Source organism: Klebsiella sp. 141153 (assembly GCF_032601995.1).
In the GTDB taxonomy this organism is placed as follows: Bacteria; Pseudomonadota; Gammaproteobacteria; order Enterobacterales; family Enterobacteriaceae; genus Klebsiella; species Klebsiella aerogenes.
Genome location: NZ_JAQIRJ010000005.1, coordinates 224,110 through 337,841, shown reverse-complemented (window position 1 = coordinate 337,841; position 113,732 = coordinate 224,110). Strand labels below are relative to the sequence as shown.

The 113,732-nt window shown below is 54.2% G+C and carries 110 protein-coding genes, 1 tRNA gene and 1 pseudogene (1 of these 112 running past the window's edge); 63 read left to right on the top strand and 49 right to left on the bottom strand.

Annotated features, from left to right (window positions below; genetic code table 11):
* From PGS10_RS12820 to ampR, 5 genes are all read right to left on the bottom strand, one after another.
* Positions 1-860, bottom strand: partial view of a fimbrial protein gene (locus tag PGS10_RS12820; RefSeq protein WP_015368067.1) — the 5' portion only. Its footprint begins 181 nt before the window's first position; only the first 860 of its 1,041 coding nucleotides appear in the window; the start codon lies at positions 858-860; the stop codon falls past the left edge of the window.
* Positions 861-879: 19 nt separating this feature from the next.
* Complete coding sequence (locus PGS10_RS12815) at positions 880-3,405, bottom strand: fimbria/pilus outer membrane usher protein (protein ID WP_316423080.1); 2,526 nt, start codon at positions 3,403-3,405, stop codon at positions 880-882.
* Positions 3,406-3,495: 90 nt separating this feature from the next.
* Complete coding sequence (locus PGS10_RS12810; RefSeq protein ID WP_045391067.1) at positions 3,496-4,179, bottom strand: fimbrial biogenesis chaperone; 684 nt, start codon at positions 4,177-4,179, stop codon at positions 3,496-3,498.
* Positions 4,180-4,248: 69 nt separating this feature from the next.
* Complete coding sequence (locus tag PGS10_RS12805; RefSeq protein ID WP_045391064.1) at positions 4,249-4,776, bottom strand: fimbrial protein; 528 nt, start codon at positions 4,774-4,776, stop codon at positions 4,249-4,251.
* 445 nt (positions 4,777-5,221) lie between these two features.
* A complete protein-coding gene (gene ampR, locus PGS10_RS12800) occupies positions 5,222-6,112 on the bottom strand; it encodes a LysR family transcriptional regulator AmpR (protein WP_045391061.1) in 891 nt (296 codons plus the stop codon).
* Positions 6,113-6,254: 142 nt separating this feature from the next.
* Between ampR and ampC the strand changes: the two genes are divergently transcribed.
* Positions 6,255-7,400, top strand: a complete 1,146-nt coding sequence (gene ampC, locus PGS10_RS12795; protein WP_316423065.1) for a CMY2-MIR-ACT-EC family cephalosporin-hydrolyzing class C beta-lactamase — start codon at positions 6,255-6,257, stop codon at positions 7,398-7,400.
* A gap of 160 nt (positions 7,401-7,560) precedes the next feature.
* Here the strand turns inward: ampC and PGS10_RS12790 are convergent, their stop codons facing one another.
* Positions 7,561-7,911 (bottom strand): DUF1493 family protein, encoded by a 351-nt coding sequence (locus PGS10_RS12790; RefSeq protein WP_316423064.1) that lies wholly within the window; start codon positions 7,909-7,911, stop codon positions 7,561-7,563.
* Positions 7,905-8,351 carry an STM2901 family protein gene (locus PGS10_RS12785; RefSeq protein WP_045391052.1) on the bottom strand — a complete coding sequence of 149 codons (447 nt, stop codon included), beginning with the start codon at positions 8,349-8,351 and terminating at the stop codon, positions 7,905-7,907. Before PGS10_RS12785 ends, PGS10_RS12790 begins: the two co-directional genes overlap by 7 nt.
* Before the next feature lie 280 nt (positions 8,352-8,631).
* Between PGS10_RS12785 and PGS10_RS12780 the strand changes: the two genes are divergently transcribed.
* Positions 8,632-9,258, top strand: coding sequence for a helix-turn-helix domain-containing protein (locus PGS10_RS12780; protein ID WP_316423063.1), 627 nt, complete (start codon positions 8,632-8,634; stop codon positions 9,256-9,258).
* Positions 9,259-9,655: 397 nt separating this feature from the next.
* On the top strand, positions 9,656-10,462 hold the full coding sequence (locus tag PGS10_RS12775; RefSeq protein WP_047078687.1) for a DUF4225 domain-containing protein: 807 nt from the start codon (positions 9,656-9,658) through the stop codon (positions 10,460-10,462).
* Here PGS10_RS12775 and PGS10_RS12770 read toward each other — a convergent pair.
* From PGS10_RS12770 to proB, 7 genes and pseudogenes are all read right to left on the bottom strand, one after another.
* Positions 10,459-10,773 carry a hypothetical protein gene (locus tag PGS10_RS12770; RefSeq protein ID WP_047078686.1) on the bottom strand — a complete coding sequence of 105 codons (315 nt, stop codon included), beginning with the start codon at positions 10,771-10,773 and terminating at the stop codon, positions 10,459-10,461. The genes PGS10_RS12775 and PGS10_RS12770 overlap by 4 nt on opposite strands.
* A 466-nt stretch (positions 10,774-11,239) precedes the next feature.
* Positions 11,240-12,349 carry a GapS4b family protein gene (gene gapS4b / locus PGS10_RS12765; RefSeq protein ID WP_316423062.1) on the bottom strand — a complete coding sequence of 370 codons (1,110 nt, stop codon included), beginning with the start codon at positions 12,347-12,349 and terminating at the stop codon, positions 11,240-11,242.
* A 4-nt stretch (positions 12,350-12,353) separates the two neighbouring features.
* On the bottom strand, positions 12,354-13,271 hold the full coding sequence (gene gapS4a / locus PGS10_RS12760; RefSeq protein ID WP_047078685.1) for a GapS4a family protein: 918 nt from the start codon (positions 13,269-13,271) through the stop codon (positions 12,354-12,356).
* 4 nt (positions 13,272-13,275) lie between these two features.
* Positions 13,276-14,451: pseudogene (locus PGS10_RS12755) on the bottom strand (tyrosine-type recombinase/integrase).
* Between the two features lie 150 nt (positions 14,452-14,601).
* A tRNA-Thr gene (locus PGS10_RS12750) sits at positions 14,602-14,677 on the bottom strand.
* A 114-nt stretch (positions 14,678-14,791) separates the two neighbouring features.
* The gene (gene proA / locus PGS10_RS12745) at positions 14,792-16,045 is read right to left on the bottom strand and encodes a glutamate-5-semialdehyde dehydrogenase (protein ID WP_316423061.1); all 1,254 of its coding nucleotides are present in this window, start codon (positions 16,043-16,045) and stop codon (positions 14,792-14,794) included.
* 10 nt (positions 16,046-16,055) lie between these two features.
* Entirely contained in the window at positions 16,056-17,159 is a 1,104-nt protein-coding gene (gene proB, locus PGS10_RS12740; RefSeq protein WP_015368077.1) for a glutamate 5-kinase, read from the bottom strand.
* Between the two features lie 289 nt (positions 17,160-17,448).
* Between proB and phoE the strand changes: the two genes are divergently transcribed.
* Positions 17,449-18,501, top strand: a complete 1,053-nt coding sequence (gene phoE, locus PGS10_RS12735) for a phosphoporin PhoE (protein ID WP_015368078.1) — start codon at positions 17,449-17,451, stop codon at positions 18,499-18,501.
* Between the two features lie 63 nt (positions 18,502-18,564).
* Here the strand turns inward: phoE and PGS10_RS12730 are convergent, their stop codons facing one another.
* Positions 18,565-19,131 carry a C40 family peptidase gene (locus PGS10_RS12730; protein WP_026612390.1) on the bottom strand — a complete coding sequence of 189 codons (567 nt, stop codon included), beginning with the start codon at positions 19,129-19,131 and terminating at the stop codon, positions 18,565-18,567.
* 226 nt (positions 19,132-19,357) lie between these two features.
* Positions 19,358-20,155, bottom strand: coding sequence for an AraC family transcriptional regulator (locus PGS10_RS12725; protein WP_316423060.1), 798 nt, complete (start codon positions 20,153-20,155; stop codon positions 19,358-19,360).
* 101 nt (positions 20,156-20,256) lie between these two features.
* On the opposite strand from PGS10_RS12725, the gene PGS10_RS12720 reads away from it, so the two are divergent.
* The gene (locus PGS10_RS12720) at positions 20,257-21,054 is read left to right on the top strand and encodes a sulfite exporter TauE/SafE family protein (RefSeq protein WP_316423059.1); all 798 of its coding nucleotides are present in this window, start codon (positions 20,257-20,259) and stop codon (positions 21,052-21,054) included.
* An 80-nt stretch (positions 21,055-21,134) separates the two neighbouring features.
* Complete coding sequence (locus PGS10_RS12715) at positions 21,135-21,800, top strand: HAD family hydrolase (protein WP_316423058.1); 666 nt, start codon at positions 21,135-21,137, stop codon at positions 21,798-21,800.
* A 57-nt stretch (positions 21,801-21,857) separates the two neighbouring features.
* On the opposite strand, the gene phnE (PGS10_RS12710) is transcribed toward PGS10_RS12715, so the two are convergent.
* The 4 genes from phnE (PGS10_RS12710) to phnC all read right to left on the bottom strand — a co-directional run bounded on the left by phnE (PGS10_RS12710) (position 21,858) and on the right by phnC (position 25,497).
* Positions 21,858-22,742, bottom strand: a complete 885-nt coding sequence (gene phnE, locus PGS10_RS12710) for a phosphonate ABC transporter, permease protein PhnE (RefSeq protein ID WP_316423057.1) — start codon at positions 22,740-22,742, stop codon at positions 21,858-21,860.
* Positions 22,739-23,611, bottom strand: coding sequence for a phosphonate ABC transporter, permease protein PhnE (gene phnE / locus PGS10_RS12705; protein ID WP_046884032.1), 873 nt, complete (start codon positions 23,609-23,611; stop codon positions 22,739-22,741). The genes phnE (PGS10_RS12710) and phnE (PGS10_RS12705) overlap by 4 nt, the downstream gene beginning before the upstream one ends.
* A 69-nt stretch (positions 23,612-23,680) precedes the next feature.
* Positions 23,681-24,622, bottom strand: a complete 942-nt coding sequence (phnD, locus tag PGS10_RS12700) for a phosphonate ABC transporter substrate-binding protein (protein WP_015368085.1) — start codon at positions 24,620-24,622, stop codon at positions 23,681-23,683.
* A 32-nt stretch (positions 24,623-24,654) separates the two neighbouring features.
* The gene (gene phnC / locus PGS10_RS12695; RefSeq protein WP_316423056.1) at positions 24,655-25,497 is read right to left on the bottom strand and encodes a phosphonate ABC transporter ATP-binding protein; all 843 of its coding nucleotides are present in this window, start codon (positions 25,495-25,497) and stop codon (positions 24,655-24,657) included.
* 804 nt (positions 25,498-26,301) lie between these two features.
* Here phnC and ecpR point away from each other — a divergent pair.
* Genes ecpR through PGS10_RS12665 form a run of 6 tightly spaced genes read left to right on the top strand, consistent with a single transcriptional unit; the run spans position 26,302 to position 33,069 of the window.
* Positions 26,302-26,844 carry an ECP biosynthesis operon DNA-binding transcriptional regulator EcpR gene (gene ecpR / locus PGS10_RS12690; RefSeq protein ID WP_047046016.1) on the top strand — a complete coding sequence of 181 codons (543 nt, stop codon included), beginning with the start codon at positions 26,302-26,304 and terminating at the stop codon, positions 26,842-26,844.
* A gap of 60 nt (positions 26,845-26,904) precedes the next feature.
* On the top strand, positions 26,905-27,492 hold the full coding sequence (gene ecpA / locus PGS10_RS12685; RefSeq protein WP_047046013.1) for a common pilus major fimbrillin subunit EcpA: 588 nt from the start codon (positions 26,905-26,907) through the stop codon (positions 27,490-27,492).
* A gap of 57 nt (positions 27,493-27,549) precedes the next feature.
* Positions 27,550-28,218 (top strand): hypothetical protein, encoded by a 669-nt coding sequence (locus tag PGS10_RS12680; RefSeq protein ID WP_045391028.1) that lies wholly within the window; start codon positions 27,550-27,552, stop codon positions 28,216-28,218.
* Between the two features lie 25 nt (positions 28,219-28,243).
* Positions 28,244-30,769 carry a fimbrial biogenesis outer membrane usher protein gene (locus tag PGS10_RS12675; RefSeq protein ID WP_047046010.1) on the top strand — a complete coding sequence of 842 codons (2,526 nt, stop codon included), beginning with the start codon at positions 28,244-28,246 and terminating at the stop codon, positions 30,767-30,769.
* A gap of 43 nt (positions 30,770-30,812) precedes the next feature.
* Positions 30,813-32,405 carry a fimbrial adhesin EcpD gene (ecpD, locus tag PGS10_RS12670; RefSeq protein ID WP_227505038.1) on the top strand — a complete coding sequence of 531 codons (1,593 nt, stop codon included), beginning with the start codon at positions 30,813-30,815 and terminating at the stop codon, positions 32,403-32,405.
* Positions 32,374-33,069: a fimbria/pilus periplasmic chaperone gene (locus PGS10_RS12665; RefSeq protein ID WP_015704522.1), complete on the top strand. Its 696-nt coding sequence runs from the start codon at positions 32,374-32,376 to the stop codon at positions 33,067-33,069. The genes ecpD and PGS10_RS12665 overlap by 32 nt, the downstream gene beginning before the upstream one ends.
* Positions 33,070-33,086: 17 nt before the next feature.
* On the opposite strand, the gene PGS10_RS12660 is transcribed toward PGS10_RS12665, so the two are convergent.
* Both PGS10_RS12660 and PGS10_RS12655 read right to left on the bottom strand, forming a co-directional pair.
* The gene (locus PGS10_RS12660; RefSeq protein ID WP_316423055.1) at positions 33,087-34,268 is read right to left on the bottom strand and encodes an amidohydrolase; all 1,182 of its coding nucleotides are present in this window, start codon (positions 34,266-34,268) and stop codon (positions 33,087-33,089) included.
* 11 nt (positions 34,269-34,279) lie between these two features.
* Positions 34,280-35,473 carry an MFS transporter gene (locus tag PGS10_RS12655; protein WP_045391018.1) on the bottom strand — a complete coding sequence of 398 codons (1,194 nt, stop codon included), beginning with the start codon at positions 35,471-35,473 and terminating at the stop codon, positions 34,280-34,282.
* A 134-nt stretch (positions 35,474-35,607) separates the two neighbouring features.
* Here PGS10_RS12655 and PGS10_RS12650 point away from each other — a divergent pair, with 134 nt between their 5' ends.
* Positions 35,608-36,516 (top strand): LysR substrate-binding domain-containing protein, encoded by a 909-nt coding sequence (locus PGS10_RS12650; RefSeq protein ID WP_045391015.1) that lies wholly within the window; start codon positions 35,608-35,610, stop codon positions 36,514-36,516.
* Here the strand turns inward: PGS10_RS12650 and PGS10_RS12645 are convergent.
* Genes PGS10_RS12645 through PGS10_RS12630 form a run of 4 tightly spaced genes read right to left on the bottom strand, consistent with a single transcriptional unit; the run spans position 36,476 to position 39,552 of the window.
* A complete protein-coding gene (locus tag PGS10_RS12645) occupies positions 36,476-37,180 on the bottom strand; it encodes an amino acid ABC transporter permease (protein ID WP_289578276.1) in 705 nt (234 codons plus the stop codon). The two genes, PGS10_RS12650 and PGS10_RS12645, sit on opposite strands and share 41 nt — an antisense overlap.
* Entirely contained in the window at positions 37,170-37,922 is a 753-nt protein-coding gene (locus PGS10_RS12640) for an amino acid ABC transporter permease (protein WP_316423054.1), read from the bottom strand. The genes PGS10_RS12645 and PGS10_RS12640 overlap by 11 nt, the downstream gene beginning before the upstream one ends.
* Positions 37,919-38,737, bottom strand: a complete 819-nt coding sequence (locus tag PGS10_RS12635; RefSeq protein WP_032707519.1) for an amino acid ABC transporter ATP-binding protein — start codon at positions 38,735-38,737, stop codon at positions 37,919-37,921. The genes PGS10_RS12640 and PGS10_RS12635 overlap by 4 nt, the downstream gene beginning before the upstream one ends.
* A gap of 5 nt (positions 38,738-38,742) precedes the next feature.
* A complete protein-coding gene (locus tag PGS10_RS12630) occupies positions 38,743-39,552 on the bottom strand; it encodes an ABC transporter substrate-binding protein (RefSeq protein WP_396280114.1) in 810 nt (269 codons plus the stop codon).
* 280 nt (positions 39,553-39,832) lie between these two features.
* On the opposite strand from PGS10_RS12630, the gene PGS10_RS12625 reads away from it, so the two are divergent.
* The 7 genes from PGS10_RS12625 to tauD all read left to right on the top strand — a co-directional run bounded on the left by PGS10_RS12625 (position 39,833) and on the right by tauD (position 46,203).
* Positions 39,833-40,009: a hypothetical protein gene (locus PGS10_RS12625; protein WP_015368101.1), complete on the top strand. Its 177-nt coding sequence runs from the start codon at positions 39,833-39,835 to the stop codon at positions 40,007-40,009.
* Positions 40,010-40,239: 230 nt separating this feature from the next.
* Positions 40,240-41,649 (top strand): S-methylmethionine permease, encoded by a 1,410-nt coding sequence (gene mmuP / locus PGS10_RS12620; RefSeq protein ID WP_047045994.1) that lies wholly within the window; start codon positions 40,240-40,242, stop codon positions 41,647-41,649.
* Positions 41,636-42,568 (top strand): homocysteine S-methyltransferase, encoded by a 933-nt coding sequence (gene mmuM, locus PGS10_RS12615; protein WP_141238300.1) that lies wholly within the window; start codon positions 41,636-41,638, stop codon positions 42,566-42,568. Before mmuP ends, mmuM begins: the two co-directional genes overlap by 14 nt.
* Positions 42,569-42,788: 220 nt before the next feature.
* The gene (gene tauA, locus PGS10_RS12610; RefSeq protein WP_015368105.1) at positions 42,789-43,751 is read left to right on the top strand and encodes a taurine ABC transporter substrate-binding protein; all 963 of its coding nucleotides are present in this window, start codon (positions 42,789-42,791) and stop codon (positions 43,749-43,751) included.
* Positions 43,752-43,763: 12 nt separating this feature from the next.
* On the top strand, positions 43,764-44,531 hold the full coding sequence (gene tauB / locus PGS10_RS12605) for a taurine ABC transporter ATP-binding subunit (RefSeq protein WP_045380937.1): 768 nt from the start codon (positions 43,764-43,766) through the stop codon (positions 44,529-44,531).
* The gene (tauC, locus tag PGS10_RS12600; RefSeq protein WP_045390998.1) at positions 44,528-45,355 is read left to right on the top strand and encodes a taurine ABC transporter permease TauC; all 828 of its coding nucleotides are present in this window, start codon (positions 44,528-44,530) and stop codon (positions 45,353-45,355) included. The genes tauB and tauC overlap by 4 nt, the downstream gene beginning before the upstream one ends.
* Positions 45,352-46,203 carry a taurine dioxygenase gene (tauD, locus tag PGS10_RS12595; RefSeq protein ID WP_316423053.1) on the top strand — a complete coding sequence of 284 codons (852 nt, stop codon included), beginning with the start codon at positions 45,352-45,354 and terminating at the stop codon, positions 46,201-46,203. The genes tauC and tauD overlap by 4 nt, the downstream gene beginning before the upstream one ends.
* A 4-nt stretch (positions 46,204-46,207) precedes the next feature.
* Here tauD and PGS10_RS12590 read toward each other — a convergent pair whose 3' ends face one another.
* The 4 genes from PGS10_RS12590 to ampH form a co-directional block, all read right to left on the bottom strand.
* On the bottom strand, positions 46,208-47,908 hold the full coding sequence (locus PGS10_RS12590; RefSeq protein WP_316423052.1) for a lysophospholipid acyltransferase family protein: 1,701 nt from the start codon (positions 47,906-47,908) through the stop codon (positions 46,208-46,210).
* Between the two features lie 209 nt (positions 47,909-48,117).
* Positions 48,118-48,609: an REP-associated tyrosine transposase gene (locus tag PGS10_RS12585; RefSeq protein ID WP_316423051.1), complete on the bottom strand. Its 492-nt coding sequence runs from the start codon at positions 48,607-48,609 to the stop codon at positions 48,118-48,120.
* Positions 48,610-48,798: 189 nt separating this feature from the next.
* Positions 48,799-49,773: a porphobilinogen synthase gene (gene hemB, locus PGS10_RS12580; protein ID WP_015368036.1), complete on the bottom strand. Its 975-nt coding sequence runs from the start codon at positions 49,771-49,773 to the stop codon at positions 48,799-48,801.
* Positions 49,774-49,880: 107 nt separating this feature from the next.
* A complete protein-coding gene (gene ampH, locus PGS10_RS12575; protein ID WP_316423050.1) occupies positions 49,881-51,041 on the bottom strand; it encodes a D-alanyl-D-alanine-carboxypeptidase/endopeptidase AmpH in 1,161 nt (386 codons plus the stop codon).
* Positions 51,042-51,262: 221 nt separating this feature from the next.
* Between ampH and PGS10_RS12570 the strand changes: the two genes are divergently transcribed.
* From PGS10_RS12570 to PGS10_RS12560, 3 genes are all read left to right on the top strand, one after another.
* Entirely contained in the window at positions 51,263-51,775 is a 513-nt protein-coding gene (locus tag PGS10_RS12570) for an isochorismatase family protein (protein WP_161801920.1), read from the top strand.
* A gap of 116 nt (positions 51,776-51,891) precedes the next feature.
* Complete coding sequence (gene sbmA / locus PGS10_RS12565) at positions 51,892-53,112, top strand: peptide antibiotic transporter SbmA (protein WP_046884025.1); 1,221 nt, start codon at positions 51,892-51,894, stop codon at positions 53,110-53,112.
* 22 nt (positions 53,113-53,134) lie between these two features.
* Positions 53,135-54,238 (top strand): DUF1615 domain-containing protein, encoded by a 1,104-nt coding sequence (locus tag PGS10_RS12560; protein ID WP_316423049.1) that lies wholly within the window; start codon positions 53,135-53,137, stop codon positions 54,236-54,238.
* Here the strand turns inward: PGS10_RS12560 and PGS10_RS12555 are convergent.
* On the bottom strand, positions 54,235-54,540 hold the full coding sequence (locus tag PGS10_RS12555; protein WP_015704540.1) for a DUF2755 family protein: 306 nt from the start codon (positions 54,538-54,540) through the stop codon (positions 54,235-54,237). The genes PGS10_RS12560 and PGS10_RS12555 overlap by 4 nt on opposite strands.
* A 243-nt stretch (positions 54,541-54,783) precedes the next feature.
* Here PGS10_RS12555 and PGS10_RS12550 point away from each other — a divergent pair, with 243 nt between their 5' ends.
* A complete protein-coding gene (locus tag PGS10_RS12550; protein ID WP_045390980.1) occupies positions 54,784-54,987 on the top strand; it encodes a DUF2754 family protein in 204 nt (67 codons plus the stop codon).
* A 513-nt stretch (positions 54,988-55,500) separates the two neighbouring features.
* Here the strand turns inward: PGS10_RS12550 and ddlA are convergent.
* Entirely contained in the window at positions 55,501-56,598 is a 1,098-nt protein-coding gene (gene ddlA, locus PGS10_RS12545) for a D-alanine--D-alanine ligase (protein ID WP_045390977.1), read from the bottom strand.
* 302 nt (positions 56,599-56,900) lie between these two features.
* Between ddlA and PGS10_RS12540 the strand changes: the two genes are divergently transcribed.
* The 4 genes from PGS10_RS12540 (at position 56,901) to PGS10_RS12525 (ending at position 60,590) form a co-directional block, all read left to right on the top strand.
* Complete coding sequence (locus tag PGS10_RS12540; RefSeq protein ID WP_045390975.1) at positions 56,901-58,100, top strand: multidrug efflux MFS transporter; 1,200 nt, start codon at positions 56,901-56,903, stop codon at positions 58,098-58,100.
* Between the two features lie 310 nt (positions 58,101-58,410).
* Complete coding sequence (iraP, locus tag PGS10_RS12535) at positions 58,411-58,671, top strand: anti-adapter protein IraP (RefSeq protein ID WP_015368026.1); 261 nt, start codon at positions 58,411-58,413, stop codon at positions 58,669-58,671.
* 100 nt (positions 58,672-58,771) lie between these two features.
* The gene (gene phoA / locus PGS10_RS12530; protein WP_015368025.1) at positions 58,772-60,187 is read left to right on the top strand and encodes an alkaline phosphatase; all 1,416 of its coding nucleotides are present in this window, start codon (positions 58,772-58,774) and stop codon (positions 60,185-60,187) included.
* Between the two features lie 91 nt (positions 60,188-60,278).
* Positions 60,279-60,590 carry a PsiF family protein gene (locus PGS10_RS12525; RefSeq protein ID WP_045390969.1) on the top strand — a complete coding sequence of 104 codons (312 nt, stop codon included), beginning with the start codon at positions 60,279-60,281 and terminating at the stop codon, positions 60,588-60,590.
* 49 nt (positions 60,591-60,639) lie between these two features.
* Here PGS10_RS12525 and proC read toward each other — a convergent pair whose 3' ends face one another.
* On the bottom strand, positions 60,640-61,449 hold the full coding sequence (gene proC / locus PGS10_RS12520) for a pyrroline-5-carboxylate reductase (RefSeq protein ID WP_316423048.1): 810 nt from the start codon (positions 61,447-61,449) through the stop codon (positions 60,640-60,642).
* 115 nt (positions 61,450-61,564) lie between these two features.
* On the opposite strand from proC, the gene PGS10_RS12515 reads away from it, so the two are divergent.
* Positions 61,565-62,023, top strand: coding sequence for a YaiI/YqxD family protein (locus tag PGS10_RS12515; RefSeq protein WP_015368022.1), 459 nt, complete (start codon positions 61,565-61,567; stop codon positions 62,021-62,023).
* Here PGS10_RS12515 and PGS10_RS12510 read toward each other — a convergent pair.
* Positions 62,020-62,727 carry a DUF2076 domain-containing protein gene (locus PGS10_RS12510; protein WP_047078667.1) on the bottom strand — a complete coding sequence of 236 codons (708 nt, stop codon included), beginning with the start codon at positions 62,725-62,727 and terminating at the stop codon, positions 62,020-62,022. The two genes, PGS10_RS12515 and PGS10_RS12510, sit on opposite strands and share 4 nt — an antisense overlap.
* Positions 62,728-63,061: 334 nt before the next feature.
* Here PGS10_RS12510 and aroL point away from each other — a divergent pair, with 334 nt between their 5' ends.
* From aroL to ppnP, 4 genes are all read left to right on the top strand, one after another.
* Positions 63,062-63,586, top strand: a complete 525-nt coding sequence (gene aroL / locus PGS10_RS12505; RefSeq protein WP_032707531.1) for a shikimate kinase AroL — start codon at positions 63,062-63,064, stop codon at positions 63,584-63,586.
* Positions 63,587-63,657: 71 nt separating this feature from the next.
* Positions 63,658-63,849, top strand: coding sequence for a YaiA family protein (locus tag PGS10_RS12500; RefSeq protein ID WP_015368019.1), 192 nt, complete (start codon positions 63,658-63,660; stop codon positions 63,847-63,849).
* Positions 63,850-64,100: 251 nt separating this feature from the next.
* Positions 64,101-64,778 carry an AroM family protein gene (locus PGS10_RS12495; protein WP_015704547.1) on the top strand — a complete coding sequence of 226 codons (678 nt, stop codon included), beginning with the start codon at positions 64,101-64,103 and terminating at the stop codon, positions 64,776-64,778.
* A gap of 87 nt (positions 64,779-64,865) precedes the next feature.
* Entirely contained in the window at positions 64,866-65,150 is a 285-nt protein-coding gene (gene ppnP, locus PGS10_RS12490) for a pyrimidine/purine nucleoside phosphorylase (protein ID WP_047044546.1), read from the top strand.
* A 54-nt stretch (positions 65,151-65,204) separates the two neighbouring features.
* On the opposite strand, the gene rdgC is transcribed toward ppnP, so the two are convergent.
* Positions 65,205-66,116, bottom strand: a complete 912-nt coding sequence (gene rdgC / locus PGS10_RS12485; RefSeq protein WP_049061870.1) for a recombination-associated protein RdgC — start codon at positions 66,114-66,116, stop codon at positions 65,205-65,207.
* Positions 66,117-66,207: 91 nt separating this feature from the next.
* Here rdgC and mak point away from each other — a divergent pair, with 91 nt between their 5' ends.
* Positions 66,208-67,113 carry a fructokinase gene (gene mak / locus PGS10_RS12480; protein WP_316423046.1) on the top strand — a complete coding sequence of 302 codons (906 nt, stop codon included), beginning with the start codon at positions 66,208-66,210 and terminating at the stop codon, positions 67,111-67,113.
* Between the two features lie 51 nt (positions 67,114-67,164).
* On the opposite strand, the gene sbcC is transcribed toward mak, so the two are convergent.
* Both sbcC and sbcD read right to left on the bottom strand, forming a co-directional pair.
* On the bottom strand, positions 67,165-70,299 hold the full coding sequence (sbcC, locus tag PGS10_RS12475) for an exonuclease subunit SbcC (protein ID WP_316423044.1): 3,135 nt from the start codon (positions 70,297-70,299) through the stop codon (positions 67,165-67,167).
* Positions 70,296-71,498 carry an exonuclease subunit SbcD gene (gene sbcD, locus PGS10_RS12470; RefSeq protein WP_316423042.1) on the bottom strand — a complete coding sequence of 401 codons (1,203 nt, stop codon included), beginning with the start codon at positions 71,496-71,498 and terminating at the stop codon, positions 70,296-70,298. Before sbcD ends, sbcC begins: the two co-directional genes overlap by 4 nt.
* A 219-nt stretch (positions 71,499-71,717) precedes the next feature.
* Here sbcD and phoB point away from each other — a divergent pair, with 219 nt between their 5' ends.
* From phoB to malZ, 5 genes are all read left to right on the top strand, one after another.
* Positions 71,718-72,407 carry a phosphate response regulator transcription factor PhoB gene (gene phoB, locus PGS10_RS12465; RefSeq protein ID WP_004099401.1) on the top strand — a complete coding sequence of 230 codons (690 nt, stop codon included), beginning with the start codon at positions 71,718-71,720 and terminating at the stop codon, positions 72,405-72,407.
* 21 nt (positions 72,408-72,428) lie between these two features.
* Entirely contained in the window at positions 72,429-73,724 is a 1,296-nt protein-coding gene (gene phoR, locus PGS10_RS12460; RefSeq protein WP_045390952.1) for a phosphate regulon sensor histidine kinase PhoR, read from the top strand.
* Between the two features lie 412 nt (positions 73,725-74,136).
* Entirely contained in the window at positions 74,137-75,456 is a 1,320-nt protein-coding gene (brnQ, locus tag PGS10_RS12455) for a branched-chain amino acid transporter carrier protein BrnQ (protein ID WP_015368011.1), read from the top strand.
* A gap of 123 nt (positions 75,457-75,579) precedes the next feature.
* Complete coding sequence (proY, locus tag PGS10_RS12450) at positions 75,580-76,953, top strand: proline-specific permease ProY (RefSeq protein ID WP_047044535.1); 1,374 nt, start codon at positions 75,580-75,582, stop codon at positions 76,951-76,953.
* A gap of 147 nt (positions 76,954-77,100) precedes the next feature.
* Positions 77,101-78,918 carry a maltodextrin glucosidase gene (gene malZ / locus PGS10_RS12445; protein ID WP_047078663.1) on the top strand — a complete coding sequence of 606 codons (1,818 nt, stop codon included), beginning with the start codon at positions 77,101-77,103 and terminating at the stop codon, positions 78,916-78,918.
* Here the strand turns inward: malZ and PGS10_RS12440 are convergent.
* Positions 78,915-79,817 carry a LysR family transcriptional regulator gene (locus PGS10_RS12440; RefSeq protein ID WP_045390943.1) on the bottom strand — a complete coding sequence of 301 codons (903 nt, stop codon included), beginning with the start codon at positions 79,815-79,817 and terminating at the stop codon, positions 78,915-78,917. The genes malZ and PGS10_RS12440 overlap by 4 nt on opposite strands.
* A 277-nt stretch (positions 79,818-80,094) precedes the next feature.
* Between PGS10_RS12440 and PGS10_RS12435 the strand changes: the two genes are divergently transcribed.
* The 3 genes from PGS10_RS12435 to PGS10_RS12425 all read left to right on the top strand — a co-directional run bounded on the left by PGS10_RS12435 (position 80,095) and on the right by PGS10_RS12425 (position 83,359).
* Entirely contained in the window at positions 80,095-80,736 is a 642-nt protein-coding gene (locus PGS10_RS12435; RefSeq protein WP_045390940.1) for a hydrolase, read from the top strand.
* Positions 80,737-80,919: 183 nt separating this feature from the next.
* Positions 80,920-81,465, top strand: coding sequence for an antibiotic biosynthesis monooxygenase (locus PGS10_RS12430; RefSeq protein WP_045390938.1), 546 nt, complete (start codon positions 80,920-80,922; stop codon positions 81,463-81,465).
* A 25-nt stretch (positions 81,466-81,490) separates the two neighbouring features.
* Positions 81,491-83,359: an amidohydrolase gene (locus tag PGS10_RS12425; RefSeq protein ID WP_047044530.1), complete on the top strand. Its 1,869-nt coding sequence runs from the start codon at positions 81,491-81,493 to the stop codon at positions 83,357-83,359.
* Between the two features lie 102 nt (positions 83,360-83,461).
* Here the strand turns inward: PGS10_RS12425 and PGS10_RS12420 are convergent, their stop codons facing one another.
* Positions 83,462-84,064, bottom strand: a complete 603-nt coding sequence (locus PGS10_RS12420; RefSeq protein ID WP_015368004.1) for a peroxiredoxin — start codon at positions 84,062-84,064, stop codon at positions 83,462-83,464.
* A gap of 169 nt (positions 84,065-84,233) precedes the next feature.
* Positions 84,234-84,815, bottom strand: a complete 582-nt coding sequence (gene acpH / locus PGS10_RS12415; protein ID WP_045390931.1) for an ACP phosphodiesterase — start codon at positions 84,813-84,815, stop codon at positions 84,234-84,236.
* Positions 84,816-84,965: 150 nt separating this feature from the next.
* Between acpH and queA the strand changes: the two genes are divergently transcribed.
* The 7 genes from queA (at position 84,966) to PGS10_RS12380 (ending at position 92,053) form a co-directional block, all read left to right on the top strand.
* A complete protein-coding gene (gene queA / locus PGS10_RS12410) occupies positions 84,966-86,030 on the top strand; it encodes a tRNA preQ1(34) S-adenosylmethionine ribosyltransferase-isomerase QueA (RefSeq protein WP_015368002.1) in 1,065 nt (354 codons plus the stop codon).
* 108 nt (positions 86,031-86,138) lie between these two features.
* Complete coding sequence (gene tgt / locus PGS10_RS12405; protein ID WP_316423078.1) at positions 86,139-87,266, top strand: tRNA guanosine(34) transglycosylase Tgt; 1,128 nt, start codon at positions 86,139-86,141, stop codon at positions 87,264-87,266.
* Between the two features lie 22 nt (positions 87,267-87,288).
* On the top strand, positions 87,289-87,621 hold the full coding sequence (yajC, locus tag PGS10_RS12400; protein ID WP_003859109.1) for a preprotein translocase subunit YajC: 333 nt from the start codon (positions 87,289-87,291) through the stop codon (positions 87,619-87,621).
* A gap of 26 nt (positions 87,622-87,647) precedes the next feature.
* On the top strand, positions 87,648-89,495 hold the full coding sequence (gene secD / locus PGS10_RS12395) for a protein translocase subunit SecD (RefSeq protein ID WP_015704558.1): 1,848 nt from the start codon (positions 87,648-87,650) through the stop codon (positions 89,493-89,495).
* Between the two features lie 10 nt (positions 89,496-89,505).
* Positions 89,506-90,477 (top strand): protein translocase subunit SecF, encoded by a 972-nt coding sequence (secF, locus tag PGS10_RS12390; protein ID WP_015367999.1) that lies wholly within the window; start codon positions 89,506-89,508, stop codon positions 90,475-90,477.
* A 496-nt stretch (positions 90,478-90,973) separates the two neighbouring features.
* Positions 90,974-91,339 (top strand): VOC family protein, encoded by a 366-nt coding sequence (locus tag PGS10_RS12385; protein ID WP_047044525.1) that lies wholly within the window; start codon positions 90,974-90,976, stop codon positions 91,337-91,339.
* A gap of 24 nt (positions 91,340-91,363) precedes the next feature.
* On the top strand, positions 91,364-92,053 hold the full coding sequence (locus tag PGS10_RS12380; RefSeq protein WP_045390927.1) for a helix-turn-helix transcriptional regulator: 690 nt from the start codon (positions 91,364-91,366) through the stop codon (positions 92,051-92,053).
* 56 nt (positions 92,054-92,109) lie between these two features.
* On the opposite strand, the gene PGS10_RS12375 is transcribed toward PGS10_RS12380, so the two are convergent.
* Together PGS10_RS12375 and PGS10_RS12370 are read right to left on the bottom strand one after the other, a co-directional pair.
* The gene (locus PGS10_RS12375) at positions 92,110-92,994 is read right to left on the bottom strand and encodes a nucleoside-specific channel-forming protein Tsx (protein ID WP_015367996.1); all 885 of its coding nucleotides are present in this window, start codon (positions 92,992-92,994) and stop codon (positions 92,110-92,112) included.
* Positions 92,995-93,294: 300 nt separating this feature from the next.
* A complete protein-coding gene (locus PGS10_RS12370; RefSeq protein ID WP_015367995.1) occupies positions 93,295-93,834 on the bottom strand; it encodes a DUF3251 domain-containing protein in 540 nt (179 codons plus the stop codon).
* A 147-nt stretch (positions 93,835-93,981) separates the two neighbouring features.
* Between PGS10_RS12370 and nrdR the strand changes: the two genes are divergently transcribed.
* The 6 genes from nrdR to pgpA all read left to right on the top strand — a co-directional run bounded on the left by nrdR (position 93,982) and on the right by pgpA (position 98,079).
* Positions 93,982-94,431 carry a transcriptional regulator NrdR gene (gene nrdR / locus PGS10_RS12365; protein ID WP_002890417.1) on the top strand — a complete coding sequence of 150 codons (450 nt, stop codon included), beginning with the start codon at positions 93,982-93,984 and terminating at the stop codon, positions 94,429-94,431.
* A gap of 3 nt (positions 94,432-94,434) precedes the next feature.
* Positions 94,435-95,538, top strand: a complete 1,104-nt coding sequence (ribD, locus tag PGS10_RS12360; protein ID WP_045390921.1) for a bifunctional diaminohydroxyphosphoribosylaminopyrimidine deaminase/5-amino-6-(5-phosphoribosylamino)uracil reductase RibD — start codon at positions 94,435-94,437, stop codon at positions 95,536-95,538.
* An 86-nt stretch (positions 95,539-95,624) separates the two neighbouring features.
* Positions 95,625-96,095, top strand: a complete 471-nt coding sequence (ribH, locus tag PGS10_RS12355; RefSeq protein ID WP_001021161.1) for a 6,7-dimethyl-8-ribityllumazine synthase — start codon at positions 95,625-95,627, stop codon at positions 96,093-96,095.
* Positions 96,096-96,115: 20 nt separating this feature from the next.
* On the top strand, positions 96,116-96,535 hold the full coding sequence (nusB, locus tag PGS10_RS12350; protein WP_015367993.1) for a transcription antitermination factor NusB: 420 nt from the start codon (positions 96,116-96,118) through the stop codon (positions 96,533-96,535).
* Between the two features lie 73 nt (positions 96,536-96,608).
* A complete protein-coding gene (thiL, locus tag PGS10_RS12345; protein WP_045390918.1) occupies positions 96,609-97,586 on the top strand; it encodes a thiamine-phosphate kinase in 978 nt (325 codons plus the stop codon).
* Entirely contained in the window at positions 97,567-98,079 is a 513-nt protein-coding gene (pgpA, locus tag PGS10_RS12340; RefSeq protein WP_257393917.1) for a phosphatidylglycerophosphatase A, read from the top strand. The genes thiL and pgpA overlap by 20 nt, the downstream gene beginning before the upstream one ends.
* A gap of 38 nt (positions 98,080-98,117) precedes the next feature.
* Here the strand turns inward: pgpA and PGS10_RS12335 are convergent, their stop codons facing one another.
* The 4 genes from PGS10_RS12335 to xseB are packed head-to-tail and all read right to left on the bottom strand — an operon-like array spanning position 98,118 to position 102,175.
* Complete coding sequence (locus PGS10_RS12335; RefSeq protein WP_063416617.1) at positions 98,118-99,092, bottom strand: aldo/keto reductase; 975 nt, start codon at positions 99,090-99,092, stop codon at positions 98,118-98,120.
* Between the two features lie 59 nt (positions 99,093-99,151).
* Positions 99,152-101,014 carry a 1-deoxy-D-xylulose-5-phosphate synthase gene (dxs, locus tag PGS10_RS12330; protein ID WP_047068049.1) on the bottom strand — a complete coding sequence of 621 codons (1,863 nt, stop codon included), beginning with the start codon at positions 101,012-101,014 and terminating at the stop codon, positions 99,152-99,154.
* 18 nt (positions 101,015-101,032) lie between these two features.
* Entirely contained in the window at positions 101,033-101,932 is a 900-nt protein-coding gene (ispA, locus tag PGS10_RS12325; protein WP_047078660.1) for a (2E,6E)-farnesyl diphosphate synthase, read from the bottom strand.
* Positions 101,933-102,175: an exodeoxyribonuclease VII small subunit gene (gene xseB / locus PGS10_RS12320; protein ID WP_045390907.1), complete on the bottom strand. Its 243-nt coding sequence runs from the start codon at positions 102,173-102,175 to the stop codon at positions 101,933-101,935.
* Positions 102,176-102,409: 234 nt separating this feature from the next.
* Here xseB and thiI point away from each other — a divergent pair, with 234 nt between their 5' ends.
* On the top strand, positions 102,410-103,858 hold the full coding sequence (gene thiI, locus PGS10_RS12315) for a tRNA uracil 4-sulfurtransferase ThiI (protein ID WP_047044510.1): 1,449 nt from the start codon (positions 102,410-102,412) through the stop codon (positions 103,856-103,858).
* Positions 103,859-103,925: 67 nt separating this feature from the next.
* On the opposite strand, the gene PGS10_RS12310 is transcribed toward thiI, so the two are convergent.
* The 3 genes from PGS10_RS12310 to panE are packed head-to-tail and all read right to left on the bottom strand — an operon-like array spanning position 103,926 to position 105,921.
* Positions 103,926-104,402, bottom strand: a complete 477-nt coding sequence (locus tag PGS10_RS12310) for an SRPBCC family protein (protein WP_047078659.1) — start codon at positions 104,400-104,402, stop codon at positions 103,926-103,928.
* 51 nt (positions 104,403-104,453) lie between these two features.
* Entirely contained in the window at positions 104,454-105,047 is a 594-nt protein-coding gene (yajL, locus tag PGS10_RS12305; protein ID WP_047044507.1) for a protein deglycase YajL, read from the bottom strand.
* A complete protein-coding gene (gene panE, locus PGS10_RS12300) occupies positions 105,010-105,921 on the bottom strand; it encodes a 2-dehydropantoate 2-reductase (protein ID WP_047044505.1) in 912 nt (303 codons plus the stop codon). The genes yajL and panE overlap by 38 nt, the downstream gene beginning before the upstream one ends.
* 137 nt (positions 105,922-106,058) lie before the next feature.
* Here panE and PGS10_RS12295 point away from each other — a divergent pair, with 137 nt between their 5' ends.
* The 7 genes from PGS10_RS12295 (at position 106,059) to PGS10_RS12265 (ending at position 113,703) form a co-directional block, all read left to right on the top strand.
* Positions 106,059-106,550 (top strand): YajQ family cyclic di-GMP-binding protein, encoded by a 492-nt coding sequence (locus PGS10_RS12295; protein ID WP_045390897.1) that lies wholly within the window; start codon positions 106,059-106,061, stop codon positions 106,548-106,550.
* A 774-nt stretch (positions 106,551-107,324) separates the two neighbouring features.
* Positions 107,325-109,985: a filamentous hemagglutinin N-terminal domain-containing protein gene (locus PGS10_RS12290; protein WP_316423031.1), complete on the top strand. Its 2,661-nt coding sequence runs from the start codon at positions 107,325-107,327 to the stop codon at positions 109,983-109,985.
* 58 nt (positions 109,986-110,043) lie between these two features.
* Positions 110,044-111,690: a ShlB/FhaC/HecB family hemolysin secretion/activation protein gene (locus tag PGS10_RS12285; RefSeq protein WP_316423029.1), complete on the top strand. Its 1,647-nt coding sequence runs from the start codon at positions 110,044-110,046 to the stop codon at positions 111,688-111,690.
* 18 nt (positions 111,691-111,708) lie between these two features.
* The gene (gene acpS / locus PGS10_RS12280) at positions 111,709-112,077 is read left to right on the top strand and encodes a holo-ACP synthase (protein ID WP_088389819.1); all 369 of its coding nucleotides are present in this window, start codon (positions 111,709-111,711) and stop codon (positions 112,075-112,077) included.
* Between the two features lie 18 nt (positions 112,078-112,095).
* Positions 112,096-112,851, top strand: coding sequence for an SDR family oxidoreductase (locus PGS10_RS12275; RefSeq protein ID WP_049059413.1), 756 nt, complete (start codon positions 112,096-112,098; stop codon positions 112,849-112,851).
* A gap of 3 nt (positions 112,852-112,854) precedes the next feature.
* Positions 112,855-113,403 (top strand): 3-hydroxyacyl-ACP dehydratase FabZ family protein, encoded by a 549-nt coding sequence (locus PGS10_RS12270; RefSeq protein WP_316423027.1) that lies wholly within the window; start codon positions 112,855-112,857, stop codon positions 113,401-113,403.
* Between the two features lie 18 nt (positions 113,404-113,421).
* A complete protein-coding gene (locus tag PGS10_RS12265) occupies positions 113,422-113,703 on the top strand; it encodes an acyl carrier protein (RefSeq protein ID WP_316423025.1) in 282 nt (93 codons plus the stop codon).
* Positions 113,704-113,732 lie beyond the last annotated feature (29 nt).

Genomic DNA, 113,732 nt, shown 5'->3' with positions numbered 1-113,732 from the left:
ATGCCAAAACCGCTATCGTTGGATGGCAGAATGGTATTGGTGTCCTGGGTCGGCTGCTGGGTGCTGAAGCTGGCCATTAAGGTCTGCCCCTGGCAATCCTGGCCGGCGCCGGTCAGGTCGGCGCGGACGCTGAACGGAACCTGTTTCTCAATGGCGCCGACCACGGCGTTGCGCGCCGGGATGCTGCCGAAGTTTACCGTTGAACCATTGTTCGCCGAGACGGTGATTTTCGGGTTGCAGGCGATAAAGCGGATGTTGCCAAGCCCGGTGACCCACGCGCGGAAGTTACTATTCGGGCGGCTGTTGAGGCCGCCGACGCCGTCAACCTGGAAGATAGCGTAGCGGTTGGTGTCGTTAATCACGCCGTTTGACGGCGGCGGATTGCCGGTGGCTTTAATATAAACCGAGTAGGTCACCGTGACGGTCTGCGGGGTTGCTGGGGACTGGCATGCACCGCCGGGACGGTTGCGGCGGCAGAGCGTACCTGGCCCGATATCCGTTTTCTGACCTTTTACCGGTTTAATATCGGTGCTGAGATAGGTGACGCCGACTTCCAGCGAGTTGTGGATATTCTGCATCCGGGTTTCCGGATCCCAGTACAGATATGCATCTTCACCATTGGGCATGTGATCCGTATCGGTACAGGTAAAGGTAGAGGTAAACGTCGGCGAACGCCACAGCAGGGTACCCGGCTTCAAATTAGCGGTCGAAACGTTAATCTGATCGGTGAGCGCGATGGTCTGCGATACTTCGGTACCGTTCTTCTTACAGCTCAGCGCGAAGCTGCTGGTGGAGAACAGCGCGCTCGAGAGTACCAGCAGCGTCAGCCCGGTGCGGGATAAGAGGTTAAACTTCGACATAACTAATTGTCCTTTCATGTTATTTACAGGTCAGGGAGACGACCTGATAACCACCGGGTTGATCGGCTTGAATAGCAGGTAGTTCTGGCACCGTCAGGCTGCAGGAGGCGTCGGCATCGTCGCCCCATTTCATCTGCAGACGGTCGCCGCTCTGAACGCCGGAAACGTAGGCTTCGCCGCGGGTACCGACCACGCCGACATGTTCGCCGTTCTGGCCGAAGATGTTGGCGCCAATCACCGGCACGCTGCCGTCCGCCAGTTTGGCGTGGATAAGCAGGCTCTGGCCGAGATGCGTTTCAAAGGTCACGCGGCCGATGGCGCGCTCGGTCGGCACGATATCTTTCGCCGCCAGCGGGATTTCCAGGCCGTTGCCGATATCCGAAGTACGCAGCGCGACGCGGTTGTGGCGATACGGCATCGCAGAAGTGAGCACCGCGTAGCCGAAGCGGTCAATCGCTACCCCAGGCTGGTTTTCCAGACGCACGCCCTGCGCCCCTTTCGCTTTCACCACCACGAAGGTGTTCTGCAGCGGCTGCGACAGGGTGACGCCGCCGGAGTGCGCGACCACGCCGCCGGAGACGTTCAGCGAAGTCTGCTGATAGTTGTTGTTGTAGCTGTAGCCCAGATCGACGTTACCCATGCTGCCCAGATAACCCAGGTTGACCAGGCTGGTATCGCCGCCGTGCTCTGTGTGACCGCTCTGCACGAAGTAATTCATGCGGTTATCATCAAGCAGCGTACCGCTCATCCCGGCGCTGTAGCCGCTACCGCTCTGCTTGCTGTTAGAGGCGTTAAAGTTAACCGTGCTTTCGTGGTCCGGGCCAAAGATGTTGATTGGCACCGAGACGTTCAGGTTAACGCTGTTGTCGCTATAGCCGTAGTTACTGCGGCTGTTCTGGTAAAACACGCCGACGCTGACGCGATTCCAGGTGGTGTTGAAACCGGTCTGGATGGTGCGGTCGTAAGCGGAGGTGTTCCAGTAGTTCTGACGAATAAAGGTCGCGTACAACGAAGCGCCGGCGATGTGCTGGTTGACCGTCATCTCGACGCGCTGGCGTTTGTTGTTGTATTGCTGCGAGTCGTAGTAACGACGGCGCTGGTTTTGCGTCGCCCAATCCGGCGCGCCGGTTTTATCGTCGCTCTGATCGTAATACTGGGTGTGGTAGAAACCGTTCTGCCAGTTGTTACGTTCAGCTACCGCATCGGAGAAGTCATAGAAGCCCGATGTCGAATAACGGTAGCCGGCGATCTGCACATCGGTACCGAGGGTATTGAGCGATTTGGAATAGAGGAAGCGCACGCTGGCGCCGCGTTTGTTCTCGCCGGAAGCCAGATCGGTATCAGACCATGAGGCGTCAACGGAGGCCGCCCCGTATTCGCCCATGTTTTTACCCAGCCCGACCACGCCGGAGCGATAGTGCTCGGCCATGATAATCCCGCCATATGGCGTATAGTCGGAGCCGGCGCCATGTGCGACGGTACCCTGGATAAATTGCGGCTGATAATTATTGGTGCCGTCGTGATATTTACCCGCCGTCACCTGATACTCCCAGATCCCGTCGCGCAGCATATTCGGCACGGAGGAGTAAGGGAGTGTGAAGCTATGGCGTGAGCCATCCGCCTCGATAACCGTTACGGCTAAGTCGCCGCTGAGGGTGCTTGGCGAAATATCGGTCAGCGCGAACGGCCCCGGCGGCACCACGGTGCTGTAGACGGTGTAGCCGTTCTGGCGCACTTCGACGCGGGCGTTGGTGTTGGCGACGCCGCGTACGACCGGCGCGTAGCCGCGGCGGCTGTCCGGCAGCATTTCCGGGACGCTGGAAATCTGCGCGCCGCGGAACTGGAAGCTGTCGAAAACGTTATTATTGGTGTTGCTCTGGCCAATCTGAATACGGCTGCGCCAGGAGGCGATGTCGGTTTCCGCCCAGGTGGAAATCGGGTTCCATTGCTCTTTTTGCCCGGTCTGTTTTGACAGGGAAGAGGTATTGCGAAAACGCCATGCGCCGACGTTAAGGCCGTTATTGAGGCTCAGGAAGTAGTAGTCGCTGTCCTGTTTGCCGCTACCGCTGGCAAAACGGGAATGACTGCCGCTGAAGGCATAGTTAACGAAACCGGCGTTGATACCGTCGTCATAGACCAGCGGCGAAATCTCGCCCTGCGGTCGCGCTTCGAGATCGGTTTGCGGTACGGAGATATTCAGCTCCTGCAGCGCGGCGTTCCAGCTCACGCTACTGCCCGGAATATTTTTTACCAGATCGTAACAGGCGCTGCTACCGGCAGTGTCCGGCACCAGAACGCCGTATGAACGATAGCTGTCGGCATCTAAACAGAAATAGCCCGGGGTGTTAGGCGAATCTTTTTTAAATTCTATTTCCCGGTGATCGACGCGATTTTTATTCAGGTAAATATCGAAGGCATATTTACCTGGTAAAATATCGTCGCCGGTAGAGAGGTTTTGCACCAGCGAGGCGTTATTCGCCCCGCGGATGAAAGAGGTATTGAATTGCTCTTCGGCATTGACAAATGGTGTCGCCAGTAATGACATTGTCGAGGCGTAAACAGCAAAGCGAACATGCTGCGCCAGACATCCAGGGATCGTCCTTATTTTGTTATGGCTAGCCATTGTATTGCTCTCTTACTGAATGCGGATATCTTTAATTTCCGTATGTCCGCCAAAATCATTGATAAAAGTGAATGACATCTGATCCGCTGCCGCCGCGCCGGCTGGCAATTTGATGTTCAGAGAGTCCATGGGATTAACCATGTCAGCATTCACTTTCCAGGTCTTCGCGCCGCTCTTTAGCGTCAGTACGCCGAAAGTCACGTGCAGCGGACCTTTGTTAGTCACGACCAGCTCATTACCTTGCTTGCGCCAGGTCAGGGCCTGCGCTTCCTTTTGCAAGGTGGTTTTCAGCGTGGTAGGGCGATAGAACAGCTTCACGCGGGTGCGGATCGCAATTTGCAGCACGTTTTCTTGCTTTGCCGAAGGCGGAATTTCCTGCACGTTGATCCAGTACACGGATTCGCGGTCGGTTGGTAGTCCGCTGCCGGAATAAACAAAGCGCAAAATAGCGTCTTTATTTCCCGCCAGTTTTAAAATTGGCGGAATAGCCTGCATCGGTAAATTAGTTGGCGTTGCGGTGGCGTCACCGGTATCAAGCCAGGTCTGAACCATCCATGTTTCATCGGTATCATTGTGAATGGATAACGCCGCAGATTTTTCCCCGCCGTTATAAATAACCCGAGTCTGATCGACCTGAATACCCGCAAAAGTATCCAGCGAGACAAATAACAATAAAGCGGTTAATAACTTTTTCATTTCACGTTCCAAATAATGTTACCAGCCATCCATGGCCAAAACGTCTACCCTAAAACGGGATTATCCGTATTATTTGTATTCGATGGTGAAGGTGGCGTTTGCGTTAGCAGAACCAGCAGTCACATCCTTCAGGAAGGATTTGTAGCGAGCTTTCAGGTTGAATACCGCGGTGCCGCTGTTGTCGTCAGACGCTGCAACGTTAACCCACGGGGAGTTGTCGTCTGCGCTCTGGTTGATTGGGACGATTTTTTCGTCGTTGGTCAGGATTTCGATACCTACGCCGCCAGCGTTATCAACGGACAGCAGGTTCGGGTTACCGGCAACGGTCGCACCGTCGAAGCGCAGGGAGTAATCACCGGCTTCACATTTTTCCAGGTTGATGGTGAACGCTTTAGAAGCGGTAACATCGCCAACAGCGTTGAACGCGGTAGTCGGGTATTTACCGATGAAAACGTCTTTGTTCTGGTCGGAAGAAGTCACAGTACAGGTTGACTGGATGATTTCACCGGTAAAGTTGACCTTGCCGTTAACTGCGTAAGCACTGGTGGCGGACGCGGACAGGATCAGTGCTACAACAGGCAGTAATTTCTTATTCATTTTAACTCCATGTACTTAAGGGGATAACCATTGTGGTAATCAAACACGGCAAGCGAATACCGTGCAGATGGGTATCCAGATAACCTATGTTGGCGTGTTGATCGCGATGAAATATACAGCAACAGTTTTCGCGGTTTGATTGCTTCGGTGACTTAATTACAGGAAATTAATAGACATAAACGATGCACTTGATCGGACTTATCTGATAACGGCAACGATAATAATTTTATAGCCAGCGGGCGCTGGGGAGGATGCTATGGGGAAAGGTAAATAATTAAGGTGTTGTTTTTAAACTGTTTTATTGTTTTTGTTTCTCAGGGGGGTAAACGTTTCTGCGCAAGCCAGGGCAAATTAAAAACGCTGATTTATCCAGCGCTATGCATAATGTGTAAGCGTTATTTCCAAATATTTCCTGTTTCCTTCGGGAGCGCCTTCTGATGGCGGATTACTCCGCCGAATTAACCCCTTTTAAGGCCTCCGCCAGCCAGCGGGAAAAATGCAGCATCGCGGGCGTTTCCGTGCGTGATTGCAAACGTGTCAGCCAGTAGTTGCCGAGATCGATATGAATCTTAAACGGCTGCACAATGCGTTTTTCTTCCAGCAGATGGCTGAACATTTTTACCGGGGCGATAGCTACGCCTAAGCCTGCCTGCGCCGCCTCCAGCATGGTCACTGATGAGTCGAAGACAATAACCCGATGGGTTGGCGAAGGTGGAAGTTCTCCCGCTGCCTGCATCCACGCCGACCATTCGTCGCGGCGATAAGAGCGGAGCAGCGTGAACTGCAAAATATCCTTCGGTGTATTTAGCCGGGCAGCTAACGACGGAGCGCACAGCGCCGAGAGCGGGGCGGCGCACAGATACTGCGCGGCGGTATCGTGCCAGGCGCCGCCGCCGAAGCGAATCACATAATCCAACCCCTCGGCGGCGGGATCGACGCGATTATTATGGGTGGAGATCTGCAAATCGATATGCGGACACTCGCGCCAGAAGGCTGGCAGCAATGGGAACAGCAGGCCTGTAGCGAAAGTGCCGACTACGCCGATCTTGAGTTTCTCCTGCGCCTGGTGACCGGTAAAACGGTCGAGCATCCCGGCTATCCTTTCAAACGACTCATTGAGTACCGGTAACAGGCCTTCGCCTTCGGTGGTGAGCTTGAGGCCGCGCGACACGCGAACGAACAGCTGGCAGTTAAGGTGTTCCTCCAGCGTCTTCACGTGCTGGCTGATGGCGGAGTGGGTGACGTTGAGCTCAATCGCCGCGCGGGTAAAACTGAGATGCCGGGCGGCCGCTTCAAACGCCCGCAGTGAATTGAGAGGAAGATAGCTGCGTGTCATAACATTATCCGTTAGAAAAACTAAAGCCTGCTGCTAAATTTAACAGTTTGTCAGCGCTGTGCAAAACACCGACACTGAGCGCGTCTGAAGGGCCCGGACGAGAGTGGATATTGAGCGAGAACCGATAATGGAAAAATACTTCATGATGAAAAAATCCCTTACAGGCGTACTGCTGCTGGGCGCCTCATTTTCGACGTTTGCCGCGCCGCAAACGGCGGAGCAGCTGCGCGAACTGGTCAATCAGACCATCACCCCGTTAATGAAAGAACAGGCGATACCGGGGATGGCGGTGGCGGTGATCTATCACGGCAAACCCTACTATTTCACCAGGGGCCAGGCCGATGTCGCCGGGCAGCGTCCGGTGACGCGACAGACGTTGTTTGAGCTGGGCTCTGTTAGTAAGACTTTCACCGGCGTGCTTGGCGGCGATGCGGTGGCGCGCGGTGAAATTAAGCTCAGCGATCCGGCGCAGAAGTACTGGCCGCAGCTCACCGGCCAGCAGTGGCAGGGGATCACGCTGCTGCATCTCGCCACCTATACCGCAGGCGGCCTGCCGCTGCAGGTTCCGGACGAGGTGACGGATGAAGCGGCATTACTGCGTTACTATCAGAACTGGCAACCGCAGTGGGCGCCGGGGAGTAAGCGGCAGTACGCCAATACCAGCATTGGCCTGTTCGGCGCGCTGGCGGTAAAACCTTCCGGCATGAGCTTTGAACAGACGATGAGCCAGCGGGTATTGCAGCCGTTAAAACTGAGCCACACCTGGATTAACGTACCGTCCGCCCAGAGCAAGGATTACGCCTGGGGTTATCGCGACGGTAACGCGGTACACGTTTCGCCGGGGCAGCTGGACGCTGAGGCTTACGGCGTGAAGTCGAGCATTGAGGATATGGCGCACTGGGTGCTGGCGAATATGAACCGCGAGACGGTGCAGGATAAAAACCTGCGGCAGGGGATCCAGCTGGCGCAGTCGCGCTACTGGCGGGCTGGGGAGATGTATCAGGGCCTCGGCTGGGAGATGCTGAACTGGCCGGTGTCGGCCGAGGTGCTGATTAACGGCAGCGATAATAAGGTGGCGCTCGCCGCGACGCCGGTAACGGCGGTCAATCCGCCCGCGCCGCCGGTGAAGGGCTCCTGGGTACATAAAACCGGCTCCACCGGCGGATTCGGCAGCTACGTGGCCTTTATCCCGCAACAGGATCTCGGCATCGTGATGTTGGCGAATAAAAGCTACCCCAACCCGGAGCGGGTGAAGGCGGCGTATCATATTCTTGAGGCGCTGCAGTAAGAACGGTTGCGCTGCGCTTAGCGGGGCCAAGGTTGGCGCTAACTGAGAAAAACCCCGGTCGCGCTTACGCTTACCGGGGCTACAAGTTGGCACTAACCGGTAGCCCGGATAAGGCGCAGCGCGCCGCTATCCGGGGGAGGGCCTCTTTATTTTCAAACAACTAACGATACAGCCATCTCCCAACCTGTGCTGACGCAATGAGCATCGCGAGTGTTAACGGCTCCGGTGTGCGCGGAGAAATGCGTTTGGATTTCGGTAATAGGAAATTAGGGAGAAAACCCTGTTCGGGAGGCCAATAATTAAATAAATCAAATGCATCTTGCTTTACATTAAACTGACGGAAATACGATCGCATGATGTCATCGCCACTTTCTCTGGCCCAGGGATAATCGCCCGTATTGAGTGATAAATCCGCATTCACCTGCTGCTTTTTACCGGTAAGTGTCGGCTTGTTCCATTGCGTTTCATACCATGCCAGAACGGCTGCTGCGATATTGTCTTGATCTACCATAATTTATCGTCACCTCTGGCAATGGCGTTGTATCTAGTGGTTGCTTTTATTGATACATAAATTACATCCCCTGTCAGGTAAATAATCCCGAGGATGGGTATCCAGCGTCCAACGAATGCTCCCAGATTGGTGACATAGCTCCATCTAAGATTACGGATGGATTGGTTGGTTAACGTCGGGAGCCTGACTTTTAAGTCATTGTGTAAAACCTTCCGTAACTCATGGCTCAAAATGCTCGTCCCTTTAGTCGCTCCGCCTGGTTTTGTCCGGGTATTTTTTATAGGTTGACCAAGCATGATTAACGCAATGGTCATGATGTCATCTACTCCAAAATGAATTGCTGCAGTATCGAGAAAAACCCAAAAAAGAAGTTCATGGGACGAGAGGTTTGACTTGCCATTGTAATAATATGTTCCATTAATTTGTTCTGTTGTGTCCATTTTTATATCCCAGTAATGCTATTTTTACGCAATGTAGCTGCCTGGTTTATTGGAAACAATAACTGTTGATATAAACGTTTTCTGAAAAATAGCTCTTATTAAATGTTCTGTTAAATCATTTAATCAATTAATAAAAATTTCTTTTCTCATCTATTTTTATTTGTTCAGCTAATATTCCCTGGTGAAGTTAGCACATGATGATTTAAAGCGAACTGCTACTTGCGAATAGACGCAATCTGCTGAAAACTATCAGCGAGATGGTGAACCACAGGGAACGGCAATGGCTGGACGTATTGACTATCAGATTGAAAAATTTCAGTTCATCGAGCGCAACGAATCCCCGCGTATTACCCGCCAGTGGGCGGAAGTTATTGCTGAATGTCAGCAGGAAAAGGTGAACAGTGAAACGCGTTTGCGTACTGCGTTGCTGAATGTCGACTACGCCACCAGCTTCGAACTGCCGTTTCGTTTATTGCTTATCCGCGCCCCGCAGCTGGTGGATCGCTTACGCCATGCGCTGGCGCTGAATCAAAAGAACGTGGTGATTAATGGTAAGAAGCGGGGCTGCGTTTACAGCCTGAAAGCCGATCTCAGCGCCGTTCCGGATGAGTTTCGTTATCGCTTTGTGAGCCGGATTATTCGCAGCGGGCCGGATGCGGTTTCCGCCGCGCCCTATCAGCAGCTGGCAAAAGAGATAAAGGCGCCGCGCGAGCGGTTACGTTTGGCGCTGGAAAGCGGCCTGCAGGTCAATGCGCTGGATGGGCTGTTCTGGTTTGGTATCCAGCGTATCGCCGCGGATATTTCGGCGCTGCGTTCTGCGGGAATGGCGATTACGACCGCGGAAGTGGAGGTGGCGGATAGCCTGACCAGAACGACGCGAATGATAGCGGCGTATCAGGTGGGGTGAGTTTTTGTCAGTAACCGGGATAAAGTGTTTCATAAAAGTTAGGTGGAAACCATATCCCGATATTGATGATATATATTTATCGACGTAACCCGAATCCATTCTATAAATTAATAGTTTTTGTATTAGTTAAAGTGGCAGGGGGAATATTAATGGTTTCCGGGAAAATAAATTTGCTGTAGGTTTGCTTTGTTGGTATTTAATAGAGAGAGTCGATTGAAATCAATAGTGCGGCTGTTTGGGAGGATTTATACTTCAAGTAAGATTACAGCCGTCAGGATGTCACCTGTGTATTATGAGAACATGTAATAAATGTCTTAGATATATTCCAGTGTTGCGTGAAAATGATGGGGAAAAGAAATCTGAAATAAAACAACCACATGTGTGGTGAGGAAGCATTATGGATATCACGCTGTTTAACAGGGGCTGGAATAGAACCTGGTCAGATACAATGGTGAATTTGGAAGCCCGGAAACTTATAGAAACAGCAAACAGGCTGTCAGCATTCCATCTGCATGATGGCCTGACACGGATAAAGTTCGTTGAAGAGATAAAACAGGTCGTAGAAAAAGAATTTGCAGCAGCACGGCGGGCCAAAACAGACGAGGAATGTGTCGCATGCATCAAAAATCTGCGCACTGAAACAAATAACCTGGAAGAACAAGGACGCCTGGTAAGAACCAGAGTCGCGCAGCTTTATGCAAAGATCGAGTTCGTTAGGGAAAATAATAAAATCGTCGGATATGTGATTTCAGCCATTCAAGTTGTGGTTTCTGGAATGGCTATTGCTGGCGGTGTTTTGATGGTTTCGACAATGACGCCTATAGGTATGCTGGCAGGAGCTATCCTTGTAATGGATGGAATCAATGGTCTCTCAAAAGAAATCATTCCTGGTATTTATGGCAAGGAATTTAAGACACAAGGGTTTGTAGCTGATGCTGCTATGGAAATGGCTCACTTTATGGGGTTCAAGCCGGAAACAGGACTAGCCCTTTATAACACACTTACATTAGGTGCGAGTGTTTATAGCATCTTCGGATTAGCAAGCAAACCTGAAGCGTGGAGGCTTTTTAGATGGATGCCTCGTGATTTCTATCGGCAGGTTGATACGATGAGTCGACCAAAATTAACAATGAAAATAGTAGGCTATGGACTCAAGGCTAAAGTTATTTTTGACTTGTTTTCCACAGAAGCGCCATACCATTAAACTCTATTTTTTCTCAAGAACCGCCAGGATTTGTAAGACAGGACTAGCGGCTGTAAAAATAGAACAATGACGATAGCGATCAGAATTGATATTCCACCACCAACCACGGTTTCTTTTGCAGAAAACAGTACTAAAATGATAAAAACCATCAGACAAGATGATGTTATCCATAAAATAACCCTGAATCGATTTGCCAGATCTTGGATCGCTTCCCCTAACGTTCCGCCGTAGCTTTCAATGTTGTTCTTTATCTTCTGCAAATCTGATGGTGTAAACCCAGAATGTAATAAAGCCTCATCAGTCACTTTCATATCCTATCATCCTTTATCTCGCAGAAAGTTGTTTCTCACTCGCTGATTGTGCAAACAATCATACTGATGGAATTTACCGTAATCCAGCCAAAACTTTGCGGCAGACACTATCTAACGCTTGGGTCGATAAGAACTTCGATGGAGGCGGAAGATTACTGTCATGATGCATTGTCCTTATTGTGGCCGCTCTCCTCAGGGATATACTCAGTATGTCGGAAGATCTCTAAAAGTGAATGGGCCGTTTTACCGGGATGCTTACACGGCGCGGCCTGAGGCCACCTTTGCACCTGCATTAAAAGCGGCCTCTTAAGCGGGCTGGCGTGGCGGGGAGAGCATTGTGCGCTGGAAATATAAATAATTATATATTCCACTTAAAGTGAATGCCGATTTGAAGAGCGATGAAAATTATGTGTTAAAGCCACCTTTACGCGGCTCTAACACATTAATCTAAAAATCACCAAACGAATTAATCAGAGATAACCTTATATAAATCATAGGCTTTTACTTTTTTCGCTTCAATAGTTTTCATAATGCTGGCTTTAATTTCATTAATTTTAGAAATGGGAGCACCTTTACCATTAAATGCTTTAAAATCAATAACAAGCTCAGCAACTTCTGATTTCTTAGTTGAATACTCAGGAAATTCATATGAGATCTTACACTCTGCATCATAGTCAATGTCTTGCATTGTGTAACTGGCTACAAGCTTTGATATTTTCAAATTTGGGTGAAGACTTTTATTTCTGAAGAATATTGACTCACCTAAAGTACCTTTTAGCTTTAATTCTTCAATATTTCTCTCCAACCACTTTAGATCATCTGGAAAAGTGGTTGTTTCATCCGGGTAGAAATCAACATCTATAATTTTTTGAAAATAAAACTCGTTTTGGATATGAGATTTTGCAATATTCTCAAGAAATAGTATTCTTTTAGCATTATCAAAATGATTAAATTGAATCTTTAATATCTCAGAGTCTTGCTTAATATGTCCTTGGGTCTTCAAATGAGAATTTAATTTTCTCAGTATTTTATCTGCAACTAACTTTGTTTCTTGAGATGTATGATTGAGAGAAATATTTACTTCTACATCATCTTTCTTCTCACTATTTTTTTCCAATTCAATTCTACCAGAAAAATACTGTTCTGCTTCATGCCAACCATTCATTAGGTCTATACGTTTTATGGTGAAGTCTAAAGCTATAGAATCATCATTATCTTTTACATAAAAGTCAGAAACATTTGTCACTTCATAATTACAAAAAGGATCATCAATCAAATCAGACAGGTTGAAATCATCACCTATAGAATCAATTAACGACTCTTCTGAGTCCCATTTCAGAGTCCTCATGTTAATTTTTGTGCTATGTTCTTTAGTTTTAATTCTATCATGAAGAAAATAGTACTCCGATGGACTCACTAGAGTTTTAATCAATAATGGAACTGTATTATTTTTTTCGTCACTAGAGCAAAAGACCCCCCGCCCTCTTAATACAGACTTTACTTCACTTTTACTTATCTTTGATTGAGACAAGAGAGTTTTTAAATTATCGCCGCTTGGCAAAATCATAGAGTCCATTATCTTACCCTCTAAAATCGGCATTGTAAGAATCAATTTCAATACTTATCTCTCTGTCAAGAGACAAACGTAATCTGTCCAAATCCTCTTTAGCATTTAACTTGTTATAATGACTAAATACGAATAAAAGATTTTTAGATATATCAGCTACTAAATCCCGTGTGCATGAAAGTAAATGCTCAATGCCATCAGCGGAAAATGGTTCAGAAGAAACCAAACAAATAATAGGTTGTTCTTGATTACCTCTTTCAATGACAAAAGGAATTATTGGGGAAGAAATATATTCAACTGGGAAGACTTTCCCGAAATACCTCTTACCCGTAATGGTAAGGTTTAGGGATGTTGGAGGGTAGAAAAAATTAACTTTATCATACCCGTATTTATTCTTTATATAAGTAATGCTCTCATATAAAAAAGATGCTCTTTTATTATCCACAACATGTATAGTTCTATATTTAAGATCACTGCTAATTTGTGAGTTCTTAATAGAACTAATAATATCTTGTTTATCCGGATTACTGTCATTGTTAATATAAAAAAGAACACCCGTATCAACTTTTTTACAACCATTATATCGACCCGCAGAAATCACCTGCTGATTGATTTCTTTTTTTAGCGAGGATTTTGCATAACACTCAATAGCTGTAGCAATATCTTCAAAATGACTTTTAAAGGTTGAAGCCACTTTAGAATAAGGATTTGAAGAATACTTTGATGACACTATTACATTTTCTATAGTTTTTGATTCTAACGGTGAATTATAGACAAATAATGCATCAATACCATGTGTATTTTTTTCATGTTTACGAGTGTGACAATCAACATATTTGTTTGTCGCATGGTTCTCCCATCCGAATATATTAAGAAAATGTGAGACTATATCCTCACCATAATCCCCTACTAGTTTAGAAAACTCACCCATGAGATCATCCTTTTATGTTAAATAAAAAACTTGAATACCATTGAAGTATAGACCGCCGTTTTTCAATGTATTGAGCATGATTATAAGTTCCTCGAATACAATTTTTATCGACATGGGCTAATTGCATCTCAATCCATTGTGAGTCATATCCTTTCTCATGCAAGATGGTAGAAAGCGTATGCCGAAACCCATGCCCTGTAACGCGTCCAGCATATCCAATACGCTTTATGACTTGGTTGATACTAGCCTCACTCATAGGCTTGTTCGGATCGTTCCGTCCCGGAAAAACATAACGATAGTTCCCTGTTATTATCTTGAGTTCATGGAGTAAATCTAACGCTTGGGTCGACAATGGCACAAGATGCGGCCTGCGCATTTTTATCCTTTCAGCAGGAATTTCCCAAATAGCGTTATCCAGATCAAATTCTTGCCATAATGCCGCGCGTAATTCGATGGTTCTCACGCCCGTAATCATCAGTAATTTCGTTGCTATCTGGACAAGCTTACTCCCGGTGTAACTCTCTAAGGCACGCAGAAATTCGAGTATCTCATCAGCTTTTAGGAACGGGAAATGATTGAATTGGTGTACTTCGAGAGCGCTGGAAAGATCTGCCGCAGGATTGTACTCCGCTCTACCCGTTGCAATTGCGTAGCGAAACACTTCAGAGCAACGCTGACGCACTTTCCGCATTTTCTCCAACGCACCACGTTTCTCAATTTTACGCAGTACGTTCAGCAGCTCTAGCGGTTTAATCTCACCCACAGGCCTTGTTCCAACATAAGGAAAAATGTCGTTCTTAAACGCTTCCATGATGTCTGATGCATATCCTGCCGACCATTTAGCAGATTTAAGTTGATGTCACTCTCTGGCTATCTTTTCGAAGGCGTTCTCTGACTCTGCTTGCAGAGCCAGCTTTTGCTCTTTTCGAACATCACTAGGGTTCTTTCCTTCTGCCACAAGTTTTCGAGCTTCATCACGACGGGAACGAGCATCGGCAAGAGTGATCGTTGGGTAAACACCAAGCGAGATCATCTTGGGTTTACCGGCATAGCGATAGCGGAACCGCCAGTTCTTGCTTTCATTAGGTTCTATAAGCAATGACAAGCCTTGCCCATCCCCAAGCGTATAGGGTTTATCTTCAGGCTTAGCGCGGCGAATCTGCATATCGTTTAAAGGCATGTGTATAGGAATCCATGACCGAACAGGAACATATACACATTCTTTATCGGATTCTACTGGATGGCTGCGGACGATGATGGACTAAAAGCGGTAAAATCGTTATAAATCAGGGTGTTTATGGATGAATACGGACATTTGGGGAAGTTGAAATGGTGCCGATAATAGGAGTCGAACCTACGACCTTCGCATTACGAATGCGCTGCTCTACCAACTGAGCTATATCGGCCCTGAAAGGACGTGTTCACCTGCGTGAAGCACGGGGTAGAAGGTTAAAACTAAGTGGGTGATGCGTCAATGCCCTTTCGAATCAAACGGCTACTTTTGCATCACCCGCTTAGCGTTAAGCACGAATGGTATCGTCGCCGAAGCCAATCCACTTATAGGTGGTCAGCGCTTCAAGACCCATCGGCCCGCGGGCGTGCAGCTTCTGGGTGCTGACCGCCACTTCCGCGCCGAGGCCGAACTGGCCGCCGTCGGTGAAGCGGGTAGAAGCGTTAACGTATACCGCCGACGAATCCACTTCATTAATAAAGCGATTCGCATGGCGCAGGGTACGCGTCAGAATGGCATCGGAATGCTGGGTGCCGTGCTCACGAATATGGGCAATCGCCTCATCGAGATCGGCAACAACTTTCACGTTCAGATCCAGCGACAAATACTCATCGTCGTACTGCTCCGCTTTCACCGGCTCCACCTTCGCCGGACCGTTCTGCAGAAGGGGCAGGGCGGCCGGATCGGCATGCAGCGTCACGCTGCTCTCCGCCATCTGTTTGCTCAGCGCAGGCAGGAAGGTATCGGCGATATTACGGTGTACCAGCAGCGTCTCAGCGGTATTGCAGGTGCTCGGGCGTTGGGTCTTGGCGTTAACGATGATCTTCAGCGCCGGTGCGATCTCGGCGGAATCGTCGACGAAAATATGGCACACGCCGATACCGCCGGTGATCACCGGGATGGTGGATTGCTCGCGGCACAGCTTATGCAGGCCTGCGCCGCCGCGCGGGATCAGCATATCGATGTATTTATCCATCTTCAGCATTTCGCCGACCAGCGCGCGATCCGGGCTCTCGATTGCCTGCACCGCGGCAGCCGGCAGGCCGCACTCCTGCAGCGCCTGTTGAATCACTTTCACCGTCGCGGCGTTGGTGCGCCAGGTCTCTTTACCGCCGCGCAGAATAGCCGCGTTGCCGGTCTTCAGGCACAGAGAGGCGACATCGACGGTCACGTTCGGCCGCGCTTCATAAATCACGCCGATCACTCCCAGCGGCACGCGACGACGTTCGATACGCAGGCCGCTATCCAGCAGACCGCCGTCAATCACCTGGCCGACCGGATCCGCCAGGCTACACACCTGACGCACGTCATCGGCGATGCCGCGCAGGCGCGCCGGCGTCAGCGCCAGGCGATCGAGCATCGCGTCGCTCAGACCGTTGGCACGGGCGTCGCTGAGGTCTTCGGCGTTGGCGCGCAGGATCTCTTCGGTCTGCGCTTCCAGATAATCAGCAATCTTGTTCAGAACCTGATTTTTCTCGCGGCTGGATAGCAGCGCGAGTTGGTAAGAGGCCGCTTTGGCCGCAATGCCCATTTGTTCCAGCATTTTCAGCTCCTTAACGGGTAATCATATCGTCACGATGGACGGCCACCGGGCCGTATTCATAGCCGAGGATGGCATCGATTTGCTGCGAGTGCTGCCCGGCGATCAGGCGCAGGGCGTCGCTGTTATAGCGGCTCACGCCGTGGGCGATATCGCGGCCTTCGCTACTGCGGATTCGGATAACTTCGCCGCGGGAGAAATTCCCGCTGACGGTTTTGATGCCTTTTGGCAGCAATGAGCTTCCTCTTTCCAGAATAGCCTGGGTCGCCCCGGCATCGACGGTGATTTCACCGGCCGGCGGCGCGCCGAAGATCCAGCGTTTGCGGTTCTCCAGCGGTGATTCCTGAGCGTGGAAACAGGTGCCCACCGGCAGGCCTTCCATCGCGTGGCCGATAACGTCCGGGCGGTTGCCGGCGGCGATAATAGTATCGATGCCAGCGCGACAGGCGACGTCCGCGGCCTGCAGTTTGGTGCCCATGCCGCCGGTGCCGAGGCCGGAAACGCTATCGCCTGCGATGGCGCGCAGCGCGTCATCGATGCCGTAGACATCTTTGATAAGCTCGGCCTGCGGATTGCTGCGCGGGTCGGCGGTAAAGAGCCCCGGCTGATCGGTCAACAGCAGCAGTTTATCGGCGCCGGCGAGAATGGCCGCCAGGGCGGAAAGATTATCGTTGTCGCCGACTTTGATTTCAGCGGTGGCGACGGCGTCATTCTCATTAATGACCGGCACAATATTGTTATCCAGCAGCGCGCGCAGGGTATCGCGGGCGTTGAGGAACCGCTCGCGATCTTCCATATCGGCACGGGTCAGCAGCATCTGGCCGACATGAATGCCGTAAATAGAGAAAAGCTGTTCCCATAGCTGGATAAGACGGCTTTGGCCGACTGCCGCCAACAGCTGTTTTGAGGCAATGGTGGCGGGCAGTTCAGGGTAGCCGAGGTGTTCACGTCCGGCGGCGATGGCCCCGGAAGTCACAATCACAATGCGGTGCCCCATGGCATGCAGCTGCGCGCACTGGCGCACTAACTCAACGATATGGGCGCGGTTCAGGCGGCGGGATCCGCCCGTTAAAACACTGGTGCCCAGTTTTACCACCAGCGTCTGGCTATCACTCATGATTTTCTGCCGTTCAAAAGGAATATCGAGATCGAGCTGATGTTGTAACAGGAGTCAGGCCGCTTGCCAACTGCTGGCGTATTGGTCAAGCCATTTTATTGCGCGGATCGGGCATTCTGCGCAGGCCAGGTGACATATTTATGACGGAAATATTTAAACATTCTTTTTTATAAAAAGTTCCATTTCGTCATAAATATTTAACACTACAGCGTTAAAAAACCTCCAGTTTTTGACGGGGCCTTCGCCCGGAATTGATAAGCGCGTGTAAATAAATCACCAGGACCACATAATGAAAAAGCGTTCACTGGCATTAATGATGATGGGTTTTGTTGCTTCTTCGGCTTCACAGGCAGCGGAAGTATACAATAAAGACGGCAATAAACTGGACGTGTACGGCAAAGTGAAAGCCATGCACTACTTCAGCGATTATGACAGCAAGGATGGCGACCAGACCTACGTTCGCTTCGGTATCAAAGGCGAAACGCAGATCAACGATCAACTGACCGGTTATGGCCGCTGGGAATCCGAATTCTCCGGCAATAAAACCGAAAGCGATTCCTCGCAGAAAACCCGTCTGGCGTTTGCCGGCGTGAAGTTAAAAGAGTTTGGATCATTTGACTATGGTCGTAACCTCGGCGCGCTGTACGACGTTGAAGCCTGGACCGATATGTTCCCGGAGTTCGGCGGCGACTCTTCCGCGCAGACCGATAACTTCATGACCAAACGCGCCAGCGGCCTGGCGACCTACCGCAACACCGATTTCTTCGGCCTGGTCGATGGTCTGAATATGACCCTGCAATACCAGGGGAAAAACGAAGGCCGCGAAGCGAAAAAACAGAATGGCGACGGGTTCGGCACCTCTTTAAGCTATGATTTCGGCGGCAGTGATTTCGCCGTCAGCGCGGCTTATACCAGCTCTGACCGTACCAACGATCAGAACCTGCTGGCGCGCGGCCAGGGTTCCAAAGCGGAAGCCTGGGCTACCGGCCTGAAGTACGACGCCAACAATATCTACCTGGCGACAATGTACTCTGAGACCCGCAAGATGACGCCGATCAGCGGTGGTTTTGCTAATAAAGCGCAGAACTTTGAAGCGGTCGCCCAGTATCAGTTCGACTTCGGTCTGCGTCCGTCTCTGGGCTATGTACTGTCGAAAGGCAAAGATATTGAAGGTGTCGGCAGCGAAGATCTGGTCAATTATATTGACGTCGGCCTGACCTACTACTTCAACAAAAACATGAACGCCTTTGTGGATTACAAAATTAACCAGCTGAAGAGCGATAATAAGCTCGGTATTAACGATGACGACATCGTCGCGCTGGGGATGACCTATCAGTTCTGATAAAACTGAGCGTAATAAAAATATAACCGCGGCCCTGAACGCCGCGGTTTTTATTTGTCAGGATTAGCGGTTTTTCGCCAGATGCAGATCGTCGTTATTCATGGTGATCTGCGCGTTATATTCCTTCGGCAAGCGCCGCGCCTGATAAAAGACGCGGTTCCAGTACGGATTATCCAGCGACGAACGCATGACGCCCTGGCTGGCGGAGGCGTGCAGGAAGTTGTGGTCAGTATCGTAGAAACCGACGTGCATGCCGCCGTGAATGCGGAAGAAGACTAAATCGCCAGGCCGCAGCTGCTGCTTGCTAACGCGCACGCCCATATGCAGAAGATCGCCGGTGGTCACGCGGTCCATTGGCAGATTAAAGCGGTCCTTCAGCGTACGCCAGACGAAGCCGGAACAGTCAACGCCGCTCTGGTCGGTGCCGCCCCATTCATAAGGGGTGCCGTCCCAGGTATGCATCTGATCGTGCAGGGCGGCCAGCACCGGTATCAGATCGTCGGAGCCGCTGTCGATAGGCTCGTAATGATGCTGCGCCACCGCCTTGGGCGGTTTTTTTGGGGAAGATGAACATCCTGCCAAAATCAATAAAGGAACAAGTAATAAAGCGTGGGTGAGTTTGGGCTTCATGTCGTTATTTTCATGTTAGGGATCGACCGTCGCCATTTATAGCGTATTCAGGGAAACGTCAGAATGATGAAACGCAAAATTTACGAAAACTTACGTACTGCAGGCATAAATTCGCCGGTACCGTAATAAGCACATTTTTCAGATAGTAAACGCGGTGATTTTATTTATTAATAAATGTTTACTATCTAAATCAAAATATAACAGGCCAGAATCAGGATGTTCTTATTTATCTGGTGCGAGAGGCAGGCGTTCCTCCTTTAAGATGGCGGATAAAAGAGGCTGGCGCATAGCCCATCGCTTTGCGAAACATGGCAGTAAACGCCGCCGGATGCTCATAGCCAAGGCTTAACGCCACGTCGGTAATGCTACGGCCTTCGCGCAGGGCGCTGAGGGAGTACATCAGGCAGGCTTTATGACGCCAGTCGCGAAACGCCATCCCGGTCTCCTGCAAAAAGTGGCGGTTGAAGGTGCGCAGGCTTTGACTCATCTTTTTGGCCCACTGCTCCGGTGTACTGTGAATGTCCGGCTGAAGGAGAAACGCGCTGCATAGTTCAGCCAGCCGCGGATGTTGCGGTAGCGGCGTAAACATCGGCAGCGGCGGGGCGGCCTGCAGTTCAAACAGTAATAGGGCGATAAGCGCCGCATCATGTCCGCTCTCTTCATACAACAGCGGCAGCTGGCAGGCGGCCAGCAGCAGTTGATGCAGCAGCGGCGAAACCTGCAACACTTCGCAGCGCACGCCGGCGCGCGGCGCGTCCTGCGGTTCGATATACAGACTATGGGTGCTCACGCCCGGCATCCAGACGCGATGCGGTTTATTAGCGGGTATCCATACGCCGCTGAACGGCGGCACCAGCCACTGACCGTCATCGGTTTCGACTTTCATCAAGCCATTCACGGCATAAAGAAACTGCGCTCGCCGGTGATGATGGCGCGGTAAAAGGGTGTCAGGCGGATAATCGCTCCCCAGACCCAATACCCGGCGCGGCAGATGATCGACTTCGTTAATCGCGATATTACGCATGCATACTCCCCTGGCTGAAAATCGTAATATATTGGCCATTAATCGTAAGTCAGCCATTCCGCTATTCTATATCGTTACCTCCCTGAATGGAGGAACGGTAGATGATATTTGGGCTTTTTGTTTGCGGACTGTTGTCCGGGATAACCACCTGGCTGTTTGGTTTCGGCGGCGGCTTTGTTACCGTGCCGCTGCTTTACCTGTTGCTGAGTCATCAGGGCGCAGTAGGCGGTCAGGCGATGCAAATAGCGGTGGCGACGTCGGCGCTGGTGATGCTGTGCACGTCGCTGTTGGCAAGCGGCCGTCACCTGCGCGCCGGAACGGTTCACTGGCGCTCCCTGCTGCCGATACTTGGCGGCATCGCCATCGGCGGTATTGCCGGCGCGGCGCTGGCGCTGAGGGTCAACGGCGAGTGGATCCGCTGGCTGTTCATTTTGTACCTGGCGGTGACCATCGTGGATTGCTACGTTCGCCCCGGCTTTATGGCGCCGTCGGCCGCTTGCGCACCGTCGAGCGCGGGGCGCGAGACTATTCTTGGCGGCGGAATTGGCCTGATTGCCGCCTTCCTTGGCGTCGGCGGCAGCGTGATGACCGTGCCGCTGATGCGCCGGCGTGGCGCGACGATGGCGCAGGCCGCGGCGATGGCCAACCTGCTGACCCTGCCGCTGGCGGCGACCGCCAGTCTGGCGTGGCTGCTGATGGCGCCGATGGCGACGCTGCCCTCCGGTTTCATCGGTAATATCTGGTGGCTGGCGGCCGGACTGCTGGTGGCCGGGAGCTGGCTGGGATTGCGGGGCGCATCGCGCTGGTTGGCAAAACTTCCCGATCGCTGGCACGTGCGGATCTACCCGCTACTATTGCTACTGGTGCTGCTGGCGATGTTTTTTGGCGGGGTAGGCTGAAACGCAGCCGGATCATGCTCCTGTCATCTTCTTTATACATGCTCTCGCAGGCTTATATTGCTGATTATGGAAAATGACCGATGTCTAATGCTATGACGATTTTCGATCTGGATAACACCCTGATTAAAGGGGACAGTAGTACGCTGTGGAGCCAGTTCATGGTGCGTGAAGGCTGGGTGAGCGACCCGGAATATCTGGCGCGCGAAGCGCTGCTGATGGCGGATTACGACCGCGGGGAAATGAATATCGCCGATTATGTCGCGCTGATTCAGGCGCCGCTGATTGGCATCCCCCTGGCGCAGGTGGATACGCTGGTGGCGCGATTCGTGCGCGAAAAGGTGTTGCCGCGGGTCTACCCGCAGGCATGGGACGTTATTCGGACCCTACAGGCGCGAGGGGAAAAAATGTTGGTGATCTCCGCCTCGGTAACGCTGCTGGTGCAGGCGATAGCCGCCGAGCTGGGGATTGAACAGGCGTTGGGTATTGATGTTGAAATGGCGGATGGCGGCTACAGCGGTGTGATTGCCGGTACCCCGAGCTATCAGCAGGGTAAAGTGACGCGCCTGGCGCAGTGGCGCGAGGCGCATCCTGACTATGCTGGCGAAGTCACTTTTTATACCGATTCGATAAACGACCTGCCCCTGTGCCTGCATGCGGATCGCGTGCGGTTGGTCAACCCGTGTCCGCAGCTGCTGGCAGCCAACGCCCGACACGGCTGGCCGGTGCTGGCGTGGCGGCTCGAATAACGAGACGTTTTCCCTGATTCGTAGCCCCGGTAAGCGCAGCGCCACCGGGGGAGGGGGTTATTGCTGACTTTGATACAACGGCACCACGTTGCCGCCAATATAACGGCGGCGTAGCCAGGCGGAGAGGGTATCCATCACCATGACCACCGCCACCAGCAACAGGGTAATAAACATCACCACGTCCCAGTTCCACAAACGCATATTTTCCGCGTAGATAAGGCCAATCCCGCCCGCGCCGACAAAACCTAACACCGCGGCGGAACGGGTATTGGATTCAATCTGATATAAACTCAGCGCCAGGAAAGTCGGGAACGACTGGGTGAAAATGCCGAAGCGGTGTTTCTGCAGACCATTAGCGCCGACGGCGGTGAGGCCGCGGCCAGGCGAACGGTCTACCGCCTCGTGGCCTTCAGCATACAGGCGGCCCAGCAGGCCGGTATCCTGCATAATAATCGCCAGTACCCCGGCCAGCGGCCCAAGCCCTACGGCGCGCACGAAAATGAGACCCCAGATAGCCATATCGATACCGCGCAGCATGTCGAACAAGCGGCGCATCAACATGGCGATAATGCCGGGAATCACGCCGCGCATAATATTGCGCGCGGCCAGGAATGACAGCAACAGCGCGATGACCGTCGCGGTAATCGTCCCGGCGAAGACGATAGCAAGCGTAATGGCGATTTGCGTGAAGTAATAGGCAAACGGCCAGTTCCAGAAGTCGTGCCAGACGAACATCCGTAGCAGATAGCGTCCCATCTGCTGTAGACCGGTCGCCAGTTGTTCGCTGCTAATACCGAACTGCATAAAGAACCAGGCGTAATAAAGTACGCTCGCCAGCGCCAGCAGGCCGACATAGCGCAGGTATCGCCCCTGGGTCTTATACAGCGCCTGATGCTGGCGGCGGCTGGTGGCGATATCCGGTTGATGTTGCCATTGACTCATTTTTTCCCCTCCAGAACCCACTGGCGCAGGCGGCCGGAAAGCATATCCAGCAGCGACACCACAATAATGATCAGCAGCAGCGTCATGCTGACCTGATCGTAACGATCGAGCTTAATGTTGGTCATCAGCTCCTGGCCGATCCCGCCGGCGCCCACCAGACCAAGAATGGTGGATGAGCGGAAGTTAATCTCAAGGCGCATGAAGCCGTAGGAGAGAAAAATCGGTTTCACCTGCGGCCACAGGGCAAAGCGCACCTTCTGCAGCGCCGATGCTCCGCAGGCCGCCAGCCCGCGAACCGGTTTATCCTGCGCGCTTTCCACCGCTTCATAGAACAGTTTGGTCAGGCTGCCAACCGTATGCAGCATCAGCGCCAGAAAACCGGGGATCGCCCCGATACCGAACGCCATGACGAAAATGACCGCCCAGGCAAGCTCTGGCATGGTGCGTAAAAAGGCTACCAGCACGCGAACGGCGAAGCGTAGCGGCGCGGGTGACCAGGCATTATTGGCGGCGAGGAAAGCCAGTATGGTCGCTACCGCGACCGCCACCAGCGTGGAAGCCAGCGCCAGCTGCAGCGTCTCCCAAATCAGCGGTAGCTGAATCGGCAGGCGATAGCCCCAGTACGCCAGCGAGCCTTTGGTATGTGAATCGGCTAACAGAACGCCCGGATGCAGCGTCGGCAGCGTCTCGAACATATAGTCGAGAAAGTTTGGCAGAGAACGCCAGATGGTGAACAGATTAAACTCGGCGGCGTGCCCGGCGGCAAAGTAGAGCGCCAGCAGCACCAGCGACCAGCCGAAGGTATCGCGCTTTTGCCGCGTCCTGACCTGCTGGTAGTAACGTTCGAATTCGGTATGGGTATTATTCATGCGGCGAAAAGGTCTTTAACGTAGCGCCGCCGTCCGCATTGACTTGCGGGCGGCGGCATCGGTGCGGGATTAACGCGCGCTAACCAGCTCGCGTTTCATATCGATGATCTGCTGGAAATCGGCCACGCTGCCCGGGCCGATGTGCTGGGTTCCGCCCATCGCTTTCACGAAACAGGCGTGATCGTCGGTATCCAGTTTTTTAAGCGCGGTGACGACTTTGGCTTTGAAGTCCGCCGGCAGCGCATTGCTCACGAGGATCGGGCCGTTCGGGATCAGCGGCGATTGCCAGATAATCCGTATTTGCTTCATCAGATCCGGATGATCCATACGAATCAGGCGATTAAAAGCGCCCACGCTGTAGCCGCTGTTGTAGTCGCCGACCATTGAGGTCCAGGTGACCGCGCCGGCAAACTGGCCGTTCAGTACGCCGAGAATGTCCTGCTCGTGGCCGCCGGAGAAGGTGACGCTGGAGAAGAAGTTATTGTATTTGTTGTCCGCGTCGCCGCCGAATTTCTGTTTAAAGGCGTGGTTCGGAATTAAATAACCGGAAGTGGAATCCGGGTCGGCGAAGCCAAAAGCTTTGCCTTTTAAATCGTCCAGCGTTTTATACGGGCTGTCAGCTTTGACGATGACCACCGAGTGGTAGCCGCGGGACTGATCTTTATCATCAACGGCGATACCGACAATATCGACGGCTTTCGGGTTATTGATATAGACCGAGGCATAAGAAGAAGGCGACATACTTAATACGACATCGACTTTACCGCCCAGCAGTCCCTGAATGACGCCGGAATAATCGGATGAGTTACGTAATTTGGTATCGACCTTCAGCTCTTTATCAAGAAACTGTTTAACGCATTGGTTATCGCCAATTTGCTGCGTGGCGTTTTGACCGCCGAGGATCCCCAGATTTAATTCCTTTGGCTGTTCAGCAGCGCTCGCTTGCCACGTCAGTAACAGAGCTGCGATTGCTGCGGATAAACGAACTGCGCCATTAATATGTTTGTTCATTATTTTGCCCGTGTGTTTTTAACTAAAGGAAATTAATGCAACTGGCTAATTTCATCGCCATACAGCTGATGCAGGACATCCTGAGTCAGCCGTGCGGGATGATCGTCGAAAATGATGCGGCCTTTGGCGACGCCAATCACCCGCGTGCAGTACTCTTTGACCAGTTCGACCGAATGCAGGTTGACCATCACGCTAATCCCCTGGCCGCTGATTTCCCGCAGTACGTTCATAATTCGCTGGGTGTTTTTGGGATCGAGCGAGGCGACGGGTTCATCCGCCAGCAGGATCCCGGGGTTTTGCATCAGGGCGCGGCAAATCGCTACGCGCTGCATCTGGCCGCCGGAGAGGTTTTCCGCCCGCTGTAGGGCGTGCGGCAACATATTCATCCACTCGAGAAGAGAGATGGCGCGTGCCCGGTCGGCGTCGGGGAAAATCTTAAACAGCGACTTCAGGGTTGAGGTCTGACTCAGGCGACCGAGCAGTACGTTAGTCAGCACATCAAGACGCGGTACGAGGCAGAAATCCTGGAAAATCATCCCGCACTCGCTGCGCCAGGCATTGAGCGCGCGTCCTTTCAGGCGTGAAACATCATGCGGCATACCAACTTCCGGAAAGCTGAGAATTTCACCGCCGGTGGCGCTGTGAGTGCCGTTCAGGACATGCAGCAGGGTGGATTTCCCGGCTCCCGAGCGGCCTATCACTCCCACCAGCTCGCCGGCATGGAGGTCAAAGCTGATGTTATCGAGAACGGTTTGCTGCGCATTATAAGATTTACTCAGGTTGCGCACGCTTAAGACTTTCCGCTGCCGGGTTGGGGCGATGGGCGTAATTAGCGAAAATTCGGTTTCCGCCACCGCGGCAAGAGAGCTGTTCATAAGAGTGTCCTGGTTCGTCATAAACTGGTCACTATTAATCGCGTTTTGTGTGAACTTTCGATGACGGTAAGGCGAAAAAATAATGAAAGCGTGATGAAACGCTTATCTGCAAGGTAAAAGAAACATGCCAGCGGCAAACATAGCGTGATTGGCTACACTAATGAAAATGAGAGCAAATAAGAAAGAAATATGAGAACTAATCTCATTCTCTTAGATATCATTCTTTCATGGGATTAATAGTCCTCTGCAAGCGGTTTTTTTGTTTATGTTTAGGCATTTTGTGCGGTGCTTAAAACCATTCATGCAGCTTATGAATGGTTTTATCGTCTTATAATTGGCTATTTTATGGTATTATATTCTTACTTTTGTGTGTTATTAAGATTTTTCGCAACGTCATTTATCTTATCTATTAAGAATATTCCTAATGAAATAGGGTTATGATCCTGGACGATATAATAACCGATTAGGATTGTAGGAATTTTCGATCAATAACCACATGAAATTAAATGTTTTTTGTTTTTGAGCAAAAAATAGGATTTCGCCAAAAAGCAAAAAATTGACATAAATGAGAATTAGCTTCACATCCTGCTTGTTGACACTTAATCAGAAAAAACCTAAATTTGAATCCAACAAAAAATATAAATCGATAAATAATTTCGGCATTATTAATGATTAAATAATGGCGCTGGTATTTTATTATAAATAATTTCAACAGGGGTTAATTGCAGGTTTAGACTCTGCAGGCCTGGCTATCGGCAATGGGGTGAAAGGTAGTATTTCCAGGATGAAGAGGATAAACAGTATATGGACGATCAATGCTCCCTTGATAAGTGTATTTGGCCAGCACATGATACTTATTTTTTAAAAGGCTTATCGGAACTCATTTTAGACATTGAAGAGCTTCTTTATTTGTCATTGGATAAAATATGTAAGGACTTTTTGTTTATCAATCTGAGTACTAATGCATTAAATTACTTTATTCGCTATGACAACGACTGGTTAGCTAAGGCCAAGGGCAAACAAATCATTTTGATTGCCGCGAGAAAGTCGGAAGCGTTAGCCAATTATTGGTATTACAACGGTGATATTCGCGGCGTGGTGTATGTCGACCTCGCGCGCGATATAAGAAAAGAACTGGCCTATGTAATTAATGGACGGTTTCTGCGCAAAGATATTAAGAAAGAAAAAATTACTGACCGGGAAATGACGGTGATCAGAATGACGGCCCAGGGAATGCATCCGAAATCTATCGCCAGAATTGAAAATTGCAGTGTGAAAACTATTTACACCCATCGGCGAAATGCTGAGGCCAAGCTGTATTCGAAAATTTATAAATTAGTTATGTAACGTTTATTTAGTGGTACACCGGGACGACTTGTCCTTAATTAAACTCAGGATGAAAAAGCTATGAAAAAAAAGGTTATTGCTATTGCTCTGGTAACGGCGTTTGCTGGAATGGGTGTTGCTCAGGCTGCTGATGTTACTGCTCAGGCCGTGGCTACCTGGTCTGCAACCGCGAAAAAAGACACTTCAAGCAAACTGGTTGTTACCCCGCTTGGCAGCCTGGCTTTCCAGTATGCCGAAGGGATTAAGGGCTTTAACTCACAAAAAGGTCTGTTTGATGTTGCGGTTGAAGGCGATACCACGGCGACTGCCTTCAAACTGACTTCACGTCTTATCACTAACACGCTGACCCAGCTGGATACCTCCGGCTCAACGCTGAGCGTGGGCGTGGATTATAACGGCGTCGCGGTAGAGAAGACTGCTGACACCATTATGATCGACACCGCTAACGGCGTGCTGGGCGGCAACCTCAGCGCACTGTCTAACGGCTACAACACCGCAGGCCGCACCACCGCGCAGGACGGCTTTAACTTCTCCATCATCAGCGGTACCACCGACGGCGCCACCGCGGTAACCGATTACAGCACGCTGCCGGAAGGGATCTGGAGCGGTGACGTGAGCGTGCAGTTCGACGCCACCTGGACCAGCTGATTTTCTCGTAGCACCGGGCAGGGGGACTCCCCCTGCCTCTTCAAGGACTGAACGCTTATGAAAAAACATCTTCTGGCCATTGGTCTGCTGCTGGGGCTGGCGAATCCGGCGCTGGCGCTGGATGTCGGCGATATCTCTTCCTTTATGAACAGCGGCAGCAGCACGCTAAGTAAAGAGATCAAAAATACCACCGATAGCGGCCGCTTAATCAACATTCATCTGGAACGTCTCTCTTCACCGCTGGAAGGCGGCAAGGTTATCCCGATGGATAAACAGGACGAAATCCTGCTGACCCCCGCCAGTTTGTTGTTGCCTGCAAAGGCCAGTGAAGTGGTGCGCTTTTTCTACAAAGGCCCGGCGGATGATAAAGAGCGCTACTACCGCATTGTCTGGTTCGATCAGGCCTTAAGCGATGCCCAGCGCAATGGCTCCCAGCGCAGCGCCGTGGCCACCGCTTCAGCCCGCATCGGCACCATTCTGGTGGTGGCGCCGCGTCAGGCTAATTTTCGCTATCAGTTTGCCGGCGACACGCTGACCAATACCGGTAACGCCACCTTGCGCATTATCGCCTACGGCCCGTGTCTGAAAATCGCCGATGGCAAAGAGTGCAAAGAAAACTACTACCTGATGCCGGGGAAATCGCGTCGCTTCACGCGCGTCAATATTGCTGACAAAAAAGGACGGGTCGCGCTCTGGCAGGGCGAGCAGTTTGTTCCCGTGAAATAGACATGTGTGCTGATGGATTAAGACTATGCCTTTACGACGGATCACCCCTGGACTGAACGCGCTACTTGCCTCCGGCATGGTTCTTTTGCTGGCGCCTTATAGCGACAGCATGGCCGCCGAGCGCGTGCAGCAAATCGGCGGCGTGATTATCCCGCAGGCTTTCAGCCAGGCTTTGCAGGACGGCATGAGCATTCCTCTGTTTATTCATCTTGAAGGCAGCCGCGATAATCAAAACGATCAGCGTATCGGCGCCGCGTATATCTGGCTTGATGGCGATGTGCTGCGGGTCCGGCAAATCACCCTTGAAGAGGGCGATGACAACGCTCGCGTCAGCGACGAGACGCGTCAACAGCTCAGCCGTTTATCCAATGAGGCTTTCAACGACGCGCTGAAGATCCCCTTAACCGATGCCGCGCAGCTGCAACTTAGTCTGCGCCAGCTGCTGCTGCAACTGGTGGTGAAACGTGAGGCGCTGGGAACCGTGCTGCGGTCGCGCAGCGAGGATATTGGCCAGTCGAGCGTTAAAACTTTCAGTAATAACCTCACCTATAACCTCGGGGTCTACAACAACCAGATGCGTAGCGGCGGCAGCAATACCTCCAGCTATCTGTCACTCAATAGCGTTAGCGCGCTGCGCGAGCATCACGTGGTGCTCGACGGCTCGCTGTACGGTATCGGCACCAGCCACCAGGACAATGAACTGTATAAAGCGATGTACGAGCGCGACTTCGCCGGGCACCGTTTTGCCGGCGGGATGCTGGATACCTGGAACTTACAATCGCTGGGGCCGATGACCGCGATTTCGGCCGGTAAAATCTACGGCGCGTCGTGGGGCAACCAGGCCAGCTCTACGGTATTTGACAACAGCCAGTCGGCGACGCCGGTGGTGGCATTCTTACCGGCGGCAGGCGAGGTCCACCTGATGCGCGACGGGCGCCTGTTAAGCGTGCAGAACTTCGTCATGGGTAATCATGAAGTTGATACCCGAGGCCTGCCGTACGGTATTTACGACGTTGACGTCGAAGTTATCGTCAACGGAAGAGTGGTCAGCAAACGCACCCAACGCGTCAACAAGCTGTTTACTCGCGGACGCGGCGCGGGCGCGCCGCTGGCCTGGCAAATTTGGGGCGGCAGTTTCCATATGGACCGCTGGTCGGAAAGCGGTAAAAAGACGCAGCCGGCGAAAGAGAGCTGGCTGGCGGGGGCGTCGGCTTCCGGATCGTTGAGTACGCTCAGTTGGGCGGCCACCGGCTACGGCTACGATAGCAACGCCGTCGGCGAAACGCGCATTACGCTGCCGCTAACCGAGGCGGTGAATATCAACCTGCAAAACATGCTGGCCAGCGACAGTTCCTGGAGCAGTATCGGCAGCGTTAGCGCCACCTTGCCCGGCGGCTTTAGCTCGCTGTGGATTAACCAGGAAAAGACCGTTATCGGCGATAAGCTGCGCCGCAGCGATGCTGATAACCGGGCGATCGGCGGCACGCTGAACCTGAACGCCCTATGGTCAAAACTAGGCACTTTCAGCATCAGCTACAACGATGACCGCCGTTACAACAGCCATTACTACACGGCGGATTATTACCAGACGATTTATAGCGGCTCTTTTGGCTCGCTAGGCCTGCGCGCGGGCTTACAGCGCTATAACAACGGCGATAGCAACGCCAACACCGGGAAATATATCGCCCTCGATTTATCATTGCCGCTGGGCAACTGGTTCAGCGCCGGGATGACCCATCAGAACGGCTATACCATGGCCAACATTTCGGCGCGTAAGCAGTTTAATGAAGGGGCGATTCGAACCGTCGGCGCCAATATTTCGCGGGCGATTTCCGGCGATACCGGCGACGACAAAACCTTAAGCGGCGGCGCTTATACGCAGTTCGAAACGCGCTACACCAACGGCACACTGAACGTTAACAGCGGCGCCGACGGCTACGTGAACACCAACCTGACCGCCAGCGGCAGCGTCGGCTGGCAGGGGAAAAACATCGCCGCCAGCGGGCGAACCGACGGCAACGCCGGAGTGATCTTCAATACCGGGCTGGAAGACGACGGCAAGCTCAGCGCTAAGGTTAACGGGCGCATCGTGCAGCTCAGCGGTAAACGCAACTACCTGCCGCTGTCGCCGTACAGCCGCTATGAAGTCGAACTGCAGAACAGTAAGAACTCGATCGACAGCTACGACATTGTCAGCGGCCGTAAGAGCCACCTGACGCTTTATCCCGGTAACGTGGCGGTGATCGAGCCGGAAGTGAAGCAGATGGTCACCGTCTCCGGGCGCATCCGCGCCGAAGACGGCACGCTGTTGGCGAACGCGCGCATTAATAACCATATCGGACGCACCCGTACCGATGAGAACGGTGAATTTGTCATGGATGTCGATAAAAAATATCCCACCATCGATTTTAGCTACGGCGGAAATAAAACCTGTGAAGTGGCGCTGGAGCTCAGCCAGGCGCGCGGCGCGGTGTGGGTAGGGGACGTGGTATGCAGCGGTCTCTCTTCATGGGCGGCGGTGCAGCAGACAGGAGAAGGTAATGAAAGCTAAGTGGCTACTCGCTTTGGCGACGCTGACGATTGCGCCGCTGGCGATGAACGCTAAGGCGGCGGTGACAAAATATTCTGAAGCCGCTGCTCCGGCGCGCGAATTTGTCTTTGTCGAGAACAACTCTGATGACAACTTCTTTGTCACCCCTGGCGGCGCGTTGGATCCCCGTCTGACCGGCTCAAACCGCTGGACCGGATTAAAATCAACCGGTTCTGGCGATACCGCGTACCGTCAGGTCAGTCTGGGTTATATCGATGATGGTCACAACCATGGGATCTCCGCTAATTACCGGTTTGATATGTGGCTGGATAATGCGCCGGTCTCTCACCCTTTACTGGGTTTACGGTGTATTAACTGGTACTCGGGATGCGATCTGGCAACCAGCCTGATTTTACCCCAGTCAACCGATGCTAATGGATTTTACGGCGTCTCAACGGGGAGCGGGACGAAATGGCGTCATGGGATGATGTCCGATGCCTTTTATCAATACCTGCAGCAGATGCCGATCGGCGGTAGTTTTACGATGACGATTAATTCCTGCCAGACATCGGTCGCTTACGATGCGAGCAAAGGCGAGCGTTGTAAAGATCAGGCGTCAGGTACCTGGTATATCCGCGACGTAACCCATACCAAAGCGGGGCACTTACGCCTGATAAACACCCACTCACTGGCGGAAGTGTTTATCAACAGCGACGGCGTGCCCACGCTGGGTGAAGGCAATGCCGATTGCCGTACACAAACGATTGGTTCTCGCTCCGGTTTAAGCTGCAAAATGGTTAACTATACGCTGCAAACTAATGGATTAAGCAACAGCTCGATTCACATTTTCCCGGCTATCAGTAACTCTGCGTTGGCATCGGCGGTAGGTAACTACGATATGCAGTTCAGTCTTGATGGTAACTCATGGAAACCAGTCAACGGCATTCTGCAGTATTACACTTTTAACGAGATGAAGAGCTCTGATTCTATCTATGTCTTTTTCTCCAGTAACTTTTTCAAGCAGATGGTGGCGTTGGGCATTAGCGACATTAACACCAAAGATCTGTTTAACTTCCGTTTTTATAACACCACTTCGCCGGAATCCGGCTGGTATGAATTCTCGACATCCAATAGCCTGATTATCAAACCGCGTGATTTCAGCATCAGCATTATCTCCGATGAGTACACCTCGGCGCCTACGCGTGAGGGTTACGTCGGCAGCGGCGAACCGGCGCTGGATTTCGGCTACATCGTCACCACCAGCGGCAAAACCGCCGCCGATGAGGTGTTGATTAAAGTGACCGGCCCGTCACAGGCGATTAGCGGGCGCTCGTATTGCCTGTTTAGCTCGGCGGACGGTACCGCGCAGGTGCCGTTTCCGGCGTCGCTCTCTTTCATTACCCAAAGCGGGGCGACGAAAAGTTACGACGCCGGCTGCGACGATAGCTGGCACGACATGACCGATGCGCTATGGCTTACCACGCCGTGGACTGATATTTCCGGCGATGTGGGGCAGATGGATAAAACAACGGTGCGCTTCTCGATTGCTATGGACGATCCTATCTCGCTGCGCACCATCACCGACAACGGCTGGTTTGGCGAGGTCAGCGCTTCAGGAGAGATTCATGTCCAGGCGACGTGGCGTAACATTAATTAAGCTGACGCTGGCGAGCCTGTGGCTGCTGGCCGCGCCGCTGGCGCAGGCGATTTCTGTCGGTAATCTGACCTTTTCGCTGGCCTCTGACGCTGAGTTTGCGGCGAAAAGGGTTATCAACAACAATAAAAGCGCGCGGCTGTATCGGGTGTCGGTGGTGGGTATCGACCGGCCCGGCGGCCATGAGGTTCGTGCCCGCCCGGCGGACGGCGAACTGCTGTTCGCCCCGCGCCAGCTGACGCTGCAGGCGGGCGAAAGCGAATATTTCAAGTTCTATTATCACGGGCCGAAGGATAACCGCGAACGCTACTATCGGGTCTCGTTTCGTGAAATTCCCACCCGCAACCTGGTGATGCGCGCCCCGGCAGGCGGGCAGATCAGCATGGAGCCGGTGGTGGTGATGGATACCATTCTGGTGGTACGCCCGCGGCAGGTTCAGTTTAAATGGGCGTTCGATAAAGCGGCGGGGAGCGTCAGTAATACCGGCAATACCTGGTTTAAGCTGCTGATCAAACCGGGATGCGACACCACGGAAGAGGAAGGTGACGCCTGGTATCTGCGCCCCGGCGATGTCGTTCGCCAGCCGTCGCTGCGTAAGCCCGGCAACCACTACATCATCTATAACGAGAAATTTATTAAAATCAGCAATGACTGCCCGGTGAAATAGCCGGGCAATCGCCTGAATTATTCCTCGTTCAGCAACTGACTCACCAGCGCGATATGGGTCTTAATGCCGACCGCCAGCGCATCTTCGTCGATGCGAAAATGCGGGTTGTGCACGTTCCACGTCGCCCCTTTTTGCGCATTGCCGCAGCCGATAAACAGAAAGGTGCCCGGTACTTTTTCCTGATAGGAGGAGAAATCCTCGCTGCCGAATAGCGCCTTATCCTGCAGCTGTAGCGTGCCTGCCGGGAAGTGGCGGGCTATGGCTTCGCGGGCGATATGATTGGTGGCGTCGTGGTTGTTGCCCACCGCATAGCCCTGCTGCCATTTAATCTCGTAGCTGGCGCCGTGGGCGGCGGTGATGCCGTCGATAATCCGTGCCATCAGCGGCGGTACCGCCTCGCGTACCTGCTGGCTATGGGTACGCAGCGTCCCGGCCAGCCGCGCGCTGTCGGGGATCACGTTATAGCTATCGCCGGCCTGAAAAGTGGCGATAGTCAGCACCGGCGCGTTGCCCGGATCGATATTGCGGGCGACGATCTGCTGCAGCGCGCCGACCACTTCCGCGCCGATGGTCACCGGATCGATACAGTGCTGTGGCATCGAACCGTGGCCGCCTTTGCCGCGAATGGTGATATCAAAGTTATCGCTGGAGGCGACGTACACACCCTCTTTCAGGGTTATCACGCCAACCGGGCTGGTGGGGAAAACATGCAGGCCGAAAATATGTTCGACGTCGTCAACCACGCCCAGTTCAACCAGCTCACGTGCGCCGCCCGGCGGCACCTCTTCCGCAGGCTGGAAGATGAATTTAATGCTGCCGTGCAGCTGTTCGCGAAGCTGGCACAAGACTTTCGCCGCCCCCATCAGCATCGCGGTATGCGCGTCGTGACCGCAGGCGTGCATTACGCCGGGCTTCGTTGAGCAGAATGCTTCACCGCTCTCTTCCTGTAGCGGCAGGGCATCGATATCGGCGCGCAGCGCCCACATTGGCCCAGGATGCGCGCCGCGCAGTACGGCAATCACGCTATTTTCCAGCGGGCGGCTTATCTCTAGACCGGCAAACGGCGCCAGCTCGCGGGCGATATAATCGGCGGTCGGCTTCTCGTTAAACGACAGATCCGGATGGGCGTGGATATGCCGACGCCAGCGCAGCGCTTCCTCGGCCGCGGCGGAAATGAATTGTTCAGTGGCGTGTTGCATCAGTGACTCCTTCAATCAATAACGGGCTGACTGACGACGGTTTTACGTTTCATGAGCGGCAGCACCGCCAGCGCGGAGCAAACCATCGCCAGTGAAAGAAACAGGAAAGCGCTGGCGTAACCGTGGGTTTTCTCCACCAGATAGCCAATGACGATCGGCGAGACAAAGCCGCCGAGGGTACCACCGGTATTAATCAGACCGATGGCCGAGCCCATCATATTTTCCGGCAGGCGCTTCATCGGCAGGGTAAAGGCGGTGACGAAGGTCGACATCAGGAAAATTTCGCCGATAAACAGCAGCAGGCTGGCGATAAGCGGCGTCCGGGCGTGGAAGATGGCGAAGATCGCCACGGCGCTGATTAGCGCGCTGATGGCAATCACCAGCGGTTCGCGATTAAGAAAATATTTGCCCACCAGCCAGCCGGTACCGAGCGATGAGATCCAGATCCCCAGCCCCCCCGCGGCCACCACGTAGCCGGATGCAGAAAGCGACATTCCCATACTCTGAACAAAAAACTTCGGCAGCCAGGCCATCAGGCCATAGCTGGGAATATTGACGCAAAAGATAGCCAGAAAGAGCAGGATAACCGTGGGGTTACGCCACAGGGCGGCGCCAGCGGCGCTCTGTTTCGCGACCACCGCCGTCGGCTGTCGGCGCGGCACGCGCAGGGCGATCAGTAGGGCGATAGCGCAGGCAACGATCCCCAGTACGGTGAACGACAGATGCCAGCCGAGCAGCGCCAGCGCGTTAACAGCGATAATCGGCCCAATGGTCATCGCCAGTCCCGCTGACGACAGCAATATTGATTGGGCGAAGGTACGTTGTTCAAGAGTGAAGTTGCTTACCACCGCTTTGGCGCAGGAGCAGGGATAGCCGGAGTGGCCGACGCCCGACAGAAAGCGGAACAGCAGCAGCAGGCCGAAGCTCGCTCCCAGCAGGCCGAAGCACAGCGCGAAGATCCCCAGCGCCGCCAGCGACAGCACCAGCATGGTTTTGTAGCCAATGCGATCGTTAAGCCAGCCCGCCGGAACCTGAAACAGCGAATAGGCGAGAAAAAAGATGCCGGTAATGTAGCCCAACTGCTCGGCGTTAAGCCCGAACTCCTTTTCGATAGGCAGCAGCGCGAAGCCGGTGACGGTTTTGTCGATATAAACGACCACGTAGCCGATAAACAGTAAGAAGATCATCTGAGACTGACTTTTCATTTTTTTCCGCCCGGTGTCTCATGGTTGCATGTGTTGTCGTGGGAAATCCCCCCACTGCATCCTCAGGCTTTACCCGCGCGGCGGGAAGATATAATTTTTCTATAGGTGATGCTTTTTTCTGATAGGGGTGAGCGGTGAAATATCTTCCCAAATTGAACCAGCTGCAGGCGCTACGGCAGGTGGCGCGTAGCGGCAGCATCCGCTCAGCGGCGCGTGAACTGGGGCAATCGCAGCCAGCGCTGAGCCGGACATTACGTGAGCTGGAGCAAATCCTCGGCACGCAACTTTTTCTGCGCAGCAAAGAAGGCGTCGCCCTGACCGAAGCGGGAATCGCTTTCTTACAGCGCGCGGAGTGGGTGCTGGAGGAGTTGCGGCGCGCGGCGGACGAGGTGGAACAGATAAACCATGTCACCCACGGTCGGCTGACGGTCGGCTTTTCGTCGCTGATTGCCCTGACGGTGTTTCCGCAGGTGGCCGAAGGATTTAAGCAGGCGCTGCCGCAGGTACAGATGACGGTGAAAGAGGGGCAGCTTTCGTCGCTGCTGCCGGGCGTCCGCAGCGGAGAGATTGACCTGGCTATCGGATCGGTCGACCCGATGCATCCGCCGGAAGGGGTGATGCTGGAACCGCTGTTTACCGCGCCGTTCTGCGTTATCGCGCGCAAGGGGCATCCGCTGGCGCACGAAAGCGATCTGCTGGCGCTGCGTAAAGCCCGCTGGCTGCTGCCGGAGTCACCGATGGGCTACTATCAGCAGCTACAAAACGAGCTGATTCATTTTTATCGCCAGGTGTCGATTACCCCGCTACGCACCGACTCGGTGATTGTCGGCTTGCAGATGGTACTGGAATCCGATTATCTGACCATCGTCGCGCGCGCCATGAGCCAGCCGCTGCAGCTTGGCGATAAGCTGGTCACGCTGCCGGTATCCACGCTCCCGGCGGCGCAGTATTGCGCGGTATGGTCGCAAAAATCGGCGCTCACCGCCAATGCCCGGCTGTTTCTCAATCGGCTGCGAAGCGCCTGTCAGCGCTACGCCTGGTAAAACGGCGGCTCGCCAGCTGGCTGAGGGCGCAGCACAGTAAATAGTAAACCGCGCCGGTAAAGACGAATATCGCCAGCGGGTAGATTTGCACCCGGTTATTGACCTGCCCGGCGACGGTGGTGAGTTCAGGCACGTTGACGATAAACGCCAGCGAGGTGTCTTTCAGCAGGCCGATAAAAATGCCGACCAGCGACGGCTGGACGTTGCGCAGCGCCTGCGGCAGCAGGATTAAGCGTAGCGTCTGGCCGGGGGCGAATCCCTGCGTCAGCGCCGCTTCATACTGGCCGCCGGGCAGGGCGCGCAGCCCCGCCAGCACCGAGTGCATCACCGAGGCGGCGGTGAACCACGCCAGCGCCAGCGTGACCGTCACCGCGCCCGGCAGATCGCCGCCGGTCAGCATCGGCAGCAGATACCATAGCCAGAAAATAACGAAGATCAGCGGGATACCGCGAATAATTTCCGCCCACAGGAATAGCAGACGACGGACCGCTCCGCCGTAGCGCCAGGCGGCGCAGGCCAGCAGAATACCGCCCGGTAGCGCCAGCGCGGTCGCGCCGATGGCCATCAGTAAAGTGAGCGCCACGCCGCCGGGTTGGCCTTCCGCCAGCCGTCCCCACAGCAGATAATCAAGGTTGTCGGCGATCACCGCGAGGTTAGCGTTCATGTTGTGCGCTCCGTGGCTGACGATATTCTGGACCGAAGCGCGTCAGCGCCAGTCCCATAACGATCCCCAGCGCAAGATATAGTGCGGTGCCGACAGCAAAGGCCTCCAGCGCATGGGCGTTATAGCTCTCGATTTGCCGTACCTGGTAGGTGAGCTCGGCGAAGCCAATACCGCTGGCCAGCGAAGAGAGTTTCATCAGGTTCAGGTACTGGCCGACAATCGGCTGCCAGGCGTTGGCCAGCCCCTGCGGCAGCAGAATAAAACGTAATTCCCCCCACGGGCTAAATCCCTGCGACAGCGCCGCTTCGCGCTGGCCGTGGCTCACGGCGCGCAACCCGGCGGCAATCTCTTCCACCAGAAATGCCGAGGTAAATACGCCGAGCCCCCACATTGAGCAGAGAAATTCCGGCGTCAGCCACCAGACGTCGCCCGGTAGAATCGACCAGCTATGGGAGTCGTTGATAAAATCGCGCGCCGCCAGCGGCAGCAGGTTCCAGGCGGCGAAGTACCAGAACAGCAGTTGGACCAATAGCGGCGTATTGCGAAACAGCGATACCCACGCCGCCACCAGCCAGCGGCCGGGGCGTCCGCCGCCGAGACGCAGCGCCAGCAGCAGCACCGCCAGCGCGGTGGCCAGCAGTATCCCGGCCACGCTGACCCAGACGGTAGTGAGAAAACCGGAGATTATCCACTGCAGCGGCTGCCCGCTGAGCACGCCATGCCAGTCGAGAATCGCCATCACTCAACGCTCTCCTGATGTAGCGGGTCGAGCACCTTCTGCAGAAAACGGCGGGTACGCGCATGCTGCGGGCGGGCGAAAAATTCCGCCGGCGGCGCGGTTTCGAGGATTTCGCCACCGTCGATAAACACCACCCGATCGGCGATTTCGCGGGCAAACTGCATCTCGTGAGTGACCACCACCATGGTGATACCGCTGTGGGCCAGGGCTTTCATCACCTGCAGCACTTCGCCGATCATCTCCGGATCCAGCGCCGAGGTCGGTTCATCGAACAGGATGATTTGCGGCGAGGAGGCAAGGGCGCGGGCGATGGCGACGCGCTGCTGCTGGCCGCCGGAGAGCTGAGCGGGCATCTGCCGCGCTTTATCCGTGAGGCCGACCTGGGTGAGTAATTCCAGCGCCCGCTTTTGGGCGGCATCGTGTTGCCAGCCGTGCACGCGCTCCAGCGCGAGGGTAATATTCTCCTGCGCCGTCAGGTGAGCGTAGAGATTGAACTGCTGAAAAACGAAGCCGACCCGGCTGCGCAATTGGCGCAGCGCGCTGCCGGTCAGGCGGCGGGTCGGTTTGCCATCGATGAGGATCTCGCCGCCGCTTAGCGATTCAAGCTGGTTGATCAGGCGGATCAGCGTTGATTTACCCGATCCTGATGGCCCGAGGATCGCCACCACTTCGCCGGGATTGACCGTTAAATTAACGCCGTTAAGTACCTGATGATCGCCGTAGCGTTTAACCACGTCGCGAAAGGTAATACTGGCCTGCTGCAGATGCGAGAAATCCGCGGCCGAAGCCGCGGATCGTGAAAATAAGGCGGAAAACATCTGGGTTATTTCGCTTCTATGGTAAAGGCGCGCGGCTGCGGAGAGGCGGTGCCAGGGCCAAACCAGGTGTCGTAGATTTTCGCCGCCTGGCCGGATTTTTCCAGCTTAACCAGCTCGTCGTTTACCGCTTTCAGCAGCGCCGGCTCGCCTTTTTTCACACCGACGCCAATCTCTTCTTTGCTCAGCAGGTCCGGCAGAATTTTAAAGTTGGCTTTATCCGGCGCGCCCGCCAGCAGCCCGGCGAGAATGGTGCTGTCCTGGGTAATCGCCTGCACGTTGCCGTTTCGCAGAGCGGTCAGCGCCAATGGAATATCGTCATAGGAGAGCACCCGCGACTGCGGGAAACGCTGGTGCAGCGCCTGTTCGCCGGTGGTGCCTTTTACCGCGCCGATGCGCGCTTTACTGTAGTCATCCAGTTTATCCGGCGACTTAGCCGGAACCAGGAACTGCTGGCCGGTTACAAAGTAGGGCGTTGAGAAATCAATTACCTGCGCGCGCTCCGGGGTAATGGTGATATCGGCGACGATCAGGTCGGCCTTACCGGACTGCAGCAGCGGAATACGGTTAGCCGGGTTAGTGGCCACCAGCTCAAGCTTGACGCCAAGAGATTTCGCCAGCGCCTGCGCGAAATCGACGTCGTAACCCACCAGTTGATGGGTTTTGGCATCCACGGAACCAAACGGCGGGTTAGCGTCGAAGGTGGCGACCTTCACCACCCCGGCGGCTTTGATATCGGCTAACTGGTCGGCGTGAACCTGGGCGGTCAGCAGCAGCGCGCCCAGCGCAAAAGCGATTTTGGTATAAGTTTTATGCATCATCATTCCCCTGAATCCCTGTTTTGTTTTGTGTTTATCACGCTCCCACAAAAGCGCCTCGTCCGGCAAAGAAGAAAAAATTCTTATCTATAACCAAAATCTCTTAATAAAAATGGGGATATTGCTGTTAACCAAATCGCTTTTACAGGAAGGGGTTAGTCACCGAAGCGCAGCGGCGAATATGCATCTTCCAGGATTACAAATTCGGAATTGATATTTCCCGCCCGTCGGCGATTGTGGTTGAAATAACAACAACGCAAACCCGACCGATGGAGGAGAAATGAAAGTAGCGCTGTGGCAACGGATTACCGGCTGGCTGGCTTTTTTATCTAACGGAGAAGCCGGGCAGCAAGATGGTCAACGGATGATGGAGGCGATCTTGCCGGTCGCCAGCCTGTATGGCGTGGATCTCGGCAACGTGGAAACCCGGTGGTTTCGCCATGACAAAACATACTGAGCGGCGCTGGACGCGCGAAGCCTACTGGAACGAGGTGTGCTCTGTGTAGCAGAAGGCTGCTTGCGGTTGCGGTAAAAAGGAGAGGCTCCGCAGCCCAAGCAGCTTTAAACCCTGGCTCCTACTCCTGTTCTCCCTGTTTTTTTCCCTTCTCCGTTTTGCAATTTCCCCACCGTCACGGTATAAATGACCTTCATTTGGATGTTTAGACGTCCATACATAAAGAAGGCAATATGCAAACAACATCACAACAACAAGGTGGGCAACTTAAGCGCACCATGAAAACGCGCCACCTGATTATGCTCTCGCTGGGCGGCGTCATTGGCACAGGGTTATTCTTCAATACCGGCTATATTATCTCGACCACCGGCGCGGCGGGCACGCTGCTGGCGTATCTGATCGGCGCGCTAGTGGTCTGGCTGGTGATGCAGTGTCTTGGCGAACTGTCGGTGGCGATGCCGGAAACCGGCGCCTTTCACGTGTATGCCGCGCGTTATCTCGGCCCGGCGACCGGCTATACCGTGGCGTGGCTCTACTGGCTGACCTGGACCGTGGCGCTCGGCTCGAGCTTTACCGCCGCCGGCTTCTGTATGCAGTACTGGTTCCCGCAGGTGCCGGTGTGGGTCTGGTGCGTGATTTTCTGCGCGGTGATTTTCGCCCTGAATGTTATCTCTACCCGCTTCTTTGCCGAAGGCGAATTTTGGTTCTCGCTGGTCAAAGTGATCACCATCATTGCTTTTATTATTCTCGGCGGCGCGGCCATCTTCGGCTTTATTCCGCTGACCGACGGTTCACCGGCGCCAGGGCTGCATAACATCACCGCCGAAGGCTGGTTCCCTCATGGCGGCTTGCCGATCCTGATGACCATGGTGGCGGTGAACTTCGCTTTCTCGGGCACCGAACTTATCGGTATTGCCGCCGGTGAGACGCAAAACCCGCATCAGGTGATACCGGTCGCGATCCGCACCACTATTGCCCGGCTGATTATTTTCTTTATCGGTACCGTTTTCGTGCTCGCCGCGCTAATCCCGATGCAGCAGGCGGGGGTGGAAAAAAGCCCGTTCGTACTGGTGTTTGAAAAGGTCGGTATTCCTTACGCGGCGGATATTTTTAACTTCGTGATCCTGACCGCGATTTTGTCGGCGGCCAACTCGGGCCTGTATGCCTCCGGACGGATGCTGTGGTCGCTATCAAATGAGAAGACGTTGCCAGCCTGCTTTGCCAAAGTGAATAAACGCGGCGTGCCGCTAACCGCGCTGACGGTGAGCATGCTGGGTGGCGTGCTGGCGCTGTTTTCCAGCGTAGTCGCGCCGGATACGGTGTTTGTTGCGCTGTCGGCGATTTCCGGTTTTGCGGTGGTCGCGGTATGGCTGAGCATCTGCGCATCGCATTTTGTCTTCCGCCGCCGCCATCTGCAACAGGGCAAAGCGTTAAGCGAGCTGCACTATCGCGCGCCGTGGTATCCGCTGGTGCCGGCGCTGGGTTTTGTACTTTGCCTGGTGGCCTGCGTGGGGCTGGCCTTTGACCCAAGCCAGCGTATTGCGCTGTGGTGCGGGATCCCGTTCGTCGCGCTATGTTATGGTGCTTACTATCTGACTCGTACACGGAAATTAACTCAGGAGCCGCAACATGCCGCAGAATAATCCGCTAACCGCCATCCTTGAAACGCAACCGTTCGTGCTGCTGGATGGCGCGATGGCGACGGAACTGGAAGCGCGCGGCTGCAATCTGGCCGATAGTTTATGGTCGGCGAAGGTACTGCTGGAGAACCCGCAGCTGATCCGCGATGTGCATCTCGACTATTTCCGCGCTGGCGCACAGGTGGCGATCACCGCCAGCTATCAGGCAACACCGGCAGGCTTTGCCGCCCGCGGACTGGATGAGGCGCAGTCGAAGGCGTTGATAGGTAAAAGCGTCGAGCTGGCGCGTAAAGCCCGCGAGGCGTATCTGGCGGAAAACCCGCAGGCGGGAACGCTGCTGGTGGCCGGGTCGGTCGGGCCGTATGGCGCGTATCTGGCGGATGGCTCTGAGTATCGCGGCGATTATCAGCGCAGCGCGGAGGCGTTTCAGGCATTCCACCGTCCGCGCGTCGAAGCGCTGCTGGATGCCGGGGCGGATCTGCTGGCCTGTGAAACATTGCCGTCGTTTGCCGAAATCACGGCGCTGGTGGCGCTGCTGCGTGACTACCCGCGCGCCCGCGCCTGGTTCTCGTTGACCCTGCGCGACGCCGAACATCTCAGCGACGGTACGCCGCTGCGCGAGGTTGTTGCGGTATTGGCCGATAATCCGCAGGTGCTGGCGCTGGGGATTAACTGTATCGCGCTGGAAAATACCACCGCCGCGCTGCAGCATCTGCACAGCCTGACGTCGCTGCCGCTGGTGGTCTATCCTAACTCCGGCGAGCACTATGATGCGCTGACCAAGACCTGGCATCATCACGGCGAAGCCTGCGCGACGCTCGCGGCCTATTTGCCGCAGTGGCTGGCGGCTGGCGCCAGGCTGATTGGCGGCTGCTGTCGCACCACGCCGCAGGATATCGCCGCGCTGGCGGCGGGCCGCTAACACCTGTATTTCTTTCCCCCGGATGGCGGCGCTCCGCGCCTGATCCGGGCTACCAGTACCGTGAGCCGGGGGAACCCATTTCTTTAATCCCTGTTTTTAACTATCTAATCCCGCTTTTCTTCTAAAAACGATTCGCTATTAGGCAGAATTTTTAATTACTTCATCTCCACGCTGATGCCGGAAATACTGCACCCATAACAACTAAGGGGAAGCAGACACTATGGCATTCACATCGCGAATTACTCTTCTGGCGGCGCTGGCTTTCGCTGCCTTCCAGGCGCAGGCGGTTAACGTCACCGTCGCCTATCAAACCTCCGCTGAACCGGCGAAAGTCGCCCAGGCGGACAACACCTTCGCCAAAGCCAGCGGCGCCACCGTTGACTGGCGTAAATTCGACAGCGGCTCCAGCATCGTACGCGCGCTGGCCTCAGGCGATGTACAAATCGGCAACCTCGGTTCCAGCCCGCTGGCGGTGGCCGCCACTCAGCAGGTACCGATTGAAGTGTTCCTGCTGGCCTCAAAGCTCGGTAATTCCGAAGCGCTGGTGGTGAAGAAAGATATCACTAAGCCGGAAGATCTGATTGGCAAACGCATTGCGGTACCGTTTATTTCGACCACCCACTACAGCCTGCTTTCCGCGCTGAAACATTGGGGAATCAAACCGGGCCAGGTGCAGATTATCAACCTGCAGCCGCCGGCGATTATCGCTGCCTGGCAGCGCGGCGATATCGATGGCGCTTACGTGTGGGCGCCAGCCGTTAACGAACTGGAAAAAGAGGGCAAGGTGCTGACCGACTCTGCGCAGGTGGGGCAATGGGGCGCGCCGACGCTGGATGTATGGGTTGTGCGTAAAGACTTTGCCGAGCAGCATCCGGAAATCGTGAAAGCTTTCGCTAAAAGCGCCATCGACGCGCAGCAGCCCTATATCGCCAACCCGGAGGCGTGGCTGAAGCAGCCGGAAAATCTCAGCAAGCTGTCGCGACTGAGCGGCGTGCCGGAGGCGGATGTGCCGGTGTTAGTCAAAGGCAATACCTATCTTACCGCCGCCCAGCAGGCGCAGGAGCTTAACGGCCCGGTGAACCAGGCGATTATCGATACCGCGAAATTCCTCAAAGAGCAGGGCAAAGTGCCGGCCGCAGGAACCGATTATAGCCAGTTCGTTACCGACCGTTTCGTGAAATAAAAGGAGGCTCCGATGCTGCAAATCTCGCACCTCTCCGCTGATTATGGCGGTAAACCGGCGCTGGCGGATATCAACCTGACGTTGGACAGCGGCGAACTGCTGGTGGTGCTGGGCCCTTCCGGCTGCGGCAAAACCACGCTGCTGAACCTGATTGCCGGATTCGTGCCTTACCAGCACGGCAGCATCACTCTCGAAGGCCGTCGCATCGACGGGCCGGGCGCCGATCGCGGCGTGGTGTTTCAAAATGAAGGCCTGTTGCCGTGGCGCAACGTGCTGGATAACGTCGCGCTGGGATTACAGCTGGCGGGGGTTGAAAAGACCCAACGCCGGGAAATCGCCGCGCAGATGTTAAAAAAAGTCGGCCTGCAGGGGGCGGAAAAACGCTTTATCTGGCAGCTTTCCGGCGGCCAGCGTCAGCGTGTCGGTATTGCGCGCGCGCTGGCGGCGGATCCGCAGCTTTTGCTGCTGGATGAGCCCTTCGGCGCGCTGGATGCCTTTACTCGCGAGCAGATGCAAACTCTGCTGCTGCGCCTGTGGCATGAAACCGGCAAGCAGGTGCTGTTGATTACCCACGATATCGAAGAAGCGGTATTTATGGCCAGCGAGCTGGTGCTGCTGTCGCCGGGGCCGGGGCGGGTGCAGGAACGCCTGCCGCTGGAGTTCGGCCGCCGTTTTGTCGCCGGTGAATCCTGCCGCAGCATTAAATCGGATCCGCAATTTATCGCCCAGCGCGAATATGTGCTTAGCCGGGTGTTCGAACAACGGGAGGCTTTCTCATGAGCGTGGTCCTCAATGATAAACCGCGCCAGCGCGCGCTGAAGTGGCGCTGGCCGCTCTCACGGCAGTTGACCCTTAGCGTAGCGACGCTGGCGGTGTTGCTGGCTATCTGGTGGGCGGTGACCGCGCTGCAGCTGATTAGCCCGCTGTTTTTACCCTCGCCGTGGCAGGTATTGCAGAAGCTACTGACCATTGCCGGGCCGCAAGGCTTTATGGACGCGACCCTGTGGCAGCATCTGGCGGCGAGCCTGACGCGTATCGCCATCGCGCTGGTACTGGCGGCGATCGTTGGCGTGCCGGTGGGGATCGCCATGGGATTGAGTCCAACGGTACGCGGGATCCTCGACCCGCTGATCGAACTGTATCGTCCGGTACCGCCGCTGGCGTGGCTGCCGCTGGTGATCATCTGGTTCGGTATTGGCGAAACGCCGAAAATCTTACTGATCTATCTGGCTATTTTCGCCCCGGTAGTGATGTCGACGCTGGCGGGGGTTAAAAGCGCGCAGCAGGTCCGTATTCGCGCCGCGCAGTCTTTAGGGGCCAGTCGCGCTCAGGTGCTGTGGCTGGTGATCCTGCCGGGCGCGCTGCCGGAAATTCTTACCGGCCTGCGCATTGGCCTTGGCGTCGGTTGGTCGACGCTGGTGGCGGCGGAGCTGATTGCCGCCACTCGCGGCTTAGGTTTTATGGTGCAATCCGCCGGTGAATTCCTGGCGACCGATGTGGTGTTAGCCGGGATCGCGGTGATTGCGATAATCGCATTTGTTCTGGAACTGGGACTGCGCGCGTTGCAGCGCCGCCTGACGCCCTGGCATGGAGAAGTACAATGAGTGAACGTCTGAGCATTACCCCGTTGGGGCCGTATATTGGCGCGCAGGTGGCCGGAGCCGATTTGACCCGTCCGTTAAGCGACAATCAGTTTGAGCAGCTATACCACGCGGTGCTGCGCCATCAGGTGGTGTTCCTGCGCGAGCAAAATATCACCCCGCAACAGCAGCGCGATCTGGCGTTACGGTTCGGCGATTTACATATCCATCCGGTCTATCCGCATGCGCCGGGCGTGGATGAAATTATCGTACTGGATACCCATAACGATAATCCGCCGGACAACGATAACTGGCATACCGACGTGACCTTTATCGACACACCGCCGGCGGGGGCGATTCTGGCGGCGAAGGAGTTACCTTCTACCGGCGGCGATACCCTATGGACCAGCGGTATTGCCGCGTGGGAAGCGCTCTCCGAACCGTTCCGCCAACTGTTGAGCGGTTTACGCGCGGAGCACGATTTCCGCAAATCGTTCCAGGAGTATAAGTACAACAAGACGGAAGCGGAGCATCAGCGCTGGCGCGAGGCGGTGGCGAAGAACCCGCCGCTGTTGCACCCGGTGGTACGTACCCATCCGGTAACCGGTAAGCAGGCGCTGTTCGTCAATGAAGGGTTTACCACCCGCATTGTGGATGTCAGCGAGAAAGAGAGCGAGGCGCTGCTGAATTTCCTGTTTGCTCACGTCACTAAACCGGAATTCCAGATGCGCTGGCGCTGGCAGCCGAACGACGTGGCGATTTGGGATAACCGGGTGACGCAGCATTACGCTAACGCCGACTATCTGCCGCAGCGGCGCATCATGCACCGCGCGACAATTCTTGGCGATAAGCCGTTCTACCGGGCGGGATAAACGGCTAGAGATGCGCGCCGATGTAGCGCTGGTAGCGGTTGGCTTTGAGGTAGGTTAAATCCACCAGTACCAGCCCATCGACGCAGTGATTAAAGTCCGGATCGCTGCCGAAATCGATAAACTGCACGCCGCCCGGCTCGCACACTTCCGAGTACTGTTTATACAGCGGCGGGATGGCGCAGCCGAGGTTGCCGAGCAGCGACTTCAGCCGCGTCAGGTCTTCGGTGTAATCCTCGCCGCCAAACTGCGCCAGCACGTCGGGTAGCGAAGCTGGGTAGGGGCGGCGCGATTTGGCCAGCGGATGCGTCGCCGGAAACCATAAGCGGTAGAAGGCGACCAGCAAATCGCGGGCATCGGGCGGCAGTCCGCCGGAAATCGAGACCGGGCCAAAAAGATAGCGATAGTGCGGGTTTCGCGCCAGCCAGGCGCCGATGCCTGACCAGAGATAATCCAGCCCGCGGCGTCCCCAGTAGCGCGGCTGAATGAAGCTGCGCCCCAGTTCAATCCCGTGCTGCAGAATATCGTCCATCCGCGCGTCGTAGTGGAACAGGCTGTAGCTGTAGATGCCCTCCACTCCCCGTTTCTCCAGTTGCATGGCGGTAGGCATAAAACGATAGGCGCCGACGATCTCCAGATCCTCTTCATCCCATAAAATCAGGTGCAGGTAGTCATCATCGTAGCTATCGATATCGCGGCGTTTGCCGCTGCCTTCGCCGACCGCCCGGAAGGCTATCTCCCGCAGACGGCCCAGTTCGCGTAGCAGCGGTGCCTCTTCCTGGCCGTTGCGTTGCCACAGATAAATCAGTTTACCGTCCGTGGTTTTGCCTAAACATTCGGTTTTTGCCAGCTCGCGTTTGAGCAGCGCGCGGTCTTCCGGGCGGGCGATCGCGCTTTCGCTTTTAAACAGGCCGGGGTGTCCTTTACCGAGGCGCTCGACGTGGCGGTAGCACCGGTCCGCCAGTTCGCGGACGGAAAGCTGCGGCTGATGCCACGATGACCACGCGATTTGCTGGCCAATGCGCAACGGCAAGCTGCTATCGCGGCGGCGAAACATCTGCTGCATTAACAGCAGCAGCGGCAGATTCTCGGAGAGCAGGGCGCAGGCGTAGAACAGCGGGCTGTTGTGGGCGCGGATCCAGGCCGGCAGCAGCGGCGCGCGGTATTTCGTCGCCAGCTTGATGAAGCCGGGATGCCATTTTTTATCACGGATGCCGCGGCGGGTCAGGCGCGAGACTTCCCCCGCAGGGAAGAAGATCAGCACACCGCCCTGCAGAAGCTGCTGGTCCATCTGCTGCAGCGCCGCTTTGGCGGTACGTCCGTTGATATTATCCACCGGAATAAACAGCGAGCTCAGCGGTTCAAGATGGGTCAGCATACGGTTAGTGACGACTTTGACATCGCGCCGCACGCGGGAGACCGCATAAAGCAGGGCGAGCCCATCGAGCGTCCCGGTCGGATGGTTGGCGATAATCACCAGCGGGCCATGTTCGGGGATTTGTTCAAGGTCATGCGCCGGGATAGCGCAGCGGATATTGAGATGTTCGAGGACCTGTTCGACCGTATCCAGTCCTTTCAGGTGACGATGGCGGGCGGCAAATTGCTGGAACTCTGCTTCATGCAGAAGCTTTTTCAACACCTTTTTCTGCCAGGGGGCGGGCCTCGCCTGAGGCCACAGGTCATCGAGAACGTTGTCGAGACTAAACATAGTGACTCCTCCTCTGTCCTGCCCAGACAGTAGAAGGCGCAGATGTCGTTCAGATTACAATTCGGTGAAGATTCGGTCTCAGCAGGCGAGGTTTCCCGGATAGCGTCAGCGCCACCGGGAGAATTCCCGGATAGCGGCTAACGCCTTATCCGGGCTACGGTCGGCGCCGATTTGTAGCCCCGGTAAGCGTCAGCGCCACCGGGGAGGGGCTATCGGCGTTCGCCGCAGCTAAGATCCAAGCTTTCGCCAGCCCAGTTTGCAGGATATAGCCCGCGTTGGACATCTCGATGAAAGGTTGAAAATGGCCAATCTATAACCTGCGTAACCCAGCCATGTTTTAATGGATTGATATGTATGTAATCAACAAGGCGGCGATAATCTTCTTCATCACGTATGGCATGCTCCCAGAAGCGAGGTTGCCAGATATGTTGTCGTTTTAATGTTCTGCTAAAGCAGCCTTTGATATCGCGCCAGCGGGAAGAAAAATCGTCATCATTGTTGGGAAGTGTCCAGATACAGTGGAGATGTTCAGGCAATACCACCCAGGCATTAATGATAAAAGGGCGACGTTGTTTTACAACGGAAACGGAGTAGCGAAATAATGCAATTCTTTCAGTCAGAAGCATGCTTCTACGGTCCTTCAAATTAACGGTAAAGAACCAGGTTCCCCCCTTGATGTAATAGCGTCGATAAGCAACCACAGCTTCTCCTGGTAGCCAGCGTTTATAATGTGATTTAAGACGTTAAAGGAGAAGAGAAGGTTCGCCAAGGAGCCGTCACGGAAGATGGAAAGCAGCACGCAAAATCTGATTCCCGGATAGCGGCTCACGCCTCATCCGGGCTACAAGGTAGCCCCGGTAAGCGTCAGCGCTACCGGGGAGAGGGTAGGTTTAACGCAGGATTTTTTTCTCGGCCAGATCGAGGGCGAAATAGCTGAAAATCAGGTCCGCGCCCGCGCGTTTAATTGCGCCAAGGCTTTCCAGCACCACTTTCTCTTCGTCGATTGCGCCAGCCTGCGCGGCAAATTTGATCATCGCGTACTCGCCGCTGACCTGATAAGCGCCGAGCGGCAGGTTGCTGCGCTCGCGGATATCACGCAGGATATCCAGATAGGCGCCGGCCGGTTTCACCATCAGGCAGTCCGCGCCCTGGGCTTCATCAAGCAATGACTCGCGAATTGCCTCGCGACGGTTCATCGGGCTCATCTGGTAAGTTTTACGATCGCCCTTCAGCGCGGTACCGGCGGCTTCGCGGAACGGGCCGTAGAACGATGACGCGAATTTGGTTGAGTAAGACATAATCGCGGTATTGGTAAAGCCTGCGGCATCCAGCGAACGGCGGATCGCCTGTACCTGTCCATCCATCGCGGCGGATGGCGCGATGAAATCAGCGCCGGCGGCCGCGGCGACTACCGCCTGCTTACCGAGGTTTTCCAGGGTCGCATCGTTATCGACGCCGTGCTCGCACAACACGCCGCAGTGGCCGTGCGAGGTGTATTCGCAGAAGCAGGTATCGGACATGACGATCATTTCCGGCACCGCCTGTTTGGCGATACGGGTCATGCGCGCCACCAGACCGTTTTCATTCCAGGTATCGCTACCGGTCGCGTCGGTATGGTGGGAAATACCAAAGGTCATCACTGAACGAATACCGGCGTTGGCGATGCGCTCAATTTCGCGCGCCAGATGTTTTTCCGGAATACGCATGACGCCAGGCATCGCTTCGATGGCTTTGTAATCGTCAATTTCTTCTTCAACAAAGATCGGCAACACCAGGTCGTTCAAACTCAGTGTTGTCTCTTCAAACATGGCGCGCAGCGAGGCGGATTGACGCAGGCGGCGTGGGCGAGTGATTAAATCTGTCATGGTTTGCCTGATTTTGTGAAATGAAAGAAGGTAGTGTACCGCAAACGACAGCGGGATGTTTCGCCAAAACGATCCTTAACAATCAGTGGCAAAACATCCCGCAACGATTACTGGCTGGCGGTTTCCATATTCGGCTGCACGCCGCTTAAGGCGCTGACGAGGTCGTTGACGCCGTCGCTCATGGCGCTGAAACGGGTCAACGCGGAACGGGTCACCACCACGAAGACCCCGACGTTAGCCTGCGGGTTCATCGCCATATAGGTAATAAATCCGCCGCCGCCGCCGGTTTTCTGAATAATGCCCGGATGGCCGTTTTTCGGCTTCATGTACACCCAGCCAAGACCCAGCGCATCGGCTTTACCCGGAACATCCATGCCGATCACTCGGGTGAGCTGGGTACGTTGATAAATCAGCGTCTGCATGCGATCGGCCTGCTGGCCGCGAGTATAGAAATCCGAAGAGAGGAACTGCTGCATCCAGCGCATCATATCGCCCGGGGTCGAATACACGCCGCCGCTGCCAATGGCCGCGAGGGTGTTATTACACGGGCTGGCGCCTTTCTCCGCCACCATCAAGCGCTGACACTGATCCGGCGATGGGGTGAAGGTGGTGTCCTTCATGCCGAGCGGGCGGGTGATTTGTTCTTCAAACAGCTGCGGGTAGGGCTTACCGGCGGCGGTCGATAGCGCATCGGCCAGCAGGTCGAAGGCCAGGTTGGAATAGGCCGCCTGCGAACCCGGCGTGGTTTTAAGCGTAGCCGTCGACAGCCAGTTCCAGCGCTGCTGGCGGGTCGGCCAGACGAATACCGGGCGATGCGCCGCGCCGCCGGGCTGCTCGCGCGGCAGGGCGCTGGTGTGGGTCGCGAGATTGACCAGCGTAATCGGTACGCCCTGGTAGGTTGGCACCCGCGCGCCAAGCGGCGCGTATTTACTCAGCGGATCGTCAAGCTTAACCACTCCCTGATCGAGCAGTTTCACCAGCATTTCACTGGTCATCAGCTTACTCAGAGAGGCGATGCGGATAACGGAATCCAATTGTGGATGCTGATTATTACCCGGACGGGTTTCGCCGAAGCTGCGGAATACGCGCTGGTTGCCGTCGATAACCACCATCGCCATGCCGGTGGCGCCGCTGCCGTAATAAATATGTTCGGCGAAGCGGTCGACCACATCAGAAGTAAATACCGGATCAACGCTCGGCTGAACCGCCTGGGCTGAGGTCCACGACGCCGCGCACAGCGCAGCAAAAATGAGCAAACTACGTTTCAACGGAGGCATCCATCGTTTATTAGGGGAATATACACCGTATTTATACTACGAAGTCGCGGCGAGCAAAGTGGGAATAACGACAATATTTCACAGAAAAGCGTAACGGTGCGTAAAAATGACTTTTTTCCGCTTTCAGATATCTGCTTTTCCGCCTGACGCGTATGATTAAGCTCTTATTCATCTTATAAAAGAGAGTGGTGATGGCATCTCAACGGGTTCTGATGGTAGTGGATATGCAAAACGGCGTATTCGAGACGCCGCGTGTCGATCGCGAACGCTGCGTAGCGCAAATCAATCGCCTGATTCACGCCGCCGATAGCGTTATTTTCATTCAGCACGCTGAAGCAGGCGGCCTGGAAGAAGGAAGCGAAGGATTCGCGCTGCTGCCTGAACTGGCGCAACCCGCCGGGGCGCGCTACGTCACCAAAACGGCCTGTGATGCGTTTTATAAAACCGATCTTGAACAGGTGCTGCGCGAGAACGGAACTCACGCTTTTGTTATCTGCGGCTGCGCGACCGATTATTGCGTCGATACCACCATCAAAAACGGCGCCAGCCGCGGCTACGCCATCACCATTGCCGAAGATGCCCATACCACCGCCAATCGCGCCGCCGCCGAGGCTAAAACGCTGATCGCTCACTATAACGAGGTGTGGCGGACTTTCACCCTTCCCGATAATCCTTTACGCGTGAAACCCGTAGAAACAATTCTTGCCGAATGGCAGACGAACTAAGTCGCTGATATCCGGTCTCATCATGGGTCCGCTTTACTTCGCCGCCGCGCGTTGCGGCGGGCGTACGTGTGGTACACAGCAAAAACAGAACGATAAGAAGTTAGCAGGAGAGTACGATGTTTAAAGCTTTTTTCCCCAAACCGGGGCCGTTTTTTATTTCTGCCTTTATCTGGTCGCTGCTGGCGGTGATCTTTTGGCAGGCGGGCGGCGGCGACTGGCTGCTGCGGATAACCGGCGCATCGCAGGATGTCGCCATCAGCGCGGCGCGGTTCTGGTCGCTCAACTATTTGGTGTTTTACGCGTATTACCTGTTCTGCGTCGGCGCCTTCGCGCTGTTCTGGTTTATCTATAGCCCGCATCGCTGGCAATACTGGTCTATTCTCGGCACCTCGTTGATTATTTTTGTCACCTGGTTTTTGGTGGAAGTTGGGGTGGCGATCAACGCCTGGTATGCGCCGTTCTATGACTTGATTCAGAGCGCGCTGGCCACGCCGCACAAGGTCAGCATCAATCAGTTCTACCACGAGATTGGCATTTTTCTTGGCATCGCGCTGATTGCGGTGGTGATTGGCGTGCTGAATAACTTCTTCGTAAGCCACTATGTGTTCCGCTGGCGTACCGCGATGAACGAACACTATATGGAACACTGGCAGCATCTGCGCCATATCGAAGGTGCCGCTCAGCGTGTGCAGGAAGACACCATGCGCTTCGCCGCGACGCTTGAAGATATGGGCGTAAGCTTTATTAATGCGGTAATGACGCTGATTGCCTTCCTGCCGGTGCTGGTTTCGCTGTCGGCGCATGTGCCGGACCTGCCGATCGTTGGCCATTTACCGTATGGGCTGGTGATTGCCGCTATCGTGTGGTCGCTGATGGGAACCGGGCTGCTGGCGGTGGTCGGGATCAAGCTGCCGGGCCTGCAATTTAAAAACCAGCGCGTAGAAGCCGCCTATCGTAAAGAGCTGGTGTATGGCGAGGATGACGCCAACCGCGCCACGCCGCCGACCGTGCGCGAGCTGTTCAGCGCGGTGCGCCACAACTACTTCCGTCTCTATTTCCACTATATGTATTTCAATATTGCCCGTATTCTTTACCTGCAGGTGGATAACGTTTTCGGCTTGTTCCTGCTGTTTCCGTCGATTGTCGCCGGTACGATTACGCTCGGCCTGATGACCCAGATCACCAACGTGTTCGGCCAGGTTCGCGGCTCGTTCCAGTATCTGATTAGTTCGTGGACCACGCTGGTGGAACTGATGTCCATCTATAAACGTCTGCGCAGCTTTGAGCGCGAACTGGATAACAAAGGGCTGCAGGAAGTCTCTTCAACCGTTAATTAATTAATGAATGCAAGGAAGGTTTATGGCGCAGGTTTCTCGCGGTGTTTCACTCTCTTTTACGCTGCTGGCCGGGTTGGTGCTGAGCGCCTGTACCAGCCAGCAGGCGCCTAAGTTGAAAGAAGGCGAGAAGCCGGTGGATGTCGCCGCCGTGGTGCGGCAAAAAATGCCTGCCAGCATCAAAGACCGCGAGGCCTGGGCGCAGGCGATTGCCAAAACCTTTGACAGCCAGAAGCTGGCGCCGACGGAAGAAAACGTCTGTTCGGTGCTGGCGGTCGCGCAGCAGGAATCAAACTATCAGGCCGATCCGGCGGTGCCGGGCCTGAATAAAATCGCCTGGCAGGAAATTGACCGTCGGGCGGAAAAAATGCATATCCCGGTATTTCTGGTGCATACCGCGCTGAAAATTACCTCGCCGAACGGTAAAAGTTACAGCGAGCGCCTCGATAACGTCAAAACGGAAAAACAGCTAAGCGCGATTTTTGATGACTTCATTGGCATGGTGCCGATGGGCCAGAAGCTGTTCGGCTCTCTCAACCCGGTGCATACCGGCGGGCCAATGCAGGTAAGCATCGCCTTTGCCCAGCAGCACACCGATGGCTATCCGTGGAAAATGGACGGCACCGTGCGCCAGGAAGTCTTCAGCCTGCGCGGCGGGTTGTGGTTCGGCACCTATCATCTGCTCAACTACCCGGCTAACTATAGCGTGCCGCTGTACCGCTTTGCTGATTTCAATGCCGGTTGGTATGCTAGCCGTAACGCCGCCTTCCAGAATGCGGTGGTTAAAGCCACCGGCGTTAAGCTGGCGCTGGATGGCGATCTTATTCGTTATGACAGCGATGAACCCGGTACGACTGAGCTGGCGGTGCGCCGTTTAGCCGGGCAGTTGGGGATGAGCGATGGCGATATCCATCGCCAACTGAAGAAGGGCGATAGCCTGGCGTTTGAAGAGAGCGATTTGTATAAGAAAATATTCAAAATCGCCGAGAAAAAGGCCGGGAAAACGCTTCCGCGCGAGATGTTGCCGGGGATCCAACTGGAAAGCCCGAAAATCACCCGCAATCTTACTACCGCGTGGTTTGCTAAGCGGGTCGACGATCGCCGCGCCAGCTGTATGGCGCGTCGTTAACGGTTATGGTACCAGCGTAGGATAAGCCCCAGCGCGCCGACCAGCAGGCTACCAAACAGGAACGGAATTAAACCGAACAGGGTACCGACGCCGAGCCCAATCTCAATGCGCGGGCGGTTGGTATCCTGAATCTGAATGAGATGTTCGAATACGCCTGGCGCGTGTACCAGCATGCTCAACATTTGCGCGCCGGCCCAGATGCACAGCAGAACAAAAAGCGCGTAGGCAATGTTACCGCTGGTGATCGATACCTTCTTTTTGTTGCTCCCCATCAGCGTTTTAGAAAACGTAAATTCAGCCATATAAACCTCCGCAACACCTGTTCCGCTGGTTTTTCCTCCAGCTCTATAGACAGGAATTCTGGCAGCGCCGGGCGTTTCCCTGTATCAGATTGCTGGTAATTTCTGCCAGGAATAATCCTGTTTTGACAAAACTGTCGGCGAGCCCGCATTGCACAAAAGGGAGAGCGGCTTCGCATTGTGCGAACAATCTTGTTGGCGCGGCGGGCGGCTATGCGATGATGTTTTTTTTCCGCAGGAGTCGTTATGAAGCTGACCGACAAAATCCGCCGTGACTGGCACTACTACGCGTTTGCGCTGGGGTTAATTTTTATTCTCAATGGCGTGGTGGGGCTGTTGGGGTTTGACGCGCAGGGCTGGCAATCTTATGCCGTCGGTCTGGTGACGTGGGTAGTGAGCTTCTGGCTGGCGGGATTTGTTATTCGCCGCCGTCCGGCAGAAGAGGCGTAATATCCCCGGCAAGACGTGGTAGTTATTATTATCGGTTTGCGATCGTTTCGCCCTGGAAAAACGGTTGTTCTGTGGTGTTTCCAGGCACATTGCGCTCCCGATAATTCTTCTGCGTTATGTCTCTCATGGCGCAGGGAGCGCACAGAGGGCGGCCAGTCGCCGCCGCCATCCGGCGCGAAAGTGGCTTTTTACCCGCGGTTATTGCCCGGCGGCGCTACGCTTGCGCGGGCCTACAGATCACATGCCGGCGTAGATACTGTTATCGGTTTGCGACTTTTTAAGGGTTTTTCCCGGACGCGGCGCGTTGCGCCTTCTCCGGGCTACCAAATCGCAAAGCGCTGTAGCAGCACCACCGGGGGGGGGAGAGCACCAGTAGTGTCAGCCAGCGTGGTGAAGAAATTAACAGCAGGCCGCACGGACCGTAGGTCGGATAAGGCGTTAGCCGCCATCCGACAAAATAACGGCACCGCGGTAGCCCGGGTAAGGCGGTACGCCGCTACCCGGGAAAGATGCTTAGTTCATTGAGGTTTTCAGCGCGCGGTCGGCGGCGTGGCGCTCCAGCGCCAGCTCGATCAGGCGGCTTATCAGGCTGGTGTAATCCAGGCCGCTGGCCTGCCACAGCTTCGGATACATACTGATGTTGGTGAAGCCCGGCAGCGTGTTGATTTCGTTGATCACCACCTCGTTATCTTCCGTCAGGAAGACGTCAACGCGGGCCATTCCGCTGCAGCCGAGCGTTTGATAAGCGCGGACGGCGATATCGCGGATTTTGTCGTTGATCTCCGGGGCGATGGCTGCCGGAACCACCACCTGCGCGCCTTTATCATCGATGTACTTGGTATCGTAGGCATAGAATTCGCTATTGAGTACGATCTCCCCGCAGGTGCTGGCCTGGGGATAATCATTGCCCAGCACCGCGCACTCGATTTCACGGCCCTTAATCCCTTGTTCAACCACCACTTTATGGTCGAATTCAAAGGCTAACGCGACGGCCTGCCGATACTCTTCTTCACTCTTCACTTTGCTGACGCCGACGGAAGAACCCTGGTTCGCGGGCTTCACGAATAGCGGTAGTCCCAGCTTCGCTTTGACATCGGCAAAGCTGAACTGCTGGCGGTTGGCGCGAGTCAGGGTGATGAACGGCGCAATCGACAGACCGGCATCGCGTAGCAGGCGTTTAGTGACGTCTTTATCCATGCAGGCGGCGGAGCCCAGCACATCGGAGCCGACGAACGGCAAATTCGCCATCCGCAGCATCCCCTGCAGCGAACCATCTTCGCCAAGGGTGCCGTGAACAATCGGGAAGATGACGTCGATGGCCGCCAGCGGCTGGCCGCTATCGGCGTTGATCAACTGATGGGCATCGCGACCAGGAATTTGCGCCAGCGTCACGTCGGACGGGCGCAGCGCGATATGAGCGGGATCCTGCGGGTTCAGCAGATAGTTGCTGGCATCGTTGATATGCCAAAGCCCCTGTTTATCGATTCCCAGCAGCACAACATCAAAGCGTGTCTTATCAATTGCTTCGACGATATTTTTGGCTGACTGCAGCGACACTTCATGTTCTGCCGACTTACCGCCAAAAACGATCCCAACCCTCATTTTAGCCATTTCAACTTCCATCCTGATTACATCAAAACACATAACATAGCATGTGTTTTAGCGAGATGGCTGCCTGAATCTTTACCCTTTACAGCAGAGGGTTAAATGCTGCGCATTCGCCACTATCCGCCGATGTGCCTCAGCACATCCCACTGACGACAATGCGGTTATCTTCGATTATGTTTGTCTACTCCGCGGTCAGGGCGATAAAACACCAAACTCGCGGCATGCGCATCTCTGGTACTACGTGCGAAGACGGAAATTGCTAAGCTAGGTAATAATTAACGAAACACTAATGAATACGCGTAGTTATGGAATCCTGGAAGGTTAATCTCATTTCTGTCTGGTTCGGCTGCTTTTTCACCGGACTCGCCATCAGTCAAATTCTGCCCTTCTTACCGCTGTATGTCTCTCAGTTGGGCGTTACCTCACACGAAGCGCTGTCGATGTGGTCGGGCTTGACCTTTAGCGTCACCTTCCTGGTGTCGGCGATTGTCTCGCCGATGTGGGGGAGCCTGGCAGACCGCAAAGGGCGCAAACTCATGCTGCTGCGCGCCTCCCTTGGTATGGCGATTGCGATTTTGCTGCAGGCTTTTGCGAACAACGTCTGGCAGCTATTTATTTTGCGTGCGGTAATGGGGCTGACCTCCGGTTATATTCCCAACGCCATGGCGCTGGTGGCCTCGCAGGTGCCGCGTGAACGCAGCGGTTGGGCGCTCAGTACGCTGTCGACGGCGCAGATAAGCGGCGTGATCGGCGGCCCGTTGCTCGGCGGTTTTCTTGCTGACCACGTCGGCCTGCGGGCGGTGTTTTTCATTACCGCGATTTTACTGACGGTCAGTTTCCTCGTGACGTTGTTTCTGATTAAAGAGGGCGCCCGGCCGCAAGTGAGCAAAGCTGAACGCCTGAGCGGCAAAGCGGTCTTTGCTTCATTGACCCATCCGGGGCTGGTGATTAGCCTGTTTTTCACCACCCTGGTTATCCAGTTGTGTAACGGCTCTATCGGGCCAATTCTGGCGTTATTTATCAAGTCGATGGCGCCGGACAGCAACAATATCGCGTTTCTGGCGGGGATGATTGCCGCCGTACCGGGGATTTCGGCATTGATTTCCGCGCCTCGCCTGGGAAAACTCGGCGATCGCATCGGGACGTCGCGCATTTTGCTGGCGACGTTATGCTGCGCGGTGGTGATGTTCTTTGCGATGTCGTTCGTGACCTCGCCGCTGCAGCTCGGGGTATTGCGCTTCCTGCTGGGCTTTGCCGACGGCGCGATGTTACCGGCGGTTCAGACGCTGCTCTTGAAATACTGCAGCGATAACGTCACCGGGCGTATTTTCGGTTATAACCAGTCATTTATGTATCTGGGTAATGTCGCCGGGCCGCTCATTGGCGCTTCGGTCTCGGCAATGGCGGGGTTCCGCTGGGTGTTTATTGCCACTGCGTTGATTGTCCTGATTAATATCTGGCAACTGGCGATTATGTTACGCCGTAGCCGCCGCGCGGCCGTTTAAATAAAAATATTGGGCGCTCATAAGGGCGCCTTATATTAATCAGCTGATATAGCTATTAACCATTACCTTTAGTTATCCTTAAATAGTGCGACACATATTCCATTTTATTATTTACTATTAAATTTGGTTATAGAATTATCTTTTTGCTATTAATAATAGGGGCTTTCCCTTTGTTGCCTGGCGGTAATAAAAACGTTTCGCTGAATATTATTGCAGGAATAACCCTATTATTTGAAAATAATTCTGGTATCGATATGCCGATGTATGACATAACTAGGCCATTATGGATGTTGCTTAAGGATAATGCGTAATGAAAAATCTCATTGCTGAGCTGTTGGTCAATCTGGCGCAAAAAGAAGAAGAGGCGAAAGAGCTGACGGTACAGGTTGAGGCGCTGGAAATTGTCGTCACCGCGCTGCTGCGCCATATGGCTGAGGATGCGCAGCAACGTTTGATTCAGGATATCGAAACCGCCATGGAGCAGGTAAAGCCCGGACCGCTGGTGGACGACCGTGACACCCAACTTCTGCAGCAATATATAAAAAAGCTGCTCCGGCATCCTCGTAACTAATCATGTGACCAGTAAGGATGCTGTCATTTTTCTGTCACACCACTTTTATAAAGTCTCCCTCGTTTTGTTTTTTAAGTATTTTTTACATGGAGACGACAAAGTGAAATTATCTGCCCTCTTTATTGCCCTGTTACCGCTGCTGGCTCCCCCGGTTATTCATGCACAAACAACTTCTTCGCCGGTGCTGGAAAATCGCGCGGCCCAGGGCGATATCACGACCCCAGGCGGCGCGCGCCGTTTAACGGGCGATCAGACCGAAGCGCTGCGCGCTTCTTTAATCAATAAGCCGGCGAAAAATATTATTTTGCTCATTGGCGATGGCATGGGTGATTCAGAAATTACCGCCGCACGAAATTATGCCGAAGGCGCCGGCGGTTTCTTTAAAGGTATTGATGCCCTGCCGCTGACGGGCCAGTACACTCATTATTCTCTGGATAAAAAAACCGGCAAACCGGATTACGTGACGGATTCCGCCGCTTCGGCAACCGCGTGGACCACCGGCGTGAAAAGCTATAACGGCGCGCTGGGCGTTGATATCCACGAAAAAGATCATCAGACCATCCTTGAGCTGGCGAAAGCCGCGGGTCTTGCCACCGGCAATGTCTCGACGGCTGAGCTGCAGGATGCGACGCCGGCGGCGCAGGTGGCCCATGTGACCTCGCGTAAATGCTATGGTCCCAGCGTGACCAGCGAAAAATGCGCCAGCAACGCGCTGGAAAAAGGCGGCAAGGGCTCTATCACCGAACAACTGCTGAATGCCCGTCCGGATGTCTCTTTAGGCGGCGGGGCGAAGACCTTTGCTGAAACGGCGACCGCAGGGGAGTGGCAGGGGAAAACCCTGCATGAGCAGGCGGTCGCTCGCGGCTATCAGATTGTGACCGACGCCGCCTCTCTCGCCGCTATCAGCGAAGCAAATCAGGGTAAACCGCTGCTCGGTCTGTTCTCCGACGGCAATATGCCGGTGCGGTGGGAAGGCCCGAAAGCCTCTTATCACGGCAATATCGACAAACCGCCGGTAACCTGTACCCCAAACCCGAAACGCGATGCTTCCGTACCGACGCTGGCGCAGATGACCGAAAAAGCGATTGATCTCCTGAGCCGCAACGAGAAAGGTTTCTTCCTGCAGGTTGAGGGGGCGTCTATCGATAAACAGGACCACGCGGCAAACCCTTGCGGCCAGATTGGCGAAACCGTCGACCTCGATGAAGCGGTACAGAAAGCGCTGGAATTTGCCAAAAAAGAGGGTAATACCCTGGTGATCGTCACCGCCGATCACGCCCACTCCAGCCAGATTATCCCGGCCGACACGAAAGCGCCGGGCCTGACCCAGGCGCTGACGACCAAAGATGGCGCGGTAATGGTGATGAGCTATGGCAACTCTGAAGAGGAGTCGATGGAACACACCGGCACCCAACTGCGTATTGCCGCCTATGGCCCGCATGCGGGCAACGTGGTGGGTCTTACCGACCAGACCGATCTGTTTTACACCATGAAAGACGCGCTGGGTCTGAAATAACCCGCGGTCGGTAACGAATTTACGTTACCGGCTGGTTTTTTTGCTGATAGCGACCAGACTTACAGAGATCCACTAACAGAGGGATGGTGTGATGAAAATAACATTTCTGGTAACCCTACTTTTTGGTTTGGTCTTTGTTGCCGCGGTAAGTGCCGCAGATAAAACGTTAACGCCTCAGCAGCAGAAAATGAGCGTATGTAATACCGAAGCGGCGTCAAAGTCGCTAAAGGGTGATGAACGTAAAACCTTTATGAGCAATTGCCTGAAGAAAGATGCGCCAGCGGCCGGCAAGACGCTGACGCCTCAACAGCAGAAGATGAGCGCTTGTAGCAAAGAAGCGTCGTCGAAATCGCTGAAGGGTGACGATCGTAATAAGTTTATGAGTACCTGCCTGAAGAAATAAGATGACGGGTGGGGCGGTGGCGCCTCACCCGTAGTCTCTTTGAGGATTATCAGGAACGGCTCAGTTGCTCTGATTTTTCCATACACTTCGCCATTGCTTCGATAACGGCTGAACGGAAACCTTTTTCTTCCAGTACGCGAACCGCTTCAATGGTGGTGCCGCCCGGCGAGCAGACCATATCTTTCAGCGCGCCCGGATGTTCGCCGCTTTCCAGTACCATCTTCGCTGACCCCATGACCGCCTGCGCGGCGAATTTGTAGGCCTGCGCGCGCGGCATACCGCCGAGAACGGCGGCATCGGCCATGGCTTCGATAAACATAAAGACGTAAGCCGGCGCGGAACCGCTGACGCCAACCACCGGGTGAATCATCGGTTCGGCGATGGTTTCCGCCTGGCCGAAGCAGCGGAAAATGGTTAATACCTCGGCGATCTCTTCCGCGCTGACCAGCGCGTTTGGCGTCACGGAGGTCATCCCGGCGTTCACCAGCGACGGCGTGTTCGGCATGGCGCGAATAATTTTGCGATCGTGGCCCAGCGCGCGCGCCAGCTGATCCAGCGTGACGCCTGCGGCTATCGAGACCACCAGCGAATCTTTGTTCAGACTGGAAGCGATATCGCTTAATACCTTGGTCATGATCCCCGGCTTCACCGCGCCGAAGACGATATCGGCGACCTGAGCGACTTCCTGCGCGCTTTCCGCCGCATTAATACCGTACTGGTCATGCAGGGCGGCAACTTTGTCCGGCGATGGGGTATAGACCCAGATTTGCGCCGGTTGCATTTGTCCGCTGGCGATCAGGCCGCCGAGAATGGCTTTACCCATGTTACCGCAGCCGATAAAGCCAATTTTCTTATCCATTACCTTTCCCCTCTGCATTTTTCGTTACGATTCCACTAGCTTATCATCCTGGCGCTTTTCTGGGGGAGAAAAGCAGGCGAAAATGTCGCAACCTTTGCCGACGACAGGAGCCGAAATGGCGATTTGGGTAGATGCGGACGCGTGTCCGAATGTCATTAAAGAAATTTTGTTCCGCGCCGCCGAACGCACGCAGACGCCGCTGACGCTGGTCGCCAACCAGTCGCTGCGGGTTCCACCGTCGCGCTACGTCCGCGCGCTAAGGGTGGCGCAGGGTTTTGATGTTGCCGATAACGAGATTGTCCGTCTCTGTGAACCGGGCGATTTGGTGATCACCGCTGACATCCCGCTGGCGGCGGAAGTGCTGGCGAAAGGAGGGGCGGCGCTGAATCCGCGCGGCGAGCGCTACAGTGAGGCGACCATTCGCGAGCGCCTGACGATGCGTGATTTTATGGAGACGATGCGGGCCAGCGGCGTACAGACCGGTGGCCCGGATAGTTTATCGCAGCGCGATCGGCAGTTATTCGCCGCCGAGCTGGAGAAGTGGCTGCTTGCGGTTAAACGTCAGCAGGATTAAACCCAGCTGTCGTCATCGCTACCGAAATCATCGTCATTGCCGAAGCCGGCGTCGAAATCGGAGTCAAGGGTGTTGTTGTCCGCCAGGAAAGGATCGTCCTGCTGGCGGAACGGATCCTCGGCGGCGTTATTATCCAGCGCCGGGCTGACGTCTTGTTGCTGCTGCGGCTGCTGTTCATCGATGATGTTCACAATCTCCTGCGGGTGTGAACCACTGAACATATTGGTCAGCATATTGCCCAACACTACGCCGCCTGCCACCCCGGCCGCGGTTTGTAGCGCACCCGCCATAAAGCCACCGCCGCTGCGGCCTGCCGCCTGCGGGGCATAGTTTTGCTGCGGCGCATACTGCGGTTGCGCGTTATTGGCCTGCGGGCGGCCATATTGCTCGGCCCCAGGAATCGGATCGGAGCCGCGGGACTGGCCGCCGCCGAACAGGCCCGACAGGAACCCGCCGCTGCTCGGTTTTGCCGCCTGTAGCTGGCTAACCTGAGCCTCCAGCGCCTGAATGCGGTCGTTAAGTTGTTTGATAGCCGCTTCCTGAATCAGGATAGTTTGCGCCATATAGTACGGGGCCGCCGGCTGCTGGGTTACGTGCTGGGCAATCCGCTCCTCGGCGCTGGCGTCGCGCGATGCGCTGTGCGTCTCGGCCTCTTTTAAACGGGAAAACAGGCCATCAATAAGGCGTTGTTCTTCAGATTGCATGATACATTCCTCTGTCACACGGGTCATTTACCGTCAGAGTGCGACGGTCGGGCGGTGTTGTAAATATGTTGCAGCGTAAAGCTGTGCAGAAATGTGTTACCGTTTACGGCAAGGAATGGATAAAAAATAATCCGTCGCCTTTAAGTAAAGCTGGCATAACACTAAATGCAATGATAAGTTTACATGCGGAATCCATTCAAACTCTGTGGTAAATAGGGTTCCCTAAAAAATGTAACGATTATTTTACGGTTATCGTGGCAGGCATTTGCAGGTATCATGGCGTACTTTTCGCCTTTATTTCTCCGCGACACGCGGAACCAGGGGGTCTTCGGTAATGACACAACCAATTTTTCTCATCGGGCCGCGAGGCTGCGGTAAAACGACTATCGGCCATGCCCTGGCGCGCGCGCTGCATTTCCAGTTTTCCGATACCGATCATCGTTTGCAGGCGCATGAGAAACGCACGGTAGCGGAAATCGTGCAGAAAGAGGGCTGGGAACGCTTTCGTGAACTGGAGACGCTGTCGCTGAAGGCCGTTACGCTGCCGGATACGGTTATTGCGACCGGCGGAGGAATTATTCTCGCTGAACGTAATCGTCTGTTTATGCGTGAAAACGGCATCGTGATTTATCTGCAGGCTTCTGTTAACGCCTTAATCGAGCGTCTGGAAGCATACCCGCAGGCGGAACAGCGTCCAACGCTGACCGGTAAGCCCGTCCGCGAGGAAGTCGGCGAAGTGTTGGCGCAGCGGGAAGCCCTGTACCGCGAAACCGCCCATCATACCGTAGACGCCACCGCGACGCCGGATGCGGTGGTTGAACAGATTATGACCATGCTGTGCGATGTGACGGTAAGTTAGGATTTTACCTGGGTCAGGGGGGAAAGCGGAGCCTATACTTAATTGTTCTGACAGCCGAAAAAGGAAGAACAATGCCAAACAGACCCCCTTATCCGAGACAAGCACGCGTTGTCGCCGTCGAAAAAGGCGCCGCGGGTCAGACGGTCACCTGGTATCAGCTGCGTGCGGATTACCCGACACCCGATTCGCTGATCAGCGAACATCCCTCCGAGCAGGAAGCGTTAGACGCTAAACGGCGCTACGAAGATCCCGAAAAAACATAATCCCCCGGCCCGGTTTGTGCCATGAAGATGGCAATACCGGGCTCAGCTCACATTTTTAATTCATCAATGGTACTAATGAATACCTAACACACGGATTTTTCAGGAGCGACTCTGAAGCTTCTGGAATCTTTACATTCCGCAGCGCCGCTGAGCTGCTACGCTTCTCGACGGTTGATTTTTACTCACCAGGGGGGCGGATGTCGTGTGTGAAAAGCCTGTGTTGAAGCAGTGGTAGTGAAAAGGTACATGATATGAGTGCAACGATGGCAATTTTGACCATTGGCGTGGCGCCGGTGGCGGAAGTTTTGCCGCTGTTAACCGAACATATCAGGGAAGAGCAGATCACCCATATTAGCCTGTTAGGTAAAATGACGCGTGAAGACGTTATGGAAGATTATGCCGTGGAATCCGGCGACCAGGGGCTGCTGACCTTACTTAATGATAACCAACTGGTGGAAGTCTCCCGCCAAAAGGTGGAGCGCGATCTGCGCTGCGTTATCGAGATGCTGGATCGGCAGGAATATGATGTCATTCTTCTTCTCAGTTCCGAACAGTTGAGCGGCCTGGCGACGCACAACGCTATCCTTCTTGAGCCTGAACGGATTATTCCGCCGCTGGTGGCCTCGATCGTCGATGGCCATCAGGTGGGCGTGATTGTACCTGTTGAAGAAGTCCTGCCTCTACAGCGGCAAAAGTGGCTCACTTTAGAAAATACGCCTTACTATGCGCTGGCGAACCCGATGGGCGGCAGCGACAGCGATCTGCTGGATGCAGGAAGAGGTTTAGTCGAACAGGGGGCGGATGTACTGGTGCTCGACTGTCTTGGCTATCATCAGCATCACCGCGACGTATTACAAAAGGCGCTGGATGTCCCGGTATTATTGTCAAATGTGCTGGTTTCGCGACTGGCGGCAGAACTATTAGTTTAACCCGACGTTATCGATTAATTTTACGTGACAGGGGCAAGGAGCGCCCCCTATATTGAAGCTTCAACCAACGATGATAAGGTCTTGTTTATGCTTCAAAGCAATGAGTATTTTTCAGGGAAAGTGAAATCTATCGGCTTCACCAGCAGCAGTACCGGCCGCGCCAGCGTTGGAGTGATGGAAGAGGGTGAGTACGCCTTTGGCACCGCCCAGCCGGAAGAGATGACCGTGGTCAGCGGCGCGTTGAACGTGCTGTTACCGGGGGAAACGGAATGGAAGGTGTACGCGGCAGGTGAAGTGTTTAACGTGCCGGGTAATAGCGAATTCCACCTGCAGGTGGCGGAACCGACTTCCTACCTGTGCCGTTATCTGTAATTTAAGCGCCTTCCTGCCGCGTCCACTTTCCGGGCCCGGCAGGAAGGTGATGCCTTAGCGCTGAGCTTCGCCGCCGAGGCCTTCTACCAGGTTTTGGATCAATGCCGCCAGCTCGCCGGTCATTAAGATAAAGTCGGCGTCAAAACGCTGCGCAAAATCTTCGCGGTCAATATCTTCATTCTGGTCACGTAATTCGTCGCAGAACTTCAGACGTTTGATCGATGCGTCGTCGCAGATCATAAACTGGATACGCTGCTGCCAGTCGAGCGCCAGTTTGGTGACCACTTTACCCGCTTCGATATGTACGGCGATCTCATCGCTCACCAGATCCTGTTTCTTCGCGCGGATCACGCCGCCATCTTCCAGCATCGCTTTCAATTCAGCTTCGTCAAGCAGCTGGAAGCCCTGAGCCACGCTACCGGAGCGCACCCATTCGGTCAGCGTCAGCTCGATCGGATTTTCCAGCGTCAGCGGCACCACCGGCAGCGAGCCCAGCGTTTTACGCAGCAGCGCCAGCGTATCTTCCGCTTTCTTCGCGCTGGCGCAGTCCACCATGATCAGGCCATTGACGGTATCGATCCACATCATCGTCTGGCTGAAGCGGCTAAAGGCGCGCGGCAGCAGCGAGTGCAGCACTTCATCTTTCAGCGAATCTTTTTCCGTTTTCTTCAGCTTGCGGCCCTGATCGGCTTCGAGCTTGAGGATCTTCGCTTCCAGCGCCTGTTTGATCACCGGCGACGGCAGGATCTTTTCTTCTTTACGGGCGCAGATAACGATCTGGCCGTTTGCCGTATGCGTCAGCGCGTCGCTGTGCGATCCCATCGGCGATACCCAACCGGTTTTCGCCATATCCTGGCTGCCACAAGGGGTAAATGTCAGCTCGGCCAGCTGTTTTTCCATCTCTTCGGCGCGCAATTCGATATCGCGGCTCAGACGGTAAACCATTAAATTTTTGAACCACAGCATGATAATTTCCACGGCTTTGTCGTTAAATCAGGCGGGCATGATAGCGAATTGTCGCTATGCTTGCATTGTTAATCGGGGTGAGGAGCAGACTGTGCGTATTGGTATTGATTTAGGTGGAACAAAAACAGAAGTCATCGCCCTGAGTGAGCTGGGCCAGCAGTTATTTCGCCACCGCTTGCCAACCCCGCGGGAGGATTATCGCCAGACCATCGAGACCATTGCCTCGCTGGTGGAGATGGCCGAGCAGGCGACCGGGCAGCGCGGCACCGTCGGTATGGGCATCCCCGGCTCGATTTCGCCATATAGTGGGGTGGTGAAAAACGCCAACTCGACCTGGCTGAACGGCCAGCCCTTCGATAAAGACCTCAGCCTGCGCCTCAATCGTGAGGTCCGGCTTGCCAACGATGCTAACTGCCTGGCGGTTTCGGAAGCGGTCGATGGCGCGGCCGCGGGGGCGCAAACCGTGTTTGCGGTCATTATCGGTACCGGCTGCGGCGCGGGGGTGGCGTTGAACGGGCGCGCGCATATCGGCGGCAATGGTACAGCCGGCGAATGGGGACACAACCCGCTGCCGTGGATGGATGAAGATGAGCTGCGCTATCGTCAGCAAGTGCCTTGTTATTGCGGCAAGCAGGGGTGTATTGAAACCTTTATTTCCGGCACCGGTTTCGCCACCGACTATCAGCGGCTAAGCGGAAAACCATTAACCGGCCGCGAGATTATGCGCCTGGTGGGAGAAGGTGACGAAAAGGCCGAACTGGCGCTGCGCCGCTACGAGCAGCGGCTGGCGAAATCGCTGGCGCACGTGGTGAATATCCTCGATCCGGATGTCATTGTGTTAGGCGGCGGGATGAGCAACGTCGAACGCCTGTATCAAACGGTACCGGGGCTGGTGAAGCAGTGGGTATTCGGCGGAGAATGCGAGACGCCGATTCGCCAGGCGATGCATGGCGATTCCAGCGGCGTTCGCGGCGCGGCATGGCTGTGGCCGCTATAATCTCATTCCCTCTCCCCCCTGTGGGGAGAGGGTTAGGGTGAGGAGAAGACTTCACTCCACCGCAAACGCTTTCTCCAATCGGCTGTATCCCAGACCGTTTATCTTTTTCACTTTAATCTGCACCGGGATGCGTTCTTTCATCGCCTCGACGTGGCTAATCACGCCGATAACTTTGCCGCTGGCGTTAAGCGCGTCGAGCGCATCCAGCGCGGTATCCAGCGTTTCGCTATCCAGGGTGCCGAATCCTTCGTCAAGGAAGAGCGAATCAATCCGCGTCTTATGGCTCACCAGGTCAGATAGCGCCAGCGCCAGCGCGAGGCTCACAAGGAAGCTTTCGCCGCCGGAAAGCGTGCGGGTATCGCGCACCGCGTCGGCCTGCCAGGTGTCCACCACTTCCAGCTCCAGCGCCTCGCTGGCTTTGCGTTGCAGCAAGTAGCGACCATGCAGGCGGTTGAGCTGCTGGTTAGCCAGCCACACCAGATTATCCAGCGTCAGCCCCTGGGCGAATTTACGGAACTTATCACCCTCTTTTGAACCGATGAGCGCATTCAGCCAGGCCCAGTCTTCGACCTGCTGCGCGGCTTGTTCCATCTGCTGGCGTAATGATTGCTGGCGCTGTTGGTTATCGCTGTTTTGCTTCAACTGCTGGCGGATCTCACCCTGACGGGCGCTGTTTTCCCGCAACTGGCGCGCCAGTTGCTCCAGCCTATTCTCTCGCTGCTCCAGCGGCTGGTTAATATCAATATCGCCGGGCGGCTGTTGCTGATGGCGTTCAAGCGACGCCTGCGCCCGCAGGGCCAGCGTTTGGTTCTGCTGAACTTCTTTTTCCAGCGTCTGCTTGAGTTGTTCCAGCCGCTGGCGGCTAGCCTCGTCAAGCAAAGCGGCAAGAAAGGCCGTTTGGTCGGCAAACGGGCTGGCGGCCAGCGCGGCGGTAAACTGCTTTTCGCTTTCCTTCACCTGCGCCTGCTGTTGGCTTTCCTGCTGGCCCAGCGTTTGCCACTGGCTCTGTAGCGCCAGGCAATCATCATGCACCTGCCGCCAGCCCTCCAGCGGCGCGGGAACGACGGTTTCCGTTGACTCGGGCAGGGTTTCCAGCAGCGGCGTTAGCTGTTGGCGTTGCTCCTGCAGCGCGGCGGCTTCATTTTGTTTCGCCTGCCAGCTGTGGGTCTCGGCTTCGCGCTGGGCCAGCCAGTCGTTAGCCTCCGCGGCAGGCGGAAGCGCCAGGGAATAAACCTCCAGTTCCGCCTGCAGGGCGCGACGGCGCTGTTCGAGATCCTGCTGTAACTGCTGGAGCTGCTGCTGGCTCTCTTGCTGTTGCGCCTGCCAGGCCAGTCGTTGTTGATGCTGATACAGCTGCTGTTCATGCTGCTGTTGGCTATCAAGCCAGCCGGCAATATCATCCTGCGGCGTTAGCGCGATCGCTAATTCCGCGAGGGTGGCTTGCCATTGAGAGGTGAGCGCTTGCTCCTGCTGCAGAAGCGATGTTTTCTCGTCAGCGTCTTTTTGCTGTTGTTTAAGCAACGCTTCAAGCTGGCCGCGCAGCTGCGCGCCTTCTTCCGCCAGCTGTCGCACTTCCCGATCCAGCGCGTCGCGGCGGGTTTGGTTGATGCCGGGCACCAGCGCCTGGTATTCCGCCACCGCCGGATGATGTGCGGAACCGCACAGTGGACAAGGCGCGCCTGGCTGCAGGCGGGCGCGCTCGGCTTCCAGCCCGGCGATACGCGCTTCCAGTTCGCAGATGGCTTTTACATCGCTGAGCTGTTGATTTTTTTCCTTCCACGCCTGACGGCGCTGTTGTAGCGCGGCTTCAAGCTTCTCTTTTTCCTGCTGTGAGGCGTTTTCCGCGCTCTGTAGCTGCCGCAGACGCAGGAACAGCGGCTGCAGCTGGCGATGGAGGGTTGAGAGCTGCTGGCGCAGCGGGCGGGCGGCGGTATGCTGTGCCAGCTCGCGGCTGACCTGCTGCGCATCGAGGGTTAGCGCGGTGGCCGGCAATTCGCCGAGCTTACGGCTGGCATCCTGCAGGCGCTGCTGTAGCGTCAACTCTTGCTGAGCGTCGCGGTTAAGCTGCTGGAAGGTGGCTTTCCAGCCTGCCAGCGCCGTACTCCACTGCTGGAATCGCTCGTGCGCTTTAAGCCACTCATTTAACGATTGCTGGCTGGATTCTAGTTGAGCCAGGCGTTGTTGGGCTGCCAGGCGGATCCCGGCGCGACGGCGCAGGCTGTCCTGTAAGCGAGTATTTACTTCCTCAACCTGACGGCGGGTTTGCGCCAGCGCGGTACTGTGTTCCTGCAGCCGCGACCATAATGGGCGCAGTTGCTCTGCCGGCTGCGCGGTTTGTAGCGCAGCCAGCTGCGGCGCGGCGGCTTCCTGCGCCAGTAACGCCTGCTGTAAAGCGGCCTGCGCCTGGGTGGCTTCCGCGTTTAGCTCCTGACGGCGGCGCAGCCACTGTAGGGCATTTTGCTGGCGGGTCTGTTCGGCAAGCTGCTGCTGTTCTTCAGCAGTAAGTACTTGCAAACTTTGCTGTAACGCCTGCTGCTGCTCATCATTTAATAGTACGACGCCGGAGGCCTGCGCCTGCAGCTTCTCCAGCTCAATGCGGGCGAGTTTATGTTTTTCAAAGACCTGCGCGGAAATTTGCCCGTAAATTTCAGTCCCGGTCAGCTCTTCTAGCAGCTCGGCGCGCTCTTTCGGTTTGGCATTGAGGAAAGCGGCGAATTGTCCCTGCGAAAGCAGCATTGAACGGGTAAAGCGCCCATAGTCGAGGCCGGTAATTGATGCCGTCAGCTCCAGTTTGTCTTTGACCTTGTCGGCAAGAATTTTACCGTCGTCGCAGCGCGCCAGCTCAACGCGCGGCGCCTGTAGATTGCCATCCGGCTGGTTGCGGGCGCGGTTCTGGCTCCAGAAGGCGCGATAGGCGGTGCCCCGGACCTCAAATTCAACTTCCGCCAGGCACTCGGCGGTGTCGCGGGTCATCAGATCGTTTTGCGATTGTGATACGCTGCTCAGGCGCGGCGTTTCGTGGTACAGCGCGAGACAGATGGCATCTAACAGGGTGGTTTTCCCGGCGCCGGTCGGCCCGGTAATCGCGAATAACCCATTGCTGGCGAATGGTTCAGCGGTAAAGTCGATTTTCCATTCGCCTTTCAGCGAGTTAAGGTTTTTCAGGCGTAGGCTCAGGATTCTCACAGGTGTTCCTCACCGTTCAGGCTATGCAGCGTTTCCGTAAACAGTTGCTCCAGCCGCTGTTGCTGTGGAGCATCAAGAGTTTCCAGCGCCAGGCGGCGGGCAAACACCTCTTCCACCTGCAGTTCGCTCAGCGTTTCTCGCTGAACGCCGGCCAGAATGCGTTCACGCTGGGCGCGACTGCGGCGCACCAGCAGCACTTCCACCGGCAGCGATTCGGTCTGCTGCTGAATTTTTCTTTGGATATCGTGCAGGTATTCATCGCTGGTGATTTCGATATCCAGCCAGACCGGCGGCTGCTGCGCGCTATCCTGCCACTGCTGAAGCTGTTCGGTGATGCTGGCGAAATCGCCTTTCAGTACCGCCAGCGGCTGGGTGATCGGCACCGGCAGCGGCGTCACCTCGCTGAGCTTGCCCTCGCTGAATGAGACCAGATTAACGCTTTTGTTTTTTCCGGTTTCATCAAAACTCAGCGGCAGCGGCGAACCGCTGTAGCGAATATGCTCGCAGCCGCCGACCATCTGGGCGCGATGAATATGACCGAGCGCGATGTAATCGGCGGGCGGGAAGCGGTTGGCCGGGAAGGCGTCGAGGGTACCGATATAGATTTCACGGACCGCGTCGCTTTTGCTGGCGCCGACGGTGGTGAGGTGGCCGCTGGCAATAATCGGTAATCCGCGTTCGCCGCGCAGATCGCAGGCCTGCTGATATTGCTGCTGATAGTAGTCGCTGATGGCGGTCAGTAACTGCTGCTGTTTTTCACCGCTGGAGTGGCCAGCCTGGCTGACCACCAGTTCGCGCGGGCGCAAAAACGGCACCGGGCAGAAGACTGCGCCGGGCGTGCCGTCGCGTCGCGGCAAGATAAAGGGCGCGTGGCCGGCGTTGGCGACCACGGTGGTTTTCAGGAAGGCGAGTATTTCGCGCGACTCGTTTAACGTCGCTACCGAATCGTGGTTGCCCGCCAGCACCACCAACTGGCAGCCGGTTGGCTGCAGCTGAACGACAAAACGGTTATACAGTTCGCGGGCGTAGCTCGGCGGAGAGCCGGTATCAAAAATATCGCCGGCGACGATAATGGCATCCACCTCGTGTTCCTGCGCGCGTTCCAGCAGCCAGTCGAGAAAGGCGGCGTGTTCGTCCGCGCGGCTTTTGCTGTAGAAGTTCTGGCCGAGGTGCCAGTCGGAGGTATGAAGGATGCGCATAAAAATTCCGTTGCGATAAAAGCCAGGCGGCCATTATAACGTTGATCCTGCCGCCCGTATTCCTTTTGCCCTATTACGGCGAGACTGGATGCGTTAAGTGCGTGTCATCATTCAAAATCCGCATTCATCAGACGGTCATTTTTTCATAAATCTGTCACAAATCTGACGCATAATGGCCGCGCACTTCTATACTGATGGCTAAAAAACACAGGGTAAATAATGGCGAGAAGAATTCTGGTCGTTGAAGATGAAGCTCCAATCCGCGAAATGGTCTGCTTTGTTCTGGAGCAAAACGGCTTTCAGCCCGTCGAGGCGGAAGATTTTGACAGTGCGGTGAATCAACTCAATGAACCCTGGCCCGATTTGATTCTCCTCGACTGGATGTTGCCGGGCGGATCGGGGCTACAGTTTATTAAACAGCTTAAGCGCGAAGCGATGACCCGCGATATTCCGGTGGTGATGCTGACGGCGCGCGGCGAAGAAGAAGATCGCGTTCGCGGTCTGGAAACCGGCGCGGATGATTATATTACCAAACCGTTTTCGCCGAAGGAGCTGGTGGCGCGAATTAAGGCGGTGATGCGGCGTATTTCGCCAATGGCGGTTGAAGAGGTGATTGAGATGCAGGGGCTGAGCCTGGATCCTTCCTCGCATCGCGTCATGACCGGTGAAAATCCGCTGGATATGGGGCCGACCGAGTTTAAATTATTACACTTCTTTATGACCCACCCGGAACGCGTATACAGCCGTGAACAGCTGCTGAATCACGTTTGGGGAACCAACGTTTACGTTGAAGACCGGACGGTGGATGTGCATATTCGCCGCCTGCGCAAAGCGCTGGAACATAGCGGCCATGACCGAATGGTACAGACGGTTCGCGGCACGGGATATCGTTTCTCCGCCCGTTTCTGAATTTTGACAGGAGTGTGACCCGTGCTGGAACGGCTGTCATGGAAAAGGCTGGCGCTTGAGCTTTTCTTATGTTGTATCCCGGCCCTGATCCTCGGGGCGTTTTTCGGTCATCTGCCGTGGTTTTTACTGGCGGCGGTGACCGGGTTGCTTATTTGGCATTTCTGGAATTTGTTACGTCTGTCATGGTGGTTGTGGGTCGATCGCAGTATGACGCCGCCGCCGGGAAGCGGCAGTTGGGAACCGCTGCTGTATGGTCTGCATCAAATGCAGATGCGTAATAAAAAACGTCGCCGCGAGCTGGGAAGCCTTATCAAGCGCTTTCGCAGCGGGGCGGAATCCTTACCCGATGCGGTGGTGCTGACCACCGAAGAGGGCGCCATCTTCTGGTGTAATGGCCTGGCGCAACAAATCCTTAATCTACGCTGGCCGGACGATAGCGGGCAGAATATCCTCAACCTGCTGCGCTACCCAGAGTTTGCTAACTATCTGAAAAACCGCGATTTCACCAAGCCCCTTAATCTGGTGCTCAATAACGCCCGTCATCTGGAAATTCGCGTGATGCCTTATAGCGATAAACAGTGGTTGATGGTGGCGCGCGATGTCACGCAAATGCACCAACTGGAAGGCGCGCGGCGTAACTTTTTCGCCAACGTCAGCCACGAGCTGCGCACGCCGCTCACCGTACTGCAGGGTTATCTCGAGATGATGCAGGAGCAGGTGCTGGAAGGGCCGACGCGGGAAAAAGCCCTGCATACCATGCGTGAGCAAACGCAGCGGATGGAAGGGTTGGTGAAGCAGTTGCTGACGCTCTCGCGTATTGAAGCCGCGCCGGTGCTGGCGATGAACGATAAAATCGACGTCCCAATGATGCTGCGGGTGGTTGAGCGCGAGGCGCAAACGCTAAGCCAGGGTAAGCATCAGTTGCACTTTAGCGTCGACGAAACGCTCCAGGTGATGGGTAACGAAGAGCAGTTGCGCAGCGCGATTTCCAATCTGGTGTACAACGCCGTAAACCATACGCCAGCGGGAACCGAGATCCGCGTCGTCTGGCAGCGGGCGCCGCACGGCGCGCTGTTTAGCGTTGAGGATAACGGCCCGGGCATTGCGCCTGAGCATCTACCCCGGCTAACCGAGCGGTTCTACCGCGTCGACAAGGCGCGCTCCCGGCAAACCGGCGGCAGCGGTTTAGGGCTGGCTATCGTGAAACACGCGGTCAGCCATCACGAAAGCCGCCTGGAAATCGAAAGTACGGTCGGGAAGGGAACGCGCTTTAGCTTTCTGCTGCCGGAACGTTTAATTGCCAAAAATGTCGCCTGACGCGGCGTTTGTCAGCTTTCCTTGCCAATGACCAGCTTCGGCTGGTCATTTTCATTTGCAGTCAACTTTACGTTGCGTATTAAACGAACGCCTGGTTATTTATTGTTCGCATGATTAGCCACGCGTTTTGCGTCGTTATGGTCAATTAATCCAGGTTCAAAATCATAGTTAGCATAATCATCTGGTTTTACGATCCCACCTTGCTTTAAAACGTTATAAGCGTTTAAATTGCCCCCTATGCAGTCCCGGTAAGACTGCTTTTGCGTGGTAATTCAAAAAACAATTCTTTTCCACGCCGCTTCGAGAGCATATCTCGCTGAGTTTACAGGCAATGGCCGCTGTATCATCCCGAAAGGAAGGCACGGTATTTTTCCGTTTTTACAACACCACATCCACAGGCAGTAATGAATTTATGACCCATCAGTTAAAATCTCGCGACATCATCGCGCTGGGCTTTATGACCTTCGCGCTGTTCGTTGGCGCAGGCAACATTATCTTCCCTCCGATGGTTGGCTTACAGGCCGGCGAACACGTCTGGACCGCAGCCATTGGCTTCCTGATCACCGCCGTGGGTTTGCCGGTGCTAACGGTAGTCGCGCTGGCGAAAGTCGGCGGCGGCGTTGAGCGTCTGAGCTCGCCAATCGGCAAAGTTGCGGGCATTCTGCTGGCCGTGGTGTGCTACCTGGCGGTTGGGCCGCTGTTCGCGACCCCGCGTACCGCAACCGTTTCATTTGAAGTGGGGATTGCTCCACTGACCGGCGACGGCGCGCTGCCGCTGCTTATCTATAGCGTTATCTATTTCGCGCTGGTGATTCTGGTTTCCCTCTATCCGGGCAAACTGCTGGATACCGTCGGCAATTTCCTGGCGCCGCTGAAAATTATCGCCCTGGTCGTGCTCGCGGTGGCCGCGGTAATCTGGCCGGCCGGCCCGATTAGCGACGCGATGGAAGCCTATCGTACCGCGCCGTTCTCTAATGGTTTCGTCAATGGCTATCTGACCATGGACACGCTGGGGGCGATGGTCTTTGGTATCGTTATCGTCAATGCCGCGCGTTCCCGTGGCGTTAGCGAAGCCCGATTGCTGACTCGCTACACCGTCTGGGCTGGTCTGATGGCCGGCGTGGGCCTGACGCTGCTGTACCTGGCGCTGTTCCGCCTGGGTTCCGATAGCGCGACGCTGGTCGATCAGTCGGCAAACGGCGCGGCTATTCTGCACTCCTACGTGCAGCATACCTTCGGCGGCGCGGGCAGCTTCCTGCTGGCGGCATTGATATTTATCGCCTGTCTGGTCACCGCGGTTGGCCTGACCTGCGCCTGCGCTGAGTTCTTCGCGCAGTATCTGCCGCTGTCGTATCGTTCGCTGGTGTTTATTCTCGGCCTGTTCTCCATGGCGGTTTCTAACCTGGGGCTCAGCCATCTGATTCAGATTTCGATTCCGGTGTTAACCGCTATCTATCCGCCGTGTATCGCACTGGTGGTATTAAGCTTTACCCGCGGTTGGTGGCATAATTCCTCCCGCGTTATCGCGCCGGCAATGTTTATCAGCCTGATGTTTGGTATCATTGATGGCGTTAAAGCATCGGCGTTCGCAGATATTCTGCCGCAATGGACCGCGAGCCTGCCGTTGGCAGCGCAAGGTCTGGCGTGGCTGCTGCCGACCGCGGTGATGGCCGTGCTGGCCGCGATCATCGATCGCGCAGCGGGTAGCCCGGTGGTCTCAAAAGCCCATTAACCGACGCTTTACGCAGGTGTTTAACCACGGGACTTAAGGTCCCGTGGTTTTTTGTTTTTTTGGTCATTCCCTTTTGCGTTTTGCCCCCGCAAAGCACAAACGAGAAAAACGGCATGGAACACGATGGAAAGTAGTAACAAGCTTAAGCGCGGGCTAAGTACCCGGCACATTCGCTTTATGGCCCTTGGTTCCGCTATTGGTACCGGCCTGTTCTATGGTTCGGCTGACGCCATTAAAATGGCGGGGCCGAGCGTATTGTTGGCATACATTATCGGCGGCGTGGCGGCGTATATCATCATGCGCGCGCTGGGCGAAATGTCGGTGCATAACCCTTCCGCCAGCTCTTTCTCGCGTTATGCGCAGGAGAACCTCGGCGGGCTGGCCGGCTATATCACCGGCTGGACCTATTGTTTTGAAATCCTGATCGTCGCGATTGCCGACGTGACCGCCTTCGGTATCTATATGGGCGTCTGGTTCCCGGCGGTGCCGCACTGGATATGGGTACTGAGCGTGGTGCTGATTATCTGCGCCGTCAATCTGATGAGCGTGAAGGTGTTCGGTGAACTGGAGTTCTGGTTCTCATTCTTTAAAGTCGCCACGATTATCATCATGATCCTCGCCGGTTTCGGCATCATCATCTGGGGTATCGGCAACGGCGGTCAGCCCACCGGTATTCATAACTTATGGAGTAACGGCGGTTTCTTCAGTAACGGCTGGCTGGGGATGGTGATGTCGCTGCAGATGGTGATGTTCGCCTACGGCGGGATTGAGATTATCGGTATCACCGCCGGTGAAGCGAAGGATCCGGAAAAATCGATTCCGCGGGCGATTAATTCGGTGCCGATGCGTATCCTGGTGTTCTACGTGGGGACGCTGTTCGTCATTATGTCTATCTATCCCTGGAACCTGGTGGGGACTAACGGCAGCCCGTTCGTGTTGACCTTCCAGCATATGGGAATTACCTTTGCCGCCGGCATCCTGAACTTCGTGGTGTTAACCGCCTCGTTGTCGGCGATTAACAGCGACGTATTCGGCGTTGGCCGTATGCTGCACGGAATGGCCGAACAGGGGAGCGCCCCGAAGGTGTTCGCTAAAACGTCGCGTCGCGGTACGCCGTGGGTGACGGTGTTGGTGATGACCGTTGCGCTGCTGTTTGCGGTCTATCTCAACTACATCATGCCGGAAAACGTCTTCCTGGTGATTGCCTCGCTGGCGACCTTCGCCACGGTGTGGGTGTGGATTATGATCCTGCTGTCGCAAATCGCTTTCCGTCGTCGCCTGTCGCCGGAAGAGGTTAAGGCGCTGAAGTTCAAAGTGCCGGGCGGCGTGGCCACCACCGTGGTCGGCCTGCTGTTCCTGGTCTTTATCATCGCGCTTATCGGCTACCATCCGGATACCCGCATATCGCTGTACGTCGGCTTTGCGTGGATCGCGCTGCTGCTCGTTGGCTGGAAAATTAAGACCCGCCGCGACCGTCAGTTAGCCCAGGCGCAGTAATTCTCCGCTCTTCCGGGTCCGGCTTTGCCGCGGCCCGGAAAAATCACATCCTCCTCCTTTCTCCTCCCCCAATTATTCTATTGATGATGAGTTATACGCCGGTTCACTGTGGCAAGGTGTGGCCATTACGCAAAAAGAGGAATGATGATGTTGAAGGCCTGGCACCTGCCGGTTGCTCCTTTTATTAAAGAGCAACAGGAACGACTCGTTATCACATTGTGGCTAAGCGGCGAAACGATGCCGCAGCGCATTACGCTGCGCGCGGAAGAAGACAATGAAGAGCTGTCGTTGCCCATGCAGCGCCTGCGCCAATCCCCACACGCCGATGTCGTCGCCTGGCGTGGGGAGATCAACCTGACGAACGGCCAGCCGCGCCGCCGCTATAGCTTTAAGCTGCTGTGGGCGGACCGTCAGCTGTGGTTTACGCCGCAGGGTTTTCAGCGTTTTCCGCCCGCACGGCTGGAGCAGTTTGCGGTTGATGTGCCGGATAGCGGCCCGCAGTGGGTCGCCGATCAGGTCTTTTATCAAATTTTCCCCGACCGTTTCGCCCGTAGCGAGGCGCGAGAAGCCGGGCAGGACCAGGTTTATTACCACCATGCGGCCGGCCAGGATATTGTGCTAAAAGCGTGGGATGAGCCGTTAACCGGCGAGGCGGGCGGTTCGACCTTTTATGGCGGCGATCTCGACGGTATTAGCGAGAAGCTTCCTTATCTGAAGCAGCTTGGCGTGACCGCGCTGTATCTCAACCCAGTATTCGTCGCGCCCAGCGTACATAAATACGATACCGCTGATTACCGCCGTGTCGATCCGCAGTTCGGTGGCGATGCCGCGCTGCTGCGCCTGCGCCACAATACGCAGCGTGAAGGGATGCGGCTGATCCTCGACGGCGTGTTTAACCATACCGGTGACTCGCACCCGTGGTTCGATCGCCACCAGCAGACGAGTAACGGCGCCTGCCATCGGCCGGATTCACCGTGGCGTGAGTGGTTTAATTTTTCCCCGGACGGGGTAGCGCATAACTGGCTGGGTTACGCCAGTCTGCCAAAACTTGACTACCGTTCATCGAGCCTGGTTAATGAAATCTATGCGGGCGAAGACAGCGTGGTGCGCCACTGGTTAAAAGCGCCGTGGAGTATGGACGGCTGGCGGCTGGACGTGGTGCATATGCTGGGCGAAGATGGCGGCGCGCGCAACAACCTGCGCCATATTGCCGGTATCACCCAGGCGGCGAAGCGGGAGCAGCCGGAGGCTTTTGTATTCGGCGAACATTTCGGCGACGCGCGTCAGTGGCTGCAGGCTGATGCCGAAGATGCGGCGATGAACTATCGTGGTTTTACCTTCCCGCTGTGGGGTTTCCTCGCTAATACCGATATTTCCTACGATCCGCAGCACATCGATGCGCAAACCTGTATGGCGTGGATGGACAACTATCGCGCCGGGCTGTCGCATCAGCAGCAATTGCGGATGTTTAACCAACTGGATAGCCACGATACCGCGCGTTTCAAATCCTTGCTGGGTAAAGATGTGGCGCGACTGCCGCTGGCGGTGGTCTGGCTGTTCTGCTGGCCGGGCGTTCCGTGTATTTACTATGGTGATGAAGTCGGCGTCGATGGCAACAACGATCCCTTCTGCCGTAAACCCTTCCCATGGGATCCGGCACTGCAGGATGAAACCTTGTTGGCGTTATATAAACGTATGACCACCTTGCGTAAGGGGCATCAGGCGCTGCGCTACGGCGGCTGCCAGGTCATCTATGCGGAAGATAACGTGGTGGTCTTTGTTCGCGTTTATAAACAGCAGCGGGTGCTGGTGGCGATAAACCGCGGTCACGCCTGCGAGGTGGTAATCGACGCATCGCCGTTGCTGGAGGGGAAAACGTGGCAGCGTAAAGAAGGCGCGGGCGACATGCACGATGATGTGCTGAGTCTGCCCGCGATTTCCGCTAGCGTCTGGTGTAGCCGTTAACGGTAGAGCTGGCTCAGACAGCTGTCTTCGAGAATAGCTTCTCGCCACCAGCGCTGAGCCAGACCGTTATTGCCGCTACGCCAGGCCATATAGGTAATATCTTTCTCACGGCTCGAAATCACCGGTTTCTCCAGCAACTCACCGCTCTCCAGCCACGGGCGGGCGATGTGGCGGGGCAGGAATCCGCATCCCAAACCGGCGCGCAGGAGCGCGACTTTGGTGGCGAAATCATCGACCCGGATTTGCTCCTGCTCATCGAGCAGGTTGCTGTTCAATGGATGACAGTAGCGGGCGCTATCGCTAATAACCACCGCGCGATGCAGGCTAAGCTGTTTGTTGGTCAGCGGTTGGGTCGTTTCCGCCAGCGGGTGGCCGGGCGCGACAACGAACACGTTGTCCATCGCGCCGAGCATTTTCCACGACCATTCCGCTGAAGTCGGCGGTTCGTTAATCGCCCCAAGAATAATATCCGCGCCGTTGTGAGTCAGCTCCTCCCACGAGCCTGCCAGAGTATGATGGGTAAAGTTGAGGCGGGTTTGCGGATATTGCGCGTAAAACTTTTCAATCAGCGGCAATAGGGCCTGGAAAGGAAAAGAGTCGTCCAGCGCAATCGCCAGATCCCGCTCCCAGCCGGAACTCAGCAGCTGCGCCTGTTTTTCCAGATCGTTGGCGGCATTGAGCAGCAGGCGCCCCTTTTCCAGCATCATTTTACCGGTATCGGTAAATTTCGCCCGGTGTCCGGAACGATCCAGCAGACTGATGTTCAGATCGCTTTCCAGTTTTTGGATCATGTAGCTCAGCGCGGCGGGGGTTTTAAATAGCGACTCGGCCGCCAGCGCGAACGAGCCATGTCTATCCAGAGCATCAAGAATCAAAAGTACATCAAGGTTTAAACGCATTAGTTTCGATCCGTCAGTCTAATAATAACGTTGTTTTACCGAAGGGCCATGTTCAATTCCAGTGAATAAATTAGAACAGTTTCCCGTAATTTTTTGATTAGCTTTATTTAAATATTCAAACGGCCATTATTTTTACTCAAGTGAATTAAAACGGAAAGAATTCTTTAATAACTCGTTAGAAATTACTGACTATACTCATCATGCGTTATTGGCCACAATCAGCACAGCACAACGGCAGTGAATTATCTTCCTAACCAATTGATTAATAGGATATGTTATGTCTATTCGTGAACTGATTGATCCGTCTAATTCCACTCTTATTTTTATTGACCACCAGCCGCAAATGGCTTTTGGCGTGGCCAATATCGATCGCCAGACGCTGAAAAATAACACCGTCGCGTTGGCCAAAGCGGGCAAGATTTTTAACGTTCCTGTTATTTATACCTCTGTCGAAACCAAAAGCTTCAGCGGCTATATCTGGCCAGAACTGCTGGCGGTTCATCCGGAAGTGAAACCGATTGAACGTACTTCTATGAACTCATGGGAAGACGCCGGTTTTGTTAATGCGGTAAAAGCCACTGGACGTAAAAAACTGATTATTTCCGCGCTGTGGACCGAAGTGTGCCTGACTTTCCCGGCGCTGATGGCGCTGGAAGCAGGTTATGAAGTGTACGTGGTAACCGATACCTCCGGTGGTACCTCCGTTGACGCTCACGAGCGCGCCATCGACCGTATGGTGCAGGCCGGCGCCGTGCCGGTGACCTGGCAGCAGGTTCTGCTGGAGTACCAGCGCGACTGGTCACGTAAAGAGACTTACGACGCGGTGATGGATCTGGTTCGCGAACATAGCGGCGCCTACGGTATGGGCGTGGATTATGCTTATACCATGGTGCACGGCGCGCCGGAACGTAAAGCCTAAAACACTTCACCCTGCAAGCTGCCTCTTTGTTGGCTTCGTTTGCCCGCCCCGGTCACTGACTGATGTCAGCTCCCGGGGAAGGGCAATCTTGCCGCCTCAATGCGGCATGAATGATTTTGTGTATTGTCATTTATGGCTGATGGCGGGGGAAATCCCGCCATTCCCTGAAGCAAGGAATACTTAATGGCGCAACAGAAATCAGTGACGCTGGTCATCAGCCATCATCTCGATCCGCAAAACGGCCAGCGGTATGAAGCATGGTTGGGGAAAATCATGCCGGTTGCGGCGGAGTTTCCCGGCCATCTCGGCGCCAACGTGATCCGTCCGGCAGCCGGGCAAAATCTCTGGAGCGTGATTATTCGCTTCGACACCATTGAACATCTCTACGCCTGGACGCAGTCGGAAACCCGTCGTGAATTAGTCGCGGAAATCGCGCCGTATCTCAACGATGGCGATCGTACCGAAATCCGCACCGAACCGGCGTTCTGGTTTACCCCGCCTGCTGCCAACATTCGCCAGCCGCTGCGCTGGAAACAGTTTCTGATAACCCTGCTGGTCATCTTCCCGAGTACCAACCTGGTGCCGTGGTTGACCGGCATGGCGCTACCGGAGTTACGGGGAAGCTTGTTACTGCATCTGATTAACGATGCCCTGGTGGTCGCGTTGGTGGTCTGGCTGTGGATGCCAATCGTGACCCGTCTTTTTGCCGGCTGGTTGAAAAAAAACTAACTCAACCAGCTTAAAGGAGTGTGTTATGTCGCAAACTGCCACACTGATTCTGACCCACGGTCAGATTCATACGCTCGATCGCGCGAACCCACTGGCGGAAGCCGTGGCCATCGCCGAGGGAAAAATTCTCGCGACCGGAAGCCACGATCGAATAATGACGTTCGCCGCCGAGGGGACGCAAATTGTCGATCTTAAAGGCCATACGGTGATCCCGGGTCTTAACGACTCCCACCTGCATCTGATTCGCGGCGGCCTGAACTATAACCTCGAGCTGCGCTGGGAAGGCGTGCCATCGCTGGCGGATGCGCTGCGTATGCTAAAAGATCAGGCCGATCGCACCCCGTCGCCGCAGTGGGTGAGGGTAGTCGGCGGCTGGAGCGAATTCCAGTTTGCCGAACGCCGCATGCCGACGCTGGAAGAGCTGAATGAAGCGGCGCCTGACACGCCGGTATTCGTACTCCATCTGTACGATCGCGCGCTGCTTAACCGCGCGGCGCTGAAAGCCGTTGGTTATACCAAAGAGACGCCGGATCCGGCGGGCGGCGAGATCGTTCGCGATAACAACGGCAACCCGACCGGGATGCTGATCGCCAAACCGAATGCCATGATCCTGTATGCCACGCTGGCCAAAGGGCCGAAGCTGCCGCTCGATCTGCAGGTCAACTCAACGCGCCAGTTTATGCGTGAACTGAACCGCTTAGGATTAACCAGCGCCATCGATGCCGGCGGTGGTTTCCAGAACTACCCGGAAGATTACGAAATTATCGAGCAACTGCATGCCAAAGAGCAGATGACCGTTCGTATCGCCTACAACCTCTTTACCCAGCGGCCGAAGCAGGAGCTGGATGATTTCGAGCGCTGGACCGACATGCTGAAGCCGGGGCAGGGCACCGATTTCTATCGTGCCAACGGCGCTGGTGAAATGCTGGTCTTCTCGGCGGCGGATTTTGAAGACTTCCTGCAGCCGCGGCCGGATCTGCCGCAAGGCATGGAGGATGAGCTGGAGCGGGTGGTTCGTCATCTGGTGGAACATCGCTGGCCGTTCCGTCTGCATGCCACCTACGATGAGTCGATTAGCCGAATGCTGGATGTGTTCGAGAAGGTGAACCGCGATATTCCATTTAACGGCCTGCACTGGTTCTTCGACCACGCCGAGACCATCACCGAACGTAATATTGAACGCGTGAAGGCGTTAGGCGGCGGTATCGCGGTGCAGCACCGGATGGCCTTCCAGGGCGAGTATTTTGTCGACCGCTACGGCAAAGAGGCGGTGAAACATACGCCGCCGGTGGCGAAAATGCTGGAACTGGACGTACCGGTAGGGCTGGGTACCGATGCGACCCGCGTCGCCAGTTATAACCCGTGGACCGCGCTGTACTGGCTGGTTTCCGGGCGTACCGTCGGCGGCATGGCGATGTACGATGATAACAACCGTCTGCCGCGCGACGTCGCCCTTGAGCTATGGACCGCCGGTAGCGCGTGGTTCTCCAGCGAGCAGGGTAAAAAAGGACGTATTGAGAAAGGGCAACTGGCTGACCTGGTGGTGCTGTCAAAAGACTACTTCAGCGTTGCGGAAGAGGAAATCAAAGGCATTGAGTCGGTATTGACCATCGTTGATGGCAAGGTGGTGTACGCGGCCGGTCATTTCTCGCCGCTGGCGCCGCCGCCAATTCCGGTATTGCCGGAGTGGTCGCCGGTGGTAAAAGTGCCAGGGCATTATCGCTCGGCGCCGCCTGCGGCCGCGAAGATTGGCGCGGTAGTGCAGATGCACCAGTGCTGCGGCAGCTGCGGCGTGCATGGACATCAGCATGATATTGCGCGCAAGTCGTCGATTCCGGTGGCGGATGAGCAGGCTTTCTGGGGCGTATTAGGCTGTTCTTGCTTCGCGTTCTGATACTTTTGCCCGGTGGCGCTGCGCTTACCGGGCCTACAGTAAATATAACAGGCACAAAAAAGGCTCGCATTTGCGAGCCTTTTGACTAAAACGTCTAGCCGATTACAGGCTGGATACGTTCTCGGTCAGGTATTTAGCTACGCCTTCCGGAGAAGCGGCCATACCTTCTTTTCCTTTTTCCCACTGAGCCGGGCAAACTTCACCGTGCTCTTCGTGGAACTGCAGCGCGTCAACCATACGCAGCATTTCGTCGATGTTACGGCCCAGCGGCAGGTCGTTAACAACCTGGTGGCGAACGATGCCGTTAGCGTCGATCAGGAAGGAACCGCGCAGCGCAACGCCTTCGTCCGGATGTTCGATGCCGTATGCTTTCTGAATTTCACGTTTGATGTCGGCAACCATCGCGTATTTAACCGGGCCGATACCGCCCTGGTCTACCGGAGTGTTACGCCATGCGTTGTGAACGAACTCGGAGTCAAAGGAAACGCCAACCACTTCTACGCCGCGTTTCTGGAATTCTTCATAGCGCTTGTCGAAAGCGATCAGTTCAGACGGGCAAACGAAAGTGAAGTCCATTGGCCAGAAGAACAGGACGGTAGCTTTACCGTTGGTGTGCTGTTTGAAGTTGAATTTCTCAACGATTTCGCCGTTACCTAATACTGCTGCAGCGGTAAAGTCCGGAGCCTGACGAGTAACCAGAACCATATGATTCTCCTGTTATTACTAAGGTTAATTGGAACGCAACGCGGGCCAGTATAGGCAGAGGCGGGCAGGAACTCAATGCGGCGCTGACAATCGATGAGATAGATTTTGCCTATTGATAATTATTCAATAGCGCTTTCAGAATAATCGTTTTGTGAGAAAGCGCAAGGTTTTACAGCGTTCTCTTTTTCGCCTGGTCCATCATTCGCGGATAAAAACGCCAGAATTGCTGTTCCAGTTGCCCATAGTGGTTATCAAGGTCGTACCATGAATCACGCAGCGCATCGAGGCGCGGGCGGCGGCTGGCCATACCGTTCAGGACGCGCTGAATGAATTCCATATCCTGATAACGTTCCAGCCAGCGTTCGGACCACATATATTCGTTGAGATTAACAAAGCGCGGCGGCGAATCCGGCAGAATTTGCGCCACCTGCGCGTGGGCGTAGCGCACGAACTCGTTTAGCGGCAGATCCGGCGACAGCTGCGCCCAGTGATGCGACAGGAAATGGTCCCACATCACGTCGAGGGAAATCGGCGCGACCCGGCGGGTCTCGGGGCGAAACCATTCGCGCGCCGTTTTAACTTCCGCCAGATTGTCGGTCATTACATCTATACGCCGATGCATATAAATGCCGTCAACCACATCCTCAGGATACTCGCCCTGCGGGTTACCGCGGACAAAATCGGCCAGCAGGTTGCCCGGCAGCGAGCTATCCGCAAGATGGGCGAGGTGTAAATGCGCGAGAAAATTCATATCAACTTCAATCCTTCACAGGGTCATGGCGTTCTTGCTGGTTAATCATGGTATTCCGCTATTATATCCAGCGTTGAATAGGGTAACGGTTGCAGGAAGACCCGCCCGGCACTAGACTACCCGCCTCTTTATTTAGTCTGAGTCATCGTCATGCGCGTTACCGATTTTTCCTTTGAATTACCTGAATCCCTGATTGCTCACTATCCACAGCCGGAGCGCAGTAGCTGCCGCTTGCTGTCGCTGGACGGGCCGACGGGCGCGCTGACGCACGGTACTTTCACCGATCTGCTCGATAAGCTCAACCCTGGCGATTTGCTGGTCTTTAACAATACCCGGGTGATCCCGGCGCGTCTGTTTGGCCGTAAAGCCAGCGGCGGCAAGATTGAAGTGCTGGTCGAGCGCATGCTGGACGATAAACGTATTCTGGCACATATTCGCGCCTCTAAAGCGCCGAAGCCGGGGGCGGAGCTGCTGTTAGGCGATGACGAGAGCATTAACGCCACGATGCTGGCGCGCCACGGCGCGCTGTTTGAAGTTGAATTCAACGATGAGCGCCCGGTGCTCGATATCCTGAACAGCATCGGTCATATGCCGCTGCCGCCGTATATCGACCGCCCGGACGAAGACGCCGATCGCGAGCTGTACCAGACGGTATACGGCACCAAGCCGGGCGCGGTCGCCGCGCCGACCGCCGGCCTGCATTTTGACGATCCGCTGCTGGAAAAACTGCGCGCGAAAGGCATCGAGATGGCGTTTGTGACGCTGCACGTTGGCGCGGGGACCTTCCAGCCGGTGCGCGTTGACAGCATCGAAGAGCACATCATGCACTCTGAGTATGCGGAAGTGCCGCAGGATGTGGTTGATGCGGTTCTGGCGGCGAAAGCGCGCGGCAACCGCGTCATCGCCGTCGGCACCACTTCCGTGCGTTCGCTGGAAAGCGCGGCGCAGGCGGCTAAAAATGGCCTGATTGAGCCGTTCTTTGCCGATACGCAGATCTTTATCTATCCGGGATATCAGTACAAAGTCATCGATGCGCTGGTGACTAACTTCCATCTCCCTGAATCCACACTGATTATGCTGGTCTCCGCTTTCGCTGGCTATCAGCACACCATGAACGCCTATAAGGCTGCGGTAGAACAAAAATATCGCTTTTTTAGCTACGGGGACGCGATGTTTATCACGTACAATCCGCAGGCTATTTCTGAGCGTCCCTAAAAAGGCCGGCACGCCGGCTTTCTGACGCCTTGACGCATTTTTTAGCCACGGAATCATTCCGTGGCGAGTATTTAAACGTCGGACTGTTTTTCTGACGCAGGAGCAATGATGAAATTTGAACTTGATACCACCGATGGCCGCGCGCGTCGCGGCCGTTTGGTGTTTGATCGCGGCGTGGTTGAAACGCCAGCCTTCATGCCCGTTGGCACCTACGGCACCGTCAAAGGGATGACGCCGGAAGAAGTTGAAGCCACCGGCGCGCAAATCATCCTCGGCAACACCTTCCACCTGTGGCTGCGCCCGGGCCAGGAAATCATGAAGCTGCACGGCGACCTGCATGATTTCATGCAGTGGAAAGGGCCGATCCTCACCGATTCCGGCGGCTTCCAGGTCTTCAGCCTTGGCGATATCCGTAAGATCACCGAACAGGGCGTGCATTTCCGCAATCCGATCAACGGCGATCCGATTTTCCTCGATCCGGAAAAATCGATGGAGATTCAGTACGATCTCGGTTCCGATATCGTGATGATCTTCGACGAATGTACGCCGTACCCGGCGGACTGGGATTACGCTAAGCGTTCGATGGAAATGTCTCTGCGCTGGGCCAAGCGCAGCCGCGGCCGTTTCGATGGCCTCGGCAACAAAAACGCGCTCTTTGGCATCATTCAGGGCAGCGTTTACGAAGATTTACGAGATATCTCAGTGAAAGGTCTGGTAGAGATTGGCTTTGATGGCTACGCTGTCGGCGGTTTGGCTGTCGGCGAGCCGAAGGAAGACATGCACCGTATCCTGGAGCACGTTTGCCCGCAGATCCCGGCAGATAAACCGCGATACCTGATGGGCGTCGGGAAACCGGAAGACCTGGTGGAAGGGGTACGTCGCGGCATCGATATGTTTGACTGCGTTATGCCGACGCGCAACGCGCGTAACGGCCATCTGTTCGTGACCGATGGCGTAGTGAAAATCCGCAACGCGAAGCATAAAAGCGATACATCGCCGCTGGATGCCGAGTGCGATTGCTATACGTGTCGCAATTATTCACGTGCTTACTTGCATCATCTTGATCGTTGCAACGAAATATTGGGCGCGCGCCTCAATACCATTCATAACCTGCGCTACTATCAGCGTTTAATGGCTGGTTTACGCAAGGCTATCGAAGAGGGTAAATTAGAGAGCTTCGTGACCGATTTTTACCAACGTCAGGGGCGTTCCGTTCCTCCTTTGAACGTTGATTAATTTTAATAATGAGGGAATTTCAATGAGCTTTTTTATTTCTGATGCGGTAGCAGCAACCGGCGCGCCGGCGCAGGGCAGCCCAATGTCTCTGATTCTGATGCTGGTGGTGTTCGGTCTGATTTTTTACTTCATGATCCTGCGCCCACAGCAGAAACGTACTAAAGAGCACAAGAATCTGATGAACTCCATCGCCAAAGGTGATGAAGTCCTGACTAACGGCGGTCTGGTTGGTCGCGTGACTAAAGTCGCGGAAAACGGCTACATCGCTATCGCGCTGAACGATACCACCGAAGTGGTTATCAAACGTGACTTCGTAGCTGCCGTTCTGCCGAAAGGCACCATGAAGGCGCTGTAATTACCATTTTCCCTAAGGGAACTGCCGTGTTAAACCGTTATCCTTTGTGGAAGTACGTTATGCTGGTCGTCGTGATTATCGTCGGCCTGATTTACGCGCTTCCCAACCTGTATGGTGAGGATCCGGCTGTTCAAATCACTGGCGCGCGCGGCGTCGCCGCCAGTGAGCAAACGCTGATCCAGGTCCAGAAAACTTTACAAGAAGAAAAAATCACCGCGAAGTCTGTGGCACTGGAAGAGGGCGCAATTCTTGCGCGCTTCGACACCACCGATACTCAGCTGCGAGCGCGCGAAGCGCTGGTAAATCTGCTGGGTGACAAATACGTCGTGGCGCTAAACCTTGCTCCGGCGACCCCGCGCTGGCTGGCGGCGATGTATGCCGAGCCGATGAAGCTGGGTCTTGACCTGCGCGGCGGCGTGCACTTCCTGATGGAAGTGGACATGGACACCGCATTAGGCAAACTGCAGGAACAAAACATCGATAGCCTGCGCAGCGAGCTGCGTGACAAAGGCATTCCTTACTCTACCGTGCGTAAGGAAGACAACTACGGTCTGAGCATCGTCTTCCGCGACAGCGCGGCGCGCGATCAGGCTATCTCTTATCTCAGCCCGCGCCATCGCGATCTGGTTATTTCAAGCCAGGGTAACAATGCGCTGAAAGCGGTGATGACCGACGAACGTCTGAAAGAAGCCCGTGAATACGCCGTTCAGCAGAACATCAACATTCTGCGTAACCGCGTAAACCAGCTCGGCGTGGCCGAACCGCTGGTTCAGCGTCAGGGTTCCGACCGTATCGTGGTTGAACTGCCGGGTATCCAGGATACCGCGCGTGCGAAGGAAATCCTTGGCGCGACCGCGACGCTGGAATTCCGTCTGGTGAACACCAACGTCGATCAGTCCGCAGCCGCTTCTGGCCGCGTACCGGGCGATTCGGAAGTGAAAGACACCCGTGAAGGCCGTCCGGTGGTGCTGTATAAGCGCGTGATCCTGACCGGCGACCATATCACCGACTCCACTTCCAGCATGGACGAGTACAACCAGCCGCAGGTTAACATCTCGCTCGATAGCGCAGGTGGCAACATTATGTCTAACTTCACCAAGGACAACATCGGTAAACCGATGGCGACCCTGTTCGTGGAGTACAAAGACAGCGGTAAGAAAGATGCCAACGGTCGCGCTATCCTTGCGAAAGAGGAAGAGGTGATTAACATCGCCAACATCCAGTCTCGCCTTGGCAATAGCTTCCGTATCACCGGTATCAGCAACCCGACCGAAGCGCGTCAGCTTTCTCTGCTGCTGCGTGCGGGCGCCCTGATTGCGCCGATTCAGATCGTTGAAGAGCGTACTATCGGCCCAACTCTGGGTATGCAGAACATCAAGCAGGGCCTGGAAGCATGTCTGGCCGGTCTGGTGGTCTCTATCCTGTTCATGATCTTCTTCTATAAGAAGTTCGGTCTGATTGCGACCTCTGCGCTGATTGCTAACCTGGTGCTGATTGTCGGCATTATGTCCCTGATTCCTGGGGCGACGCTGACCATGCCGGGGATCGCGGGTATCGTCTTAACCCTTGCGGTGGCGGTCGATGCTAACGTACTGATTAACGAGCGTATCAAAGAAGAGCTGAGCAACGGACGTACCGTTCAGCAGGCGATTGACGAAGGTTATAAGGGCGCATTTAGCTCCATCTTTGACGCCAACGTGACGACGCTGATTAAGGTTATCATCCTGTACGCGGTCGGTACCGGTGCCATTAAAGGGTTTGCGATTACTACCGGTATCGGTATCGCGACCTCAATGTTTACCGCTATCGTCGGCACCCGTGCCATCGTGAACCTGCTGTACGGCGGCAAGCGCGTGAAAAAGCTGTCTATCTGAGGAGTGCGTTGTGGCACAGGAATATACTGTTGAACAATTGAACCACGGCCGTAAAGTCTGGGACTTTATGCGCTGGGACTACTGGGCCTTCGGCATTTCAGGTTTTCTGCTGATTGTGTCGATCGCCATCATCGGCGTCCGCGGGTTTAACTGGGGTCTCGATTTCACCGGCGGTACGGTGATTGAAATTACCCTCGAAAAACCGGTTGATATGGACCAGCTGCGCGATTCGCTGCAGAAAGCGGGCTTTGAAGAGCCGCAGCTGCAGAACTTCGGCAGCAGCCGCGACATCATGGTGCGTATGCCGCCGGTACACGATGCCAACGGCAGCCAGGAGCTGGGCAGTAAAGTCGTTAACGTGATTAACGAATCGACCAGCCAAAGCGCGACGGTGAAACGAATTGAGTTCGTTGGCCCGAGCGTGGGCGCGGACCTTGCGCAAACCGGCGCTCTGGCGCTGATTGCGGCGCTGGTGTGTATCCTTATCTATGTCGGCTTCCGCTTTGAATGGCGACTGGCGGCAGGGGTGGTTATCGCACTGGCGCACGACGTGGTGATTACCATGGGCGTGCTGTCGTTGTTCCACATCGAGATTGACCTGACCATCGTCGCATCGTTGATGTCGGTCATCGGTTACTCGTTGAACGATAGTATCGTGGTTTCGGACCGTATCCGTGAAAACTTCCGTAAGATCCGTCGCGGTACGCCGTACGAAATCTTTAACGTGTCGTTGACCCAGACGCTGCACCGTACCTTGATCACCTCCGGTACCACCCTGATGGTGATCCTGATGCTGTTCCTCTTCGGCGGCCCGATTCTGGAAGGCTTCTCGCTGACCATGCTGATCGGTGTATCCATCGGTACGGCTTCTTCTATCTACGTCGCGTCCGCGCTGGCGTTGAAGCTGGGCATGAAGCGCGAGCATCTGATCCAGCAGAAGGTCGAAAAAGAAGGGGCGGATCAGCCGTCTATTCTGCCGTAATCCGGTTCAGTTGATATAAAGCAATCCCGGCCTCGATGGCCGGGATTTTTTTGCCAAAATTATCCGGCCTCGGCTACAAGTGCGGAAAAATCGCCTCTTTAGCCCTCATTTCTCCAGAAAACCTCGCCTCTACCTTCATCTTCAGCATAAAACAAACTTAGTTAACCTTCGCCAGTCAGCTCGCTACCTGCAACATTTATCCCTGCAAATCACGGCCCTCAGCCCGCATGGTGAATAAATTAACGGCAGGCCGCACGGACCGTAGGCCGGATAAGGCGCAGCCGCCATCCGGCGCAAAAGCGGCTCCTTATCCGCGGATATTGCCCGGAAGCGCTGCGCTTGCAATAACCCTTCAAACAGGGATATCTGCGCAGGTTGAGTATACCCACAACCTGATATGCCAAATTCTGAAAACCGCTTAGCACACTGCTGACAGTATGCTGTCAGGAGCCCTCTCGTACACTGCTTCTGAACTCACTAACGAGCTGGAGGAAGTATGAACAACGTGATTAACTGGTTTGAAATTCCGGTCGCTGATATGGATCGCGCCGTCGCGTTTTATGAGCCGGTAATGCAGGTGACGCTACGGCGTGAAACCATGGATTGCGCGGACCTGGCCGTCTTCCCGCATCAGGACCCGGCCCCCGGCGGCGCGTTGGCTAAATTTGACGGGATCGCGCCATCGCCGCAGGGCGCTATTATTTATCTGCACACCGACAACCTTGCCGCCACGCTGGATCGCGTCGCCTCGGCGGGTGGGGCGTGTGTATTTGGCCCGTTGACGCTGCCGAATGATATTGGCGCCATCGCCCTGTTTACCGACAGCGAAGGCAACCGCGTAGGCTTGCATCAACCGGCTTAACCTCACTATTTAGCGAAACGAGAAATGACCCGACGCGCCGACCGTTTATTTCAGATAGTACAGATCCTGCGCGGCAGGCGGCTAACTACCGCGGCGTTGCTGGCTGAACGGTTGGGCGTGTCGGAGCGTACCGTCTATCGCGATATTCGCGACCTTTCGCTCTCCGGTGTCCCGGTTGAGGGGGAGGCAGGGAGCGGTTATCGTCTGCTGGCGGGCTACGACCTGCCGCCACTCATGTTGACCGCCAAAGAATCCGAAGCGCTCATTGCGGCGATTCGACTGTTAAAAACCTGGGGCGGCGATGCGCTTTCGCAGTCGCTGGAGTCAGCCCAGGAAAAAATGCTGGCGATTTTGCCGGAGGAGAGGCGGCGCAAAGCGGAGCAGACCCGGCTGTTTGCCCCTGATCTTGGCGCGCATCGCTATGCTAAAACCCACTTTGACGTTATCCATCAGGCCGTATCCAATCAGCAGGTATTACAGCTTCACTATCAGGATGAATCCGGTCAGGTGACGCGACGTGAAGTGTTGCCGCTGGGGCTGTTTTTCTGGGGGGAGCGCTGGCTGCTGGTGGCCTGGTGCGAACTGCGCAGTGATTATCGTAACTTTCGTCTCGATCGTTGTCTGGAGGTAAGGGCGACCGAGCGTCGTTTCAGCGAGTGCGCCGACCGTTCATTGAGCGATTTCTTACGTAAGGTGAGATGTGAGGAGCAATAAAAAAACGCCCGGTTGGCGTAAAACGCGTCCCGGGCGCTGTCTTGCTGTATCAGCAATTAGAAGTTGTAACCGACAACGAAGTAACCACCCCAGCCGGTAGAGCGAACGCTGAAGTCGCCGTCGCCGAAGTTCAGCTTGGCATCATCAGCCCACTGGCCGCCGTTATGGAAGTAACGCGCGACGATAGAGTAGTGCCAGTGCGCGTAGTTCAGCGCCAGAATATGGCTGGACGCAATAGAGTTGCTGGTACGCGCGTGCTTACCGTTCATATCGTAGAAGTTATCGTCGCCGAGGTCAGAACCCCAGTCGAAGTTGGTGAAGCCGATATAGCTCAGCGAACCGCCCCACAGGTCGGTCAGCGGAACGAAGTATTTCACCTTGAAGCGGTAGCCGTCCCACTCGTTTTCGTTGGAGGCGCCGTAGTTCTGCCACTGGTATTTGGCATAGATGTTCAGCGACAGGCTCATCGGCAGACCGGTATCGATGTCGGTACCCAGACCCATGTACCAGGTGCTCTGCTCCTGGGAGTCGTTACGGCCCATATCGTAGATATAGTTGTTCGCGAAGTACCACTCTTTGAACGGCCCGAAGCTCAGATCGGTGTTAGTCAGCTTGTCGATAGAGAAACGCGGTTCGATCTCCATAAACAGCGGGGAGCCTTTGTTCCAGATACCTTTCGCCGTGCTGTTGCCGCCGAAGAAGACCGGGGCATCAATATAGCCGTAGAAATCAAACCAATCTTTTTTAGCAAACGCTTCGTATTCCAGATAGGTATCGTTACGGATCTGCGGTCCAAAACGGGTGTGGTAGCTGCCGACCACGTTCACACTCTGGTGCCACCAATCAGACAGGTACTGCGGTTTTTCAGTTTCTGCCGCGCCAGCGGTGAAAGAAGCGGAAAGCGCCACAACAGCGCTCGCTGCCAGTAATGTTTTTTTCATGTTGATGCCACTGTTTAAATTAAGCCAAAAGGCGTTAAGAAAATTGCCGAAGCGTTGCTAAATATTTCGTCTTTCTGTGGGGGTCTATTATAGAAATCATTGCTCACAAAAATACGTGTTGTTTCACATAACCAGAACATGCGTAATCGATTGCGTTCACGATTCTATGCATTTCTTGACAAAATGCTACTGAAAATCGCCATCAGGAACGATTTCTAATGAACTCTTATGAAAAGTTGTAAATGGATAATATCGAGTGATGAAAGCGGGTCGCCGGGCCGTTTTGCCCGGCGTGAGCGCTTACTGCGCGCTGGCGGGTTGGATATCGTGGATACGAATAAAGCCGACTTTATCAGGCGTCACATTCAGGCGCAGCGGGATATCGACATCGCTGGGCGCCAGGATGCTGGCCGGGGCGCTAATCAATTGATCCTGGACGTTGACTTCCTGATAGCTGTGGGTAGTCCCGGTAATCTGTCCGGAAGCGACGGTTGCGGTAAAGGCCGGGAGCGGATCGTTAGACTCGCCCTGGATGCGTAAGGTCAGGCGCGAACCGTCGCCATCTGGCGTAATGCTACCCACTGACATACGCAGGGTGCCGATCTGGCTCTCCAGCCGCGCCGGGGTTTTGGCCTCCGGCAGCAGATAAACGCCGCGGGTTGATTTAGCATTCAGTGCGTTTTGCTGGGTGATTTTTATTGTTTGCTGATTCAACTGGGTCATCTCTTTGCTCAGCGTACTGACGCTCTCGTTCATCTGACGAACTTCGCTTTGCTGGGCGCAGGCGGTAAGGGTGAACAGGCTGCCGATGATAGCCAGTTGTAGGTAACGTCTTGTCATGGTCAGGATTCCGTTTACAGAGGATGATTAATGGTAGCTAAACTGAATTGACCTACCATAGATCCTTTGTCTCAAAAGCTCTTTCTTTGTAGTCCGCTGACTTCAGGGTAAACTACCCTTCAGATTAACTACCTGTCAGGACGCGCCATGCATTGCCCTTTCTGTTTCGCCGTGGATACCAAAGTCATCGATTCTCGCCTGGTCGGCGAAGGCTCCTCCGTGCGTCGTCGTCGGCAGTGCCTGGTCTGCAATGAACGCTTTACCACTTTTGAAGTGGCGGAACTGGTGATGCCGCGGGTGGTAAAAAGCAACGACGTGCGCGAACCTTTTAACGAAGACAAGCTGCGTAGCGGGATGTTGAAAGCGCTGGAAAAGCGCCCGGTCAGCGCCGATGACGTCGAAATGGCGGTAAATCATATTAAAACCCATCTGCGCGGCACCGGCGAGCGTGAAGTCGCGAGTAAAATGATCGGTAATCTGGTGATGGAACAACTGAAGAAGCTCGACAAGGTCGCCTATATTCGCTTCGCTTCCGTCTATCGCAGTTTCGAAGATATTAAAGAGTTCGGCGAAGAAATCGCCCGTTTACAGGACTAAGCCATGCAGGACGAAATGTACATGGCGCGAGCGCTGAAGCTTGCCGCGCGCGGACGCTTTACTACCCATCCTAATCCCAACGTCGGCTGCGTGATTGTAAAAGACGGCGAGATCGTCGGCGAGGGCTTCCATTATCGGGCCGGCGAGCCGCACGCGGAAGTGCACGCGCTGCGCATGGCCGGCGAGAAAGCCAAAGGCGCGACCGCCTACGTCACCCTGGAGCCCTGCAGCCACCATGGCCGCACGCCGCCGTGCTGCGACGCGCTGATCGCCGCGGGCGTGGCTCGCGTGGTAGCGGCAATGCAGGACCCGAATCCACAGGTGGCCGGTCGCGGCCTGTATCGCCTGCAGCAGGCCGGCATTGACGTCAGCCATGGGCTGATGATGAATGAAGCGGAAGCGCTGAATAAAGGTTTTCTGAAGCGCATGCGTACCGGTTTTCCGTGGATCCAGCTGAAGATGGGCGCTTCGCTCGATGGCCGTACGGCGATGGCCAGCGGCGAAAGCCAGTGGATCACCTCGCCGCAGGCGCGACGCGACGTGCAGCGCCTGCGCGCGCAGAGCCACGCCATTCTCACCAGCAGCGCGACGGTGCTGGCGGACGATCCGGCGCTGACCGTGCGCTGGCAGGAGCTGAGCGCCGATACGCAGGCGCTCTATCCGCAGGAGAACCTGCGACAGCCGCTGCGTATCGTCATCGATAGCCAAAACCGCGTCACGCCGGAGCATCGAATTGTTCAGCAGCAAGGTGAAACCCTCTTCGCCCGCACCCATGCCGATGAACGTGCCTGGCCTGACAACGTGCGTACCCTGCTGGTGCCGGAGCATAACGGCCATCTTGACCTCGTGCTGCTAATGATGCAGCTCGGTAAACAGCAGGTGAACAGTATTTGGGTGGAAGCGGGGCCGACGCTGGCCGGCGCTTTGCTACAGGCCGGGCTGGTGGATGAGCTTATCGTCTATATTGCGCCTAAACTGTTAGGCAGTGATGCGCGCGGTTTATGCGCGCTGCCGGGGCTTGAGAAACTGAGCCAGGCCCCCCATTTCAAATTCAACGAGATACGTCAGGTCGGCCCCGATGTCTGCCTGCATTTAACGACTGCGTGATGTATTCCTAATATTAGGAAGCAGCGCCCAGAATATTATGATAAAATCCGCCCCCCTTGCGGGGCACATGAACCCGAAGGAAGAGTATGAACATTATTGAAGCTAACGTTGCTACCCCGGACGCTCGCGTCGCCATCACCATTGCGCGTTTCAACAACTTTATCAATGACAGCCTGCTGGAAGGCGCGATTGACGCCCTCAAGCGCATTGGTCAGGTAAAAGATGAAAACATCACCGTTGTTTGGGTTCCAGGCGCGTATGAGCTGCCGCTGGCGGCTGGCGCACTGGCAAAAACCGGTAAATATGACGCGGTGATCGCGCTGGGTACGGTGATTCGCGGCGGTACCGCCCACTTTGAATATGTGGCTGGCGGTGCAAGCAATGGCCTGGCGCACGTCGCTCAGGACAGTGAAATCCCGGTAGCCTTCGGTGTTCTGACTACTGAAAGTATTGAACAAGCCATCGAACGCGCTGGCACCAAAGCCGGTAACAAAGGCGCAGAAGCCGCGCTGACCGCGCTGGAAATGATTAACGTATTGAAAGCCATCAAGGCCTGATTTTTTGTAAGGGGAATTCCGTGAAACCTGCTGCTCGTCGCCGCGCCCGTGAGTGTGCCGTCCAGGCGCTCTACTCCTGGCAGTTGTCCCAGAACGACATCGCTGATGTTGAATACCAGTTCCTGGCGGAACAGGATGTAAAAGATGTCGACGTTCTGTATTTCCGCGAACTGCTGTCCGGAGTGGCGACTAACAGCGCGTATCTCGACGGTCTGATGAAGCCATACCTGTCGCGCCAGCTGGAAGAGCTGGGTCAGGTAGAAAAAGCGGTACTGCGTATCGCGCTGTTTGAGCTGTCGAAGCGTGACGACGTGCCGTACAAAGTGGCTATCAACGAAGCTATCGAGCTGGCGAAAACCTTCGGCGCTGAAGATAGCCACAAGTTTGTCAATGGCGTGCTGGATAAAGCGGCCCCGGTAATCCGTCCCCGCAAAAAGTAAACTGCAGGCCGGGCTTTGCAGGATCTGATCCTGCGAACCCGGCCTTATTCTTTTCTTTGCTGAGGCATAACGTATGGCATGCGGCGAATTTTCCCTGATTGCCCGTTATTTTGATCGCGTTAAAAGCGCCCGCCTTGATGTTGAAACCGGCATCGGCGATGACTGCGCGCTCCTGAATATCCCCGAGAAAAAAACGCTGGCAATCAGCACCGACACCCTGGTGGCGGGCAACCACTTTTTAGCCGACATCGACCCTGCCGACCTGGCGTATAAAGCGCTGGCGGTGAACCTGAGCGATTTGGCGGCGATGGGCGCGGAACCGGCGTGGTTAACGCTGGCGCTCACCTTGCCGGAAGCAGACGAAGCGTGGCTTGAAGCCTTTAGCGACAGTCTGTTTGTCCAGCTTAACTATTATGATATGCAGCTAATCGGCGGCGACACCACCCGAGGGCCGCTGTCGATGACGCTGGGTATCCACGGCTTTGTGCCGCCGGGGCGCGCGATGAAGCGTTCCGGGGCCAAGCCTGGTGACTGGATTTATGTCACCGGCACGCCGGGCGACAGCGCCGCCGGGCTGGCGCTTTTACAGGACCGGTTAACGGTCGATTCGCCAGCGGATGCCGATTACCTGCTGGCGCGCCATTTGCGTCCGATGCCCCGCGTGCTGCAGGGGCAGGCGCTGCGCGACCTGGCCAATTCAGCGATCGATCTTTCTGACGGTCTGATCTCAGACCTTGGTCATATCCTGAAGGCCAGCGCCTGCGGCGCGCGTATCGATCTCGATGCGATGCCGTACTCCGATGCTATGCTGCGCCAGGTCGATCCTGAGCAGGCGCTGCGCTGGGCGCTCGCCGGCGGCGAAGATTATGAGCTGTGCTTTACCGTACCTGAGCTGAACCGCGGGGCGTTGGATGTCGCGATTGGTCAGCTAGGCGCGCGTTTTACCTGTATCGGCCAGATCGTGGCGGAAGCAGATGGACTGCAGTTTATCCGTGAGGGTAAGCCGATTAAATTGGATTTAAAGGGGTACGATCATTTTGGCACGCAGTAGAGACGAGGCGAAAAGCCGCCTCAATATGCGCAATCCCTGGCACCTGCTGGCGACCGGGTTCGGTAGCGGGCTGAGCCCGGTGGTTCCGGGAACCATGGGGTCGCTGGCGGCGATTCCGTTCTGGTATCTGATGACCTTTCTTCCCTGGCAGCTCTATTCGCTGGTGGTGATGATGAGCATCTGTATTGGCGTCTATCTTTGCCACCGTACGGCTAAAGATATGGGCACCCATGATCACGGCAGCATCGTTTGGGATGAGTTTGTCGGGATGTGGATCACCCTGATGGCGCTACCGACGATGGACTGGCAGTGGGTGGCCGCCGGCTTCGTTATTTTCCGTATCTTCGATATGTGGAAGCCATGGCCAATCCGCTGGTTCGATCGCAACATTCATGGCGGAATGGGGATTATGGTCGACGATATCGTCGCCGGGGTGATCTCCGCCGGCGTACTGTATCTGATTGGCCACCACTGGCCGATAGGTCTACTCTAAATCTGCACCCCGGCGCGGCCGGGGTCTAAATTGCGGCGTTATTTGAAGCCGACGATTGGATGGGGCCGATAGGTCGCCTCCAGCTTGTCGATCTGTTCTGGCGTCAGGGTTAAATCGACGGCATGAAGGAGCTCATCCAACTGTTCCTGCCGCGAGGCGCCAATAATCGGCGCTGCCACGCCGGGCTTGCTTAATAGCCAGGCCAGCGCCACCTGCGCGCGGTTGGCGTCTAACTCCTCAGCCACTTCCTCCAGCTTCTGTGCTATCTGCTCATCATTGGCGTCGGTGGCGCTATACAGCGATTTACCGAACTCATCGGAGACGAGGCGTGCGGTCGTTTCTCCCCATGGTCGTGTTAGTCGGCCGCGCGCCAACGGGCTCCACGGCATGACCGCAATCCCTTTGCGCTGGCATAGCGGCAGCATCTCGTTTTCTTCTTCGCGATAAATCAGGTTGTAGTGATCCTGCATGGTGACGAAGCGCGCCCAATTGTTCTGTTCCTGCAGGGCGAGCGCCTGGGCGAACTGGCGGGCATGCATTGATGATGCGCCGATATAGCGCGCTTTCCCGGCGCGTACGACATCGCTGAGCGCCTCCAGCGTCTCTTCGATGGGCGTGGCGTAATCCCAGCGGTGGATCTGCAACAGGTCGACATAGTCCATTCCCAGACGGCGCAGGCTATCGTCAATGGATCGCATGATTTGCGCGCGTGATAGTCCCTGCGGCAGATCGCCGACCTGGTGATAAACTTTGGTGGCGACGATCACCGAATCGCGGCGAGCGTACTCCCGCAGCGCGCGGCCAAGTATCTCTTCGCTGCTGCCATCGGAATAGTTGTTCGAGGTATCAAAGAAGTTAATTCCGCCTTCCAGCGCACGTTTAATCAGCGGACGGCTGCTCTCTTCAGGGAGCGTCCAGGCGTGATTGCCGCGGTCAGGTTCGCCGAAGGTCATACAACCGAGACAGAGTCGGGAAACACGAAGATGGGTATCGCCAAGAGGGATGTAGTGCATAAGACGCTCCTGCTACTTTAAAAGGTATCCTTTAAGCATAGCAGGAGCGGTATGGGCAATTATGCCAACCAGTCGCGGATTTTGGCTTCGATACCGGCGGCATCAAGGCCGAGATCGGCGCGAACTTCTTCCTGAGTCCCCTGTGGGATAAAGAAGTCCGGCAGGCCGATGTTCAGCACCGGTACCGGGCGACGGTGGGCCATCAAAAGCTCGTTTACGCCGCTGCCTGCACCACCCATGATGGCGTTCTCTTCAAGGGTGACCAGCACATCGTGATCGGCGGCAAGCTGCAGGATTAGCGCGTCATCAAGCGGTTTCACAAAACGCATATCGACCAGCGTCGCATTGAGTTTTTCCGCAACCTGCGCGGCTTCCGGCAATAATGTCCCGAAGTTAAGGATTGCCAGCTTCTGGCCGTTACGTTTCACCACTCCTTTCCCGATCGGCAGCGACGCCAGCGGCTCAAGCGCGGCGCCGGTTCCGGTACCGCGCGGATAGCGTACCGCGCTAGGGCCGTCGTTATAGTGATAACCGGTGTAGAGCATCTGGCGACATTCATTTTCGTCGCTCGGGGTCATGATCACCATTTCCGGAATGCAGCGCAGGAAGGAGAGATCGAACGCTCCCTGGTGTGTCTGACCGTCGGCGCCGACGATGCCCGCACGATCGATTGCAAACAGCACCGGCAGCTTTTGAATGGCGACGTCATGGATCACCTGATCGTAAGCGCGCTGCAGGAAGGTTGAGTAGATCGCCACGATCGGCTTATAGCCGCCAATCGCCATCCCGGCGGCAAAGGTGACTGCGTGCTGTTCGGCAATGGCGACATCAAAATATTGATCGGGGAATTTCTTCGAGAACTCGACCATGCCCGAACCTTCACGCATCGCCGGAGTGACGGCCATCAGTTTGTCATCCTTCGCCGCGGTTTCGCACAGCCAGTCGCCAAAGACTTTAGAATATGTTGGCAGGCCGCCGCTGCTTTTTGGCAGCACGCCGCTGGTGTGATCGAATTTTGGTACCGCATGGAAGGTGATGGGGTCTTTTTCGGCCGGTTCATATCCGCGGCCTTTTTTGGTCATGATGTGCAGGAACTGCGGTCCTTTCAGGTCGCGCATATTCTTCAGCGTATTAACCAGACCCAGCACATCGTGGCCATCTACCGGGCCGATGTAGTTAAAGCCCATCTCTTCGAACAGCGTGCCGGGCACCACCATACCTTTAATATGCTCTTCGGTACGTTTAAGCAGTTCTTTAATCGGCGGTACGCCGGAGAAGACTTTTTTGCCACCTTCACGCAGCGAGGAATACAGCTTGCCGGAGAGCAACTGCGCCAGATGGTTGTTCAACGCGCCGACATTCTCTGAGATCGACATTTCATTGTCGTTCAGCACGACCAGCATGTCTGGTTTGATATCGCCCGCGTGGTTCATCGCCTCAAATGCCATCCCGGCGGTGATAGCGCCATCGCCAATGACGCAAACGGTACGTCGCTGTTTGCCTTCTTTTTCGGCGGCAATAGCGACGCCGATCCCGGCGGAGATAGAGGTGGAGGAGTGACCGACGCTCAGTACGTCATATTCGCTTTCGCCGCGCCATGGGAACGGATGCAGCCCGCCTTTCTGCCGGATAGTGCCGATTTTGTCGCGACGACCAGTGAGAATTTTGTGCGGGTAGGCCTGATGACCGACGTCCCAGATTAAGCGGTCGAACGGCGTATTGTAGACATAGTGCAGCGCCACGGTCAGTTCAACCGTGCCAAGGCCAGAGGCAAAATGGCCGCTTGAGCGGCTCACGCTGTCCAGAAGATAGCGGCGCAGCTCATCGCAGAGCTTAGGCAGGCTATCTTTTGGCAGCAGGCGCAACTCCTGGGTGGAATCTACCAGCGCCAGGGTTGGGTATTTGGCAATATCAAAACTCATCAGAGACTCATTTATTGTTTATTTATCGCGCTGAATAATGTAATTCGCGAGCGCTTCCAGTGCCGTGGTATCCAGCGATTGCACAGCCAGTTCATCTAGCGCCTGGCGGGCATCGGCAACCAGATCGCGTGCTTTCCGCTGGGCTTGCTCAAGACCCAAAAGCGCCGGATAGGTACTTTTGCCTAACTGTTGGTCGGCACCCTGACGTTTGCCAAGAGTCGCAGTATCACCTACCACATCAAGAATGTCATCCTGCACCTGGAAGGCGAGACCGATATTCTCCGCAAAGCGATCGAGCGCCGGCAGCGCCTGACGGCCACGCTCGCCGGCGCTCAGCGCACCAAGACGAACCGCCGCGCGGATAAGCGCTCCGGTCTTGTGACGGTGAATTCGCTCCAGCGTCTGCAGATCGACCTGTTTGCCTTCCGCCTCGAGATCCAGCGCCTGACCGCCGCACATTCCGGCGACGCCGCTGGCCTGGGCCAGTTCGGAAACCATCGCCAGACGGTCGCGATCCGGCACTTCCGGCATCGGCGTATCACTCAGTATAGAAAATGCCAACGTTTGCAGGGCGTCACCGGCAAGAATAGCGTTCGCTTCGCCAAACTTGATGTGGCACGTGGGTTGACCGCGGCGCAGATCGTCGTCGTCCATCGCCGGCAGATCGTCATGCATCAGCGAGTAGGCATGAATGCATTCGACGGCGGCGGCTGGGGCATCCAGCGTGGAACGGCTAACGCCGAACATCTCGCCGGTGGCGTAAACCAGGAAAGGGCGCAGCCGTTTACCGCCTAATAATGCGCCATAGTGCATGGCTTCAACCAGCGGAGTGTTCTGAAACGGCTGCGGGGAGATAAAACGGCGCAGCGCGTCATTGGCCTGGGTGACACAGGCCTGTAATTGTTGCGGGAAGTCCATTTATTCAGCGTCCGGCGTAAAGGGAGTCAACGGCGCATCTTCGCTATCGGCCAGCAGAATTTGGACACGCTGCTCGGCCTGTTGCAGTTTCGTCTGGCCCTGGCGTGCGAGCTGCACCCCGCGTTCAAATTCGCTGAGCGCTTCTTCCAGCGGTAGTGCGCCGCTTTCCAGACGATTAACGATCTGCTCGAGTTCGCCTAAAGCGCTCTCAAAGCTGGCCGGGGCCTCATTTTTCTTTGGCATAGTGAATATAGACTCTTGTTATGTCTCGATGGCTATCAGTATGGTAACGGAGTCGGGCGGTTAAGCAAACTCGCGGCATTCACCCTACGGATACATTTTTGCGAAAATGCGCAATGCCAGGCGAAAAGCGAACAATGATGGTATACTCCGCGCCCTGGATGCAGACGCTGTATTGCGCCTGTACAACTTTTTTGCTTAAAGCCCCGTCGGGCTTGCCAACGAACTATTGTCGCCATGAAGTTTATCATTAAATTGTTCCCGGAAATCACCATCAAAAGCCAATCTGTGCGGTTGCGCTTTATTAAAATTTTAACCGGGAACATTCGTAACGTTCTCAAAAACTATGATGAGACGCTCGCCGTCGTTCGTCATTGGGATCATATCGAAGTTCGCGCGAAAGACGAAAATCAGCGTCCGGCTATTCGCGACGCGCTGACCCGTATCCCGGGCATTCACCATATTCTGGAGGTGGAAGATGTACCTTTCACCTCGCTGCACAACATTTTTGAGCAGACATTACCGCTGTGGCGCGAGCAGCTCGAAGGCAAAAGCTTCTGCGTGCGTGTGAAGCGCCGTGGTAAACATGAATTCACCTCAATTGAGGTTGAGCGCTACGTTGGAGGCGGCCTGAACCAGCATATCGAATCGGCGCGCGTGAAGCTCACCGACCCGGACGTGACGGTTAACCTCGAGATTGAAAACGATCGCCTGTTGCTGGTGAAAGGGCGCTATGAAGGTATTGGCGGCTTCCCCATTGGTACTCAGGAAGATGTGCTGTCGCTCATCTCCGGCGGTTTCGACTCCGGGGTTTCAAGCTATATGCTGATGCGCCGCGGCTGCCGCGTACACTACTGCTTCTTCAACCTCGGCGGCGCGGCGCATGAAATCGGCGTTCGTCAGGTGGCGCACTATCTGTGGAACCGCTTCGGCAGCTCCCATCGCGTTCGTTTCGTGGCAATCAATTTTGAGCCGGTCGTTGGCGAAATTCTTGAAAAAGTCGATGATGGTCAGATGGGGGTGGTGCTCAAACGTATGATGGTGCGTGCGGCATCGAAAGTCGCTGAGCGTTATGGCGTGCAGGCGCTGGTGACCGGCGAAGCGCTGGGCCAGGTCTCCAGCCAGACGCTGACCAACCTGCGTCTTATCGATAATGTCTCTGACACGCTGATCCTGCGTCCGCTGATTTCGCATGATAAAGAACACATCATCAATCTTGCGCGTGAAATCGGCACGGAAGATTTTGCCCGCACCATGCCGGAATACTGCGGCGTTATCTCGAAGAGCCCAACCGTAAAAGCGGTGAAAGCGAAGATCGAAGCGGAAGAAGAGAACTTCGACTTCAGCATTCTGGATAAAGTGGTTGAGGAAGCGAATAACATCGATATTCGCGATATCGCCCAGCAAACGCAGCAGGACGTGGTGGAAGTGGAAACCGTCAGCGGCTTCAGCGCCAATGACGTGATTCTCGATATTCGTTCTATCGATGAGCAGGATGACAAGCCATTAAAAGTGGAAGGCGTCGATGTTGTTTCGCTGCCGTTCTATAAACTGAGCACCCAATTTGGCAACCTCGATCAAAGCAAAACCTGGCTGTTGTGGTGTGAGCGCGGCGTGATGAGCCGTCTGCAGGCGCTATACCTGCGCGAGCAGGGCTTTACTAACGTGAAAGTGTATCGTCCGTAATTCGCCTGTACTACTTATGAAAAGCCTTCCCTTAGGGAAGGCTTTTTTACATCTATTGGCTGGCGTATCAGCGTAGCGTTATCGCCAGCGCATTCAACTGATCGATAACGATATTCCATCCCTCAAAAAATCCCATCTTTTCATGCTGCTCGCGGGTTTCATCATCTGCATGCAGTACCGTAGCCGTATAGCGACAGCCGTCGTTTTCATCCGCAAAGGTAATAATAGCCGTCATAGCAAAAGGGGTAACGGCCGGCCGAAAGTTCTCGGTTAGCATTGAGGTCATGACTAATTTTTGCTGCGGAATGACTTCAAGAAAGCAGCCGGGGTTATCGCTACGTTCACCGTCAGGGCCGTGCATCACGGTGTGAAAAGCCCCACCTGGACGCAAATCAAAGGCCAGAACGTCGGTATACCACGGCTTAGGGCACCACCAGGTTTTGAGTAATGCCGGATCGGACCACGCGCGCCAGAGAGCTGAAGTGGGCGCGCTGAGCCAGCGGCTAATGACGAGGTCACGAGAATCGGTTGCGCTACGGGACATGCTACGGCTCCTCAAGATACAGGGGGGCCAGTCCGCTGCGCGGACCGGCTATCAGGATTCGTAGTAATTATAGATGCCAGCAGCCATGACCAACTGCGAAGCCACTTCATACGCTTTTTCGCGCCCGACCAGCAGGTCAATCATTTTGAGGGCGAAATCAATAGATGTTCCAGGCCCCTGGCTGGTCAACAAATTAACCCTGGGATCCCAGACGACGCGTTTATCCTGCCACTGTTCGGCGGGGATATGCTCTTTTAGCGCCGGGAAACCGGTCATGTTGCCGATAGGGAACAGATTATGTGGCACCAGAACGGTCGCTGGCGCGGCACAGATTGCCGCCACGATGCGCCCGGATAAATGAAATTGTCTTACGGTTTCTACCAGCAAAGGGCTGTCGCGGAAGCACTCGGCGCCTTTAATTCCGCCAGGCAAAACGATGATATCAAAATCGCCATCGGCGACTTCGACCAGCGGCGCATCCGCGAGGAGCTTCACGCCTCTTGAGCAGACAATCGTTAGATTGCCATCACTGGCGACGCTGGCGTTGGTCACTTTCACACCGCCGCGCGCTAATAAATCGATAGTGGTGACCGCTTCGGTCTCTTCGCTACCAGGGGCGAGGCAAATCAGTGCCGACGCGCTCATAAATATTCTCCTTTCGCTTTACCTGTTCAAATAAACGGGCATTTTCCGGCACTGACAGACCGTGGGCCCGGGCGCGATTAAGCAGAAAACCGGTGATATAGTCGATTTCCGTATGCCGCTGCGCGCGGATGTCCTGCAACATCGATGAAATATTATCTGCAGTACTTTCAATGACCTGATTCACATACAATAACAGGTTTTCTGCCGACGTATGAATGCCTTCACGTTGCATTACTGCGGCGACTTCCTGACAGATAACATTGATTTCATGCGGAAAATCACGCAGATCGCCATTTCTGCAATCTTTCAGCGCGGTCAGGGGGTTAATCACGCAGTTGACGGCCAGCTTACTCCACAACGCCGGGTGGATATTGTCGTGCCAGGCGACATCCGGTAGTACGTTTTGTAGGATGTCGGCGAGGTCGCTGTAATCTTCGCTATAGCTTTTAGCAGGGCCGATATGAGTGGTTCCCTGGGCGACGTGAATGATGACATTGCCATCGCGTCGGGCGGCGTGGGTGGTGGACGCCAGCAGCAGTGGTTGCTTAATGTTTTTTAATTCATTCAGGGTGCCCATGCCGTTATGAATAAGCAAAATAGGCGCCGAAGCCGGTAATATAGCGGCCAGATTTTTCACCGCCTGCGAAACCTGCCATGCTTTTAACGTCACCAGTAGCAAATCGCTGGAGGCGAGAAAATCAGGATCGTTAGCGGTCATTGATTCGTTAAAGGTGCTACCGTCAGTCTCAATGAGATTAACGCTACAAAATGGTTGCGGGACGCGTAACCAGCCCTGGACCTCATGTCCGTTTTTACACAGCGCGGTTAACCACAGTTGTCCCAGTGCACCGCATCCCAGTACGGTTACTTTCATTATTCCTCCTCACCTGCGACTCCCAGGCGCTTGTAGCTAAAGTATAGCGTTATCAGCTAAGCTTCCGGGATAACAAGTTGAGTTATGCCGCGTTGTGGGTATTATGCAACGCAAAAGAAACGGAAGGAGAGGAAAAGATGCCATCTTTCGATATTGTCTCTGAAGTCGATCTTCAGGAAGCGCGTAATGCGGTCGAAAACGCAAGCCGCGAAGTCGAGTCACGATTTGATTTTCGTAATGTTGAAGCCACCTTTGAGCTGAATGAAACCAGTAAAACCATCAAGGTGCTGAGTGAGTCTGATTTCCAGGTCAATCAGTTATTAGATATTTTACGCGCGAAGCTGCTCAAGCGCGGCATTGAGGGAAGTTCGCTCGACGTACCAGAAACCTTTGTACATAGCGGGAAAACCTGGTTTGTCGAAGCTAAGCTGAAACAGGGCATTGAGAGCGCAATACAGAAGAAAATCGTTAAATTGATTAAAGACAGCAAGCTAAAAGTACAAACGCAGATTCAGGGCGAAGAAATTCGTGTCACAGGTAAATCCCGTGACGATTTGCAGTCGGTAATGGCGTTGGTGCGTAGCGGCGATCTCGGCCAGCCATTCCAGTTCAAAAACTTCCGCGATTAACACGCAAAGCCCGATGGCGCAACGCCATTCGGGCATTGCGCTGATGTCGATGCCGGAGAAGGCTTAAGCCGCTCTCCGGCAAATCTAGATTTCATTACTGATCCCTTCCTTCCTGCTTTGTAATCCTTCAAAAAGTATTCAGCATATTTTTTCATGACCAACGCCAGGTTAGTTTTGCTAATTAATTTCTCAAATTGAACCTCAAAACGATGAATTCATACTTACATGATAAAACATGAGAGTGAATAAACCCCGGAAGAAGAGGGGCATACAGCGTTGATCTCAATCATGAAATAAGGAAAGTTGATTATGCACGGAACGAATTCACTTTTTGTTCATTATTTTAATCGGTGAAACTGTAACGGAGTAAGGATACGGCGTTGTGTGTGCCATTATTTATTACGCATCGCTAAAAAAATTTTGAATTGGTTTAGCAGGCGAGATGAGAACTGATGAACTAACAGCGTTGAAACGAGTCGTTACGCTCGATGCGTGGACAGGGGATGTCTCATATTTTGTATGAATTGAATCAATTTTCTTTGTTCCATGTAGGTATATGCATTCGGCGTAGGCGAGCGCAAAAATACATTTTTAATATATTTAAAAATAATTTATTGAATAGAACTGCATATAACATTTGATGAGTTTACGTGCTTTTCACAGGGATTTTGTATGCATGATGCGTACTTAAAATAGTCAGGGTGAATATTGCTGCATTAGCGCAGATTATTCCTTCTGGCTGCACTCAATCAATACTATCTTAGAAAGGTTCATATGAAATACCACGAAAACAAAAAAAGGTCAGTGAAATTAAACCCGATTGCAGCGTCATTATTACTGCTGATGCCCGTAATGGCGCAGGCGGAAATTTCTATTAAAAATGGCAGCGTTACTGAAGCTTCCAATGGCGTGCCGGTTGTTAATATCGCCAAAGCGAACAGCAATGGCCTTTCGCATAACGTATATGACACGCTGAATGTTGGTGCCGAGGGCGTTATTTTTAATAACGCAACAAGCGCAGCACAGTCCGTGCTGGCAGGGCAGATTGCGGCCAACCCGAACCTTACGGATGGCAGCGCAATGGTTATTCTTAACGAAGTAACTTCAACAAATGCCAGTACCATTAATGGCATGATGGAAGTTGCAGGTGATTCCGCTCACTTAATCATTGCCAACCCTAATGGCATTACGACTCAGGGAGGCGGATTCATCAACGCTGAAAAAGGGACATTGACGACTGGCACGCCAAAGATCGGTGATGATGGGCTGCTAAATGGCTATTCGGTTAATGGCGGAACGATTACGGTAAGTGGATTTCAGAGCGACTCGCCGACCGAAATCCTCGCGCGCAGTATCGTGGTGAATGGCGCTCTTTCTGCGAGTGAACTTAATGTCGTCGCTGGCAATAATGCCCTTAATACTGAGGGGGTGGTGACGGGTACCGTGACTGCTACTGGCAATGCTAGCAGCTATGGCGTGGATGTATCTAAGTTAGGCGGAATGTACGCGAATAAGATTAACCTCGTCAGTACTGAAACTGGGGTTGGTGTGCGAAATCAGGGAACGATTGCAGGCGGCGATAGCGGTATAAAGCTTACCAGCAATGGGAAGTTAGTTAATAAAAATGCAGCTATCCAGTCTAGTGGCGATATCACCCTGAACACCAACGGTGTTTTAGAAAATAGCGCAGGGAAAATCAATAACGATAAAATGATCGCTATTGATACTTCGGGTAATAATGTTAGTAATATCAACGGTGGCAATATTTTAGCAACCACGAATAACTATATTACCAGCGGTAAATTCGATAATAGTAATGGTAAACTGGCTGCCGGACAAACGCTGGCTGTCAATACCAGTGGTAATACTTTTACCAATACCGGAAAAGCTAAAACGGCGGGTATTGAGGCGGGTGTCGTTGCAATAGAATCAGGTGATTTTAATAATAACAACGGTCAGATTCATGCTGGCTATGTTGGCCTGAAAAATACATCGTTAACCAATAATGGTGGCACTATTGATTCAACGGGCAATGTCGAAGTTGAAAGTACTGGAAACATTGAAAACGTAACTGGTTTGATCCGTTCCAGTGCTGGTGCTGTAAAATTAACGACAACGAAAGCAGTTAAAAACAACGACAACAAATCGGCCGATACCACGGGCGGTGAATCCTTGGGTATCGTCTCAGGTAATGGCATCGAGATTGCTGCTGACTACTTATTCAACTGGGCTGGCGAAATTGCCTCAGATGGTGATGTGAGCATCCAAACCACCAGTGATATTGATAACTATATGGGTAAAATTGAAAGCAGTAAGACTGTTTCAATTACTGGTCGCGACATCAATACCAGCCAATCCGGTATTAACGGAGGAGATGGTGTAAATATCGATCTCGATAATTACTACAGCCGCTTGGGGGTGATAACTTCAGTAAACGGTGATGTTACTATCAAAGCCAACACCGTGAGCACAGACAGTTCAGTCATTAAAGCTAAAAATATCAGTATCGATTCCGGAGCTGATATCGATGCTAAATATACTATGATGGTTGCTGATCAAAAACTAGCGCTTAATGCGGCAGGCAAAATCACCAGCACCGATAGCGACAAGTTCGGTTTCTATGTTGGCCAATATTTCGGTTATGGAAACCAACAAGGTGGTTTAATTGGTGGTGAGGGTGTTGATATTACGGCGAAAAGCCTGAATAACGAATCCGGTCGTATCATTGCGCAAACCGGTGATGTAAATATTAACCTGACTGGCGATCTTGCCAGTAACAAAGGGCAGATTGTTGCGAATTCCGGGAAAATGACGATTGCAGCGAAGAGAATTGCCGCTGATTATGCAACAATCTACAGTTCAGGCAACATGAAGATTGATGCCAGTGGATTATCGTCCAAAGCAAGTGGCTCTATCGCAAAAAACACGGCTACCGGTATCATCTCTTCTGATAGCGACGTATTGATTAATATCAATGGAGATTATAATAATACCGGCTGGGTGAACGCCAAAGGTAATATGACGGTAAATGCTTCTGGTTATCTGACTAATAACCATGCATTTAGTGCTGATGGTGATTTGAACCTGACGGGGAAAACCATTACTAATAACAGTGATATTGCTGCTGGAAATACGCTTAATATTTCTACAGCAAATGACCTGACCAATAACCTTGGCGCGAACATTTCGGCCAAAACAACTAACGTCACCACTAAAAATATCTCTAACTGGGCTAACTTAGTTGCTGACAGCGAATTGAACGTCACGGCAAGTAATAACATTTATAATTACGGTAATCTGTATACCAATGGTAAAGCTGTTATCAATGCCAAAAAAATAGTCAATACTGGTTTTTGGGCTGTATTAGGTGGTGCGCAAGGATTTCAGACTACTGCTAATATTGTAAACATTTTTGGTACCGTGGTCGGTAAATAAATCAGGTAGCAGGTGAAAGCAGTAAGGGATTACTGCTTTCACATTATCAGGATATGAAATGGATATTCGACATACATTAATTATTACTTCTCTTTTTTTGGTTGCGCTTCCTGTGGCTGCTGCTGATGTTCAGTTAGGTCGTCTTATAAAAGAACAGCAAAGTAACGATAATGCGTCCTTACAAGACAGAAAAATAGAGCAGAAAGATGTGTATTCTGATGCCACAACAAAGAAATATACTGATAGCACATTCCCGCAAGAAACACCTTGTTTTCAGATCAATGAATTGATTCTTAGTGATGATTTTTTAGATAATAATGAATTAAAGAAAATAGAAAATCAGGTAGTTGGTCAATGTCTCGGAATGAATGGGCTCAAAAAGGCTGCGGTGCTGTTCCAGGATTATTATATAAACGCAGGGTATATTACTACCAGAGTTGAAATTCCAACTCAGGATTTATCAACGAAAAAATTAAAACTGACAGTTGTGCCTGGAAGAATTTCAGAGATCGTTGTTGCTGGAAATGATATAATCAAGTGGATTTTACCTTTTTCAGTTGGCGATATTCTGAACATCCGAGATCTAGAACAAGGCCTGGAAAACATACAGAGAACCCCTGAGGTGGATGTAAAGATCAACATTCTGCCAGGTTCCGAAAATGGTTCGAGCAAAGTAGTAATAAATACGCAGCGCAAAAAAAAATGGAGCTTAAGGGCTTCCTATAATAACTTCGGCGATCAGAGTACTGGTAGTGAACTTATCGGTGGAACAAGTTATTTATATAATGTCACAGGCTTGAGTGACCTTTTTTATCTTGCAGGGACAGGTAGCCAAACGGGTGGCTATAAGAACGTGAGTACTTATTATAGTGTGCCATTCGGTTATTATGATCTTAGTCTCTATTATAGTAAAAGTAAATCCCATCAAGGCATCGATATTGGTGCATATACTTTTGACTATATTGGCAAGACAGAATACTTCAGTCTTAAAGGCAATAGAATGCTATACCGCAATGTGAACTCAAAATTGTCTGCAAGCGCTGAACTGATCAGACGTAAGTATGACTACACATTGGGTGGGACAGAACTGGTATTGCAAAAGCGTGATATGGGTAATGTACGGTTAGGCGTAAATTATAAGAGAAACTTTACCGGGGCAGCACTGGACTCCACGGTAACCTGGCAGCGGTTTACCAAGGCGTTTGGCGGTACCGATACACCTGATATGCGCACTGGCACTGTTAGTAAAGAAAGTCAAATTGTGAACCTTAATGTGAATTACGTGAAATGGTTAACAATGTTGCCAGTTAACGCCTATTATGAACTTAATTTTGGCGCCCAGTATTCACCGGATAATTTGACGTTACAGGATCAGTTCACGATAGGCGATCGTTGGAGTGTGCGTGGTTTTCAAAATAGTGATGGGATCTATGGCAATAAAGGTTTCTTTTTACAGAACACGCTAAATGCTGTGACGGGTTATAAAGGTCTCATACCCTATATCGGTGCAGATTACGGTCAAATAATTGGTAAGTTACCTTCACAGAACCTTAGTGGCAAAAAAATAATGGGTGGTATTTTGGGTGTCAAAGGGGCTGTCAGAGCTCTGGAATATGATGCTTCGGTATCAGCCCCTTTTATCTATCCTAATAATTTGGATGTCGATGAATATAAATTAAATTTCAACTTTGCGTACCAGATTTAATTCATTGGGGGATGTGAAATGCGTATTGGTACAGATATTGTTGAAGTGGCAAGAATAGAAAAAGCCATTGCCAATGATAAGTCAGGATTTCTTCATCGAGTATTTACGGATAATGAGATCAAAGATATTGATTTTCCTTGCCCTAATTATGAGAGGGCATCAGGATTTTGGGCTGCTAAGGAGTCTCTGGTAAAAGCCATAGGATATGGATTTAGTCACGGGATCCGTTTCCATGACATTGAGGTCGTTCATGATGAATATGGAAAACCTGAATTCATATTGTCAGGGAGTGTTAAGGAGATTCTAAATAATCAACAAATTATGAATATATCATTGAGTATTTCACACTGCCGGACATATGCGATAGCCGCAACCATAATCTATTAATAAAGGCATTCATGTAAAATGTATAGGTATAGCGATCTTGTAAGTAAAAAGGTGCTGATTACTGGTGCCAGCGGCGACATAGGTCTTGCAATTTGCGAGAAATTTCTTGAGCAAAAATGCACGGTATATGCGTTGTATAAATCAAATGTCGAGCCTTTGATTGCTCTGAAAGGAAACCATGCTAATGGCAACTTACTTAATATTTTGCCATGCGATCTCACAAGCCAGAAAGAAGTGACTGCGTTGTGTGAGCGCTTGACTGTCGAAGCCGGAAGACTGGACGTGCTGGTGAATAATACGGGGATTGTTAAGGATAGCCTCTTTGCATCAATGACCTTTGATGATTTTTATTCTGTCATTAGCATTAATTTACTTAGCTTGTTCCGGTTAACGAAGGAAGCATTAATGCTATTACGTTCAGCGGAAAATCCAGTTGTTATTAATGTCGCATCGGTGGCTGCTCTTGTACCAAGCGTTGGCCAGGCAAACTATAGCGCATCAAAAGGTGCAATATTAAGTTTTACCAGGACACTTGCCGCTGAGCTGGCGCCGCGGGGAGTACGCGTTAACGCGGTCGCGCCGGGGATGATTGAATCTAAAATGGCGAAGAAGGTTCCACGTACAGTTGTTCGTGAAGTGACTAACTCAATTCCATTAAAACGACTCGGAAAATGTGACGAGGTGGCCAACGTTATTGTTTATTTAAGTTCTTCAGCATCTAGCTATGTCATAGGGCAAACCATCGTCGTCGATGGTGGCATGGTAATGCGGTGATATATGTCTAAGTATTCAATACCACCAAAAATTTTTCTTGCTATGGGCGGCTGGCGTCAACCTTTACTCATGGTAGATAAAATAGTCGATTTTAAATACGGAGAGAATGGCTTCATCAAAGTTATAAAACATGTAACTTATAATGATCCTTATCTGCTTGGACATTTTCCGGAAGATCCCATTATGCCAGGAGCGATCATTTCTGAGATATTTGGCCAGGCAAGCGAGTATTATTCTTTTCTCACTGATATCTGTGATATTTATCAACAACACTCGGGTAAAGAACTTAGGTCATTGCGTGATATCCATGCTTATATCAAGCATCCGGATATGTTGAGCATAATACATGCAAGGCGTGCTGCGGTGCGTGGAGTGTTAGCATCACAGAATTTGAAATTTAAAGAAACGGCTTACCCGGGAGATACGATTGAAGTGGTAAGCAAGCTGTCATTTTCTGATGATAGTGGGTTTAAACATTATTTAGTTACAGCTAATGTTGGCAAGAAAATTATTAGCCAGGGCGTCATTATTAACTTTAGAGAAATCAATTAATTATCCAAGGAGTTCGGTGTGACAAACATCCATGATGAAATTGATGAAAGAAAAAAAATAATCATCACGATTAAAAACGAAATTATTCAACGCCTGAATGTCCAGCGTGAGGCTCATCAAATAGATGATGATACGCCCTTGTTTGGCAATGGCTTGAAACTTGACTCTGTCGATGCAACGGAGATTATCGTTATGCTTGATAAAACCTTCAACATCCAGGTCTCAGAAGGCGATGATCCAGCCTATATGCGCAGCATAAATAATCTGGCATCTTTCATTCTAAAGAAAAAATCATCCTGAATTGATAAGGTTATATTGAAGGGTATTTT

Excerpts from the sequence above, each read along its gene's own strand:
- PGS10_RS12815 (WP_316423080.1), bottom strand. The coding sequence starts at position 3,405 with ATGTCATTACTGGCGACACCATTTGTCAATGCCGAAGAGCAATTCAAT.
- PGS10_RS12810 (WP_045391067.1), bottom strand. The coding sequence starts at position 4,179 with ATGAAAAAGTTATTAACCGCTTTATTGTTATTTGTCTCGCTGGATACT.
- PGS10_RS12805 (WP_045391064.1), bottom strand. The coding sequence starts at position 4,776 with ATGAATAAGAAATTACTGCCTGTTGTAGCACTGATCCTGTCCGCGTCC.
- ampR (WP_045391061.1), bottom strand. The coding sequence starts at position 6,112 with ATGACACGCAGCTATCTTCCTCTCAATTCACTGCGGGCGTTTGAAGCG.
- ampC (WP_316423065.1), top strand. The coding sequence starts at position 6,255 with ATGATGAAAAAATCCCTTACAGGCGTACTGCTGCTGGGCGCCTCATTT.
- PGS10_RS12790 (WP_316423064.1), bottom strand. The coding sequence starts at position 7,911 with ATGGTAGATCAAGACAATATCGCAGCAGCCGTTCTGGCATGGTATGAA.
- PGS10_RS12785 (WP_045391052.1), bottom strand. The coding sequence starts at position 8,351 with ATGGACACAACAGAACAAATTAATGGAACATATTATTACAATGGCAAG.
- PGS10_RS12780 (WP_316423063.1), top strand. The coding sequence starts at position 8,632 with ATGGCTGGACGTATTGACTATCAGATTGAAAAATTTCAGTTCATCGAG.
- PGS10_RS12775 (WP_047078687.1), top strand. The coding sequence starts at position 9,656 with ATGGATATCACGCTGTTTAACAGGGGCTGGAATAGAACCTGGTCAGAT.
- PGS10_RS12770 (WP_047078686.1), bottom strand. The coding sequence starts at position 10,773 with ATGAAAGTGACTGATGAGGCTTTATTACATTCTGGGTTTACACCATCA.
- gapS4b (WP_316423062.1), bottom strand. The coding sequence starts at position 12,349 with ATGGACTCTATGATTTTGCCAAGCGGCGATAATTTAAAAACTCTCTTG.
- gapS4a (WP_047078685.1), bottom strand. The coding sequence starts at position 13,271 with ATGGGTGAGTTTTCTAAACTAGTAGGGGATTATGGTGAGGATATAGTC.
- proA (WP_316423061.1), bottom strand. The coding sequence starts at position 16,045 with ATGCTGGAACAAATGGGCATTGCGGCCAAAGCGGCCTCTTACCAACTC.
- proB (WP_015368077.1), bottom strand. The coding sequence starts at position 17,159 with ATGAGTGATAGCCAGACGCTGGTGGTAAAACTGGGCACCAGTGTTTTA.
- phoE (WP_015368078.1), top strand. The coding sequence starts at position 17,449 with ATGAAAAAGCGTTCACTGGCATTAATGATGATGGGTTTTGTTGCTTCT.
- PGS10_RS12730 (WP_026612390.1), bottom strand. The coding sequence starts at position 19,131 with ATGAAGCCCAAACTCACCCACGCTTTATTACTTGTTCCTTTATTGATT.
- PGS10_RS12725 (WP_316423060.1), bottom strand. The coding sequence starts at position 20,155 with ATGCGTAATATCGCGATTAACGAAGTCGATCATCTGCCGCGCCGGGTA.
- PGS10_RS12720 (WP_316423059.1), top strand. The coding sequence starts at position 20,257 with ATGATATTTGGGCTTTTTGTTTGCGGACTGTTGTCCGGGATAACCACC.
- PGS10_RS12715 (WP_316423058.1), top strand. The coding sequence starts at position 21,135 with ATGTCTAATGCTATGACGATTTTCGATCTGGATAACACCCTGATTAAA.
- phnE (WP_316423057.1), bottom strand. The coding sequence starts at position 22,742 with ATGAGTCAATGGCAACATCAACCGGATATCGCCACCAGCCGCCGCCAG.
- phnE (WP_046884032.1), bottom strand. The coding sequence starts at position 23,611 with ATGAATAATACCCATACCGAATTCGAACGTTACTACCAGCAGGTCAGG.
- phnD (WP_015368085.1), bottom strand. The coding sequence starts at position 24,622 with ATGAACAAACATATTAATGGCGCAGTTCGTTTATCCGCAGCAATCGCA.
- phnC (WP_316423056.1), bottom strand. The coding sequence starts at position 25,497 with ATGAACAGCTCTCTTGCCGCGGTGGCGGAAACCGAATTTTCGCTAATT.
- ecpR (WP_047046016.1), top strand. The coding sequence starts at position 26,302 with ATGGACGATCAATGCTCCCTTGATAAGTGTATTTGGCCAGCACATGAT.
- ecpA (WP_047046013.1), top strand. The coding sequence starts at position 26,905 with ATGAAAAAAAAGGTTATTGCTATTGCTCTGGTAACGGCGTTTGCTGGA.
- PGS10_RS12680 (WP_045391028.1), top strand. The coding sequence starts at position 27,550 with ATGAAAAAACATCTTCTGGCCATTGGTCTGCTGCTGGGGCTGGCGAAT.
- PGS10_RS12675 (WP_047046010.1), top strand. The coding sequence starts at position 28,244 with ATGCCTTTACGACGGATCACCCCTGGACTGAACGCGCTACTTGCCTCC.
- ecpD (WP_227505038.1), top strand. The coding sequence starts at position 30,813 with ATGAACGCTAAGGCGGCGGTGACAAAATATTCTGAAGCCGCTGCTCCG.
- PGS10_RS12665 (WP_015704522.1), top strand. The coding sequence starts at position 32,374 with ATGTCCAGGCGACGTGGCGTAACATTAATTAAGCTGACGCTGGCGAGC.
- PGS10_RS12660 (WP_316423055.1), bottom strand. The coding sequence starts at position 34,268 with ATGCAACACGCCACTGAACAATTCATTTCCGCCGCGGCCGAGGAAGCG.
- PGS10_RS12655 (WP_045391018.1), bottom strand. The coding sequence starts at position 35,473 with ATGAAAAGTCAGTCTCAGATGATCTTCTTACTGTTTATCGGCTACGTG.
- PGS10_RS12645 (WP_289578276.1), bottom strand. The coding sequence starts at position 37,180 with ATGAACGCTAACCTCGCGGTGATCGCCGACAACCTTGATTATCTGCTG.
- PGS10_RS12635 (WP_032707519.1), bottom strand. The coding sequence starts at position 38,737 with ATGTTTTCCGCCTTATTTTCACGATCCGCGGCTTCGGCCGCGGATTTC.
- PGS10_RS12630 (WP_396280114.1), bottom strand. The coding sequence starts at position 39,552 with ATGCATAAAACTTATACCAAAATCGCTTTTGCGCTGGGCGCGCTGCTG.
- PGS10_RS12625 (WP_015368101.1), top strand. The coding sequence starts at position 39,833 with ATGAAAGTAGCGCTGTGGCAACGGATTACCGGCTGGCTGGCTTTTTTA.
- mmuP (WP_047045994.1), top strand. The coding sequence starts at position 40,240 with ATGCAAACAACATCACAACAACAAGGTGGGCAACTTAAGCGCACCATG.
- mmuM (WP_141238300.1), top strand. The coding sequence starts at position 41,636 with ATGCCGCAGAATAATCCGCTAACCGCCATCCTTGAAACGCAACCGTTC.
- tauA (WP_015368105.1), top strand. The coding sequence starts at position 42,789 with ATGGCATTCACATCGCGAATTACTCTTCTGGCGGCGCTGGCTTTCGCT.
- tauB (WP_045380937.1), top strand. The coding sequence starts at position 43,764 with ATGCTGCAAATCTCGCACCTCTCCGCTGATTATGGCGGTAAACCGGCG.
- tauC (WP_045390998.1), top strand. The coding sequence starts at position 44,528 with ATGAGCGTGGTCCTCAATGATAAACCGCGCCAGCGCGCGCTGAAGTGG.
- tauD (WP_316423053.1), top strand. The coding sequence starts at position 45,352 with ATGAGTGAACGTCTGAGCATTACCCCGTTGGGGCCGTATATTGGCGCG.
- PGS10_RS12590 (WP_316423052.1), bottom strand. The coding sequence starts at position 47,908 with ATGTTTAGTCTCGACAACGTTCTCGATGACCTGTGGCCTCAGGCGAGG.
- hemB (WP_015368036.1), bottom strand. The coding sequence starts at position 49,773 with ATGACAGATTTAATCACTCGCCCACGCCGCCTGCGTCAATCCGCCTCG.
- PGS10_RS12570 (WP_161801920.1), top strand. The coding sequence starts at position 51,263 with ATGGTAGTGGATATGCAAAACGGCGTATTCGAGACGCCGCGTGTCGAT.
- sbmA (WP_046884025.1), top strand. The coding sequence starts at position 51,892 with ATGTTTAAAGCTTTTTTCCCCAAACCGGGGCCGTTTTTTATTTCTGCC.
- PGS10_RS12560 (WP_316423049.1), top strand. The coding sequence starts at position 53,135 with ATGGCGCAGGTTTCTCGCGGTGTTTCACTCTCTTTTACGCTGCTGGCC.
- PGS10_RS12555 (WP_015704540.1), bottom strand. The coding sequence starts at position 54,540 with ATGGCTGAATTTACGTTTTCTAAAACGCTGATGGGGAGCAACAAAAAG.
- PGS10_RS12550 (WP_045390980.1), top strand. The coding sequence starts at position 54,784 with ATGAAGCTGACCGACAAAATCCGCCGTGACTGGCACTACTACGCGTTT.
- ddlA (WP_045390977.1), bottom strand. The coding sequence starts at position 56,598 with ATGGCTAAAATGAGGGTTGGGATCGTTTTTGGCGGTAAGTCGGCAGAA.
- PGS10_RS12540 (WP_045390975.1), top strand. The coding sequence starts at position 56,901 with ATGGAATCCTGGAAGGTTAATCTCATTTCTGTCTGGTTCGGCTGCTTT.
- iraP (WP_015368026.1), top strand. The coding sequence starts at position 58,411 with ATGAAAAATCTCATTGCTGAGCTGTTGGTCAATCTGGCGCAAAAAGAA.
- PGS10_RS12525 (WP_045390969.1), top strand. The coding sequence starts at position 60,279 with ATGAAAATAACATTTCTGGTAACCCTACTTTTTGGTTTGGTCTTTGTT.
- proC (WP_316423048.1), bottom strand. The coding sequence starts at position 61,449 with ATGGATAAGAAAATTGGCTTTATCGGCTGCGGTAACATGGGTAAAGCC.
- PGS10_RS12515 (WP_015368022.1), top strand. The coding sequence starts at position 61,565 with ATGGCGATTTGGGTAGATGCGGACGCGTGTCCGAATGTCATTAAAGAA.
- PGS10_RS12510 (WP_047078667.1), bottom strand. The coding sequence starts at position 62,727 with ATGCAATCTGAAGAACAACGCCTTATTGATGGCCTGTTTTCCCGTTTA.
- aroL (WP_032707531.1), top strand. The coding sequence starts at position 63,062 with ATGACACAACCAATTTTTCTCATCGGGCCGCGAGGCTGCGGTAAAACG.
- PGS10_RS12500 (WP_015368019.1), top strand. The coding sequence starts at position 63,658 with ATGCCAAACAGACCCCCTTATCCGAGACAAGCACGCGTTGTCGCCGTC.
- PGS10_RS12495 (WP_015704547.1), top strand. The coding sequence starts at position 64,101 with ATGAGTGCAACGATGGCAATTTTGACCATTGGCGTGGCGCCGGTGGCG.
- ppnP (WP_047044546.1), top strand. The coding sequence starts at position 64,866 with ATGCTTCAAAGCAATGAGTATTTTTCAGGGAAAGTGAAATCTATCGGC.
- rdgC (WP_049061870.1), bottom strand. The coding sequence starts at position 66,116 with ATGCTGTGGTTCAAAAATTTAATGGTTTACCGTCTGAGCCGCGATATC.
- sbcD (WP_316423042.1), bottom strand. The coding sequence starts at position 71,498 with ATGCGCATCCTTCATACCTCCGACTGGCACCTCGGCCAGAACTTCTAC.
- phoB (WP_004099401.1), top strand. The coding sequence starts at position 71,718 with ATGGCGAGAAGAATTCTGGTCGTTGAAGATGAAGCTCCAATCCGCGAA.
- brnQ (WP_015368011.1), top strand. The coding sequence starts at position 74,137 with ATGACCCATCAGTTAAAATCTCGCGACATCATCGCGCTGGGCTTTATG.
- proY (WP_047044535.1), top strand. The coding sequence starts at position 75,580 with ATGGAAAGTAGTAACAAGCTTAAGCGCGGGCTAAGTACCCGGCACATT.
- malZ (WP_047078663.1), top strand. The coding sequence starts at position 77,101 with ATGTTGAAGGCCTGGCACCTGCCGGTTGCTCCTTTTATTAAAGAGCAA.
- PGS10_RS12440 (WP_045390943.1), bottom strand. The coding sequence starts at position 79,817 with ATGCGTTTAAACCTTGATGTACTTTTGATTCTTGATGCTCTGGATAGA.
- PGS10_RS12435 (WP_045390940.1), top strand. The coding sequence starts at position 80,095 with ATGTCTATTCGTGAACTGATTGATCCGTCTAATTCCACTCTTATTTTT.
- PGS10_RS12430 (WP_045390938.1), top strand. The coding sequence starts at position 80,920 with ATGGCGCAACAGAAATCAGTGACGCTGGTCATCAGCCATCATCTCGAT.
- PGS10_RS12425 (WP_047044530.1), top strand. The coding sequence starts at position 81,491 with ATGTCGCAAACTGCCACACTGATTCTGACCCACGGTCAGATTCATACG.
- PGS10_RS12420 (WP_015368004.1), bottom strand. The coding sequence starts at position 84,064 with ATGGTTCTGGTTACTCGTCAGGCTCCGGACTTTACCGCTGCAGCAGTA.
- acpH (WP_045390931.1), bottom strand. The coding sequence starts at position 84,815 with ATGAATTTTCTCGCGCATTTACACCTCGCCCATCTTGCGGATAGCTCG.
- queA (WP_015368002.1), top strand. The coding sequence starts at position 84,966 with ATGCGCGTTACCGATTTTTCCTTTGAATTACCTGAATCCCTGATTGCT.
- tgt (WP_316423078.1), top strand. The coding sequence starts at position 86,139 with ATGAAATTTGAACTTGATACCACCGATGGCCGCGCGCGTCGCGGCCGT.
- yajC (WP_003859109.1), top strand. The coding sequence starts at position 87,289 with ATGAGCTTTTTTATTTCTGATGCGGTAGCAGCAACCGGCGCGCCGGCG.
- PGS10_RS12385 (WP_047044525.1), top strand. The coding sequence starts at position 90,974 with ATGAACAACGTGATTAACTGGTTTGAAATTCCGGTCGCTGATATGGAT.
- PGS10_RS12380 (WP_045390927.1), top strand. The coding sequence starts at position 91,364 with ATGACCCGACGCGCCGACCGTTTATTTCAGATAGTACAGATCCTGCGC.
- PGS10_RS12375 (WP_015367996.1), bottom strand. The coding sequence starts at position 92,994 with ATGAAAAAAACATTACTGGCAGCGAGCGCTGTTGTGGCGCTTTCCGCT.
- PGS10_RS12370 (WP_015367995.1), bottom strand. The coding sequence starts at position 93,834 with ATGACAAGACGTTACCTACAACTGGCTATCATCGGCAGCCTGTTCACC.
- nrdR (WP_002890417.1), top strand. The coding sequence starts at position 93,982 with ATGCATTGCCCTTTCTGTTTCGCCGTGGATACCAAAGTCATCGATTCT.
- ribD (WP_045390921.1), top strand. The coding sequence starts at position 94,435 with ATGCAGGACGAAATGTACATGGCGCGAGCGCTGAAGCTTGCCGCGCGC.
- ribH (WP_001021161.1), top strand. The coding sequence starts at position 95,625 with ATGAACATTATTGAAGCTAACGTTGCTACCCCGGACGCTCGCGTCGCC.
- thiL (WP_045390918.1), top strand. The coding sequence starts at position 96,609 with ATGGCATGCGGCGAATTTTCCCTGATTGCCCGTTATTTTGATCGCGTT.
- PGS10_RS12335 (WP_063416617.1), bottom strand. The coding sequence starts at position 99,092 with ATGCACTACATCCCTCTTGGCGATACCCATCTTCGTGTTTCCCGACTC.
- dxs (WP_047068049.1), bottom strand. The coding sequence starts at position 101,014 with ATGAGTTTTGATATTGCCAAATACCCAACCCTGGCGCTGGTAGATTCC.
- ispA (WP_047078660.1), bottom strand. The coding sequence starts at position 101,932 with ATGGACTTCCCGCAACAATTACAGGCCTGTGTCACCCAGGCCAATGAC.
- xseB (WP_045390907.1), bottom strand. The coding sequence starts at position 102,175 with ATGCCAAAGAAAAATGAGGCCCCGGCCAGCTTTGAGAGCGCTTTAGGC.
- thiI (WP_047044510.1), top strand. The coding sequence starts at position 102,410 with ATGAAGTTTATCATTAAATTGTTCCCGGAAATCACCATCAAAAGCCAA.
- PGS10_RS12310 (WP_047078659.1), bottom strand. The coding sequence starts at position 104,402 with ATGTCCCGTAGCGCAACCGATTCTCGTGACCTCGTCATTAGCCGCTGG.
- yajL (WP_047044507.1), bottom strand. The coding sequence starts at position 105,047 with ATGAGCGCGTCGGCACTGATTTGCCTCGCCCCTGGTAGCGAAGAGACC.
- panE (WP_047044505.1), bottom strand. The coding sequence starts at position 105,921 with ATGAAAGTAACCGTACTGGGATGCGGTGCACTGGGACAACTGTGGTTA.
- PGS10_RS12295 (WP_045390897.1), top strand. The coding sequence starts at position 106,059 with ATGCCATCTTTCGATATTGTCTCTGAAGTCGATCTTCAGGAAGCGCGT.
- PGS10_RS12290 (WP_316423031.1), top strand. The coding sequence starts at position 107,325 with ATGAAATACCACGAAAACAAAAAAAGGTCAGTGAAATTAAACCCGATT.
- PGS10_RS12285 (WP_316423029.1), top strand. The coding sequence starts at position 110,044 with ATGGATATTCGACATACATTAATTATTACTTCTCTTTTTTTGGTTGCG.
- acpS (WP_088389819.1), top strand. The coding sequence starts at position 111,709 with ATGCGTATTGGTACAGATATTGTTGAAGTGGCAAGAATAGAAAAAGCC.
- PGS10_RS12275 (WP_049059413.1), top strand. The coding sequence starts at position 112,096 with ATGTATAGGTATAGCGATCTTGTAAGTAAAAAGGTGCTGATTACTGGT.
- PGS10_RS12270 (WP_316423027.1), top strand. The coding sequence starts at position 112,855 with ATGTCTAAGTATTCAATACCACCAAAAATTTTTCTTGCTATGGGCGGC.